This is a genomic window from Cupriavidus sp. CER-90 (genome assembly GCF_057652055.1).
In genome coordinates, this window is the sequence record NZ_JBYGYM010000001.1 from 1,533,642 (window position 1) to 1,645,720 (window position 112,079).

A 112,079-nucleotide genomic window follows, 5' to 3' on the forward strand; every position below is an offset into this window, starting at 1 on the left:
ATGGCAACGGCACGATCGACACCCAGGGTAACGGCTCGACGAACGTCTCGGGTAACTCGACGAACGGTACTGGCGTCAACAACGGTAACGGCTCGATCAACACCGGCGGCAACGGCTCGACCAACGTCTCGGGCAATACGACGGACGGTACGGGCGTCGATAACGGCAACGGCACCATCAATACGGGCGGCAATGGCTCGACCAATATCTCGGGCAACACCACGAATGGCACCGGCGTAGACAACGGTAATGGTTCGATCACTACCGACGGCAATGGCTCGACCAACGTCTCGGGCAACTCGACCAACGGCACCGGCGTCAATAACGGTAACGGCACCATCAACACCGGTGGTAATGGCTCGACGAATATCTCGGGCAATACGACTGACGGTACCGGGGTAGACAACGGTAATGGTTCGATTACCACTGACGGCAATGGCTCGACCAATGTCTCGGGTAACACCACCGATGGAACGGGCGTTGACAATGGCAACGGCACCATCGACACCCAGGGCAATGGCTCGACCAATGTCTCGGGCAACTCGACCAATGGCACCGGCGTCAACAACGGCAACGGCACCATCAACACCGGTGGCAACGGCTCGACGAATATCTCGGGTGGTTCCGGTAACAGCACCGGGGTGGATAACGGAAACGGCACCATCAACACCGGCGGAAATGGCTCGACAAACATTTCCGGGAATTCGACCAACGGAACGGGTGTCGACAACGGAAACGGATCGATTACCACCGACGGTAACGGTTCCACCAACATCTCCGGCAATACGACGGATGGCACCGGCGTCGATAACGGCAACGGCACCATCAACACCGGCGGTAATGGCTCGACGAACATCTCGGGCAACACCACCAACGGTACCGGCGTAGACAACGGTAATGGCTCGATCAATACCGACGGCAACGGCTCGACCAATGTCTCCGGTAACTCGACCAATGGCACCGGCGTCGACAACGGAAACGGATCGATTACCACCGACGGTAACGGTTCCACCAACATCTCCGGCAACACGACGGACGGCACCGGCGTCGATAACGGCAACGGGACCATCAACACCGGCGGCAACGGCTCGACGAACATTTCGGGCAACACCACCAACGGTACCGGCGTAGATAACGGTAATGACTCGATCACTACCGACGGCAACGGCTCGACCAACGTCTCTGGTAACTCGACCAACGGCACGGGCGTCAACAACGGTAACGGGACCATCAACACCGGCGGCAATGGCTCGACGAATATCTCGGGCAACACGACGGACGGCACCGGCGTAGACAACGGTAACGGCTCGATCACTACCGACGGCAACGGTTCGACCAACGTCTCTGGTAACTCGACCAATGGCACCGGTGTCAACAACGGCAACGGCACCATCAACACCGGTGGTAATGGCTCGACGAATATCTCGGGCAACACCACCGATGGCACCGGCGTCGATAACGGCAACGGCACCATCAACACCGGTGGCAACGGCTCGACGAACATCTCGGGCAACACCACCAACGGTACCGGCGTCGATAACGGCAATGGCTCGATCAATACCGACGGCAACGGCTCGACCAACGTCTCTGGTAACTCGACCAACGGCACCGGTGTCAACAACGGCAACGGCACCATCAACACCGGCGGTAATGGCTCGACGAACATCTCGGGCAATACCACCGACGGCACCGGCGTCGATAACGGCAATGGCACCATCAACACCGGCGGCAACGGCTCGACGAACATTTCGGGCAACACCACCAACGGTACCGGCGTAGACAACGGTAATGGATCGATCAATACCGAGGGCAATGGCTCGACCAATGTCTCGGGTAACTCGACCAATGGCACTGGTGTCGATAACGGGAACGGATCGATCACCACGGATGGCAACGGCTCGACGAACATCTCGGGCAATACCACCGACGGCACCGGCGTCGATAACGGCAACGGCACCATCAACACCGGTGGCAACGGCTCGACGAACATCTCGGGCAACACCACCAACGGTACCGGCGTAGACAACGGTAATGGATCGATCAATACCGAGGGCAATGGCTCGACCAATGTCTCGGGTAACTCGACCAATGGCACTGGTGTCGATAACGGAAACGGATCGATCACCACCGATGGCAACGGCTCGACGAATATCTCGGGCAATACCACCGACGGTACCGGCGTCGATAACGGCAACGGCACCATCAACACCGGCGGTAATGGCTCGACGAACATCTCGGGCAACACCACCAACGGTACCGGCGTCGATAACGGCAATGGCTCGATCAATACCGACGGCAACGGCTCGACCAATGTCTCCGGTAACTCGACCAATGGCACCGGCGTCGATAACGGGAACGGATCGATCACCACGGATGGCAATGGCTCGACGAATATCTCGGGCAATACCACCGATGGCACCGGCGTCAACAACGGCAACGGCACCATCAACACCGGCGGTAACGGCTCGACGAATATCTCGGGCAACACCACCAACGGTACCGGTGTAGACAACGGTAATGGCTCGATCAATACCGAGGGCAATGGCTCGACCAATGTCTCGGGCAACTCGACCAACGGCACCGGTGTCGATAACGGGAACGGATCGATCACGACCGATGGCAATGGCTCGACGAATATCTCGGGCAATACCGGCAACGGTACGGGCGTCGATAACACCAACGGTACGATCAATACCGGCGGCAACGGTTCGACGAATATCACCGGCAATACCGGCAACGGTACCGGCGTCGATAACACCAACGGCACGATCGATACCACTGGCAACGGATCGACGAACGTCACGGGCAATTCGACCAACGGCACCGGCGTCGACAACACCAACGGCACGATCAATACCGGGCCGAACGGATCGGTGTCCAACATTTCCGGTAACGGTTCCAGCAACGGCAGTTCCAATGGTTCGAACGGATCGAATGGCTCCAACGGGTCCAATGGGTCGAATGGCTCGAACGGTAGTTCGGGTGGCGACTCGGGCGGTGGTGGCGGCGGCGGAGCTGGTGCGGCCGTGGCCGGCGCTGCTGGGGCTATCGGCCTGGGCGCGGGGGTCGCGTACTTCTGGAGCGACCTGTTCGGCGCCAACTGGCACCTGGCCTCGCCGCAAGCGATGACCGTCGAGCTGGGTGAAGAGGCTTGGGCCGGCGCCACGCTGGAGGCGGTTGAGGTGGATGCCAGTACCAATGTCGCGAAGGTCAAGATTGCGACCAGCTCCGGCCCGCTGGAGCGTAGCCTGGACTTCCGCGATGGGGCCGACGGCGTCAAGCACTACGTGTCCGAAGACCCGCAAACGAAGATGAAGGCGGATCTGTCGGTCAATGCGCAGACGCGTGAGTTCTTCTATACGGAAAGCGGTGTCAAGGACGGCAAGCCGTACGTGGTGAAGTCTCACGGCTGGTTGAAGGCGTCGACCGAGTCGGCCGCGTCGCCGGCCACGCCCGCGGCTGCCGGCATCGGCGGCTAATCGGACATAGCCGGTGCCCCCGGGGCACCGGCTGAGTCCGCCCTCGCCGATTCTTCAGTTCGCGCCAGACGCTCGAATTCGAGCGTCGGCGCATTTCACACTTACGCTATTTGATCGTCTGGTTTCTTCCATTTTCTGATTCTGTTTTGTCGGAAATTGGAAGAGACCATTTTCATTTCGGTTTTCGAAACTAGCTGCCAAACTCGTGCCAGAAGCATCGTGTGATGGCAGTACACGGAATCGCGCGTTCATCGCTGTTTGCAAGCGCGCTGCGAATGCCGATTCCATTCGTGAAATTCAAAGATTTTGCTATTCGGCGCAGGCGTATGCCGCTCTACCATTTTTACAGAAACAGCGACGCACTGATCAGCAGTTCGAATCGCAGTTGTAGCAGGCGCAGAAAATTCACCGAGTCCATCCACTTCCATGTCGCGGTACTTCCAGAACATAAAGCGAAAATTCCAGCGTGCCGCCTGTGCCTTGCCATGGGTGATGTTGTCGGTCGCCGTTCATGCCGAACCGGCGGTGCCAGAGACCGCTGCGGTGTCGCGGCAAAAGGTCGTGGAATTCAGCGTGTTTCCCGCAGGTAGCCCCGCCGCAGACGAGGTCCAGCGCGTGCTGCAAAGCGCGGCATCGCGGTTGGGCGCCGCGCCGGCAACGTTGGCCGAAGTGGATCAGTGGTCCGACAGCCTCACCAACGGCCTGCGCCAAGGCGGGTTTCCGGTTGGCCAGGTATTGCTGACCGATCAGAACTGGCGCGCAGCCCAGGAGGGCAAGCCCCTGGTGTTCACGGCCTTCCCGGGCCGCATCCATGATGTCCAGATCGAGAACCAGTCGCGCGTCAAGGACGAACGACTGCATCGTCTGATCACCAAAGCATTGTGTGGGGGCGCATCGCTGGACAAGGTGTGTCTGTTGCAGACCAGCCGTCTGGAGCGCGCCACGCAGTTGCTGCAGGACGTGCCCGGCGTGGCGATTGCCGCCGCGCCGCAGTTTTCCCCGGGCGGCGGCCCCGGCGATATCAATGTGCGCTTCAGCATCGCGCAGCGGGGCGATCCGATCACCGGCGATGTCTTTATCGACAACAAGGGTATCGAGTCGACAGGCTTGTACCGTCTCGGGATCACAGCAGCGGCTAACAATTTCTTTGGTTTGGGCGAAGCCTACGCGCTGACCCTGACCGGCACCGAAAAGAAGATGTGGACGGGGTCGCTGACGGGCAGCGTTCCCATCCTCGATGATGGCTTGCGTGTCACGGGCGGCTTTACCCGCCAGCAATACACGATCAATGCCGTGACGCAGGTCGTAGGCGTCGCCAACACCTTGCAGGCGGGGCTGCAATATCCCATTACGCGTGGCCTCGATGCCAATATCTGGGCCGGTGCGTCATATCTCCATAGCCGTACGAATACCGATTACAAGAACCAGTATGTGGCGCACAGCACGTTGAATGCGCTGCGGCTTTCGCTCCAGGCGAACAATGGCGACCGCGCGCAGCAATTGCGCAGTGATATCTGGAGTGGCGAACTGGCGCTGACGGTCGGCCATCAGAGCAACGACGTGCCTTTCTACAATAACGTCACGCAGGTGTCCGGCGTCTACGGAAAATTCACGACGACCGGCTTCGGAAAATACGGGCTGAATCGCAGTGGCGATTTGTTTCTGACCGGCCAGATCAATGGGCAACTGGCCAGCAAGAACCTGGACCCAAGCGAAAAGCTCGGCGTGGGCGGCCCCAATGCGGTCCGTGCCTATCGCGCCGACGAAGGGTCCTTTGACGATGGCGTGGTGCTGAACGCCGGTCTCTATCAACGGATTCCGGTGGCCGCTGGCCACCAGGTGCAGTTCGGCATTTTCTCGGACTTCGCCATCGGCCGCGTCAACCACAACCCCTGGGGCGGCTGGGAATCGACCTATATCGGCATGTCCGACGTCAGCAATCGTCGGATGCTCTCTGGATATGGCCTGGGAATCGACTGGTTGACGCCGATAGGCGCCACGGTTTCCGCATCCGTATCCAAGGCATACGGATTCTCTTCGACGTCTTGGGTAGACCCCGGCAAGAAACCCTTGCAGTACTGGTTATCGGTGACATGGAGCAAATAAATCCGTGACGCGGCTGGCGTGTGTCCGAAAAACCGGAACGATTATCCCTCTACAGGAAAATGATCATGACAAAACCTTCGATCTTCAGCATTAACAAGTTCGAATATCTCTGCTATCGCCGCGAACACGAAAAAGCGGGCCGCGAACTGGTGGCCTTGCTGGGTCGCATCGACAACCATTACGGCATCCTGATGGATATCGACGAATGGGCGCAGTCGGGCGAAGCGCGCGACATCATGGACGACCATCTGCTGACGCGGCTGACGTCGGCCATCAGCAGCCTGGCCACCGACCCGGAATTCCGGATTACCGATCACGGCGGCGCGCTGCTGCTGCAATACCAGCGATGGCTGGCGGCGATGTTTGCGGCCAGCCCCTTCCGCAATGCGGATCATGTCTTGCGCACGCTGGGTCTGGATGAGGAGGCGCGCTATTCGCTGCAGTTGCGGACGTCGGACCTGCGCAAGTTCCAGCTGTTCTATCTGCCCGAGTCCGAAGTCCGGCTCGATTGGGATGCCCTTTGGGAGCACAACAAGGTGGTGACGGCCGGGCTGGCTATGGCCATGATGTCGTCGCGCTTCCTGGCCACGCCTTCGGCCCATGCCAAGCGCGAACTGCTGCTGCGCTGGCTGCCGGAACGTCTGGACCAGATCGACAGCGTCGACATGTTGCCGATGGGCGTGATGCACGATGTCTACATGCATTGCAGCTATGCCGACATCGCGAGCAAGCACGACATCAAGAAGCCCATCAACACCTTGATCCGGCGCAAGCTGGCAACGCTTGGCATGTTCGATATCGAACGCCCCGCCGCCGTGGCCGCCAACGGCAAGCCTGTATTGCTGGTGGTGCTGGAGTGGTTCTCGAAGAACCACTCGATCTACCGCACCCACTCGCAGACCATGGTGGCCATGCGCGACCGCTTCCACCTGGTGGGCATGGGCTACGGCGACCGCGTGGACGACGCGGGCCGGGAGGTTTTCCACGAGTTCATCACGATCGAGGGCAACAGCGTCTGGGACCATGCGCGGCACATTCGTGACACGAGCGAGAAATACCAGGCGCAGGTGATGTACATGCCCAGCGTCGGCATGTTCCCCATCACCATGGTGCTGGGCTGCCTGCGCGTGGCGCCGTTGCAGATGATGGCCCTGGGCCACCCGGCAACGACCCACGGCCATGCGATGGACTACGTGGTGGTGGAAGAAGACTACGTGGGCGACGAATCGTGTTTCAGCGAAAAATTGCTGAAACTGCCATCCGATGGCATGCCGTACCGGCCGCCCGCCGCCATGCTGGAACTTGAGTTGCCGACGAAGACGCCGTCAACGTCCGACGTGGTCAAGATTGCCGTCGCGGGCACCACGATCAAGCTCAATCCCGGCTTCCTTGAAACCTGCGCGACGATTGCACGCGAGTCCAAGGTGCCTGTGCAGTTCCACTTCCTGGTGGGTCAGGCCAGCGGGCTGGTCTTCCCGCAGGTGCGCAACCTGGTGCGGCGCATCGTCGGTGAAGACGCTGTGGTGTACAAGCACCAGAACTATCACAGCTACATGAAGGTGATTGCAGATTGCGACATGTTCTTGAACCCGTTCCCGTTTGGTAACACCAATGGCATTGTTGACACAGTCTGGGCCGGTCTGGTCGGGGTGTGCAAGACCGGCCGGGAAGTCCACGAACATATCGACGAAGGGATGTTCCATCGGCTCGGTTTTCCGGAGTGGACCATCGCCAAAACGAAGGAAGCGTATGTCGATGCGGCGCTGCGCATGATCGAAGACAAGGAAGAGCGTGATGCACTGACCGCGAAACTGGCAGGCCCGCAGGCGATCGAGAAGCTGATCTTCAAGGGCCGGCCGGAGATCCTTGGCGAACGGATCGAGGAAATCTGGAGCCAGAAGCTGCCCGCCGGCGAGGCGCAAGCATCATGAACCCGTCGATCAAGGCGGTCCTGCGCCGGGCGCATGACCCGTGTTTCGTTCAGCACTACTTTGCCGGTGTCGGCCTCGATATCGGCGTTCGCGAATCGGACCTGGCCGCAAGCAGCAGCCTGTTCCCGCGGGTGGTGCGCGTGGTGCCGTGGCACGGCGATGTCGCTGCGGTGCCCGGCGTCGAAGAGCGCGCGTTCGATTTCGTCCATGCCGGCCAATGTCTGCAGAACGTGGCCAATCCGACAAAAACCGTGGCGCGCTGGCTGGACCTGGTGAAGCCCGGTGGCTATCTGGTGCTGACCGTCCCCGACGAGGATCTGGAGGAACAGGGCAAGTGGCCAAGCCAGATCGATCCGTCGCGGCGCGCCAGCTTTACGGTCTGCAAGCCGGCCAGTGCACTGCCGGCGTCGGTCAATATGCTCGATGTGGTGCGGTCGGTCTCGGTGGTGGCAGGCTGCGAGCGCATCGCCGTGGTCCGCGATCACCATGTCGAAAACAGTGGCACGGGCGGATCGCTGGCCGAGCGGGCGATTGAAGTCGTGCTGCGCAAGCGGCAGGTGCCCACACCCGATGAATTCTTCCTGGTGGCCGGACGCGCCCAGAACGCGGAAGCCTGCCTGCGCGAGTGCCTGGGCGCGGTGCGGACCTATCCCTATCGTTTCGACGTCACGCAACGGGCGGCGATGATGCTGCAGCGATGGCAGCTCGACGACGAGGTGGAGTCACTGTGGGAGCAGGCCGTCGAACGGCTGCCCGACGAATGGAATCCGAAGCTGTACCAGTTCCTGTTCATGATTTCGCGCGGAAAGATCCACGAGGGCTTCGCGCTGCGCGCCGAGCGCGTCCGGGGCTGGCCATGGCAACGCCGCACCACGGCTGAGCCGCCGAAGCACATCGCGGAATGGACGGGCCAGCCGCTGCTGGGCAAGTCCATCGTGATCTGGAGCGAGTTCGGACTTGGCGACGAGATCTTCTTCCTGCGTTTTGCGCGGATGCTGCGCGATCAGTCCGGTGCGGCAACGGTAACAGTGGTGTGCCAGACGCCGCTGGTGGCGCTGTTCGCGGCATCGGGCGAGGCCGATGCCGTGGTGGCGGTCGACCAGACGGCCACGTTGCCGGCGCATGACTACTGGGTCTATCCGCACGACATCCCGGCCTTCTTGCCGGTGGAGCTCGACGTCCTGCCCGATTCGGTGCCTTACCTGCGCATACCGCCCGGCTTGCCGAAGTTCGACCTCGCGGGCCGGGGCGGCGCGCTCAAGGTCGGCATCGCGTTCAAGGGGGCGCCCAATCACGAGAACGACAGGTTCCGGTCGTTGCCGTCGCTCTCGGTGCTCGATCCGCTGTTTGCCCATCGCGACATCGAGTTCTACAGCCTGCAGAAAGGCCAGGGCGCCGACGAGGCCGCGGCCTGGGCAGCGCGCCTGCCCAACTTCCACGATGTCGGCGCCACGCTGCAAAGCATGATGGACACGGCCCGGGCCATCGACGCGCTGGACGTCGTGCTGACCGTGGACACTTCGGTTGCCCACGTTGCCGGCGCGATGGGCAAGCCGGTGTGGCTGCTGCTGCCCGCCTATGCGGACTGGCGCTGGCACCTGGTGCGCGAGGATAGCCCGTGGTATCCCACGATGCGGCTGTTCCGGAATCAGGGTGCGGGTAGCTGGAGCGAGGTGGTGACGCGCGTCAACGGCCATCTGCTTGGGCTGGCTGCCGCGCACGCGGAAGCGTCCGGCGAGCCATCAAGCGAGCCATCGGGCGAGCTGTCTGATCAGGAGTGAATCATGAAGCATCCAGTGGATCGACTGTTCGGCGGCATCTTCCTGGCCGTGATCGTGACGGTGGTGGTGATGGTGCTGCTTGCCACGCTGCCGCTGGAAGATCTGGGTATCGGCCGGATCGCGCATGTGCTGGCGGGGGTGGGGATCGCCGCGTGCATCGTCTTTCCGCGCCCGCTGCTCAAGCGCACCGTATGGCACGGCCGGGACCCGTTCGTGCTCGACGATGAACTCGACAACATGCTGATCGGCCGCGGCATTGGCGTGGTATGCGGTGCGGCGGCAGGGGTATTCGTACTGGCGCAGTGGACGTGATCGGGCCAGCGCCGGCCGGCATCGTTGAATCGCCAATTCGCTGCCTCAACGATTCCCCTCACCGATAGCCAGCCGAAATTGAAAAGGCGCCGGATACACTCCGGCGCCTTTTTCTCATTCGCGCAATCGGCGGTCGATCAGTGCTTGCCGGTCGGCTCGGGCATGGCCGACGAATGGTGGTGGGCAATCAGCCATTTGCCGTCCTTCCACTCGTAGACATAGGTGTACCGGGCATGGACCGTCTTGCCGTCGGCGAAGCGGAACGTGTAGTTGCCCACGTCCTGCGCCACGTTGCAGCCGATCCGGATGAAGCGGTCGTCGATCGAGCCCTGCGGCTTGCCCTTCAGGAACTTGACGAAGTAGTCCTTGATGCCGGCCGGGGTGTTGCGGGCCTGGTTCGACACAGTCGGCAGCAACACGCCATCGGGTGCGTAGTTGGCCACCACCTTGTCCGGGTCACCGGTGCGCAGCGCGTCATTCCAGCGATCGAACAGGCCGGCGATCTGCTGCTCGGTTGCGGGCGCGCACGCCGGGGCGGTGGTTTGCGCGGTGGCGGGCATCGAAGCAAACAGAACGCCTGCGGCGACGGTGATAAGAGAAGCGGCACCCACGTATTTCATCGAAGTTTCCTGTGTTCAGAGTCGTCATCGCACCCTGCGGTGCGGCGCCGGTGAATCGGCACAGGGTTATTCTCGGGCGCCAACGTTAACCGCAGCCGGCGTGTTCGATGAAGCGATGCTGACGAAAAGATGAATGGAAGATGAACAGAGTGTCGCAGTGGTGTTGCAATGTGCGCTCGCTTTGATCAGGGCGTGTCGTCGATCCGGTAGCCCAGGCCGCGCACGGTCTTCAGCAACGGCAGCGCGTGGCCATCGTCGATCTTGCCGCGCAGGCGGCGCACGTAGACATCGACGATATTGGTCAGCGGGTCTTCGTTGGCGCCCCAGACGTTCGACAAGATGCGCTCGCGGCTGAAGACCCGCCCCGGGGCGCTCATCAGCAGCTCCAGGAAGGCCAGTTCCTTGGCCGTCAGCGCGATGGCATTGCCGCCGCGCAAGACCTGCATGCGTTCGCGGTCCAGGACTAGGTCGGCCACCTGCAACTGCTGCGCCTTGGGTTGCTGTTCCCGGCCGCGTCGGAGCAGTGCCTCGATGCGTGCCAGCAGTTCCTCGAACGCGAACGGCTTGGTCAGGTAGTCGTCGGCGCCCAGCCGCAGGCCCGCCACGCGGTCGCCCACATCGCTGAGCGAGGTCAGTATCAGGATCGGCACGTGATTGCGCTCGGCGCGCAACGTCTGGCACAGCTCCAGGCCGTTGATGCCGGGCAGCATCAGATCGAGCAGCAACAGCGCGGCATCGCCCCGGCGCGCCATGTCCAGGCCCTCGGGGCCGGTGCGGGCCAGCTGGACGAGGTAGCCCTCGGCGCGCAGGCCGCGCACCAGGAAATCCGCCACGCGGGCGTCGTCTTCAATGACCAGGATGTTCATGGCTTGCGGTGGCGTGGGCGGTGACGGCGGGTTGGGGGCCGCCGGGGATGTCGATGCATGCACGCGTGCCGTGCGGGTCGACCTGGGCCAGCGTGAGGTTGCCGTGATGGGCCTGGACAATGGCCTGCGCGATCGACAGCCCGATGCCGGTGCCGTCGGCGCGATGTGCCCGCGCACGCCGGCCCCGCACGAAACGCTCGAAGACCAGCGCCAGTTCGTCCGCATCGATGCCGATGCCATGGTCTTCCACTTCGATACGCACGCCGGCCGGCACCACCTGACAGCGCAGATACACGGTGCTGCCACGGGGCGAATAGCGAATCGCGTTATCCAGCAGGATCACGATGGCCTGGCGCAGCCGGTCGGCATCGGCCATGACCGTGACGCCGCCGGCCGCTTCGGGCCATTGCAATGCGATGCGCACGTCGTGCTCGGCGCCCAGCGCATCGGCAAAGTCGGCGGCGTCCTGCAGCAGCGGCAGCAGGGCCACGCGTTGCGGCTGCATCACCAGTTGGTCAGCCTCGGCACGGGCAATCAGTAGCAGATCATTGATATGCCCGGTCAGCTGCTCGGCGGCGCCGACGATCTGCTGCAAGGCATGGCGATATTCCTGCGCCGGCTTTTCGCCGCCCCGCAGCGCGATCTCAGCCTCGCCCCGGATGGCCGTGGTGGGCGTGCGCAATTCATGCCCCAGGTCGGCAAACAGTTGCCGGCGGCGCTGGTCGATGCGCTGGAGGGTTTCATGCGCGGAACTCAGTTCGGCCGTACGGGCCTGCACGGCGTCTTCCAGACGGCGTCGTGCGGCATCGGCATCGCTACGATGCTGTTGCAGTTCGGCAGCCATGGCGTTGAAGCCCTCGGCCACACGCTCGAATTCGTCGCCCGAACGGATCGGCAGCCGGTAGTCGAGCGCACCGGCCCGCAGCGCGCCCACGCCTTCGAGCAACTGGTCCAGCGGGCGCTTGAGCCGGCGCCCCAGCTGCCAGGCCAGCACGATGGCGGCCAGCAGCGTGACGGCCGCCATGCCGAAGGCCTGGGCGCGCACGCGGTCCAGGCCGCGCTCGGTGGCAGCGCGCGCCAAGGGCACGGCGGCGCGCTGACGATCAATCGCGCCATATAGCAATTCTCTTAAATCGCGGCCGCGCGCCTTGTCGAAGACGTCGTTCAGCTCCCGCCATACCCCGGCGAAGTCGGCGTCGCGCGGCAAAGGCTGCAACGCCACCAGGCGCTTTTCCACGGCGACGATGTTGTCGCCGAGCAGGTCGGTCATGCTGGACAGCGCGTTGACTTCGGGCGGGATCGGTACACCGTCGAGCGCGGAGATCTCGTTCCACAGCACGATGTCGCGCTGCGCAAGTTCCTGCAGCCGGGCGGCGCCCCGCTTCATGGTGTCCAGCAGCCGGTCGCGCACTTCGGGCGCGGCATCGGCATTCATCAGCCGCTGCGATGCCCACACGCGCAGCCGCTGCTTGTTGGCGGACAGGTCCAGCAGTTCGGACAGGATGTCGCTGGCCAGCCGGCTGTGCTGCGCGTAGTCATTGACGCGATTGGCGCCCCAGTAGACAAAGCCGGCCTGGATGCAGACCAGCGCCACGAGCAGGGCAAAGGCGATAGAAAGGCGAAAGCGGAACATGGCAGATTCTTGAGTTGCGCGCGGCGTTGCGCCGCGCGGCCGGGGTTTCGCATAGACCGTGCGACGCCGCCGGCCGTTCCGCTTCGCCGTGTGGCATCGGCGTCAGACTTCTCTGGTCAGCGCCTTGAAGTCGATCCACTGGTCGAACTGCTCGTTGGTAACGTGGCCCGAATCGATGGCCGCTTCCCGCAGCGACAGGTTCTTCTTGACCGCGAGCTTGGCGATCTCGGCAGCCTTGTCGTAGCCGATATGCGGGTTCAGCGCCGTCACCGACATCAGCGACCGTTCCAGCAGTTCCTGGATGCGGGCACGGTCGGGTTCCACGCCTTCCACCATGTGCTCGGCGAAACTGGCGGCCGCATCGGCCAGCAATGTCACAGACTGCAACAAGCTGTAGATGATGACCGGCTTGTAGGCGTTCAGCTCCAGCGTGCCCAGGCTGTTGGCCAGCGTCACCGTGGTGTGGTTGCCGATCACGCGGCAACAGACCATCGCCAGCGCCTCGGCCTGGGTCGGATTGACCTTGCCGGGCATGATCGACGAACCCGGCTCGTTGGCGGGCAACTGCAACTCGGCAAATCCCGCGCGCGGACCCGAGCCCAGCAGCATGAAGTCGCGGGCAATCTTCAGGAACGACGACGCGGTGGTATTGAGCGCGCCCGACAGGTCAACCAGCGCATCGTGCGCGGCCTGCAGCGCATAGCGGTTCGGCGCCGGTTCGAACGGCAGGCCGGTGTAGCCGGCCAGCGCCCGCGCGAACGCGGCAGCGAAGCCTTGCGGCGAATTCAGGCCCGTTCCGACGGCCGTGCCGCCCTGCGGCACCGGCATCGCGCGCAGCATGGCCTGCTGCAGGCGCGACTGGGCATCGGCCACCTGCGTCATGTAGCCGGAAAATTCCTGGCCCAGCGTCAGCGGCACCGCGTCCTGCAGATGGGTGCGGCCGACCTTGACGATATCGGCGAAGGCTTCCACCTTCTTTGCGAAGGTTTGTTGCAGTTTCTCCAGCGACGGCAACAGTGTCTGCTGGATGGCACGCGTGGCGGCGATATGCATCGCCGTCGGAAAACTGTCGTTCGACGACTGGCTGGCGTTGACGTGGTCGTTCGGATGCACCGGCTTCTTGCTGCCGACCTCGCCGCCTAGCATCTGGATGGCGCGATTCGAGATGACCTCGTTAAGGTTCATGTTGGTCTGCGTGCCGGAACCGGTCTGCCAGACCACCAGCGGGAACTCGTCGGGCCATTTGCCGGCGATCACTTCCTCGGCGGCCTTTTCGATGGCGTCGGCCACCTCGGGCTTCAGTACGCCCAGTTCGCGGTTGGCGCGCGCGGCGCACAGTTTCAGGACCGCGAATGCCTCGATCAGCGCGGGCGGCATCTTTTCACTGCCGATGCGGAAATTCTGACGCGACCTTTCGGTCTGCGCACCCCAGAGATGATCGGCGGGGACGGCAACGTCTCCCAGGCTGTCTTTCTCGATGCGGGTGGCGGTGGACTTCTCGGACATGGACTGACTCCTTCAGGAAAGAGATCACAGCTGAATCTGAGCAGACCTAAAGGATAGCCGTCCGGTGGCATATGCGCCGCATGGCCCTGCCGCCGGCGTGTGCTTGTGCGCGCGGCCGGCGGCGGTTGCCTGGCGAAATGCCCGCGTCGATCCGGCGTCACTATCAAGGGGCCGGCAACGCGGGCGACGGGGTCAGGCGGTCATCTTCAGGCACATTTCCATACAGGCGGCACACGCCTTGGCACATTCCTGGCAGTGCCAATGGTCATGGCGCTCGCATTCCTCGGCGCACCACTTGCACACTTCGGCGCAGTCTTCGCACACCAGTGGCGCGAATTCGCTGTTGCGCAGCATGTATGACGCAGCCAGGTTGGCAATGCCTGCGCAATCCATGTCCAGGGCGATGCAGCGGGTCATTTTCTTCGTGTCGGGCTCTTCCAGGCACGCGGCGGCGCATTTCAGGCAGGCCGCCGCGGCGGCATTGCACGCGGCGATGCAGTCGGCGTAACGGTTGAAGTTTTCCTTCACGTTGGGTCGAATCATCGGTGTCCTCCTAAGGGGGGTAAGGGGTAGGCAACCGTTATCCACAATAGCAGGCGTACCGCGACCATGCCGGCACGCCGGGCCGGCACGCCCCGCTGATGGCCCCGTTGCCGGACTGTTCTACAATGGCCGCCACTGCATTGTTTCTGTGGCGTTCAGGGTCGGCCATGCAAATGGCGGATGACCGACGAAGCGCGCAGAAGGCAGTGATTGACACAATCCGCCAGTGGAAAGGACAGCATCATGGGTGACGCAAAACGGCGGGGTACGCCCGAGGAACGGGCACAACAGGCACGGGCACGCATCGACGCGCTGCGGCCTGCACAGCTGGTCTGCGGATCTTGCAAGACCGCATTCACGAATTTCGATGCCATTCCCGCGCCGGGCCTGCACGGCATCGACGCCGTGTTCGGCGGCCAGTGCCCGAACTGCGGCAACGACGTGGTGGTGTTCAAGGGCGAATCGAAGGCGGTGGCCGAAGCCATGCTGGCCTACGAGCGGATGATGGGCGAAAACGCCAAGCTCGGTTACCAGTCGGCGGACGGCCGCCACGTGCCGTTCGACGCCGACGCTCCGCTGGCATCGGACGCTTCCGACGAGTCGACCAAGCATTGACGACGCGCCGGCCCGGCCACAAGGGCGGCTTTCAGCGCCGAAAGTCGTCAGTGGCCCGCGCCGGCCGCCGCCCACCGGTCACGCTTGCATCGCCAGCAGTGCCTCGGGGCCGATTTCATAGCGGCCCCGGCCGGCCGCCTTGGCGCGATACAGCAGCACATCGGCCATGCGCATCAGGGCATCCTCGCTAAGCGGCTCGCCCCGGTACAAGGCCACGCCGATGCTGACGTCCACGTCGGTCACCACCCCATCGAAATAGAACTGCCGGCCCACCGATTCCAGGATGGCCTCGGCCACGCGCCGCGCCGCCAGCGGGGATTCGATGTCCGCCAGGATCACCGCGAATTCGTCGCCGCCCAGCCGGGCCACGGGGTCCTGGTGGCGCACGCAGCGGCGCAGCCGCAGGGCAAACGATTGCAGCAGCAGGTCGCCCGTGGCATGGCCGTGGATGTCGTTGACGGCCTTGAAGCGGTCCATGTCCAGGTAGAGCAGCGCCATCAGGCGATCCTCATTTCGGGAAAGGGCCATGGCATCGCGCAGATGCGCCTCGAACGCACTGCGATTCTGCAATTGGGTCAGGTGATCGGTACGCGACAGATGCGATAGCCGCTGGGTCTCCAGCTTGCGCTGCGTGATGTCCAGCACGTGGATATGCACGCCCACCACCTGCTTGCCGTCCTCGCTCCATTCGGGCCGATAGGTGGTTTCCATCCAGTGGTGGCGCGGAAACTCGTACTCGCCCTCGAAACTGACCACGCTGCCCGCCAGCGCCTGCTGCAGGTAGGGGCGGGCGCGCAGATAGCGTTCCTCGCCCAGCAGTTCGCGCACGGTCATGCCGCGGATCTGCTCGACGGACAGGCCGAACGCCCGTTCATAGGCCGCGTTGTTGAAAACGTAGTGCTCGTCGTTGTCGATGAATGCCAGCAGCGCGGGCAGGGTATCGGTCACGGCGCGCAACCGGCGTTCGCTGCGCGCCAGCTGCTGCCCGCGCTGCCGCACGTCCTGCATCAGGCGGATAAAGGCACGCGTGACGTCGCCGATCTCGTCGCGCTGGGGCCGCTGCGGCAGGCGCTCGAAGGCGTCCACGTCGCTGGCGCTGTCGCGCACCACCTGGTGCAGCCGCGACAACGGCGTCAGCAGCCGGCGCACCGCCAGCCAGATCAGCAGGGCCACCACGGCCAGCACGATGCCCGACATCATCAGAAAGCGCCGCTGCAACTGCCGCAGCGGGGCGTAGGCCTCGTGCGCGGGCAGCACGGCCACCAGCTCCCAGCCGGTGGTGGCCATCAGCCGCCGGGCGATCACGGGGCGCGTGGGGGTCAGGAATTCCAGTGGCGCGGCCGTGTCGTCGACCCCGCAGGTATTGCCGGCGGCGCTGGCGGGCTGGTGGGCCTGCGCGGGGTCGGGATGTTGGATGTACACCGGTGCCGCGCCGGCCGACACCAGGCAGTAGAAGCCGGTGATCCCCAGCCGGCTGTGGCCGATTTCGACCAGAAAATTCGGATGCCCGAGGTTGAGCCAGCCGGCCACCAGGCCCAGGAAGGCGCCCGATGGCGACAGGATCGGCACCGCCAGCAGCGCGCCCATCGAGCCGTCGATACGCGCCCGCAACGGGGCGGCCACGACCACGTTCCGGGTACGGGCGGCTTCGCGGAAGTAGGTGCGGTCGCTGATGTCGGCCGGGGCGGCCCCGCTCATGCTGAGCAGGGTGCCGCTGGCGTCGGCCACCAGCACGGAATCGAATGCCTCGGGCACCGGCACCGTGCGTGTCACCACATCCTTGACCCGGTTGCGCAGCGCGTCGGGCGACATGCCATGCGCGGCCGCCAGCGGCGCGCTCAGCTGCGGCGCCAGGTGGGTCAGCATCACGATGCGGTCTTCCATGGCCGTGTCCAGCTGGTCGACCGACAGCTTGACGATCGAGTCTTGCTGGTTCTGCAGCACATCCTCGAGGTCGCGGTGTGCGTAGAAGAGCGAACCGAGCACGATGCCGCTGCCCAGCACGGCTGCAAGCACCGTGGTGATCAGCGCAATGCGCGCCTTGAGCGATGGCAAAAATCGAGGCATGGGTCCAAATACGACGCCGGCACGGCAATGCGGGATGTCAGAGGTCAGGGCGGCTCAAGGGCCACGGCGTCCGAAAGGCCTTTCGTCGCGCCGGGACATCCAGTGCAAGGGTACGACAAGGCAGCCGAACGGTATCACGGCACACCCGTTTGGTTCAGCCCGGGCAATCCGGGGTTTGACAATCGCGTGACAGCGACCCAGCCCCCGCCTGGCGCCGCCCGCGCGCATGTGTGTGTGGCGCCACTGTGCGGGCGCATGGGGGCAGGTTATAGTGCGGCGATCCATGTTACGTAATGTATGCCCGGCCCTGGCGTGCCGGGCGATACCTGAATCGCCGCCCGATCCTGCCCCGCCCATCCATTCATGAAATTGCGCCTGCTGTCTCCTGTCCTGCTCTCGCTGCTGGTTACCGCAGGGGGGGCGCTGCTGACGGCCGGAGCCTGGCGCCTGGCCACGGGCCTGGAGCGCCGGGTGGCCGAACAGGATGTGGGCGCCATGCTGGGCCGCACCGCCGATGCGCTGACCGACCGCTTGCAGGAAAACGAACGCCTGCTGCGCGGGGCCGCCGCCCTGATGGCCGCCAATGGCCACACCACGCGGGCGCAGTGGCGCAACTACCTTTATTCGGCACAACTCGACGAACTGCCGACGGGCACCCAGTCGATCGGTTACGCACCGCTCGTGCCCCAGGCACAACTGGCCGGCGTCGTGGCCGGGGCCCATGCCGATGGCGTGAGCGACTTCGAGGTCTATCCGCCGGGCGAGCGGGCGCAGTACGCCCCCATTCTGTTCAACGAGCCGCCCAGCGGCCGCAACGCCAGGGCGCTGGGCTTTGACCTGCTCACCGACCCGGCGCGCCGCGCGGCGCTGGAAGCCGCGCGCGACAGCGGCCAGCCCAGACTGACCGAAGGCCTGGCCCTGATCCGCGAGGTGGAAGCGCAGGCGCCGCAGCGCGGTGCGTTGCTCTATGCGCCGGTGTTCCCGGCCGGGGTACCGTCAGCCACCGCCGCCGAACGGCGCGATGCGCTGTCCGGCGTGGTGTACGTCTCGCTGCGGCTGGGCGACCTGATGCGCGGCGTGAGCGGCGGCGTGTCGGGCGATCTGGTGCTGACGCTGTTCGAAGGGCCTGCGGCTGCCGCCGGCACCTTGCTGTCAGGCGGTGTGCCCGAGGCCGAACGCCGCGACGACCACCGCAAGCCGATGATCGAGGCCGACCGGCAGATCGAATTCGGCGGCCGCACCTGGACGCTGCGCGCCGCCACGCGGCCCGGCTTCGAAGCCGCGCACGCCGGCCGCTATGGCATGCGCGTGCTGGTGCTGGGCGCGCTGGCCACCTGGCTGATGGCATGGCTGGCGTTCCGGCTGGCACGGGAGCGGCGCGATGCCCGCCGGCAGGCCTCGCTGGCCGGACAGGCGGGCAGCGCGGTGGCCGCCGGCCTGCGCGAAAGCCTGGCCCGTGCCGAACAGAGCGCGGCCACCGCCAGCCTGCGCTACGCGCGGCTGATGGATCACGCGCCATTCTGCGTCATCACGTTCGATGCCTACGGCATGATCACGGGCATCAACCGGGCCGGGCAGCGCATGCTCTGGTACGCCGAGACCGAGCTCGTTGGCCGCATGCCCTACGCCAGCCTGCACGATGCCGACGAGGTGGCCGCGCACGCGCGCGAACTGTCGGACGAGATCGGCGAAACGGTCGAGCCGGGGCTGCCGGCGCTGGTGGCCAAGGCCCGGCTGGGCGTGACCGACGGCCGCGACTGGACATACCTGCGCAAGGGCGGATCGCGGTTGCCCGTGCATCTGACGGTGACGGCGCTGGCCGACGGCAGCACCGAAGGCGGCTTCCTGGTGATCGCCCATGACCTGACCGAACGCCGGCGCGTGGACGAATACATCCGGCATCTGGCCCAGCACGATGCGCTGACCGGGCTGCCCAATCGTACCGAGCTGAACGCACGTACCGAAACGGTGCTGGCCGACGCGCGCCGTCACGGCCATCGCGTGGCGCTGCTGCTGCTGGACCTGGACCACTTCAAGCACATCAACGAAACGCTGGGGCATCCGGTGGGCGACGACGTGCTGCGCACCATCGCCGACCGCATCCGCGGCGCCGTGCGGCCGCGCGACGTGGTGGCCCGCATGGGTGGGGACGAGTTCGCCGTGGTGCTGGGCGGCCTGCGCCACGACAGCGAAGCCGAACTGGCGGCGGCCAAGATCCTGGCGCGGGTGTCGGAAGACCTGCAGATCGCGGGCCAGTCGCTGCGTGTGACGCCGTCGCTGGGCATGGCCGTCTATCCCGACGACGGCGACACGCTGACCAACCTGATGAAGTCGGCCGATTCGGCGATGTACGCCGCCAAGCAGGACGGCCGCGCGCAATTGCGTCGATTTGCCACGGAGATGGCGCAGGCATCGCTGGCCCGCTTCACGATCGAGGCGCTGCTGCGCCGTGCGCTGGCCGAGCAGGAGTTCCGGCTGCGCTACCAGCCGATCGTCGATGTCGCCACGCTTGCCGTGGTGGGCGTGGAAGCCCTGATCGCCTGGGAAACGCCCGAGCGCGGGCCGATGCGCCCCGCCGAGTTCATCCCCGTTGCCGAGCAGTGCGGCCTGATCGGCGCGCTGGGCGCGTGGACGCTGGCCACGGCCTGCCGCGAGATCCAGTCGCTGCGGCAAGAGCTGGGGCTCGACATCGACGTGGCCGTCAACATCTCGCCGCTGCAACTGCGGCAGGCGAATTTTCCGGAAACCGTGGCGCAGTGCCTGCAAGCCGCCGATCTGCCGGCGGCCAGCCTGACGATCGAGGTCACCGAAGGCATCCTGGTGGACGGTGGCGAAAAGACGATCGAGACGTTCCGCCGTGTGCGGCAGCTTGGCGTCGGTGTGTCGATCGACGACTTCGGCACCGGCTATTCGGGCCTGGGCTACCTGACGCGCCTGCCGATCAGCAAGCTGAAGATCGACAAGTCCTTTGTCGATGACCTGGCCATGCCGGGGCACGACCGCGCCGTGGCGGCCGCCATCATCGCGCTGGGCCATCAGCTGCACCTGCAGGTGGTGGCGGAGGGTGTCGAGTCAAAGGCGCAGTTCGAATTCCTGCGCGGCGAAGGCTGCGATGCGGTGCAGGGCTTCCTGTTCTGCCAGCCCGTGGGGCTCGATGCGCTGCGCCAGATCCTGCTGGGCGGAAAAGGGTTTGCCGACGCGGCGTGAGCGGCGCGTCATACGAAGATGTACGCAGAAACGGGTACGCCCCGCCAAAAAAGAAACCCGGCTCGCGCATGGCGCGCAACGCCGGGTTGTCGGTGAGAGCGGGGGCGCTCAGGTATTCGTGGTGACCACGGCCGGTTCTCCGACCCCTGTGGGATTGTGCAGGCGCCGGTACAGGTCGTCGATGCGCGACCGGCTGCTCGCGAGTTCTTCGCGGCCCTGCTCGGTCAGCAGGTAGACGCGCCCGATGCCATCGCGCAGGACGCTTTCAAGATAGCCTTCCATCTGCAGCGCACGCAGCAGAGGTCGTACCGTGCCGATGTCCACCTGGAATCCGTATTCCATGAGCATTTCTGCAAGCATGGCCACGGTGGCGGGCACCTCCATGGCGAATTGCATGACGTAGACGCGGGCTAGCAAGCCGAGGAACTGTCGTTTCATGTGGCAGGCAACGCAAAAGCCGGGGTGGCGGTTGACGCGGGAATGCAACGTGAAGGAAGCGCCCCATCCCCTTGCACGCTCCGTAGTCGTTACGATACGTGATTCTCGACGCCAGAAAAAAAAGAAGCCGCCAGGGTTGCCTGGCGGCTTGTCGGGAATGCGTCGGAGGGGTCAATTAACTCTGGCGCAGGGCAGATTTTAATGGAACTGAATACGCGATGTCACGCCCTGTGGTAGTGACCCCTACCACCGGGGGGTGATTCCGTAAGGCTTTCGAAAGCGATATTGCGGCGAAGGCGCAACAAACGACGCTGTTGCCCCATTTTTGGGCGTGATTGGGTTAGTTTTTCGCCCCTTCGGCCGTACGCGCGCTCGGGGCGCATGTCCGCTTCCAGCCAGCCAGGCGCGTGGATTTGCGCTGAAATGGCCGTCATGGATGTGCGCCCGTATCGCATGGAAGCGCTGTAAAGTGCAGCATTTGTCGCATTACTGCAACGGTTTGCTGTCCTTGAACCCAATCATTGCCTGAATCGAACTGATGAAGCCTGCCGATCTGTTTCGCCTCCTGCTGCTCTCCGCCATCTGGGGCGCCAGCTTCCTGTTTATCCGGATTGCCGCGCCGGTCCTGGGGCCGCTGCCGACGGCGTTCTTCCGGGTGCTGATTGGTGCCATCACGCTGGCGGCCTGTCTGCCCATGCTGGGCCTGAAATGGAACATGCAAGGCAAGTGGCCAGCGGTCGTCATGCTGGGCGTCATCAATTCGGGCATCCCGTTCGTGATGTATTCGGTGGCCGCGTTGTGGCTGCCGGCTGGCTATTCGGCCATTTTCAACGCCATGACTCCGCTGATGGGGGTGGTGATCGGCGCGCTGTTCTTTGCCGAGAAGCTGACGCGCGCCAAGGCGGCGGGGGTGCTGCTGGGGCTGGCCGGCGTGGCGGTGTTGACGCGCACGGGTCCGGTGGTGTTCTCGCACGATGTGTTGCTGGGCGCGCTGGCCTGCCTGGTGGCGACGTCGTGTTACGGGCTGGCCGGATTTCTGACGCGTCGTTGGATCACCGCGCGCGGCGGGCTGGACAGCCGGCTTGTGGCGGGCGGCAGTCTGGTCGGTGCCACGCTGTTCCTGTTGCCCTTCAGCGCGGCGGCGTTGATCCGCGACAACACGCTGCCGGCGGCCGGCCTCGGCGTGTGGGTCGGCATGCTCGGACTGGGCATGTTCTGCACCGCCATTGCCTACGTGCTGTATTTCAGGCTGATCGCCGATCTTGGCCCGGTGCGGTCGCTGACCGTCACGTTCCTGATTCCGCCGTTCGGCATCGTGTGGGGCTGGATGTTCCTGGGCGAGACGCTGTCGTGGGCGCATGCGGCCGGCATGCTGCTGATCGGCGGGGCGGTCTGGCTGGTGCTGCGGCCCGCCACGCCGGCCCCAGCGCCGGCGGTGGCGCGGTCATGATGTCACGCGGGGCGATAGCCGGCGCTCAGCGGCGGTAATCGCCGCGATCATCGCCGCGATAGTGGTCCGGGCCCCGGCCATGGTCGTGCCAGGCGTGATATTCGCGGCGGTCGTACCAGCGGCGGCCGTCCCAGTAGCGGTCGTTATGCCAGCCGATCACCATGGCGGGCGCCGGTGCAACGACGACCGGCGGTGCCGGGCGATAGACCACCGGCGGCGGGGGCGGCGGCGCCACATAGACGCGCTGGGGCTGCACATAGACCGGGGCTGGCGCCACGACGACCGGCGCCGGCGCAACGGGCACGCCGACATTCACATCGACATCGACGCGCGCCATGGCGGCAGTGGAAGTGGCCAGCGCGGCGGCGCCGGCAACGAGGAGGGAGAGATACAGGGGGCGCTTGTTCATCGTGATCACCATGTGGGTAAGGTGCTATGGCTCCACTCTACCCATCTGGCGTATTACCGATTGCACGCCTTTGTAACGGCACTTCGTGTTTGTGTAAGAAACGTCCGCGTTACTTCCGGAGGATGCCGGTGGCCGTCGCGGCATCTGACTGCTGGCAGGCCGGGCACAGGCCATAGAGCACGAGCATGTGCTCGCGCAGCACGAAGTCGTTCTGCGCCGCCACCTGCTGTTGGCGTGCCTCGATGCCTTCGTCGCTGAATTCCTCCACCACGCCGCAGGCGATGCAGATCAGGTGGTCGTGATGGCCGCCCTCGTTGAGTTCGAACACGGCATGGTCCGACTCGAAGCTGTGACGCAGCAGGATATTGGCCTGCACCAGCTGGTTGAGCACGCGGTAGACGGTGGACAGGCCGGCATCGACATCGAGGTCGAGCAGGATCCGGTAGACGTCTTCCGCACTCAGGTGGCGGCGGTCGCTATTGCGGAACGCTTCCAGCACGTGCATGCGCGGCGACGTGGCTTTCAGGCCCGCGCGCTTGAGAGGTACGGCTTCGGAGTTCACTGTGGAAGTAGTCATGCGGCGGCTCGCGCCCCACTGGGACGCACGGTTAATACTCCAGGCGGTGGATCCAAGGCGGAAAGCTGGGGCCGGCGCTTTTGGCCGGCCAACCTTCCGCCAGATCGTGGCGGAAGCAGGCGGGAAGCGTCGGGATCGACCACGTTGCATCGGTCCGGACGGCGCGCTGTGCCTGCGTGGCGCGCGGAATAAAAAGGTGGCCTGGCTTGCTGCAGGATGACGCGATCGGGAAAACGGGGTCTGGATGTTTTCCCGATCTTCCTGGAGCTGGCTACTACCAAACGCTCCGTGTGTCGGAGCGGTCCCCACAAAAGACGGTATCGGGCGCCGTATCGATCCATCGCTACCACGCCCAGCAATCTGTTCCTGTCCGCCCCGGCGGTGCCGTGCGTCAGACAGTGGTTGAATAGTAAATGGGAATCGATCTCATTTCAAGGAATATTTTTGTCCATGAAGGTGAGTGGGGTTTTGGGTGCCCAGGTCGGCTGGAATCAGCCGCCGGGCGGCTGTACGGCCCTGAACGGCTGCCCAGGAATCTGCGGGATCTCCTGCGGGGTCGGCTGGGGCTCCGCCTGCGGTTGCGGCTGGGGCTGGACGTTTTGTTGCGGAGGCGGGGAAGGCTGCCGCGCTGATGCGTTGGCAGACTGCGGCGGCGACTGGACCGGGGCGGGCATCGGCGTCGCTAACGGGGCTGCCGCGCCAGACGGGGGCGACGCGGGGACATTCCCCGGGCGGCCCGCCGAGGCCGTGCCCTGCAGCGGCAGCGCGATTTCCTGCCGCACGCCATTGCGGTGGATGACGATATGGCGCCCATGGATCTCGGTCAGGCGGATCTCCGAGGACAGCGACGCCCCGGCGCGCACTGCCTTGGGCGGGCCGCCATCGAGCGAGATGATGGCGGCGGATCGGCCAAGGCCATCGAGATCGGCCACGACGCCGATCAACTGGATGTCGCGCACGCCCGGCTGCGCGCTGCCGCCAAACAGCGTGGCGATGGCGCCGGTCTCCACGGCGTCGGTGCGGGCGATGCGCGCGGACTTGGGTACGGGAATGGTTCGCATCGCGCTGAACGTCAGCACCCAATGGGTGACCAGCGCGCAAAGTGCAACAAATAGCACCAGCGAGGCGACGCGTGGCAGCCATTGGGTGGCGGGATCACCGCTGAATCGACGCCGGATCGAAGAGGGCACGCGCGTACGCCAGAGGCGGTTTCCGTGAAGTTGACCAGCGTAGCAGTCGCCCGCGGCGTCCAACGTGCCAGCGCGCACATACAAGGCCTGCGGACAGCGGGGTACCACAGCCCTATCAAGTATCGGGTAATTCGACATGAAGACACGACCGCCATCGGACGCCGTCCGGCATCAAGTCGATGCACTGGACTGGCCGGCCATCCGCCACGACCTGGACGCCTACGGCTGTGCCGTGATGCGGGAACTGGTACCTCCGGCAAAGTGCGACGAACTGGCCGCGCTGTATCGGGACGATGCGCTGTTCCGCTCGCGTATCGACATGCGCCGGCATGGCTTCGGCAGCGGCGAGTACAAGTATTTCTCCTATCCGCTGCCGGACGTCGTGGGGGCCTTTCGCGCCGCGCTGTATCCGCATCTGGCAATCATCGCGAACCGGTGGAACGCGGCCATGGGCATCGACGTCGATTATCCCGCCGGGCACGGCGATTACCTGGCCCGATGCCACCGTGCCGGCCAGCGGCGCCCCACGCCGCTGCTACTGCGCTACGAGGCCGGCGATTACAACTGTCTGCATCAGGACCTGTACGGCGACAACGTGTTTCCGTTGCAAGTGGCCATTTTGCTATCGGAGCCGGGCAAGGATTTCACGGGCGGCGAATTCGTGATGACCGAGCAGCGCCCGCGCATGCAGTCCCGCGCCGAGGTGGTGGCGCTGGGCAAGGGCGACGCCGTGGTGTTTGCCGTGCACCAGCGGCCGGTGCAAGGCACGCGGGGGACGTACCGGGTCACGCTGCGTCACGGCGTCAGCCGGCTGCGTAGCGGTCATCGGCAGACACTGGGAATCATTTTCCACGACGCCAACTGAAATCAGGCCGGCGGGTCAGAGCAGGTCGATGGCGGCCAGCACCGATGACGCGAGGGCGAAGATCAGCCCTGCCAGCCCCATCCGCTCGTAGACGATGCCGAACTTCTCGCGGCGCTTGGCGCCCGGGAACGACGCGCTGAGGCCGCTTTCCTCGATCAGCGACAACGCGACGGGCACGTGGCGGAACGCCTTGGCCTTGAACCGCTTGTAGTACTGCAGGACGAAATCGAGGTCGCTGTAGATGCGCCACTTTTCATCGTAGCGCAGGTCGCAGACGCGGAACGCCATGGCCTGGTGGCAGGCGTGGATCACGCCCGCCTTCAGCCGGTGCAGCGGCGCCGCCGGCTCCAGGCCACGCGGGCTGATGTTGTCGCCGTAGATCAGCCAGGCACCCCGGTGCTGGTGGGCGGCCTTCACGATGATGGACAGCGCGTCAGGCCTGGCAAAGCAGTCGCCCGAGTTCATGAACAGCACCCACTCGCCGGTGGCGCGCGAGAGGCCCTTGTTCATGGCCGCGTAGACGCCGTTGTCGGGTTCGCTGACGAATACGTCGATCTCGGCCGCGCGCGACTGCGCCAGTTCCACCGAGCCATCGGTGGAGCCGCCGTCGATGACGAGGTACTGGACCTGGAACGTGTCGGCGTGCTGCATGGCCACACTGTCCATCGTCCGGCCCAGCCCGGCGCGGTTGTTGTAGTTGACGGTGACGACCGAAATCTGGGTCATGGCGTGGCTCCCCGCCTCCGGCGGAGGCGAATGCGCGGGTTGGCGTACGTTTAGACGCTGGCGCCCTTTCCGCGCGGCTGCAACGCGGAAACCTGGTGGCGTGGCGTGTAGATTTTCACGGAAACGCCTACGCCAACGTGGGGTAGCGCACACAGCGTGCGCGACGTGCCGGAACCTGCGCGTGCGGGGGCCTGCGGGGTGATCACTCCGCGCTACGGCCGCGCCCCGTCAGCCGGTCAGCCCGTCACCGTGACGCGCGGATCGCCTTCGGCCATGGCGCCGATCACCGCGGCGTGCCCGAATCCTTCCTTGCGGAAGATGCCCAGCACCGCGTCGACGGCATCGGGCGCGCAAGACACCAGCAGGCCGCCGCTGGTCTGCGGGTCGGTCAGCAGCGCCTGCTGGACGTGCGACACGCCGGCATCGAGCGTGACGTCGTGGCCGTAGCTGGCCCAGTTGCGCCGCGAAGCCCCCGTGACCGCGCCCCCTTCGGCCAGCGCCGCCACGCCGGGCAGCAGCGGCACGCGGGCCATGTCGATCGTGGCGCCCAGCCCGCTGCCCCGGCAGACTTCCAGCAGATGGCCCAGCAGGCCAAAGCCGGTCACGTCGGTGATCGCGTGCACCCCGTCGAGTTCGCCCAGCGCCTTGCCGGGCGTGTTGAGCTGCGTGGTGCTGGCGATCATCTGCCGATAGCCGTAGTCGTCCAGCGATTCCTTCTTGATCGCGGCCGAATAGACGCCCACGCCCAGCGGCTTGCCCAGCACCAGCACGTCGCCGGCCCGCGCGTCGCGATTGCGGCGGACGCGGTCGGGATGCACCAGGCCCATGACTACCAGCCCATAGATCGGCTCGACCGAGTCGATCGAATGGCCGCCGGCAATCGGAATGCCGGCCTCCGCGCAGATCGATTGGCCGCCTTCCAGAATCTTGCCGATGGTCTCGGGCGACAGCTTGTCGACCGGCATGCCCACCAGCGCCAGCGCCATGATCGGCGTGCCGCCCATCGCGTAGACATCGGAAATGGCATTGGTGGCCGCAATGCGCCCGAAATCGTAGGGGTCGTCCACCACGGGCATGAAGAAGTCCGTGGTGGCCACCAGCGCCTGCGTATCGTTGAGCCGGTACACCGCCGCGTCGTCGCTGGTCTCGATGCCCACCAGCAGCCCCGGCGGCGCCGGAAAGTGGCGCGTGTTGCGCAGGATGTCGCCGAGCACGCCCGGCGCGATCTTGCAGCCGCAGCCGCCGCCGTGCGCCAGCGATGTCAGGCGGACTTCACCGCCCTGGTGTTCGATCGATGCGGTCATCAGGCCACCCTCCGCGACGCGATGCGATAGCCGAATGCCGCCGGGTCCAGGCTGTCCAGCGTACCGGCCACGGTCTTCGCCTGCGGATACATCAGGAAGGGCACCGGCGCCAGGCCGCTGGCGGGCAGACGCACGTCGTGGCCATGGTTGTAGGCCACCCAGTTGCCTTCCCAGGCGCCGAACAGCAGCGCGCGGGCGGCCACGACCTTGCTGTCCGTCATCGGCAGGCCGCCCGGCACCTCTTCGAGCGCCACCTTGCGGACATCGGCGGGATCGGCCGGAATCCAGCCATAGCCCGCGGCATGGAATTCGGCCCGGCAATGCTGCGCCCTGGAGATGTCGCCGGCCTTGCCGAGCGCGCGGAAGCCGCGCGGGGAATCGTCCACGCGGATGCCGTACGCATCGCGCGCCGGAATGCCAACCGCGCGCGCCAATGCCACGAACAGGCCGTTGATGTCCGCGCACTTGCCATGCATGAGGCCGCCGGTCTTGAGCATCGTCACCACGTCGCCGGTGCCGCAGCCGCGTACGCTGGCGTCGCGGCAGGTATGGTCCACCACCCACTGGTAGATGGCATGCGCGCGGCTCATGTCGTCTGTCAGGCCGGCGGTGATGGCCAGCGCGGTGGCGCGCACGATGCCGTCGGTGGGCATCAGTTGCGTGGGCCGGCGATACTCGGCCAGGGGGGCAGCGGAATCCGCCGCTTGCGCCGACCGCGCCGGATTGCGCGACGGTGCCGCGCCAAGATCGACATCGCGGTCGCGCAGCGCCACGGTGCTGGTGAGCCGGGCCGACAGCGGGGCGCCGTGCGTGGCGGTGGGCCAGTCGATGACCAGCATGTCCACGCCGTAGCGCCCGGTGCGCGCCGCCCAGGCCCGCGCGCCCGGCGCCATCCATTCGTTCGATACGGTACGCTGATAGTCGCCAAGGCTCGGGGCGGCGACGGGCAGCCACACCGTGGCCGGCGCCGCGGCGGCCGGCAGGTGCACTTCGGTGGTCAGTTCGTAGACGCGCCAGCCGGCGGAGGCCGGATACGGGTCGGCGGGAGAGGCGGAGGAGGGGGCGGAGGAGGGGGCGCAGAAAGCCGGGCCGACGCCCGCGCCAATCGAAACCGGTACTGCGGCACCCAGCCGCAGGAATGCGCGTCTGTCCATGATGATTCCTCTGGATGAGAAGTTCGAGACTCGAAACATGCCCAACCGCTGCTTATGCATGGTAGGTCATGCGCGTGGCAACAGGGAAATCGGCGAAAACCGAAGAGGAATGGCGGAAAGCAGCAGGAGTCGAACCTACCTGGGAACGGCTGGCGCCCCCAACCGGGTTTGAAGCCCGGCCGCATCACCGGATACGGATGCCTTCCCTTGCGGATCTATGACGGCGCTGGCCGGGCAGGCGTGGCCAGCGGGCGCCATTCACTATCGGGGCGCAGCATGCGCGCATTGCCCACGCGGCGAGTGTATCCCGCGCGATCGAAGAACTCCAGAACCTGGATCGTGCGCTTGCGGCCCAGCCCCACGGCGTCGCGAAACGCAATCACCTCCACATGGCCCTGCGCCGCCGCCATCGTGCCGAACAGCCGGGCCATGGTTTCGATGGCGGCTTCGGCATAGAACAGGTCGCGCACCACCTGATGCAGCGTGCCCTGGCGCGCCAGCTTGCGCAGCACCTGGCGCACCTGTTCCTCGGGCGCGCCCAGCGCCACCGCATGCTCGCGCACCCAGGGCGGGTCGAAGCCCCCCGCTGCCACGCGCGGCAGCAACTGCGCGGCCAGTGCCTGATCGGCATCGGTGAAGGTGATGGCGTGGCCCGGCAGGCGCAGCCATCCGCCATGCCGTTCCACGGCCTGCTGCTGCAGCAGCGTGTCGAGCAGGGCGGACCACAGCGCGTCGGGGATCGGCGCGCCCGCAAATGCCACCCGGCGCAGCGAACCGGCGCCCAGGCCGGGCTCGTCGGGCATGCGCGCATGGAAGGCCGTCAGCGTGTCCAGCACGCCGCTGCGCAGTGTATCGAGATAGCGCGACAGGATCAGCGTCTCGCCGATGCGCAGCACGGCGGGCGGCAGCGTCATCGCGCTGGCCGGCAGGCCTGTCAGGCGTACCAGCCGGGCCTCGGCCACGCCGTGCGGCGCATGGTCCAGCAACGGCAGGATGCCGGCCCCGCCGAGCATCTGCTCCACTGCCAGCAGCCAGGCAAGACGCCCGGGCGCACGCCGATGCCGCTCGGGTGCCACGTTGTCGAGCACCACGCCGCCGCCCACGGTCTGCGTGGCCTGCGGATTGCGCAGGATGAAGTGGTCGCCGGCCACCGCACAGACCGGCGCGGCGAATACAAGCTGGGCCAGCGCCATGCCGCCGGGCTCCAGGGCTTCGCAGTCGAGCAGCACGGCATTGGCCATGCGATGCGCGGCGCCAAGATGGACGTGCAGCGGCGACCAGTGACCGATCCGCGAACCGGCGCCCGGATGCAGCGTGAGCCGGACATCGATGCGCGTCACCGGCGCCATCAGCGCGGGATCGACGATCCAGTCGCCGCGATGGATGTCTGCCTTGTCGATGCCGGCCAGGTTCAGCGCGCAACGCTGGCCCGCCAGGCCGGCCTCCGCCGGCCGGTTCTGGGCGTGGATGCTGCGCACGCGCGCGGGCAGGCCCGACGGCGCCACCTGCATCACGTCGCCCACCGCCACGCGGCCGCCGAACACGGTGCCGGTGACGACCGTGCCATGACCGCCCAGCGTGAACACGCGATCCACCGCCAGGCGGAACAGTCCGTCGGCGCCATGGGCCGGCGTATGCTGCGCGGTGTCCTGCAGCCAGGCGCGCAGCGCCGCGACGCCGGGATCGGCATCGTCGGTGGCATTGAGCGGGAACACGTCGGCGCCAGCATAGGGGGTGCCGGCCAGCAGCGCCTCGATCTCGCCGCGCACGCTGGCCAGCTGCGTGGCATCGGCCCGGTCGGCCTTGGTCAGCGCCACCACGGCGCGCGGCACGCCCAGTCGCTCGACGATGGCCAGGTGCTCGCGCGTCTGCGGCATGACGCCATCATCGGCGGCCACCACCAGCAGGGCCAGGTCGATGCCGCTGGCCCCGGCGGCCATCGTATGAATCAGGCGTTCGTGGCCGGGCACGTCGATATAGCCGAGCACGTCGCCATCCGGCAGCGGCGTGTAGGCATAGCCAAGCTCGATCGAGATGCCGCGCGCCTTCTCTTCCTTGAGCCGATCGGTATCGACGCCGGTCAGCGCGCGCACCAGCGTGGTCTTGCCGTGGTCGATATGTCCGGCCGTGCCGACGATCATGGGCGCAGCGCCTCCGCCAGCAGGGGCCACTGCGCCGCGAACGCGGCTTCGTCCCCAGCTTCCAGGCAGCGCAGGTCCAGCCATAGCGCGTCTTCGCTGACGCGGCCGATCACCGGGCGCGGCAGCGCGCGCAGCGCGGCTTCCAGCTGCTGCAGACGCCGGCCGGTACGCTTGCCGGCGTCGCGCGGGCCGATGACCAGCCCGAAGCTGCCCAGTTGCCCGCCCGGCATCGCTCCGCTGCCGATCTGGCTGACCATGGGAACGGCCGCGACCTGCCAGCCATCGCCCAGCGGTGCCTGGACCGCGGGCCGCAGGCGCTCGGCCATCGCCGCCATCTCGCCGGCCGGCCGCGCCAGCAGGCGCAGCGTGGGCAGCGACTGCACCAGCGTGTCCGGATCGCGATACAGCCGCAGCACCGGCTCCAGCGCGGCGAGCGTGAGCTTGCCCACGCGCAGCGCGCGCTTGAGCGGGTTCTTCTTGATCTTCGCGATCAGGTCCGCACGGCCGACGATCAGGCCGGCCTGGGGGCCGCCCAGCAGCTTGTCGCCGCTGAACGTGACCAGGTCCGCGCCTGCGGCGATGGTCTCGCGCACCGTGGTCTCGCGCGGCAGGCCCCACTGGGAGAGGTCGCTCAGCGTGCCGCTGCCCAGATCCACCACCACGGGCAGGCCTAGCGGCTGGGCAATGCGCGCCACGTCGGCCACCTCCACGCTGCGCGTGAAGCCGGTGATCTCGTAGTTGCTGCAATGCACCTTCATCAGCAGCGCCGTACGCGCGCCAATGGCGTTGGCGTAGTCGTGCGGATGCGTGCGGTTGGTCGTGCCGATCTCCACCAGCTTGACGCCGGCGCGCTGCATGACATCGGGAATGCGGAAGGCGCCGCCGATTTCCACCAGTTCGCCGCGCGATACCACCACTTCGCGCCGCTGCGCCAGCGTGTTGAGCATCAGCAGCACGGCCGCCGCGTTGTTGTTGACCACCGTGGCGGCCTGCGCGCCGGTCAGCTCGCAGAGCAGGTCGGCGACCAGATCGTCGCGGTCGCCACGGCCGCCGGTGTCCAGGTCGAATTCGAGATTGGCCGGCGTGGTCATGGCGCGGACGACCGCCTGCACGGCGCCGTCGGGCAGCAGTGCACGGCCCAGGTTGGTATGCAGCACCGTGCCCGTCAGGTTGAACACGGCGCGCATGCGCGGCTCGGCGTCGCGCGCCAGTTGCGCGGCCAGGGCCGCGCACAGCGCGTCGTCGCCGATGGCCTGGCGCGCGAGCTGCCCGGCCACGGCCTGGGCGCGCAGCGCGTCGAGCAGGCGGCGCAGGGCGCTGGTGGCCGGTGCCCGGCCGTAGCGGTCCAGCAACGGCTGCAGGCCCGGCAGCCGCAGCACGCGGTCGACCGATGGGATGTCTGCGGGGCGGGCGGGCATCGACACGGTGTCGTTCATCCGTGCACCTCCGGCATCGCCACGCCGCCGTCATCGTCTTCGTCATCGGCCAGCCATAGCAGCGGGTTGCCGTTGGCGCGGCCGAAGCCGGCTTCGCCCATCATCACGTCGAGCGCCAGAGAGGCCAGATCGTCGGCCAGCGGCTCGACCATCGGGTCCTTCTCCATGTAGGCGATCTTGCGGTAGTGATGGCATTGCCCGCAGGTCTCGGCCTTGAGCGCGTCGCCTTGGCCTTCGACGGCGTAGTAGCTGATGCCTTCGGTGGTTTCGCAATGGCTGCACTTGACGCGCACCATGTGCCATTCGGTGGCGCACAGGCCGCAGTGCAGATAGCGCAGCCCCTGGTAGCGCCCGCCGATGCGCACGATGCTGGCCACGGGCGGCGTGCCGCAGACCGGGCAGACCGTGTGGACGTCCAGCATCGGCAGGTCCTGCTCGCGCAGCAGGCTGGCCAGCACGGTGCGGTCCAGCTGCAGGGCCGCCATCAGCAGCGGCGCGGTGGCGGTGTCGATGGGGCTGTCGGCCGCATGGCGCAGCCCCAGCAGCCCCTGCACGGCGTTGGCCAGCGCATCGGCCGGCATCGCACGCAGGGTGGCCAGCGGGGCCGCGAGTTCAGGGCAGGTGGTGGCCAGCCGGTCGAACAGCGCGGCGGCCGCATGGGGCGCGCCGGCGTCCTGCGCGGTCAGCAGCGGCATGCAGTGCTCGCCGGCACGGTCGATGGCTTCGGGGGACAGGGCCGCGAAACCGGGAGACTCGGCCAGCGACTGCGCCACCCCATGCTGCGCGTCGGCCACGGCGGCCATCAGCAGCAGGTAGGGGCCGATCGGGTTGCCGGGGGCCAGCTGGCGCAGCCGCTGCGCCCGCGCGGCAAATACCTCCGCGCGATCGGGCAGCCGCACACGCGCGATGGCGATGTGGTCGATCGATTCGATTTCCGCCGGCTCCAGAATGCGCTGCACCATCCGTCGTCATCCTCTGGCAGTCCGGCGTGTCTGGCGTATCGGCTTCCCGCCACCGGCCCGCTATTTGTCGCCCGGCCGGAAGGTCTCCCGGAACCAGGTGCGATGATGTTTCCACGCCCAGCCGGGCGTGACCGTTCCGCGCGTCATGGCCTGCACGGAACCCTTAACCCATACGGCTGCATAGATGTGGACAATGATGCCGCAAATCAGCGCGAAGGCGCAAACGGCATGCACGACCGACGCCACCCGCAGGGCCCAGATCGGGAAGAACGCCGAGAAGTAGGTGCGCCAGATGACGATGCCGCTCAGCAGCAACAGCACCAGGCAGCCCACCATCAGGAAGAACAGCAGCTTCTGGCCGGCGTTGTAGCGGCCCACGTCGGGCAGGTTTTCCTCGTGGTTGGTCAGGACGTCGCGTCCGTGGCGCAGCCATTCGCGGTCGCTCCACGTCAGCAGGTTGTGGTGCCAGAACTTCACGGCCAGGATCAGGAAGGCCAGGAACATCACCACGCCCAGGAACGGGTGCAGGATGCGCGTCCAGGTGCCACCGCCGAACAGCGCGCTCATCCAGAACATCGACGGATGGAACAACGCCAGCCCGGACAGCGCCAGCAGCACGAACGTGAGCGCGACGATCCAGTGGTTGGTGCGTTCGCCCGCGGTGTAGCGGCGGATGGTTGCCTCGCGGCGCTTATCGATTCTCATCGCGGACCTCCTCGGGGGGCACCACTTCATCGGGCGTGCCGCGCGGGCGGGGGTTGTCGCGGCCCCAGCGCACGATTTCGTCCTCGGCCGCCGCTTCGTCCTCGGGGCCGGTCTCGTTCGGGCCCACGCGGATGTAGTGGAAGAAGCCGGCCAGCGCCGCGATGGCCATGCCGGCCACGGCCAGCGGCTTGGCCAGGCCCTTCCACAGGCTCACCAGCGGGCTGATATGCGGATCGTCAGGCAGGCCGTGATACAGGCTCGGCTGGTCGGCGTGGTGCAGCACGTACATCACATGAGTGCCCGACACGCCGGCCGGGTTGTACAGGCCGGCCTTCTCGAAGCCGCGCGACTTCAGGTCGACGATGCGTTCCTCGGCATGCTGGATCATGTCGGTCTTGGTGCCGAACACGATGGCGCCGGTCGGGCAGGTCTTCACGCAGGCCGGCTCCTGGCCCACGGCCACGCGGTCGGAGCACAGTGTGCACTTGTAGGCCTTGTGGTCCTGCTTGGAGATGCGCGGGATGTTGAACGGGCAGCCCGTGATGCAATAGCCGCAGCCGATGCAGTTTTCCTCGTGGAAGTCGACGATGCCGTTCGCGTACTGCACGATCGCGCCCGGCGCCGGGCAGGCCTTCAGGCAGCCCGGGTCCTCGCAGTGCATGCAGCCGTCCTTGCGGATCAGCCATTCGAGGTTGCCGTTCGGGTTCTCGTACTCGGCAAACCGCATCAGCGTCCACGTATGCTCGTCCAGATCGGCCGGATTGTCATAGACGCCCACGTTGGTGCCCACATCGCCGCGCAGGTCGTTCCATTCCATGCACGCGGCCTGGCAGGCCTTGCAGCCGATGCACTTGGTGGTGTCGATCAGCTTGGCCACGCTGCCCGTCACGGGCTCGCGCACGCTGGGCGGCGGCGTGGTGGTGGCCGACCGGCGCACGATATCCAGGGACTGTAGTGCCATGTCGGTCTCCTATGCCCGTTCGACCTTGACCATGAACGACTTGAACTCGGGCGTCTGGGTGTTGCCGTCGCCCACGAACGGCGTCAGCGTATTGGCCAGGAAGCCCGGCTTGGTCAGCCCGGTAAAGCCCCAGTGCAGCGGTATGCCAACCATGTGCACGGTCTTGCCGTCGATCCTGAACGGCTTGATGCGCTTGGTCACCAGCGCCACGGCGCGGATATAGCCGCGCATCGACGTCACCTTGACGCGGTCGCCGGCCTTGACGCCCACCTGTTTGGCCAGTTCCTCACCAATTTCCACGAACTGTTCCGGCTGCAGGATGGCGTTGATGCGCGCGTGCTTGGTCCAGTAGTGGAAGTGCTCGGTCAGGCGGTACGTGGTGGCGATGACCGGATAGGCATCGGGCTTGCCGAACTGCGCCCAGTCGTCCTTGAACACACGCGCCGCCGGGTTGCTGATGACCTTGGAGTCCTTGCCGTTGAGCGGGTTGTAGCCCAGCGGGTTCTCGAACGGCTCGTAGTGCTCGGGGAACGGCCCCTCCACCATGGTCTGCCGCGCAAAGAACCGCGCCACGCCTTCGGCCTGCATGATGAACGGGCCCATGCCGTTGGCCGGGTCTTCGTCGAGCTTGAAGTCGGGCGTGTCAAAGCCGGTCCAGCTCTTGCCGTTCCACGCGATCAGCTTGCGCGCCGGATTGAACGGCTTGCCGCTCACGTCGCACGACGCGCGGTTGTACAGCACGCGGCGGTTGGCCGGCCAGGCCCACGACCAGTTCAGGTTCTGGCCGATGCCGGTGGGGTCGCTGTTGTCGCGCTTGGCCATCTGGTTGCCGGCCTGCGTCCACGACCCGCAGTAGATCCAGCAGCCGCTCATGGTGCTGCCGTCGGCCTGCAGCTCGCCAAAGCTGTTGAGCTGCTCGCCGGCCTTGCGCACCACCTTGGTCGGGTCCTTCGGGTCCACCAGGTCGGTCAGGGCCCGGCCCGAATACTCCTTGGCCAGTTCCTCGGGCGAGGGCGAGTGCGGCACCGCATAGGGCCACCAGAGGTTGACGATCGGATCGGGATACTTGCCGCCTTCCTTCTGGTACATGGCGCGGATGCGCAGCCACAGCGCCGCCATGATCTCGATGTCGCTGCGCGCCTCGCCCGGCGGATCGGCGCCCTGCCAGTGCCATTGCAGCCAGCGCGACGAATTGACCAGCGCGCCGTTTTCCTCGGCAAAGCAGGTGGTGGGCAGGCGGAACACCTCGGTCTGGATCGACTTCGAATCGACGTTGTTCGATTCGCCGTAATTTCGCCAGAATTCGCTGGTCTCGGTAGCCAGCGGGTCCATCACCACCATGAACTTGAGCTGGCTCAGGCCCTTGAGCAGCTTGGCCTTGTTGGGCGCCGCCGCCAGCGGGTTGAAGCCCTGCAGGATGTAGCCGTTGATGCGCCCGGCGTTCATCATCTCGAACACCTGCAGCATGTCGTACGGCTTGTCGAGCTTGGGCAGGTAGTCGAACGCCCAGTTGTTATCCTGGGTGGCCGCCGGCCCCCACCAGGCCTTCATCAGGCTCACATGGAACTTGCCGTAGTTCTGCCAGTAGCTGAGCTGGTTGGGCCGCAGCGGCTTGAACGAGCGGGCCTCGATGTACTTGCCGTAGTCCGTCTCGGAGTCTGACGGCAGCGTCAGGTACCCGGGCAGCAGGTTGGTCATCAGGCCCAGGTCGGTCAGGCCCTGGATGTTCGAGTGCCCGCGCAGCGCGTTCATGCCGCCGCCGGCAATGCCGATATTGCCCAGCAGCAGCTGCACCATGGCGCCCGTGCGGATCATCTGCGAGCCGATCGAGTGCTGCGTCCAGCCCAGCGCGTACATGATCGTCATGGCGCGGTCGGGCGTGGCCGTCGACGCCATCATCTCGCAGACCTTCAGGAACCTGTCCTGCGGCGTGCCGCAGACGCGTTCCACCATCTCGGGCGTATAGCGCGCGTAGTGGGCCTTCAGCAACTGGTAGACGCAACGCGGGTGGGCCAGCGTGGGGTCGGTCTTCACGAACCCGTCGTCGCCCATTTCCCAGTCCCAGGTTTCCTTGAGGTAGTGGCGCTTCTCGGCGTCGTAGCCCGAGAAGATGCCGTCCTTGAACTGGTAATCCTCGCGGACGATGAACGTCATGTCCGTGTAGTTCTTCACGTACTCGTGCTGGATCTTGTCGTTTTCCAGCAGCCAGCGGATCACGCCGCCCAGGAACACGATGTCCGTGCCGGTGCGGATCTGCACGTAGTAGTCCGCCACCGATGCCGACCGCGTGAAGCGCGGGTCCACCACGATCAGCCGCGCCTTGTTGTGCGCCTTGGCCTCGGTGACCCACTTGAATCCGCACGGGTGTGCCTCGGCGGCATTGCCGCCCATGATCAGGATGACGTCCGCGTTCTTGATGTCGACCCAATGGTTCGTCATCGCGCCACGGCCAAACGTCGGGGCAAGACCTGCCACCGTCGGGCCGTGTCAGACACGCGCCTGGTTGTCGAATCCCAGCATGCCAAGACTGCGGACAGTCTTGTGCGTGATGTAGCCCACCTCGTTGCTGCTGGCGGACGCCGCCAGCATCGCGGTACTGAGCCAGCGGTTGACCGTGGCGCCCTGCTCGTTCTTCTCGATGAAGTTGGCGTCGCGGTCCTGCTTCATCAGCTTGGCGATGCGGTCCAGCGCGTCGTCCCACGTCATGCGCTGCCACTTGTCAGAGCCCGGCGCGCGGTACTCAGGGTATTGCAGGCGGTTGGGACTATGGATGAAGTCGATCAGCCCGGCCCCCTTTGGGCACAGCGTGCCGCGGTTCACCGGGTGATCGGGGTCGCCTTCGATATGGATGATGCTGGCCTTTGCGTTCTTGGCATTGTCGCCAAGGCTGTACATCAGCAGCCCACACGCCACCGAGCAATAGGGACATGTATTGCGGGTCTCGGTGGTGCGCGCCAGCTTGTAGGCCCGCACCTCCGCCAGCGCCACGTCGGGCGCGAACCCGATCAGCGCCAGGCTTGACCCCGCCAGCGACGCTCCCGTGAATTTCAGGAACTGTCGGCGGTTCATCGTAACCATGGGTACACCTCCTGAGACCGGACCGCCGTCCGGTCATGGACGTTCTGCGAGGACAAGGACGAGTATAGGCAATAGTGGCGTTTTCGCTATGTGCGGTGCGAAATTGTGACGGGACAGGCTATCTTCCGCCTCCCATATGGCTTTGCGCGACGGTGCTCTGGGGGCCATTAAAAATGTAACAGCCATGTATGCCAAATATTACAAATTCGTCACCTGTCAATGCCCCTGATGTGGGTTATGCGGCGCAAGTCGACTCGGACACACTCCACGCCGCCTGGTAATGCGGTTGCATAACGCCTGCGTGTGATGTAGGAGGCGCGCCAGAGGGTCCGGGCAGCCCAGGCCGGAAAAACCGGCACGTGGCGCGTCAAATCTGTCTCGACCGCGCTCGCCAGCCTGGCAACGACGTTGAAGCCCGTGATCGACCTGTCCAACGTCGACCCCATCAAGGCACAGCTCGTGGCCGCCAACGGCGCCAATGCCGGCAACGCGCTCGATCAACTGCTGGATCGCCTGGGCGAGCAACTGAAGAAGGCCCAGACGACGCTGGCGCAGCTGTCGGCAGCCGTAGGCAACAATGCCGGCGCTGCGGCCATTCAGACCATTCTCCAGACGGCATCGGAAACGTGTTCCGGCCTGCGTACTGGCGACTATCTGGCAGCCACGCCGATTGGCGTTATGACGGTGCACGTCGATGCCACGAACCTGACCATGACCCAGCCCAACGGCCAGGGCGGCACGCTGAACGTCCAGCTGGCGCCGGTCCCGCAACAGGCTTGCCGCTTCACGGCATCGGCCGGTGGTGCGGTGTCCGACATCCAGGTATCGCCGTCGGGCGTGATGCTGGCCCGCAATGTTCCGAGCCAGGGTAGCCCGGCCGTGCTGCCTAACCTGGTGGTGCCGGCGCAGTCGCTGTCGGTGGCCGATCTGGCCGGTAACTGGAACGCCCTGGGCTTCGAGACAAGTGGCGGCACCTACCAGCCGACGCGCGTCAAGCTGACGTTCGACGCGAATGGCAAGGCGCTGGCGGGCGCCGACTGCGCGGGCCTGGACAGTTGCACGTCCTGGGCGGCCAATGAACTGCCCAGGCTTTCGGCACAGCCAGGCGGTGGTTTTGCGCTGACCGACAGCAATGGCACGGCCTACGTCGCCGCATTCAAGGGTACCGACGGCCTGGTCTCCGCCGTCATCTCGAGCGCGAGCGGCCTGATCGTCGGCACGAAGCAGGTAGTGCGTCCGATGCCGGTAGTCGGCGCGAAGAACGCGTACTGGGACCTCACGTTCTTTGGCGATCTGAGCGTCAACGTCGGCGCCGGTGCGACCGAAATCATCACGGTGGACGCCGCATCCAGCACTTACACGCGCAAGCGCAACGACAACCGCGTGGATACGTGGGTGCAGAACAAGCCGGCGGATGGCCTACGCTATCGCGGCCCGACGAACGACACCACGGCCCGGGAAGGTATTTCCCTGGTGCTGGGCAACACAGGCGTCGCCGTCATGATCAGCCTCGATGTCCGTTCGCTGTTCTACGACATTTCCGTGAATCGCCCGTAGTCATGATGTCCGGGCGGCGCAAGCCGCCTGTGATCGCAATCGAAAAAACCCGCTTTCGCAGCGGGTTTTTTCTTTCTTCAGCCGCGGTCGGACGCCCCGATCAAAAATCCACCTTCTGTCCCGGTTCCGGCACGATCACCGCCGTGGCGGCCGATGTACCGAGCGCCGTCTTCAGTTCGGCGGGCGTGCCGCGCAGCATCGGGCTGGTGCCGTAGTGCATCGGGATCGCGTACCGGGGCCGGATGAAGTCGCGCAGCGCGATGGCGGCGTCCTGGGGGCCCATCGTGAAGTGGCCGCCAATGGGGATCAGCACCAGGTCGGGCTTGTAGCGGTCGGCCACCATCCTCATGTCGCCGTAGAGCCCGGTATCGCCCATGTGCCAGATCTTGAAGCCGTTCTCCATCTCGATGATGTAGCCCACGGGCTCGCCGCCGTAATGGGTTTCGTCCTTGCCGGTGGCGGGATTCTTCCAGACCAGTTCCGACGAATGCTCGGCGTGCACGGCGGTGATCTTCGGACCGTTGTCGCCCAGCGGCGCGATGGTGCCGCTCTTGCCGAAGCGCATGGCCTGGGTGGCCGGCAATTGTCCCAGCGTAAGCAGCTGCTGGCTCAGGCCGCCGGCATTCCACAGCGGTGCGTTGGTGAGCTTGGCCAGCGCGACGGCATCGCCCAGGTGGTCGCCATGCGCGTGCGTGACCAGGATCAGGTCGACCTTGCCCAGCGCGGACAACTGCTTGTATTCGGCGGGCGTCTTCGGATTGCCGGTCAGCCATGGGTCGACGACGATGACCTTGCCGCCCGGCGTGGTGATGCGCATGGCCGACTGGCCCAGCCACAGGACTTCGGTCTTGCCCGCGGCCACTGGCGCCGTGGCAGCGGCGGCCGGCTGTGCCGGCACGGGTGTAGGCGAAACGCTGGTGGCGCAGGCGCCGAGCAGCCCGATGGCGCCGGCCAGCAGCAAGCGTGGCGCACAGGATGGCAGGCGCGAAAGCCCCGGAAGGCGGCGTGTGATCATGGTCGTCCCTGGTTGAAGTTGTCTCGACATTGCCAAAACCGCACCGCTTCAGGGGAGGATTCGCGCAGGCACTGAGGCGTTGCGAGGTGGAGTATTTGCATGCGCCGATGCGCTGTCAACCGGCGTTTCCCACCAGGGCCGGGCCGGACGCCGCAGGAAGTTGTAACGCCAAATTCAAGAAACGGCGATCCCTGCGCGCCGGCAGGCCGTCCGGCGGGTAGCGATGTCTCCGTGCGCTTACATCTGCTCACGACGGCGTAACCCACTGTAATCATCGGGCGTCCATCATGCATTCCGTAGAGAGGGCCAGGGTTGGCCCGACTGAAGGAGTGAAAGATGCGCAAGTCGATTCGTTACACCGGTATCGCTGTCCTGAGTGCCGCCATGCTGGTCGCCGGGACCGCCTCGGCCCACGACCGCTATCACCGTGGCGGTGGCGGATCTTCGGCAGGTGCCGCCATTGCGGTGGCGGCCGTGGCGGGCCTGGCGCTGGGCGCGCTGGTGGCCAGCAGCCAGCCGGTCTACGCCGCGCCGGCGCCGGTCTACGCGCCGCCGCAGCCGGTGGCCTATGCCGCGCCGGCCGTGCCGCCGGGCTACTGCTATAGCAACTACCAGGGTGGCTACGTGCCGTGCGGCCGTCCGGCGCCGGTGCAGTACGCCCCGCCGCAACAGTACTACGGCTATTGAGGCAGGCAGTACAGGCAGTACAGGCGGCGTGGGCCGGATCGACGCCGGCCCGCGCCGGCCACGGGAACGCCGGGCCGCCCCCGTATTGCGCGATATCCGGCGTGCTTCCTCAGGTCGAAACTTTGGCGGGGGCAGGGGCAGCCGATGACGCGGGCGCATGCTCGACGTCGATGCCCCAGTCGCCGTGTTCGTACCAGTCGTCGCCCAGCAGTTCCATCGGATGCTGCGTCCGGCTTGACCCGTTGCCGCAGCCCATGGCATCGACCGCGCAGTACCTGTCGCAGCCCCAGCAGATGCGCTCGGGATGTTTCGGATGAATCGGAAATTTCTTGGCCATGGCGAATGCGCGGACGTGCGGGGTAAGGGCGCACGCCGACGCCATCGATCGTAGTCCGTTTATCACGAGAATTTGGCGATATGGCTATTCGCTTTGCGCTGCATCAAACGCAGATCCACGACGTGGAATCCGCCCACGGCCGCCTCTCTGAAGTAAGCAGCCCATGCACAGCCGCCGTCCCGGGCAATGCTTACAACCGTGAGTAGCCGCTGCCATCCGGCGGTGCCTTGCCTGACCGCAGGATTACGAAATGTCTGCCGTGCTGCCCACCCGCACACTGGAACGGCGTTTGCGTGACAGGCGGGGGAGTCCCCTTGTGCTTCCGCCCGGGCCGGGGGGTGACTAACGGTTCGATGGAGGAAACCATGCGGAAGACGACAACGACGGCAGCAGCACTGGCCCTGGTGATGATGATGCTCGGCGGCTGTACGGCAGCTGGCAGTGGTACGGGCTCCGGCTCGGTGGCAGGCTCCGGCGCCGTGACCCCGACCGATTCGGGCAGCTCGCGCAGCGGCCATTACGGCGGCGGCGGCTATGGCACGGCCCCTAGCGGCAGCACGAGCGGCAGCACCAGCGGCAGCGGCGCCACTTCGGGCAGCTCTTCGCGCTAAGCCCGAACCGGTTGGCGCACAGGCAGTACAGGGCGGGCCCGCGTGGCCCGCTTTTGCATGGCTTCCGCCCTGGGCCGCCGCCCTGGGCCGCGAGATCTAGCGGCGGCGCATCACCAGGTACAGCCCCGCCGCCGCGATGGCCATGCCGGGCCAGGCCATCGGCGCCAGCGATTCGCCCAGCAGGACGAACGCAATGACCGCCGTGGCCGGGGGCACCAGGAAGAACAGCGCCGACACGCGCGACGCCTCGCCATGCCGGATCATCGCGAGCAGCAGCGAGATCGCCACCAGCGAGTTGCCGACGACCAGGTACGCCAGCGACCCGAACAGGCCCGGCGTCCATTGTACGTGCATCGGTTCCAGCCACCAGGCCAGCGGGGCGGTGACCAGCAACGCCACGGTGTACTGGACCGTGTTGGCCAGTACCGGATGCACCGGCGCGCCAAAGCGTTTTTCCCATAGCGTGCCGCTGGTCATTGCCAGCAGCGCCAGCAGCGCGAAGGCGAGGCCCAGCGGCGACGTCATCTGCACCGGCGATCTGGCCGTGATGACCATCACGGCACCGGCCACCCCGAGCGCCAGCCCCGCCCACCGCACGCGGTCCACGCGCTCGCCGGCGATGGCCGGCGCCAGCAGCCCGATCAGGATCGGCTGTTGCGACGTGACCAGCGCCACCGCGCCCGCCGACATGCCCAGCTTGAGGCTCAGATAGGTGCATGCAAAATAGCCGGCCTGGATCAGCAGGCCGATCATCGCCAGATGCAGCCAGGGCGCCAGGCCGCGCGGCATCGGCGGGCGCAGCCACAGGCAGGGGCCGATCAGCAGCGCCACCACGCAGGCGTAGCGCAGCGCCAGGAATGTCAGCGGATCGGCATACTGCAGGCCCAGCTTCAGAAAGACGAAGCCGCAGGACCACAGCAGCAGGAACAGGGCGGGGGCCAGGCGCAGCCAGAGCGGGGTGGCCGGCGCCTGCAACATGCGTTCTGGCATGGACGAGGGGCCCGGACGGCGGCCATGGCGGGGATCAGGCGCAACGATAACATCGGATCTCCTGCTGCATCGCCGCACTGCCGGGGACGCGCCCGCGCGCCACGGCCGCGTGTTCGCTATGCACGGTCGATCCAGACGGCAGCGGCGGTGTCGGGCGCCCATCATCGGCGCGGGGCGTGTGCTAGATTAGGCGCCGGCTCCCGGCATGGGGAGTAACCGGTGTGGCGGGATTCCCATGGACTCACTGATCACGGCGGCGGCGCGCGCGCTGGCGGCCGGCGACCCGCTCGGCGCGCTGAACCGCATCGCCCTGCGCGATGACGCCTCCGCGCTGGCCCTGCGCGGCATTGCCATGTCGCAGCTGGGCGATTTCACGCGTGCCCGCGCGCTGTTGCGCGGCGCGGCGCGCGCCTTTGGCCCCCGCGAACATATCGCGCGGGCCCGCTGCACCGTGGCCGAAGCCGAGATCGCCCTGGTTTCGCGCGACCTTGGCTGGCCCGCCAGGGCGCTGGACACGGCCTGGCGCGTGCTCGACACCCATGGCGACACGCTCAACGCCGCGCACGCGCGCTACCTGATCGCGCGGCATCACCTGCTTACCGGCCAGCTCGACGATGCCGAGCAGACCATCGCCACGATCGATCCCGCACCGTTGCCGCCCGCCCTGCGCGCCGCGCATGAACTGGTGGCGGCCGGCATCGCCATGCGTCGCGTGTCGTTCACGCCTGCGCGCGATGCCTTGCAGCGTGCCGGCATCGCGGCGCGGCAGGCCGGCATTCCCGCGCTGATGGCGGAAGTCGATGGCGCCCTGGACACGCTGCGCGCGCCGGTGGCACGTCTGCTGGCGCGGGGCACGGAGCAGCCACTGCGGCTCGATGCGGTGGAAGCCTGGTTGGCGTCCGGTGCCCTGATCGTCGATGCCTGCCGCATGGCCGTGCGGCAGCGCGGCGCCGTCGTGCCGCTGGCGCGGCGGCCGGTGTTGTTTGCGCTGGCCCGCGCGCTGGCGCAGGCGTGGCCCGGCGACGTGCCGCGCGACGCGCTGATCGCCACGGCCTTCCGCATGCGACACCCCGACGACACGCACCGCGCGCGCCTGCGTGTGGAAATCGGACGGCTGCGCAAGGCGCTGGGCGAACTGGCGCGCATTCTCGCCACGCCGCAAGGGTTTGCGCTGCTACCGCCTGCCGGGGTCGAGATCGTGGTGATGACGCATCCCGTGGAGCAAGCCCATGCGGCGGTGCTGGCGTGCCTGGCCGATGGCGAATCGTGGTCGAGTTCGGCACTGGCGCTGGCGCTGGGCACCAGCCAGCGCACGGTGCAGCGGGCGCTCGACGCGCTGGCGGGGGCGGGCAAGGTCCAGCCGGTGGGCGGCGGCCGTGCGCGCCGCTGGATGACGCCGCCGATGGCCGGATTCGCGACGGCCTTGTTACTCCCGCCGCCGCTGCCCGGCGCGTAGCATGGTTTCCAGATCCACCACGCAGCCGCGCCGCCATGCGCCGCTTGCAAACGTCCAAAGGAAATCATCATGAAGCGTATTGCCGCAGAGATTGTCCAGGAGTACGGTCCCTTCCCGGGTGTCGATCATGTTCACGGCCTGACGTACGACGGCAAGCAGGTCTGGTTCGCCGTGGGCGACCGGCTGCTGGCGCTCGACCCCGCCAGCGGCAAGGCCGGGCGCGCGATCAGTGTGCCGGCGCATGCCGGCACCGCGTTCGATGGCCGGTATCTGTTCCAGATCGCCGAGCGCCGCATCCAGAAGATCGATCCGCAGACCGGGGCGGTGGTGGCAACGATCCCGGCGCCGGGAAACGGCAATGACTCGGGGCTGGCCTGGGCCGAAGGGTCGCTCTGGGTGGGCCAGTATCGCGACCGCAAGATCCACGAGATCGATCCCGGCACCGGCGCGATCCGCCGCACCATCGAATCGAGCCGCTTTGTTACCGGCGTGACGTGGGTCGATGGCCAGCTCTGGCACGGCACCTGGGAGAACGACCAGAGCGAACTGCGCCATGTCGATCCGCAATCGGGGAAGGTGCTCGAAGCGGTGGAGATGCCGGCCGGCATGGCCGTGTCGGGCCTGGAGTCGGACGGCGCGGACCGCTTCTATTGCGGCGGCGGCGACAGCGGCAAGGTGCGCGCGGTGAAGCGGCCGAGGTAAGCAGCTAACCCTCAGCGCCTCTCCCGCCATGCGGGAGGGGATAGCCAGGCGGGATCGGTGCCGGGGGCGTCAGACCTGGATGAAGTCGTGCGGCGACGGCGCGGCGCTTTTGGGCGTCTCGCCAATCATTTCCAGCACCGTGGATTCGATCATGTAGGACATCGCCGTCAGGGCCAGGTCGTTGGCTTCCTCGCCGAACGGTTCCTCGATCTCGGCGCTCAAGGCTTCGAGCGCGAAGAACGTATAGGCGATGAAGCAGACGATGACCGGCGTCATCAGGCCGATCGAGTCGAGCAGCCCGAACGGCAGCAGCACGCAATAGAGATAGATGCAGCGGTGGATGATGACCGAGTACGTGAACGGAATCGGTGTGCTGGCCAGCCGTTCGCAGCCGCCCAGCGCGGTGCCGAGCTGGTTCAGCGACATCTCCATCGGCTGGGCCAGCGCCGGCGCCAGCTGGCCCGCCCGGAGCCGCTCGCCAACCCATTCCCCAGCCATCAGCAGCACGATGGCCGGCTTGAACGTCGCCGCCTTCAGCCGCGCGGCATCGGCCTCGTCGAGGAACGGGGCCACGTCCGGCCAGGCGTCGGTGCCGCGCAACTGGTGGCGCAAGGCGTGCACGAAGGCGCAGAGCCGGTACGCCAGCCGCCGCGCGTCGTGCTGGTCGGCCACCAGCGTCAGTGCCTGGCGGGTCAGCGAGCGCGATTCGTTGAGCACGCTGCCCCATAGCGTACGGCCTTCCCAGAAGCGCGCGTAGCTGGTGCTGTTGCGAAAGCCCAGGAAGATGGCCAGCGTCAGGCCGATCAGCGAGAACGGCACGAAATTCAGCGACACCTTCCATTCGCCGATGCGCCCGTGAAAGAACGTGATGACCGCGGCGAACAGCGTGATCGTGATGAGCTGCGGGGCAATCCTGGGCAGGACCGACCCCCGCAGCACGAACAGCATCCGGAACCAGTGAAGCGGCGGGCGGGTAATCATCGGCGTGCGGACATCGAGGCAAAGGCGCCATGTTCGCACGCCGGCGCGCCGGCCGACAGGGGGGCGAGCGATCAGCGATCGCTGCGGATCGGCCCGAATTCCACGGGTACCCAGGTATAGCCGACCTGATCGCGCCGCACGTGCCCCAGCCCCGGGAACGGCAGGTGCGCGCCACCCACCCACAGCTTGCCCTTTGCCGCATCGGCCAGCACGCGCTGGCGCGTCAGCACGGCCTGGTGGCTGTCCACGTCGAACTCGATGGCGATGTTCGGGCGGCGGAACTGCGTGGCGTGGCTGTGGACGATATCGCCCCACAGCAGCAGGTTTTCCTTGCCGGCCGCGAACAGGTAGCCGGTATGGCCCGGCGTGTGGCCGCGCGTGGGCACGGCCCGCACGCCGGGGATCGGTTCCTCGCCGGCGGTGGCGTTGAAGGTGCGGAAATGGTTGGCGGCCTGGTACGGCGCCACGGCATCGCGCGCCATGCCGAACAGCGGCCGGGCGCCTTCGGGGGCGCTGGCGGCCGCCGATTCGCTGAGCCAGTAGTCGGCATCGGCCTTGTCGGCGTAGACCGTGGCGTTGGGGAACACGGGCTTGCCGTCGGCGGTCAGGCCGCAGGCGTGGTCGCCATGCAGGTGGGTCAGCAGCACCGTATCCACCTGTTCCGGGGTGTAGCCGGACGCACGCAGGTTCTGCACGATGCCGCCCAGCGTCGGGCCGAAGCAGGCGGCCGCGCCGGTATCCACCAGCACCAGGTGCGTGCCCGTGTTGACCAGGTAGGCATTGACCGCCGTCTGCATGCCGGGTGTCGATGCCACGAACATGCGCGCCAGCAGGCTCTGTACCTGGCGCGCGCTGGTGTACTTCAGCACCTTGGGGTCCAGATCGATATAGCCGTCGTAGAGCGCGGTGACTTCGAGCTGGCCCACCATCATGCGGTAGTAGCCCGGCACCTGCGTCTTCTGCTGGGCGGGCGGGGCGGCTTGGGCGTCGCTGGCCGCCAGCGGCAACGCGGTGGCCATCACGGCGGCCACGGCGGTGGCGGTAGCGGCAGCCGACAGGCGGGACAGCAGCGGCGACAGCAGCGAAGACAGCGGGGAAGGGGACATGCGGGCGCGGGGCAGGCGGCGCGATTCCATCGTAATTCTCCGAGTGAACGAGGTTGGCATCTGCAATGTGTTGCAGATGTACGCAAATCGTCACACTACGCGGATTGCCGGGCAGCGGCAAGTTGGGCCTTGCGGTAGTGGGGGTAAGCCTTTCGGCTGATGACGGGCGGGGGCGGCTGCGTGGGATGGCCACGTGAGTTTGCAAGCGCCGGTGCCCCGCGTTTGTAAAAAACACACGGCCGCCAGGCTGCTGGCCCCCCGCCGTATCAGGGCTAGGCGGAATGGCACCGTTTTTGCCTGCAGCGATAAAAGCCGCCCCCGCGTGCAGCGGGGCGCGGGACCATTCGAACGATGACGAAGGAGTCCCCTCATGTCTGACAAGCAACCGTTCCTGACGGACATCAAGACCATTCGCGAGCGTGCCCGCCAACACATCGACGACGGCGCGGTGACCGCTGGGTACGATGCGGAACGCGACACCGTGATCAAGCTGCTGAACGAGGCGCTGGCCACGGAGATCGTGTGCACGCTGCGTTATCGCCGCCATTACTTCATGGCCAAGGGGCCGAACTCGAAGAGCGTGGCTGAAGAATTCCTGGCGCACTCCAACGAAGAGCAGGGCCATGCCGACCAGATCGCCGAGCGGATCGTGCAACTGGGCGGGGAGCCCGACCTGTCGCCCGACGGCCTGGCGTCGCGCAGCCACGCCGAATATGTGGAAGGCACGTCACTCACCGACATGATCAAGGAAAACCTGGTGGCCGAACGGATCGCCATCGACACCTATCGCGAGATCGTGCAGTACATCGGCCAGAAAGACCCCACGTCGCGGCGGCTGATGGAGAGCATCCTGGCCGTCGAGGAAGAACACGCGGACGAGATGCTCGACCTGCTGTCGTCGCATCCCGAAGACGACAGCAAACACTAGGCACTGGCCGGCGGCGCCTTGGCGGGCGCCGATGCCGGCGGGAATGCCCATAGAAAAGGGGGGCGTGCCTGCACGCCCCCTCCCGCTTCCCTTGCTACGCGGCCGCCAGCCGGCCCCCAGGGTTCAGTTCACCGGCTGCGGCGCCGGGAACTGGTACCGGCCGCTGAGCACGTCATGGCGCGGGCGGTACATCCGCACCGTGTAGTTCCATCCCTCCACGATGGGCAGGCAGTTGGCCGTATTGGCCTCGCAGCCGCCGAACTGGATCGTGATGCCGCCGTCCGCATCCCGCTTTGCCGTGAGATTGTTCAGCGTATAGGCGCCGGCGGGATTCTTCTCGAAGTAGCCCTTGGCGTTGTAGACGCTGACCGACCAGAAGCCATCCACCGGCACGTCCTTCACATGCAGCCGGTAGACGGTCTTGCCGTCGTTCTTCGGCGGCGTCACGTTCAGGTAGGTGGCGTCCTTGTCGGGATTGCCGCCCCAGCCCGCGGCCGTGCCCAGCAGGTGCCGGACCGGATCGACCTCGCCCTTCTTGCCAAAGGCGCCCTTGAAGTCGGGCAGGGTGGACTGCAGCACCAGGATGGCGTCGCGCACCTTCTTCTGGCTGGCGGCGTCCCAGTCAGGCAACTGCAGGGTGCCCGGCGCCTTCTGGCTGACCTGGATGGCGTCCTGCAGCGCGTGGACCTGCTTGATGTCGTCAGGGCTCGCGGGGTCCACCAGGGTGCGGATGCCCACCACCACGTAGCGCGTGCCCACGTTCTCGCGCGTCAGCACATGCTTGCCGGCGCCGTAGTACACGGCCGGCACGTAGTGGTCTTCGTTGATGACCTGCATCGACATGAACCGCTTGCCCGGATTGGGCATGGTGATGGTCACCGGGCCCGCGTCCAGGTCAAACACGCCGGACGAGTAGAGCGTGTCGCGGTTCAGGCGGATCACGGTCTGGTGGTCGATCGACGCGGGTTCGCGCCGGTGCAGCAGCTTGCCCACGCCGCCCTGCTTTGCCAGGCCGGCCAGGTACATGTCCGATTCGGCGCGCACGAAGTTGTCGGCGGTGACCGGCACCGGGGTGCCTTCGGCGGCGGGTTTGTCCTGCGCATGGGCCATGCCGGCACCGGCGAGGGCCGCCACCGCGATGGCGTTGACCACTTTGACGATCTGCGTCTTTTTCACGGGCTCACCTTTGTCAAGGAAGCGTGGCCGGAGGGCCACATCGCGGGCCAGTATGCCGCAAGGCAACCCGTGTGGAAGCACCTTGCGAAATGAGTCAGATCGCGCGTCGAAACCGTTTAACTGACCCGGAGGCGGCCTGGCGCACCGGCGCTCAGACCTTTCCGGCCGCGGCGCTGCGCAGGGTGTCGAGCAGCGCAGCGATGACGCGGTCCTCGGCCGGCGCCACGCGCGACACGAACGAGATCTGCCGCGAAGGCGGCGCGTCGCCCAGCGTCATGACGCGCACCGGAAATGCCTCAAGCAGATAGGGGTCCGGCTGAGGCAGCACGGACACGCCCAGCCCGCGCGACGCCATGGCCACGATGGCCGGAATCGACAGCAGCTCGATGCGCGAACGCGCGTCGGGCGCCGTGCGGCGCACGAAATCCGCGGCCACCGACCCGGCAATGGTCGATGTATCGAAGCGAATCCACTCGTAGGCCTTGAGCAGCGCCTTCGCGGTGCGGCCCGCGGAATCCAGAGGTGCCACCAGCACGCACGGCTCGCGGAACAGCGGCGCCCAGCGCACCCGGGCCGAGGCCCCCGATTCCGGCTGGGCCACCACGGCGGCGTCGATGGCGCCCGAGCGCAGCGCGTCCACGAGCGCGGTGGAGCGCCCGCGTTCCAGCCGCACGTCCAGGTTGGGATAACGCTCGCGCACCAGCGCCGTGAACGGCGGCAGCAGCGTCACCTGCATCGGTTCGATGATGCCGAGCCTGACCTTGCCCTCCACCACGGGCGCGGAGCGGCGGCGCAGCGACTCCATCGCCTGCATCGCGCCGTCCAGCGTGGCGCTGACCTCCAGCGCGAACGGCGTGGGCCGCACCTGCAAGGCAGAGCGGTCGAACAGCGGCTGGCCGAAGTAGGTCTCCAGCTGTTTCATCTGCAGGCTGACCGCGCTCGGCGACAGGCTCATCTCGGCCGCCGCCCCGGCGAAGCTGCCGCAGCGCAGGATGGCCGCCAGCGTCTGGAAGCACTCGACCTTCATGAGTTTTTCTCATCGATAGGTTTAAAAACGTCACTTTATCTCAATCGACGCCATGGCTACGATGCTTGCCAGACGGCGCCGATCGACAGGTGCCGCACCGCACAATATCTGGAGACAACGCCGTGATGCCGCATCGTTCGCGCCTGCGCACCCTTGCTTTTTCCACCGCCTCCACCGTCGCCCTGGCCATGGCCGGCGCCACGCTGGCCCCGGCCGCCGCGCAGGCGGCCGAGCCGGTGGTGCCGAAGACGATCCGCATGGTGGTGCCGTTCCCGCCCAGCGGCAGCAACGACGTGTTTGCCCGCCTGGTCAGCGAGAAGCTGTCGAAGAAGCTCGGCGTCACGGCCATCGTCGACAACAAGCCGGGCGCGGGCGGCGCCATCGGCGCCGAATTCGTGGCGCGCGCCGCGCCGGACGGTGCGACGCTGCTGGTGACGTCGTCCACGCTGACCGCCAATGCCGCCGTGCAGCCCCGGACCAGCTACGACGTGAACAGGAGCTTCGCGCCCGTGGCGATGCTGGCCAGCGGCCCGATGGTGCTGGCTGTGTCCGACAAGTCGCCGTACAAGACCGTGGCCGACCTGATTGCCGCCGCGAAGAAGGAAAAGGGCGCGATCAACTACGGGTCGGCCGGTATCGGATCGATCAACCAGATGTCCAGCGAACTGCTGGCCGGCGACGCCGGTGTCGAATTCACCCACGTGCCGTACAAGGGCATCTCGAATGCGCTGACCGACCTGATCGCCGGGCAGGTGCAGTTCGTGATCGCCAGCTTCCCGTCGGTGGCCACGCAGGTCAAGGGCGGCAAGGTGCGCGCGCTGGGCGTGACGTCGCCGTCGCGCTCGCGCTTTGCGCCGCAGTGGCCGGCGGTGGCCGAGACCGTGCCGAACTATGCCGCCGAACTCTGGTGGGGCGTGTTCGCGCCGGCCGGCACGCCGCAGCCGCTGGTGGACAAGCTCAACGCAGAGATCCGCGACATCATCGCCACGCCCGAGATGCGCGAAATCTTCTCGCGCGAGGGCGCCGAGCCATCCGCGATGACCGCGCCCCAGTTCGCCGAGCATATCCGCCGCGACAGCGCGCGCTGGAAGCAGGTGGCCAAGGCCCGCAACATCACCGCCGAATAATTCACAGAGTCTTCCCATGTTCAGGCAGCAAGCCCTGGCGCCCGACGCCACCGGACCGCTCGACGGCATCCGCATCCTCGATCTCTCCCGCCTGGTGGCGGGCAACACGCTGACGATGGCGCTGGCCGACCTGGGCGCCGATGTGCTGAAGGTGGAACCGGCCAGCGGCGACACGCTGCGCGACTGGAAGGTCAAGGACCTGTCCACCGCCTGGAAGGCCTACTGCCGCAACAAGCGCAGCCTGTGCCTGAACTTCCGGGCCGAAGGCGCCATCGAGGTGATTCTGGATCTGGTGTCCCACGCCGACGTGTTCGTCGAGAGCTTCAAGCCGGGCACGCTCGAAACCATGGGCCTGGGCCCCGACGTGCTGATGGCGCGCAATCCCAGGCTGGTGATCGTGCGCGTATCGGGCTGGGGCCAGGACGGCCCGTATTCGCATCGTCCCGGCTTCGGCACGTTGGTCGAAGGCATGTCGGGGTTTGCGTCGATGAACGGCTTTGCCGATCGCGAGCCGGTGCTGCCGCCGATCTACCTGGGCGACATGACCGCCGGCCTGTACGGCGCCATCGGCGTGCTCAGCGCCGTGCGCAACGTGGAAGTGCGCGGCGGCGTGGGCCAGGTGATCGACCTGCCGCTGCTCGATCCGATCTTCGCCATCCTGGGCGCGCAGGCGGCCAACTACCGGCTGACCGGCAAGGTCAAGCCGCGCACGGGCAGCCGGTCCACCAACAGCGCGCCGCGCAATGCCTACCAGACCGCCGATGGCAAATGGGTGTGCCTGTCGGCGTCCACGCAGGCCATGACCGAACGGCTGTTCCGGGCCATCGGCCGGCCGGCGCTGATTACCGATCCGCGTTTCGCCACCAATGCCGAACGCGTGAAGCACGCCGCGCTGCTGGACGGCATCATCGGCGAATTCCTGGGCACGATGACCCAGCCCGATTGCGTGGCGTTCTTCGACAAGGCCGGCGTGACAATCGGGCCGATCTACGACATCTCCGACATCGAGCACGACCCGCACTTCCATGCGCGCGACATCGTGGTGGAGATTCCCGACGCCGACATGGGCCAGATTCCGGTTCACAACATCTCGCCGCGCCTGGGCGGCACGCCGGGCGCCTTCCGGCGCGCGGCACCGGCGCTGGGCGAGCATTCGGTCGAAGCCCTGCGCGCGGCCGGGCTGGACGACGCCCGCATCGCCGCGCTGCAGGCGGCCGGCGTGGTGATCGATGCCGGCGACGCCGGCAAGGACCAATGATGGCCGCGAACCCGCGCTGGAAGCAGCGTCCGCAAGGGTCCAACTGGGGCGACTTCGGTCCCGACGACCAGCTTGGCCGGCTCAACCTGATCGGGCCTGCGCAGGTGCTGGCCGCCGTGCGCGAAGTGCGCAAGGGGCTGACGTTTTCGCTGAGCCTGCCGCTCGACGTGCCGCGTGCCGGCGTGCTGAATCCCCGCCGGCGCCCGCCCGTGCTGCATCCCTCCGAAAAGGACGGCCAGCGCGTGTTCAATCGCCCGATGGCGGGCGATGTGCCGGGCGCCACCGACGTGATCAGCGACGACCACGTCACGCTGTCGCCGCAATATTCCACGCAATGGGACGCGCTGGGCCATGTGAACTGCCTGTTCGATGCCGATGGCGATGGACACGCCGAAACGGTAGGCTACAACGGCTACTCGGTGGGCAGCGGCAGCGCGGCCGATGGCACGTTCATCGGCGCCCAGGCGCTGTCGGTGGCCCCGATGGCGGCGCGCGGCATCCAGGGACGCGGCACGCTGGTGGACCTGCACCGGCATTTCGGCCCGGCGCGGCGCGCGGTGGGCTATGACGACCTGATGCGCGTGATCGAGGCCGATGGCGTGGACGTGCAGCGCGGCGACATCCTCTGCGTGCATACCGGGCTGGCCGACATGGCGCTGCAACTGTCCGCGGCCGACGATCATGCGGGGCTGCGCCATGCCTGCGCGGTGCTCGACGGCACCGACGCGCGGCTGCTGCGCTGGATCGACGAAGCCGGCATCGCCGCCATCGCCGCCGACAACCACGCGGTGGAAGAGCGCCGCCACGCACTGCCCCCCGGCACCACGGGGCCGCTGCTGCCGCTGCACGAACTCTGCCTGGTCAAGCTTGGCGTCCCGCTGGGCGAGATGTGGCACCTGACGCCGCTGGCCGCATGGCTGCACCAGGCGGGGCGGGCCTCGTTCCTGCTGACCGCCCCGCCGATGCACCTGCCGCGCGCGGTGGGATCGCCCGCCAACCCGATTGCCACGGTCTGACGACCGCACGACTTCAAGACACCAGGAGACCTATACATGCATCCGACCTGCCGCAAACTGCTGGTCGCAGTGGCCGCCTGCGCGCCGCTGCTGGCCGCCGCAGCCTATCCCGACCGCCCGATCCGCATGATCGTGCCGTACTCCGCCGGAGGCGGCGCCGACAACACCGCCCGTGTGATCGCGCAGCGCATGAGCGCGTCGATGGGTCAGCAGGTGGTGATCGACAACCGGCCCGGCGCGGCCGGCGTGATCGGCGAGGAAGCGGTGGCCAAGGCCACGCCCGATGGCTACACGGTGCTGTACGACGCATCGGCGTTCGCGGTGAATCCAAGCCTGCGCAGGATGTCGTTCGATCCGCTCAAGGATCTGGTGCCTATCTCGCTGGTGGCCACGGCGGCCAACGTCCTCGTGGTGCCGCCCAACGCGCCGTACAGGACGGTCAAGGAATTCATCGCCTATGCCAAGGCCAACCCCGGCAAGCTGACCTTCGCGTCGGCCGGCTCGGGCAGCGGGTCGCACCTGGCCGGCGAACTGCTCAACGCCAAGGCCGGCATCGACCTGCTGCACGTGCCGTACAAGGGCGGCGCGCCGGCGCTGACCGACGTAATGGGCAACCAAGTGTCGGCGTACTTCGGCAACGTGGCATCCACGCTCAACTATGCCAGGGGCGGCAAGCTCAAGGCGCTGGCGGTGACGTCGCTCAAGCGCAACCCGGGCCTGCCCGATGTGCCGACGCTGGCCGAAAGCGGCCTGCCCGATTTCGAGGTGCTGGAGTGGAACGGCGTGTGGGTGCCCAGGGGCACGCCGCCCGAGGTGGTGGCGCGGCTGGCGAAGGAAGTGCAGGGCGCCGTGGCCGATCCGCAAGTGCAGGACAAGTTGCGCCAGATGGGTCTGGAGCCGGTGGGCAACTCGCCGCAGCAGTTCGGCAAGTTCGTGCAGGGCGAGGCCGTGCGCTGGGGGGCGCTGGTCAGGCAGCGCAGCATCCGGGCGGAATGACGATGAGGGCGATCATGCGCAGCAAACTGTTTGTACCGGGTTCGCGCCCGGAGCTGTTCGACAAGGCGCTGGCCAGCGCGGCCGACGCGCTGTCGTTCGACCTGGAAGACGCCGTGGCCGAGCCGCGCAAGGCCGATGCCCGCGCCACGCTGCAGGACCTGCTGGCTTCGGGCCGCACGGCGGCATCGGGCAAGACGCTGATCGTGCGCGTGAACGCGCCGGACACCGCCCACTTCGCGCCCGATATCGTCGCCGTGGTACGCAACGGGCTGCATCTGGTCAACGTGCCCAAGGTGGAAGACGTCGAGCAGGTGCACCTGGCCGCCAAGGCCGTGGCCCTGGCCGAGGCCGCCAACGGCGTGACCACGCCGGTGAAGCTGCTGCTCAATATCGAATCGCCGCGCGGGCTGCGCCGCGCGCATGAACTGGCCGCCGCCGATCCGCGCGTGGCGGGCCTGCAGCTGGGCTATGCCGACCTGTTCGAGCCGGCCGGCATCCATCGGCGCGAAACCCTGGCCGTGGCGCAGACCATGTATCAGATGCGCATGGCCGCCGCCGAAGCCGGCGTGTTCGCCTATGACGCGGCCTTCGCGGACGTCAGGGATGCCGATGGCTACCGGGCCGAGGCCGAACTGGCGCGCCGGCTGGGGTATCTGGGCAAAAGCTGCATCCATCCGACCCAGATCGCGCTGGCCAACGAAGTCTTCCAGCCGACTGCCGCGGAAATCGCCGCCGCGCAGCGGATCGTGGCCGCCGCCGACGAGGCCGACGCGAGCGGCGTGGGCGCCTATCTGGTCGACGGCAAGATGGTGGACCGGCCGTTCGTGGAGCGCGCCCGGGCCGTGCTGGCCCAGGCGCGGACCCTGGGCTGGGCCGGCTGAAGCGCGCTTACCGCGCCGCGCTGCTCGGCTGGCAGTTCTTGATGTAGCCCGTCACGCGCCCCTGGCTCAGCATCGGCCGGAAGTCTCCGGCGCTGCGGATTTCCACGTCGGTGCCCTGGCGGGCGGCGCGCAGGTTGATGAGGTACGAGTAGCCCGCGTCGGCCCGGTGGCCGTAGCCCACGCGCACGTCGACCTTGCCAGGTTCGGGATAGGCCAGCACGTTCGCGTCGTCGCCGAGCTTCTGCTTCAGGCAGACGACGATGTCGCCCACGCTGGCATCGGAATGGAACGGCTTGCCGTCCTGCGATTCAAGGTATTCCACAGAGCTGCCGCTGGCGCAGGCCGCCAGCAGGGGGCTGACGATCGCCGCGATCAGCAGCGGCCGGATTCCGATCATTGAAGGTTTCATAGGAAGTGGTCTGGAAAATCTGCCCCGCGATGCTGCCATGCGCGGCGCCCCGGGTCAAAACGCCACGCGTTGGCCCCCCTTCCTCCCCGCAATAAAAATATTACCCGGGTGTAATTGACTGCCTCGATATTATCCGGGTAATATCCACTCCCATCTCAACGGCGTCGGGAGACCCCATGGAAGACAACGAACTTTGTACCGCCTTTGCTGGCGAGCGGCGGCTGGCGTCCGGCAAGCCGGTGGACGTGGCGCTGGCCGTGGCGGCCGCCCTGCGTGCCGATCCGCATCAATCGATTCTGGCGTTTGGCGATATCACGGGCCGGCAGCTGGATTTCGACCTGCGCGGCAGCGATGCCGACATTGCCGCACGGCTGGCGCCGCCGGCGGCCGATGACGGCCCGGCCAGGAAGGGCGCCGGGCGGCCGAAGCTGGGGGTCGTGGCGCGCGAGGTCACGCTGCTGCCGCGCCATTGGGAATGGCTGGGCGAGCAGCCGGGCGGGGCGTCGGTGACGCTACGCAAGCTGGTGGACGCCGCGCGCAAGGGGCAGGGGGCCGACGCGGGTTTGGCCGCCGGCCGTGCCAAGGCCGCGGCGGACCGGTTCATGTCGACGATGCTCGGCAACCAGCCCGGCTACGAGGAGGCATCCCGCGCGCTGTACGGCGGCGACCGGGACCGCTTCGTGGCGCTGTCGCAGGCGTGGCCCGCCGACCTGCGCGACCACGCCCGCAAGCTGGCCGCGCCGGCCTTCGGCGACGATCAGCCGAACGTGAACGCGTAGGCCTGGGCGCCCGGGTCGAGAAAGCGGATCTCGAACGTGTGTTCGCCCACTTCGCCGGCCTGGCGCACCAGCTGGTAGAGCCGCGTGGCGGTGATCGCCCCGTTGCCGTTGACGTCGATATCGGCGCCATGGCTGTCGCCCGGCGCCTTGCCGTCGATGGTCACCACGAAGCGCACGGCGCGTCCGTTGGCGGCCGGCCCCAGCACCAGGTGCAGGTCGCGGGCCTGGAAGCGATAGCGGATGCTGCCGTCGGCGCGTTCCACGGTGGCGAATTCCGGTCCGACCGTCCATGGGCCGGCCAGCCCCAACTGGTTCAGGCGCAGCTTGCCGTCCACGGCGTAGTTGCGCGGTGCGTCCGCACGGATGCCGCCCGGCGAAGCGAAGTTCGCCGCCTGGTTGTAGCCCACATAGGTCTCGCCGGAGCGGACGTTGCGCAAGTCGGGCGCGGCCTGCGCGCCCGTGGCATCGGGCACCACCACATCGCGCGACGCGGACGGCTGGCCGGCCTCGGCAAGCAGGGTCTGGATCACGCGCTCGGATTGGGCGTAGTCGCCTTCGCCGAACTGGTGGTGGCGGATAGTGCCGCGCGCATCGACAAAGTACGCCGCCGGCCAGTAGTTGTTGTGAAAGGCGCGCCAGATGGCGTAGTCGCTGTCCACGGCCACCGGAAAGCCGATCCGGAAATCGCCGATGGCGCGGCGCACGTTGTCCGGCTTCTTCTCGAAGGCGAACTCGGGCGTGTGCACGCCGATGACCTGCAGGCCCGGATACTTGTCAGCCCAGGCGCGCAGGTAGGGCAGCGTGCGGATGCAGTTGATGCACGAGTACGTCCAGAAATAGACCAGCGTGACCTTGCCTTGCAACTGCTGGCGCGCGATGGGCGCACCGTTCGGCGTGTTGAACCACTGGACCGCGCCATCGAGCGGCGGCAACTGGCCTTCGGCCGGAAGCCGGCCGCCGAAGCCGTAGCCGGTGTCGTTGGCGGCCAGCAGCATGCCCGCGCTGGCGCCCACGTTGCCTGCGGCAGCGGTCGTGGACGCATCTTCATGGCGCGCCAGCGGAGCCGGCGCCGATGCGCTGTGCAGCCGGTCGATCAATGCCTGTTCCAGCCGGGCCGGGCTGCCGATGGACAGCCGCGCCAGGAAGCCGGTATCGGCACCAATGGCGATGGCGGCCACGCCGCCCAGCACCCCCACGCCCAGGCCGCGACGCAGCCATTCGCCGGCGCCCATCGACCGCTTCATCGCCGCGAACAGGCGGCCGCCCAGCCCCAGCGCGGCGGCCAGCGACGTGGCCGCACCGGCCGCGTATGCCACCAGCAGCAGCGAGCTTTGCACGCTGGCGCCCTGCAGTGCGGCCGTGGTCAGCACGATGCCCAGGATGGGGCCGGCACAGGGTGCCCACAGCATGCCCGTGGCCACCCCGAGCAGCAGCGATGCCCACGGCGACGCGGCGCCGGCCGTGCCATCGCCGGCCAGCCGGTTGCCCAGCGCCACCACGGGCCGGGTCAGCGCGTCGGCCAGGCGGGGCACCAGCAGCGACACCCCGAACATCGCCAGCAGGACCAGCGCGGCATGGCGGCCGTATTCGTTGGCACGCACCGCCCAGGCGCCGCCCACCGATGCCAGCGTGGCCACCGCCGCAAAGGTCAGCGCCATGCCGGCCAGCATCGGCAGCCGCCCGCGCAGGAACGGCTGGCCGCTGCCGCTCAGCACGAACGGCAGCACGGGCAGGATGCACGGGCTCAGGATGGTCAGGGCACCACCCAGGTAGGCAAGGATCAGCAGCGTCATGGTCGGGTTCCTTTCGGCAAGGATGAGAGGCCAGCCATCTGGCATGCCCCAATGAGACGCCCGTGATCTACCGTAAATGTGTCGCCAACCGGCAAAGTTGTATGGCTTTGTGGGCCGGCTGCCGCCAGATACATTGCGATACACGCCGCGGCGCCCGCGCCCATACAATGCCGCCAACAGACTGATTGTTCACATTTTTCCTAAAAGTAGATTGCCCAGGGGTGAAGCTGATGGAATCGCATGTCGACCATGTCCTGATCGTCGATGACGACCGGGAGATCCGTGAGTTGGTGTCCACTTACCTGACCAAGAATGGCCTGCGGGTGACCATGGCGCCGGACGGCCGCCATATGCGGCAGTTCCTGGACGGCAACACGGTCGACCTGATCGTGCTGGACGTGATGCTGCCCGGTGACGATGGCCTGGTGCTGTGCCGCGAACTGCGCGCGGGCAAGCACAAGACCACGCCGATCCTGATGCTGACCGCCCGCGACGACGAGACCGACCGCATCATCGGCCTGGAAATGGGCGCCGACGACTACCTGACCAAGCCGTTCGCCGCGCGCGAACTGCTGGCGCGCATCAAGGCCGTGCTGCGCCGCACCCGGATGCTGCCGCCCAACCTGCAGATCACCGAGGCCGGGCAGATGCTGGCCTTCGGCGACTGGCAGCTGGACACCACCGCGCGCCACCTGATCGACAACGAAGGCACCATCGTCGCGCTGAGCGGGGCGGAGTACCGGCTGCTGCGCGTCTTCGTGGACCACCCGCAGCGCGTGCTGAACCGTGACCAGCTGCTGAACCTGACGCAGGGCCGCGAAGCAGACATGTTCGAGCGGTCGGTGGACCTGCTGGTCAGCCGCCTGCGCCAGCGCCTGAAGGACGACGCGCGCGAGCCGGCCTATATCAAGACGGTGCGCAGCGAGGGCTATGTGTTCTCGATGCCCGTGGAGATTACGGAGGCACGTCAGTGAGCACTCACCGCTGGCGCTGGCCCCATACCATGGGGTCGCGCCTGTTCCTGATCCTGCTGGCGGGCATGATCGTCGCGCACCTGATGTCGTTTGCCGTGCTGTTTTCGGAGCGGTACATGTCGGCGCGGCAGGTCATGCTGGGCACGCTGGAGACCGACGTGGCGACGTCGGTGGCGATCCTGGACCGGATTCCCGCCGCCGAGCGCCCGCAGTGGCTGCCGCGCGTGAACCGTGGCAACTACCAGTACATCCTGGGGCCAGGATCGCCGGGGGTGCCGGAGATGACCGCGCGCGGGCGCGACATCGCCGAGCGGATCATGGAAGCCACCGGCACGCACTACCCGGTCACGGTGGAGTCGATTCCGGGGGACGGCAAGCAGCTGCAGGCGCATCTGACGCTGAGCGACGGCAGCCCGCTGACCATCGACGTGCATCCGCGCATGACGCCCATCGCCCAGTGGCTGCCCTATGTGCTGGTGCTGCAGTTGCTGCTGCTGATCCTGTGCTGCTGGTTCGCCGTGCGCCTGTCGATCCGCCCGCTGGTGGCGCTGGCCGATGCCGCCGACGCGCTCAACCCGAATACCCGGTCGCAGCCGCTGGACGAGCACGGGCCCACGGAACTGGCGCAGGCGGCGCGGGCCTTCAATGCCATGCGCGACCGCATCGCGCAATTTGTCGAGGAGCGCGTGCAGATCCTGGCCGCCATCTCGCATGACCTGCAGACCCCCATCACGCGGATGAAGCTGCGTGCGGAGCTGGCCGAGGATTCGGAGGAAAAGCGCAAGCTGGTCAACGACCTGGCGGAAATCCAGACGCTGGTGCGCGAAGGGCTGGCGTACGCGCGCAGTTCGGGCGGCGACGGCGAGGAGGCGTCGAAGATCGACCTGGGGTCGTTTGTCGAAAGCCTGGTCTACGACTACCAGGACACCGGCAAGGACGTGTCGATCGGCGAGAACGCCGGCGGCGCCATCGTGACGCGCCGCAACGCGCTGCGGCGCGTGCTGACCAACCTGATCGACAACGCCATCAAATATGGCGGCGGGGCGGCCGAAGTGGGCGTCCACCGCGAACGTGACGCCGTGATCATATCGATCATGGACCGGGGCCCCGGCATCCCCGAAGACAAGCTCGAAGCCGTCTTGCAGCCGTTTGTCCGCCTGGAGGGCTCGCGCAACCGCGAAACCGGCGGCACCGGCCTGGGCCTGGCCATCGCGCACCAGCTGGCGGCGGCCATCGGCGGCTCGCTGACATTGCGCAACCGCGAAGGCGGCGGCCTGGCTGCCGAAATCCGGCTGGGCTGAGACTGTTTTGCGATAGGTTCCAGCGATTCAGGGTTTGCTGCCCTCTCCCGTCGGCGGAGACGGGTCCAGGGAGAGGGCGAGCGACGCAAATCGCACCCGGCAGGCCAGCAGCGCCTTGCCGCCCTCTCCGTCCAACCTCTCTCTTTCTCTTTCTCTCTCTCTCTCTCCCTCCCGGGAGAGGGGCGTGCCGCAAGGCGCACCTCCGCGGTTCTTCCCCTCCCCGTAGTGCTCGCTTCCCCGCAGGCTGCCTTCCTTTTTGTACGGCTTTGTATCAGGCCGCCGCGACGATACGTGCCCTGACACAACGGCCGCCAATTCGCTACGGGCGCGATACGTGGGCCGCCTTAAATACGGTCCATGGCAGCGCGACGCACAAATAACAAAGCGCAAACGCTGCCACGGCATCCACCGAATCGACCGCATCCCACTGAAAAGGAAACCATCATGTCCAAGAACCTCACCAAGCGCCTTGTTCTCGCCGTTGCCCTGGTCGCCGCCGCTGTTGGCGCACAGGCATCCGTTGTCGGGGCCCGCGATGTGTACACCGACGGCGCCCGTGCCGTACAGGGTGCACGCGACGTGTTCAGCGAAGGCGCCCGCTCGGCCACCGACGCCCGCGACCCGTACACCGAAGGTGCCCGCTCGGTGCAGGAACCGCGCGGCCCGTACACCGACGGCGCGCGCACGGTAGCCAGCCTGTCGTTCCGCTCGGCCGATCCGTTCAGCGACGGCGCCCGTTCGGTACAGGACCCGCGCAGCCCGTACTACGACGGTGCCCACTCGGTGCAGGAACCGCGCAGCCCCTACTACGACGGCGCCCATACGGTAGCCGGCCTGGATCGCACCGGCGTGTCGGCCCCGCCGGCCCGCTCGGCAGACCCGTACCTGGACGGCGCCCGCACGCTCGACCCGTACTACGAAGGCGCCCGCACGGTGGCCGGCATGGACCGCACCGGCGTGTCGGCCGATCCGGCGCGCAGCGTCGATCCGTACCTGGATGGCGCCTACGCCTGAGCCCGGCCCACGCGCCGCGCCGCCATCGAATCCGCTTCACCAACCAACCACTGAATACAACAAGGAATTCACCATGACCCGCATCGAAAACGTCCTGTACACCGGCAAGGTCCACATCACGTCCGGCGGCCGCAACGGCTCGGCCCGCAGCGACGACGGCAAACTCGACATCGACCTGTCGTCGCCGGGCAGCAAGGGCAACGGCACCAACCCCGAGCAGCTGCTGGCCGCCGGCTGGTCTGCCTGCTTCATCGGCGCCATCGGCCTGGCCGCCGGCAAGCAGCAGATCAAGCTGCCGGAAGACCTGTCGGTCGATGCCGAAGTCGACCTTGGCACGGCCGGTGCGGAGTACCTGCTGCAGGCCCGGCTACGCGTGCATATCCCCGGCATCGAGCGCGAGGTGGCGCAGGCGCTGGTGGACACCGCCCACCGCACCTGCCCGTACTCGAAGGCCCTGCACGGCAACATCCATATCGAAACCGAACTGGTCTGACCAGTGCCCCATCGCGCCATCGCCCCGACGTCCGCCCTGCGGACACGGGGCGAGCATCTCCGGATAGAGGCCCCTGAATCATGCGTAACGTACTCCGCGCCATGCTCGGCGCCATCGGCCTCGCGGCCATCTATACCTTCGGCACCGGCGCCATCGCCGAAAGTCCAAAGGTGGGCGACCAGGGCGCCGCCCCCGAATTCGTGGGCATCAACAACTGGCTGAATTCCGAGCCACTCACGATGCAGCAACTGCGCGGCAAGGTGGTGCTGGTCGATTTCTGGACGTACGCCTGCGGCAACTGCGTGAACACGCTGCCGTATGTGAAACAGTGGTACGACAAGTACAAGGACCAGGGGCTAGTGGTGGTCGGCGTGCACACGCCGGAATTCCCGTTCGAGAAACCGACCGCGAACGTGCAGGCGGCGCTGAAGCGGTACGACATCCGCTACCCGGTGGCGCAGGACAACATGTACGGCACGTGGTCGGCCTATCGCAACCAGTACTGGCCCGCGCTGTACCTGATCGACGCCAATGGCCGCATCGTCTACCAGCACTACGGCGAAGGCCGCTACCAGGAAACCGAGGCGGCCATCCAGAAACTCCTGGCGGAACGCAAGGCGGCACAGCCTGGGTGAGTGGGTGTCGCCGTGAAGGGATCAGCGTCCGAGCCTGTCTCGGAACCGGAAAGGGCCTTGCTTCGCAGGGCCCTTTTCACTTGCGCGTAAATCGCAATCCGACGAATTCTGCGTGCGGTTGCTTCGGATTAGATCACTGCGAAATCGGTAGCTTTCGCGGCAGGAAGTCGGTGTAGCGTGCGTCGCACAGCAAACAGTGTGTGACGCGAACCGATGATCGATAAACTCTTGCTTGGGTCTGCGGACGGTCAACCGGCATCGATCCCAGGCCGCCAACCCTACCGCCTCGAAGTCCCCGCCGCCCCCACCGCCATCGCGTTGTCGGTGGTCTCGTTCAAGGCCGTCGAGACCCTCGGCAAGCCTTACGAGGTCACCGTCCAGCTGACCCATCCGCTGGAACTGGACCGTGCCGACTACCTGAATCGTCCCGCCACCTTCGTCATCGACCCCGGCGATGGCAGCGAGCCGCGCCGCTTTGCGGGATGGATTCCGGCGTTCGCGAAGACCCGCCAGACGCGGGACTTCCACGGCTACGAGATGGTGGTGGAGCCGCTGGTGACGCGCCTGCGGCTGACGCCGCGCAGCCGTGTCTATCAGCACAAGACCGCACCGCAGATCATCGAGGCGATCCTGCGCAGCCACGACCTTGAAGGCCATCAATTCGCATTTCGGCTACGGCGCGAGTATCCCGAGCACAAGTTCCGCCTGCAGTACCAGATGTCCGATTGGGACTACGTCCGCCTGCTGATGGAGCAGGAAGGCATGTACTGCTACTTCGCGCCGGGGAAATTTGGCGAAATTGTGGTGTTCGGGGACGACATCGACCACTACATCTATCAGCCGGAACTGCGGGTGCCCTATCGCGAGACGGCCGGGCTGGAGTCGGGCACCGAAGCGGTCTTTGCCATTCGTACCAATACGAAAACCGTCGCCAGATCGGTCCTGGCATCGGACTACAACCCCGCGCACGCCTACGAGCGGCTCAAGGCCGACACCAACATTGCATACAAGGATCGGACGACTTATGGCGAGCCATACGTCCACGGCACCCATCATCTGGATATGGCTGGCGCGAAGTGGGAGGCGCTGCTGCGCCACGAGGCGGCCATCGCCGGGCAGGTCGTCTATCAGGGTGAAAGCAACGTGCTGGCGTTGCGCCCGGCGCGCATCCTGCGCATGGATACGACGCTGCCCGATGCGCCGAACGGCCAGGTCATTACCGAAGTCATCCACACGGGCGCCCGCGATCAGGCTTATCGGAATACCTATCAGGCGATTCCGTCGGACCGACGCTTCCGTCTGCCGGCCGACGACACCAAATGGCCGCGCATCGCCGGCACGCTGAGCGGTCGCGTCACCTCGCCCGGCCAATACAAATATGCCTACCTGACGCAGGACGGGCACTACACCGTCCGCTTCGACCTCGACTTCGATGAATGGCCGAATGGCCAGGAAAGCGTACCGCTGCGGCTGGCCAAGCCGTTCGCCGGCGCGGTGCAGACCGGCTTCCACTTCCCGCTGCTCGAAGGCACCGAGGTCGCCATCGCCTTCCACGACGGCAACCCGAACCGGCCTTATATCGCCCACGCGCTGCACAACAGCCACAAGCCAGACCTGATCATCGGCCGGGACGGCTGGCAATCGCGCAACGTCATCCGGACGCAGCGCAACAACAAGCTGCGCTTCGAGGACTGGGAGGGGCATGAGGGGATCAAGCTGTCGACCGAGTACGGCGGCAAGTCGCAACTGAATCTCGGGTATCTGGTGGACCGCCAGATGAAGGAGCGGGGGCAGGGGTTCGAGTTGCGGACATCGCACTGGGGCGCGGTGCGGGCGGGCAAGGGGCTGTTTTTGTCGGCGGATGATCAGCCTGGGGTCGGTGGGGCGCAACTGGACATGCAACCTGCCTTGCGGCTGCTGACGATCGCACAGCAGCAAACGGAAGCGCTGGCCGAATCCGCCAGAGCGGCACAGGCACTCGTCGCTGATTGCGCGCGGCAGAAGGCGCTGCTTGGCGACACCCTCGACCAGCTGAAGGCAGCCGGCCTGCTTGCCAGTGCACCGGCGGGCATGGCGTTGGTCTCGGGCAAGGACCTGCAATTGACCGCCAACAATAACCTGATTGCTACTGCGGGGGGAAACGCAGATATCAGCGTGCTCAGGCAGTTCATGGTGGCCGCCGGGAACGGCATATCGCTGTTCGCGGAACGCCTTGGAATGAGGCTGTTCGCCAGCAGGGGCAAGGTCGAGATCCAGGCTCAGTCCGACGAGATGCATCTGAGCGCGCTAAAGGACCTGAAGATCGCCAGTGTCGATGGCAAGCTGATTCTCTCCGCAGACAAAGAGGTGTTAATCGGCGCAGGCGGTTCGTACATTCGCATCACGCCGGAGCGGATCGAGAACGGCACGACTGGCGACATCGTCGAGAAGTGCGCCGCGTGGGACAAAGCCGGCCCTGCTTCCGTGCCACTTGAGGCCCAGCTCCCGACCGGACTACCCCCGACAAAGTTGTGGCTGGGCGCAGTCGCGTCGGCCATCAGTCGGCACAACCTTCCTGTGGGCATGCCATACACCGTGCTCGCCGACGGCGCTCCAGTGGGGAGCGGCGTCATGGATGATGATGCGCTGATCTCTATCGACCATCGGCCAGAGGTGCAGTCGTACGTGATCGCCTTGGCAAATGGCAGTACCTACGCCGTGCCCGTCGCGGAAGTCTATCGGGGCGACATGGCGAACGGAGAACTAGCCAATCAGGGCTTCCAGCTGCATGAGCGCGCTGTCGACGACGATGCGGATACGGAAGACCGCGCACAGCATCGTGCCATATGCCACACCCTTACCGACAAGGAGCCGCCAGCATGAGTCGGAATCCCATCACGACGCCGATTGCGCTGTCGTGCACGCGCACTGCCACGATCGCCATGAAGTGGTTTGTGGAACGTTCGGAATATGACCCGGCGCAATGCACGTTCAAGCCGCTTGTGAACGGCGAAGAGGCGTTCGGCGAGGTATACGACGCCATCCTGGCCGCACGGCGCTCGGTGGACATCATCCGCTGGGGCTTCCAGCCCTCGATGTACTTCAAGCGCGGCCATGCGGATGTCATGACCATCGGCGAGCTGCTGGTGCACAAGGGCGCGCAAGGCGTGAAGGTTCGTCTGCTTTGCTGGCAGGACGACCTTGCCGCGGCCCCCTGGAGCGAAAACAACGCACCGGGCAACAACCTGGCAACGCACGTCAAGCCGCACTTGCCTGACTGGATGTTGTCGGGCTTTGCGCAACGCGACTACCAGAGCAAATTCCAGCGCGAGTTCGACGTTGCGTGGTATGGGCGCGCCAATGGAAACAACGTGACGCGAGGGGGCGGTCTGGACGAGGATGTGGCGCGCCAGGTGCTGCACCAGATGGCCCGCGCAGCGGGCACGACGTTTCCCGGCATCGAATTCGCGACCCGCGGCTTTTCGCTTTGGGACCGTGCTGAGATCGCCTACCGGACCTTGCTGCAGGGCGATTACAAGGAGAGCGACGGGCGTACCAAAGCGAAGAACGCGGCCGTCATGACCGCCATTCCCACGCATCATCAGAAGATGGTGATGATCGACTATGAGGAGCCCGAGCATGCCGTGGGCTTCGTCATGGGCCACAACATGCTCGATACCTACTGGGACCGGGACGACCACAGCTTCCATCGACAGCACCCGAGACTGGGCCGGAACGGTCTGCACCCCCGGCAGGACATTTCTGCCCGCGTCGCAGGCCCGGTGCTGAAATACCTCAACAAGAACTTTTGCGAAGCGTGGGATGGCGCGACGGGCCAGCGGCTGACGGAGGCGAGGCAGCCCGTTGCCAGGCGCCTCACCTTGCGGCGCGACGGCAACACGCCGGTGGTGGGGCAGCTGTTGCGGACCAATCCCCAGGGAAACCGGTTCGATATCGAGTCCCTGTACCTGCAGGCGGTGAACAACGTCACGCGATTCATCTATATCGAGAACCAGTATTTCCGGCTGCCGATGCTTGCCGAGATGATCAAGCAGGCGGTGGCGGCCCAACTGCGCGGCGGCCGCGACCTGAAGAAGCATGGCCCCATCTACCTGTTCGTGGTGACCAATTCGAGCGACGAAGGGATGGGTCCGGGGGCACTGAAGACATACCGGATGCTGGAGGCGCTGGGCAAGGCCGACGCGATGCCGGCCGTGGCGAAGCTGGAACGCGAGGACGCGCGCCAGGCCGATCTGCGCCGCCAGCACAAGGAGGCAGGCGCGCAAGCCAGGGCCGCTAAACAGGATATGGACGAGGCGAATGACCTGGCGCATATCGACAAGGCATTCGCCATCAAGAGGCTGCACGAGGCGCGGGAACGCTTTGGCAAGGCGCGCCAGAAACAGGCCGATCTGGAAGCGGAAATGGCCAAGCCCGCCGAGGAAGTTGGACCGCCACCCGAAATCGAAGGACTCAAGGTGCATGTCTGCACGCTGGTGGCACCCGATTCTCCGCCCGGTAAATGGGATTACGTGTACGTGCATTCCAAACTGATGATCGTCGACGACGTATTCATGACGCTGGGCTCCGCCAATATCAATACCCGCAGCATGATCGGCGATAGCGAATTGAATATCTGCCACGAACATGCTGGGGTGACCACGCCATTACGCAGACGGTTATGGGCGATTCATACGAAAGGGATGGGGGCGCAAGAGGATGTGGGGAAGGCGTTTAAAGATTGGGCGCACATCCTCGAAGAGAATACGTTACGGCAGGAAGACGGTGAAGCAAGTCCGTACGCCTCGCTCATCGCATTCTTTCGAGATTCGCCGAAGCGCACAAACCTGGATTGATCGATGAAAGTCGCACGCGCCATTTTGCCTCTTATTTTCTTGTCCGCATGTTCCAGCAAGGATCCCGCCATGTCGTCATTGCCAAACTTGGAGTCCGTTCGCGTCAATCTGTCGTTCACCTGTTCGCAAGAGGAAACGATGTTGCCTGCACTGGACGCCGATGCTGACGCGCTCTTTCTTTATGCCCGCCATCTGCAGAAGCTGGAAGGCCCAAAGGATTACGATGAGATGGCACGGTATTACCGCATTGCTGCCGCTCACGGACACTACAAGGCCAACCGGAATCTACAGAACCTTTTGTTTTATGGGCAGGCATCGTCGCCAGGCCGATCGAAGGAGGTCATCGAGCTAGCTGGACGTTTGATAGATGAGGGAGTGCCAGGCGGCTATTACGACATTGGCCATTATTTGCAAATCGGCTATGGCCTGAAACAAGATGCCGAGATGTCGTTGAAGTTCTTTAGAAAAGCTGCAGATTTTGGAAGTCCGGACGCACAATACTACGTTGCCCGGCTGCTAGCCCCTCGTAATATGGCACCGGATGTGGCCTTTCAAATGCTTACGTGTGCAGTAGCACAAGGTCACGGTAAAGCGGCGGCAAAGCTGGGTTTGCGTCTGAGGAGAATGCATCGTTATGCGGATGCGGTCGACATTTTCCAGAATGGCGTCAGTGCGGGCAACTCACTCTCGGCGCTAATGCTGGAACGTGGGTTTAGCGTACAGCCTTCTTCTGATGGATTGAACAATCTCTCTCTTCCAGCAGACTCCGAGCGTTCTCTCCGATACGAGCAGATCGGGAATTTTCTTGATCGTTACGAACACCTCAACCCCAAAGTCCCCGACATCGACCTGATCGTCCCGTTGCCGCCGGCCAAGCTGCCGCCGTGGGACGGCACATTCCAGTGGGTACGGGAGCATGACGCTGCAGTGCCGCCCGAGAAGCCGTCCGAGGAACTGGTCAATCGTCTGAGCCAGGCAAGGAATCTCGATCCGGCCACTGGTTTGCCGCTGCCGCCGCCACCGAAACTGCCGTTGGGGACCCGCGCCAAAACCGGTCAGCCTTGTCCGGAAAGCGGTATCTGGTGCGTGCCGGAGGCTGCAACGGTATTTGCCGGGGCAACTCGGCATTTCCGCAAGGGTGACGTCCTGCCGGAATTCGAGATGCCCAAGCCTCGCCGGCTGTCATGGCTGGACGACCTGCTGGGAGAGCGGGTTGTGTACTGGAACGTGTCGTGGAAGCTGATTTCGTACGACGAGAAGGGTTGAATCATGTTGATATCGAATCGCGGTCTGCAACCCGTTGTCAGTCTGGTTCTTCTCGCGGGCTTGCTGGGCGCCTGCTCGAGCCAGACCATCGAATATCCGCCGTTGCCAGATGTCAGTGCCGTCCGGACGGATCGCGCCTTCACATGCGCACACGAGGCCAATGTCCTGCCGCCACTGGACGGCGGTGCTGAGGCGCTATTTCGCTACGCCCGATACTTGCAAAAGAAGCAGGGGCCGAAAGATTATGAGCAGATGGCGGTCTACTATCGTATCGCGGCAGCGCATGGCCACTACAAGGCAAACCGGAATCTGCAGAATTTGCTGGCTTACGGTCAGGCATATTCACCGTTTCGGTCCAGGGAGGTGATCGATCTTGCCAATCAATTAATTGAACTCGGAGTGCCTGGCGGATACTACGATATCGGTCACTATCTGGAAATCGGTTATGGGTTGAAGCAGGACAGGGAGATGGCGCTGCGCTTCTTTCGAAAAGCGGCGGATTTAGGCAGCCCTGACGCCCAGTTGTATGTTGGAGAGCTGCTCGCGCCTTGGGACAAAGCCCCTGAAGTTGCCACGCAGATGTGGCAGTGCGCCTCAGACCAGGGCTTCGCCAAAGCTTCGCGGAGGCTTGGGGTGCGCCTGCAAACCAAAGGGGCATACAACTCGGCGTTGGGCGCCTTCCAGCAAGGTGTCATGGCCGGGGACTCGCAGTCTGCGCTCGCATTGGAGCACGGATTTGAAGGGCCACCACAGACTGACAGACTCTATTACCTTTCATTGAATGCGGATCCGGAGCGTTCTCTCCGATACGAGCAGATCGGAAAATTCCTACGAAACTACGAACACCTCAACCCCAAAATCCCCGACATCGACCTGATCGTCCCGTTGCCGCCGGCCAAGCTGCCGCCGTGGGACGGCACATTCCAGTGGGTAAGGGAGCATGACGCTGCAGTGCCGCCCGAGAAGCCGTCCGAGGAACTGGTCAATCGTCTGAGCCAGGCAAGGAATCTCGATCCGGCCACTGGTTTGCCGCTGCCGCCGCCACCGAAACTGCCGTTGGGGACCCGCGCCAAAACCGGTCAGCCTTGTCCGGAAAGCGGTATCTGGTGCGTGCCGGAGGCTGCAACGGTATTTGCCGGGGCAACTCGGCATTTCCGCAAGGGTGACGTCCTGCCGGAATTCGAGATGCCCAAGCCTCGCCGGCTGTCATGGCTGGACGACCTGCTGGGGGAGCGGGTCACGTACTGGAACGTGTCGTGGAAGCTGATTTCGTACGACGAGAAGGGTTGAATCATGTCGATATCGAATCGCTGTCTGCGACCCGTCGTCAGTCTGGTTCTTCTCGCGGGCTTGCTGGGCGCCTGCTCGAGCCAGACCACCGAATATCCGCCGTTGCCAGATGTCAGTGTCGTCCGGACGGATCTCGCCTTCACATGCGCACACGAGGCCAATGTCCTGCCGCCGCTGGACGGCGGTGCTGAGGCGCTATTTCACTACGCCCGATACTTGCAAAAGAAGCAGGGGCCAAAAGATTATGAGCAGATGGCGGTCTACTATCGTATCGCGGCAGCGCATGGCCACTACAAGGCAAACCGAAATCTACAGAACCTTTTGGTTTATGGGCAGGCATCATCGCCAAGCCGATCGAAGGAAGTCATCGAGCTTGCCGGACGTTTGATAGATGAGGGAGTGCCGGGCGGCTATTACGACATTGGTCATTATTTGCAAATCGGTTATGGCCTGAAACAAGATGCCGAGATGTCGTTGAAGTTCTTTAGAAAAGCTGCGGATTTTGGAAGTCCGGACGCACAATACTACGTTGCCCGGCTGCTCGCCTCTCGTAATATGGCACCGGATGTGGCCTTTCAAATGCTTACGTGTGCAGTAGCACAAGGTCACGGTAAAGCGGCGGCAAAGCTGGGTTTGCGTCTGAGGAGAATGCATCGTTATGCGGATGCGGTCGACATTTTCCAGAATGGCGTCAGCGCGGGCAACTCACTCTCGGCGCTAATGCTGGAACGTGGGTTTAGCATACAGCCTTCTTCTGATGGATTGAACAATCTCTCTCTTCCAGCAGACTCCGAGCGTTCTCTCCGATACGAGCAGATCGGAAAATTCCTACGAAACTTCTTGCGTGGCGCCATGATGGGCGGCTGGCGCACGGCAGCGCGGCACGGAAACCGGCGCCGGCGTCATCAGCGGGATCCGGCCGCGCGTCTCGGAACACCTCGGGATTCGGACGCGCATCAGACCGCGCTGCGTTATGAGAGCCTGGAGGGCGCAATGCGCGACAAGGTACGCCGTCGCCTGCCTCGATTGCTGGTGACCGGTGACACCGTGGCAATCGGCCGGCTTTTGCCAGGGTTGCTCGAGCAGGGTTGGATCGAGACATTTCATGCATTGCTGCTATCGGACATGACTCGGGAGCGTCAGGGCGACGGCGAGTGGCTTCGACGCGTCCGTGGCCTGCGCAAGGCCAGGCCGATCGATGGCCTCGTGGTCGTCGTCCAGGCGGAAACGGAAATCGTACCAACGGGCGGGCATGCGTCATCGACAGCAATCCGCCTGGGCCAGATCGCGGAGGCCTTGCGCTGGTCTGCGCCTGTCTTCGTGCTGGAAGCTGGCGGGTCGGATGCCGCAACGGATAAAGACGCGGTGCTGGTGGGCTGCCAACTGACTGACCCTACGAATACCGAGCGCACCGCGGCATTGCTGAGGGATATTCGGGATCGGCTGGCCAAGACGGGCGTGGATGACCTGGTGCGCGATGCGGGCCAGAGCTATCTGGCGGCCCTGTCAAAGCGCCTGGACGTGCGGGGCGCCGAGATCGCCGAGTGGGTCGGCAATCTGTCGATGCGTGATCTACGGCATCGCGTGGCAGGCATCTTGTTCGTCCCGTGGCCTCGCACCTGCGCCGATAGCAGCCAAATGCCAGGGGCGGCTGAACATCCGGTCTGGCGCCTTGCGGCAACGCTCGCCCGGTGTCAGCCAGGTCGACGGGTCGGCTTCAGTCCGCTGACAGCCATGTCATTTGCCGGGATCGCGGTGATCGCCTTCTGGAGTATCGGCATGATGGTTACCGGCGCGCAGACATCGCTAAGTCTCAAACAGGCCCGAAGAACGGTTGAGGACATGCGAACTGCCAACCATGCGGAGGGCCGTCTGCACGCGCTTCTTGCCGTCCAGCAGAGGATCGCGTATTTCGAGCGCCGCGCGCTGCATCCTGCTGTCTGGCTCCGGAGTTTCGGCCTCAATCGTGACGCTGAAATCCTGGCTGCATTGTGGACCCCATACATCCTGGCGGCACAGCCGCAGCTTGCTGCCCCGGTGCAGCAAGCCATGGAGGCCACGTTAGCCGACCTCTCCCAATTGCCTACCCATGATCTGAACGAGCAGACCCTGAGTTGGGCGATGAGCGGCCGCGACACCCTCAAGGCTTATCTGATGCTTGCGCGCCCGTCCCGGACGGAGGCAGACTTCCTCGCCGCGCAGATGGCTGCCCACTGGTCGACAAGCGCGCGCCTTTCGCCCGGGGAAAAGAAAGATCTTGCTGAGCGCCTGTTCAGTTTCCATGCGCGGCAACTGGAAAGCCATGAAGAGTGGAAAATCCCCGAGCGCGCGGATCTTGTCGCCGGTTCGCGCAACACTCTGCTTGCGCTGATTGGCCAGCGCAACGCGCGCGAGACCCTCTACCGGGGCATTGTGGAGGGCGTCGGCAACAAATTCCCAGATCTCACCCTGCCATTGCTGACAGCGGGCGCCGACGTCCGAGGCCTGTTGCGCGCTTCGGCATCGGTGCCGGGTGTTTTCACACGCCAGGCTTACGAAGGTTATGTTGCGGACGCTATCGAAGCCGCAGCCAAGCGGCGGGATGTTGCTGCGGACTGGGTGCTTTCCGAAGCGCCAGCACATGGCCTTGCCGACGCAGGGGCGGCACAGGCCAAAGATTCCGTTGATGCCATGCGGGCAGCCTTGACTGAACAATATTTCGCGGATTATGCCGAACACTGGCAGGCATTCATGAATACGTTGCAGTGGATATCCGCGCCGACCTTGCCGGCAGCTGTCGATCAACTCAAGCAGCTGACCGATGCACGGCAGTCGCCGGTGATCGCGCTGATGAAGTCGCTGGCCTACCAGGGCGGTGCAGGCCAGCAAAAGACTTCATTTGCAGACGCACTGGTGGACAAGGCCAAAGGCATTGTTGGCGAGAAAGGGGGGCGAGCCGAATCGCCAGGACCTGCGGCGGCTGGGCCACTGGCAGCCGCGTTCGGGCCGGTCTTGCGTCTCGGTGGCCATGCCGAGCAGACCAGTGCTGCTGGCGGTGGGGATCTCAGCCTGCAGCGGCTACTCGACCGCGCGACAGCGTTGCGGCTTCGGTTGCAACAAATCACACAAGGTAGCGATGGTCATGCGCAGGCTCAGCAGTTGGCCCAGGGAATGTTCCAGGGACGCGGATCGGAATTGGCCGACGCGCAGGCTTATGCCCATTTGATGGCGGCGAGTTTGGGGAAGGAATGGGCCGGGATGGGGGATACCTTGTTCGTCAGGCCAATCGTTCAGGCCACGCAGGCCGTGCTGGAGCCAGCGCAACGCAGTCTCAATGCAGCCTGGCGGGATCACATCGTCACGGATTGGAACAAATCGTTCGCAGGCCGCTATCCGTTTGCGGATACACGAAATGACGCATCGCTGCCCGAACTGGCGCGCTTTCTGCGGGCCCGGACAGGGCTGATCCAGGCGTTTCTCGGCGGCCAGCTCGCCGGCGTGCTGGAGCTGCGAGGTAACGAATGGGTGCCCGCCGCTGGGCACGACCTGGCGTTTGATCCGGCCTTTCTCAGGGGAATCAATGCATTGCAGCGTGTGGGAGCGCGCTTGCTGGTGCAGGGAGACCCTGAATACCGCTTTGAACTGAAACCGATCCCCACGCCGGGACTCACCGACATTGTGCTGACGGTAGATGGCCAGCGAGTCCACTATTTCAATCAGCGCGAGACATGGCATACATTGCGCTGGCCAGCCGATGACCTGCAACAGCCCGGTACGCGACTGCAATGGCAGACTGAGTATGCCGGTACAAACAAGAACTACGAATTCGCTGGACGCTGGGGGCTGATCAGAATGCTGGAGCGCGCAAGCGTCGAGCCTATCAACAGCGCTATTGTCGAACTGACCTGGCAGGGCAAGTCCGACACTGGCACGCAGGCGTCTGCCCAATCGCCGGAGCACTCGACGATTGCCGACGGCAATAGCTTGAATCAACCCGCGGGGATGGCTTATGCGCCACAGTACGTACGCCACCCTATCCGGTTCCAGATGCGCACAGAAGCTGGCCAGGGCCCGCTCGAACTGCTGTCACTGCGTGGGTTCGTGCTGCCGGAAAGGATCTTTGCCGTGCGCTAGAGACCCGACGCCTCGAACCGGATGCGAGGCCTCCGCGCTTCGCCTTATGCGCCTCCATCCATCAACACAATCGTCAACAACACCGACGCATCCGTCACGACCTTTACGTCGTGCCGGACGTTGCCTGCCAGGTAGATCAGGTGGCCCGCTATTAGGCTTATGCCGCCGCCCTCTTCACGCTGGCGGACGGTATCCGCATCTCAAGCCTGGACGGTCATCCGGACGGCGGTGGCGACTTATGAGACGACAAAATCCGATGATCAAGTTGAATATGATTTTCATCCTCATTTCCATGCTATGTGAGTTGCTTTTCGGAAGCATCGCTATGGCGGAAATTTCGCATGAAAGCTCCGCGAATAATAATGATTCAAACGTGCGTGTCATTGGTCCATGTCGATTCCGCATGGCAGATTTGTTCGGGCGGAGACTTGCGACCTACAACGATAAAGAAGGGATTTATTTCCTTCCAAGGGTGGGTCCGCAGAGGTTTAGATCGGGAGGTTTCGGGTTGTTCTGTAAGGAGGCGACCGACGAAAAAATCGCTATTTCTCTGGATGGAAAACTGATCGACGGTCGTTGGTGGAGGTGCAGTTCATACCCCTGTACGGAAATGGAACCCTATGAAAAGAAGGCGAATGCGAAGACGGTGCCTCTGAAAGGTCGCAACTGGCAGGGTATCGCTTATACAGCGGACGACACGACAGGAGACGAGCGGAAGCGAGCGCGCAGGTTCCGCTTTTGTTTGGTCCATGAGAAAAATGCCTTGTGTGGGTACATTCCGGTCCAATGGTTGTCAAATCCAAAAGGCAGAGACGATCTGCCGCGAATCAAGGCGATTTTGGAATCCGTGGAATTCGTAGATCCTGTCGATTTGCCGACGACAAGTATCGATGGCCCGCCGGCGGTGGTAACGGAAGGCAGATAAGGCCCGCGGAGCCATTCGCGAATACCAGGCCTCGGCGAAGTCGCTATGCGCCCCCCTCCATCAACACAATCGTCAACAACACCGACGCATCGGTCACGGCCTTTAGGTCGTGCCGGACGTTGCCGGCCAGGTAGATCAGGTCGCCCGGTTTCAGGCGTTGCGAGCCGTGGTCCAGCGCGACTTCGACTTCTCCCTCGATGCACTGGATGGTCAGCGGGCCGGCCACGGCGTGTGGGGGCAACTGTTTGCCTGCCAGCATTACCAGGCGGGCCACTTCCATGTGCGGGGCTTTGAATAGCGCGGTGGTCGGGGTGTTCTTGAGGTTGGCGCCCAGCGGTAGCACGCTGGCGGTCTGGCCGGAAGACAGGTGGGGGATCGACATGGCTTCGCTCGCTGACTGGGGATTGGATGGTGCTACAGCCGCGCTTTCCTGCGCACGGCAGGTTTCAGTCTATGGCCAAATCGCGTGCCGGGCACAGGACGGCAGGGCGCGAATGTGGCGCAGGCAGCGTAAGTCGCCCCGGGGTGGCTTGACGGCGGGCGAGGCACTTCGGCGAAGGGCGGTCTGACGGGCCGCGTCGCGCCGGAGTTGAGCCGTCGGACGCGCCCCGCCAGTGATACCCCGCTACCGCTGCTCAGGCCAGCGCGCCGTCGGTGTAGACGTCAATCGTCCGCGAGGGCTCGGCCGATACGCCGCTGCGGTCCAGGCCGGCCAGCGCGCCGTCCGTGTAGACGTCAATCGTCCGCGAGGGCTCGGCCGATACGCCCCGGATGTCCATCCCTGACAGGGAACGGTCGTTGTCGATTTCGCGCGTGGTTGGGGCCACGACACGTGCGCCTTCGCTGAACGTGTCAAATCGGCCGGCTCGCGCGCCGTCGGTGAAGACATCGCGCGCATCCATGCGGAAGCTGTAGCCGTACCTGTCGCCAGCATGGGTGCTGTCGTGCGGGCCCGAGGCCTGGGCGCCGCCTGCCGCCAGACCGAGCGCCAGGGCAGTGGTGGAGAGAAGGGATAGGGTGAATCTGCGTGACATGACAAAACTCCAAAGGCAGGTGAAACACAACGGAACGCTGCGAGGCGTTCCTCTGCTATTACGCAGTTCCCGTACCAGCGGATGCGAGGGGCCGAATGTGGCGGGGCTGCCGCGCCAGGGCTGAAAATCGCCATCGAACGTTGGCCGCGCGCCAACACCGCGCCCGGCCGCTGGCGGCCGTCAGCAAACAGTCCGTTGCGGGGTCAGGTCGTGCGGTGTCTGGGCGGCGGCTGTGAATCAGGGCGCGTTTGGCGCGCGGTCTGCGGTGACCGGCGGGTTGGCCGCGAACCGCGCGCAATGCGTCGAGAAGAACGTCCGCACGTTGCGAACGTTGCTGGCGCCCCGGAACAGGCGCCGCGCGAAGGCGTCGTAGGCGGCCATGTCGCGCAATGCCACCATCACCACGAAATCCGGCCCCGGCGAGACGCGGTAGCACTGGGTCACCGCGGGCTCCGCGCAGACCTGGCTTTCGAACGCCGCGTAGTCTTCGGCCGTCTGCCGGTCGAGTGTCACTTCGATGATGGCCGTCAGCGCGTGGCCGACCTTTTCGGCGTCCAGCACGGCGATCTCGCGCGCGATCACGCCGGTCTCGCGCAAGCGACGTACGCGCCGCATGGTGGTAGGCGCAGACGCGTAGACGCGCGCCGCCAGTTCGACATTGGTCAGCGAGGCATCGGCTTGCATGACCTGCAGGATGCGCAGGTCGAGGTCATCGAGAGGGATGGACGTCATGGCCATAGGCAGTGAAATAAAATTTCAGCCGTATCGTACGCCAATTGAAAACGTCACCGTTAGCGATTTTTCGAAAGAAAATTTCGTGACGGGCAGCCTACCATCCGGTCCATCGCATCAAATCGATGTGGGATACCGGAACCCGGAGGGGCTATGTGTGGAATTGTGGGCGCGGTGGCGCAGCGCGATATCGTTGGAGAACTGGTCGATGGCCTGAAGCGGCTCGAATACCGTGGCTACGACTCATGCGGCGTGGCCGCGTTGCAGGGCGGGCGGCTGGTGCGGTCGCGCAGCGTGGACCGTGTGGCGGCGTTGCAGCGTGACGTGGCCGAACAGGGCATCGACGGCTATACCGGAATTGCCCACACGCGCTGGGCCACGCATGGCAAGCCGGTCACGGCCAACGCCCACCCGCATTTCTCGCCGAACGATCGCGCACCGCGTATCGCGCTGTCCCACAACGGCATCATCGAAAACCACGAGGCCCTGCGCGGCGAACTGGAAGCCCACGGCTATGTGTTCGCCAGCCAGACCGACAGCGAGGTGATCGCGCACCTGGTGGACCATCTCTACAACGGCGACCTGTTCGACGCGGTGCGCGAGGCCGTCAGGCGGCTACGCGGCAGCTATGCGATTGCCGTGCTGTGCCGCGACGAGCCTCACCGGCTGGTGGGCGCCCGGCACGGCATGCCCCTGGTGGTGGGTATCGGCGAAGGCGAGAACTACCTGGCGTCCGATGCCATCGCGGTGGCCGCGGTCACGAACCAGATCGTCTACCTCGAGGACGGCGACGTGGCTGATGTGCAGATGCATCGCCACTGGATCGTCGATGTTGCCGGCCAGCGTGTGGAGCGTGCCGTGCATACCGTGGCGGCGCATAGTGCGGCGGCCGATCTGGGGCTGTACCAGCACTACATGCAGAAGGACATTTTCGAGCAGCCGCGCGCCGTGGTCGACACGCTGCAGGACATCACGTCCATCATGCCCGAGCTGTTTGGCGATGGCGCGTATCGGCAGCTCGAAACCGTGGATGCCGTGCTGCTGCTGGCGTGTGGCGGCAGCTATCACGCGGCGCTGACCGCCAGCTACTGGATCGAACGGCTGGCCAACCTGCCGGTGCGGGTGGAAATTGCCAGCGAGTATCGCTATCGGGACGGATTCAGCAATCCGAACATGCTGGTGGTGGCGGTGTCGCAAAGCGGTGAGACCGCCGATGTGCTCGGTGCCGTGCAGGCGGCGCGCGAGCGCGGCATGCATCGCACGCTGGCGATCTGCAACGTGGCCACCAGCGCCCTGGTGCGGGCCTGCGCGATGCAATTCATCACACGGGCAGGCGTGGAAATCGGCGTGGCTTCCACGAAGGCATTCACCACGCAACTGGTGGCGCTGTTCCTGCTGGCGCTGACGCTGGCGCAGATGCGCGGCCGCCTGTCCGACGCCGAAGAGCAGGAACACCTGCGCGCGCTGCGGCACCTGCCCGACGCACTGAGCCGCGTGCTGGCGCTGGAGCCGCACTTCATCGGCTGGGCCGATCAGCTGACCCGCAAGGAGAACATCCTGTTCCTGGGACGTGGCATGCACTATCCGATCGCGCTGGAAGGCGCGCTGAAGATGAAGGAGATCTCCTACATCCACGCGGAGGGCTACGCGGCGGGCGAACTCAAGCACGGGCCGCTGGCCCTGATCAGCGACCAGATGCCCGTGGTGGCCGTGGCGCCCAATGACAGCCTGCTCGAAAAGCTGAAGTCGAACATGCACGAGGTACACGCACGCAACGGCAAGCTCTATGTGTTCGCGGATATCGACTGCGCGCTGCAGCCGGGCGAGGGCCTCGAAATCATCCGGCTCACCGAGCACTACGGGCTGCTATCGCCCATCGTCCACACCATTCCGATGCAGTTGCTGGCGTATCACACCGCGCTGGCGCGTGGCACCGATATCGACAAGCCACGCAACCTGGCCAAGTCGGTCACGGTGGAGTAATCGCGGCGCAAGCAAAAAAGAAGCGCCCCTCCGGGAGAGCGGGCGCCATGGATCAAGGGAGGCCCGACAGGTCTGGACCGCCGGGCGCATAAATAATCTAGGTCAGAAATGGAAGTGTCAGTCGGTACGGAAAGCACCCGTTCCGGACGCGGCGCCGCGTTGTAAACGCCGGTGTTGTGAACATCGACGTTGGCTGACGCAGTTGTCAGACCCCGGCCGACTACCGCGCCAGCCGTTTTGGGTGAATAAGTAAGACATGTGACAGACACCCATGGAGACCGAAATGAGCGGCAAGGACGTACACGTGGTGCCGGCCCCCGATGGATGGGCCGTGGAAGAGGCCAAAAGCCCGGCGGGCCGGAAGCTGTTTGCCACGCAGGAGGATGCCATCGCAGTGGCTACCGAGATGGCCCGGCAGAACCAGGCCGAACTGTTTATCCACGGCCGGGACGGCCAGATCCGGGCGCGCAATTCGTTCGGGCACGATCCCAGGTCGATCCGGGGCTGAACGCCGCGGGCGGGGCGGGGTCCTCATGGAGGCGGCATTCGAGGCGGTATTCGGCGTGGGCCGGGAGCTCGCGTGGTATCAGATGTCCGCGCGTGCGGCGCTGGTCTTCCTGGCCACATGGCTGTTGCTGCGCGCGGCAGGCCGGCGGACCTTCGCCCAGAAAACCGCGTTCGACCTCTGCATCATGCTGCTGCTGGGCGCGATCCTGTCGCGCGCGGTGGCGGGCGCCAGCCCGATCCTGGGCACGCTGGCGGCGGCGGCCGTGCTGGTCTTCATGCATCGGCTGGTCTGCATGCTGTCCGCGACATGGCCGGCGATTGACCGTGTCGTCAGCGGCCGGCCGATCGTGCTGGTGAAGGACGGGCGAGAGGATCGCCATGCCCGCAAGCGTGCCATGCTCAGCGACGAAGATCTCGACGCCAACGCCAGGGCGAAGCTGCACACCCCGGGCTGGGACGACCAGCGGCACGGGGGCGGTGACAAGCAATGGGATGTCGTGCTCGAACGGGACGGGCAGATATCGTTTGTCGAACATCCCGGCCCGCCGCGCCACGACGCGCCACGGCCCACGCAACCCCGAACGGAGGACGCCCATGCACCCGGCTGAGGCCGCCGCACACTTCCTGCAGCGCCATGATTTGCGGCTTGCCACGGCGGAGTCCTGCACGGCCGGGCTCATTGCATCGCATATAGCCGACGTGCCCGGTTGCGGCGGCACGCTGAAGTGCGCCATCGTGGCCTATTCGCCCGACGCCAAGGAGCAGATCCTTGGCGTCAACGCCGAATTGATCGCGCGTCACGGCCTGACCAGCGAGGCGGTATCGCTGGCCATGGCGCAAGGCGTGATGCGGATCAGCCAGGCCGATGTGGCCGTCGCCAACACGGGCGTGGCCGACGATGGGGCGCCCGATGGCACGCCGCCCGGCACGCAGTGCTTTGCGTGGCTGGTCCGCCTGCCGGGCACCCCGATATGCGAGTACACCGAAACGCGCCAGTTTCGTGGGGATCGTACCCAGATCCGGCAGGCCGCGGCGCTGTGGGCGCTACAACGCATTGCGCACTACCATGCGCTCGCCACTGCCGCGCGCCGGGACGGCGCTGGCACGGCCCATGCGTGAGGTGGTTGCGCAACAGCGGCGATCCCATCCATTGCCAGCGACGCGCTGGACGGGGACACTAGGCGCTTGTCCGCTTTGCCTTCGTTTCGCACAGGCCGCCCGTGGAGCGCCCGGCGTGGCGGCGTGACGGCTTGCTTTTATAGTGGGATCATTGCCACAGCGTGGTCCGGGTGTCATGAAACAACATGCAGTGGTGGGAACGGCCGACATGCCCTTCATCAAGCCGAAAATCAGAGCTACGGTCATTTGCGTGCGCGAGGGACACGTTCTGCTTGTCTCGAAGGACGGCGTGCGCTGGGCCCTGCCCGGCGGACGACCCGACGACCAGGAATCGCTGGTGGAAGCCGCGTGGCGCGAACTGCGCGAGGAAACCGCGATCGAGGCCAAGTCGCTGACCACGGCCTTTCAGTTCATTGGCGCCACCACGGTGCACCACGTGTTCGCGGCGGCCGTGGGCAAGTCTGCCACGCCCAAGCCTCGCAACGAGATCAAGTACCTGAAGTGGGCACCGCGCGACGTGCTGGACAAACTGACGACCAGCCCCACCACGCGGGCCATCGTGTCGCAGTATTTCCTCGCCAGGGCAAGCTGACGTCTGCGCCGGGGCGCGAAGATATTGCACCGTGCTTGCAGATCCGCCGTCTGGATCTGCAAACACCGGCAAGGCTGCCTACTTCACTTGCGACGCCATTTTCTGCGCCATCTCCAGATGGTGCTCCAGCGTGGGCAGCGTCTGACGCGCGAACGATTTGACGCCCTCGTCCTTGGCATCGTCCGCCGCCTTGCGGAACAGCGCCACGGCGTCCTGGTGCGCGTCCACGCCAACCTGCTGCGCGTAGGCCCGGTCGAACTCGGCGCCCTTCAGTTGCCCCAGCCTGGCCAGCACCTGCTGGTCCTTCTGCAGCGGCGTGGCTGGCAACTGCACCCCCAGCCTTTGCGCCTGCTGCTTCAGCTTTGCCTCGGCGGCACGATGGTCCTGGATCATCTGCGTGGCAAACGACTTGACGGCAGGGCTGCTGGCGCGGCTTTGCGCGAGGTTGCTGGCGTCGATTTCCAGCGTCCCGGCCATGGCGGCCTTGCGCAGGAACATGACATCGCCGTCGCCGGCCATGGCGGTGCCCGGCTGGTCCGACAGCGGTGCCGCGTGCGTGCCCGGGGCTGCCACGGACATGACTGCCGCTGCGGCCGCAAGCATCAGGAAACCGGTAAATCGCAGGTTGGATACTGACATGGCAGTCCTCGCTCGGTGGTGAATCGGTACCAGGAAGAAAGGCAAGCGCCATGCCGGAGGCGCAAGGACCGGCACGCCGGGCCGCCATTGGCATGATGCTTGCGGCTTTCCCGCCGCGATTGCCATCAGGAGACCGTGATGCCCAGCAAGCCACATACCGGCACGCCAGCCGAAAAGCGCGGCGGCGCCAATCCCGGCGTGCGCACCGACCGGCGCGCCGACCAGTTGAAGAGCCGCAGCGCAGATCCGGGCCAGAGCAGCTATGGCGGATTCCGCAACGAAGATCCCGGCGCGCAACATCAGGCCACGTCGTCGTCGCCGGGCGAACCCTCGAAAAAGGGCCGTGGGGCCTGACGTGTCACCGATCAGCCATGGAAGTCAGCCAGCGGGAGAGGTCATGAACCGAGACAGCAGGGACGGCGGACATCGCGACGATCGATTCCTCGACGACCAGCGCGGGCCGCCGCGCGATTACGGCGGCGATCCGCGACGCATGGAACGCATGCGCTATACAGGCCAGGCGGGCTGGGGCATCGGGCACGGCTATCCCGACGAAGTGCGCGACCGCGACGATGGCAGCGCCGCCTACCGCCATGGCGGCACGCCAGGCGAACACCGCTGGCGCGACGGCTACGGCACGGCCCGCGGTAGCGGCGTCGATGACCGGGCGTTGCCCGGCACCTACGGCCATGGTCCCGGCGGCTCCGCGCGGCCGCAAGGGCGGCGGCCGCCAGCCGGGCCCAAGGGCTATACCCGCCCGGACGAACGGATTCGCGAAGACCTGTGCGAACGGCTGGCCCATGCGGGCCGGCTCGATGTGCGCGAAGTCGAGGTGGCGGTGTCGGAAGGCTGGGTCACGCTCTCCGGCACGGTGCCGGCGCGCCCGCAGAAGTACCGCATCGAGGACATCGCCGCATCGGTGTACGGCGTCAAGGATGTCGAGAACCGGATCAGGGTGCTGCCCGGCAGCGGCGATACGCGCTGGACGGAACAGTCGAGCCAGCCGGGGCTCACCGGCCAGCTTGGCCGCGCCGGCCAGACCGCGAGCCAGAATGTGGGTGAGGACGCGGGTCAGGACGCCAACCCGAACCCGTACACCGGGGCGAAGCCGGCCTGAAGCACGGCAAGGTCCGTCCGCTACAACCCGAAATACTGGCCGTTTCCGACGATGCGGGGCCGTTCGCTGTCGGGAAAGCGGCTTGCCGCGAGCAACCGCCGCAGGGCGTCGCGGCCCTGGTCGAGCGCACCCACGTAGTACGCGCTGACCACCAGTTCATCGAGCGCGCGCCAGGCGTAGACCGATTCGTCGACGAACAGCGCATCGGCCGGCATCGGCAGGCTGGCGGCCTGTTGCGCGAACAGGTGCGCCAGCGCGAATTCACTGCGCAGCCGGTGAAAGCGCGCCAGTTCGCACAGCGGTTCCGCCCGGGTCGGGCGTTGCTGGTAGGCGTCCAGATAGGCCGCCTGTACGTCGGCGGGTGCGTCGCCGCGACGCTCGCCCAGGACGGCGATCTGAAAGCGCGCGAACCACACTTCCTCGTCCCAGCCACCCATCGCGGCGCGTTCGTCGTAGAGGCGCAGGGCATCGTCAAGCTTGCCGGCGTCGCGATAGCTTTGCGCCAGATAGAAGCGGTAGCGCGTATTGGCGGGCGCGTCGCGCACGGCCTGTTCCAGCACGGCGATATCGCGCAGGTAGGTCTGCGGGTCGCGCGCGCGGGCGCCATCGCGCGCCACGACGATGGTCGCCTGCGGCAGGGCCTCCCAGCGGTGCGGCGCGTCCTGCGTCAGGAATTCGTGCAGCACGCCTTCCCAGCGCCAGGGCTGGCGGGCGCTCACCAGCGCGTTACGCAGATAGTGCCAGCCGTCGAGTTCGCAGCGGAACTGATAGCCATCGGCCTGCAGGTCGGGCCAGCGGAAGTCCGGCGCCATGCGCAGTGTTTCGTCGGCGTCAATGCACAGCAGATAGTCGCCCTCGCCGCTGTCGCCGTCATTGCCGCCGGCGTCGCCCATGGCCGTACGGGCCAACGCCATGGCCTCGTTGCGGTTGTGGGCGAAGTTGCGCCACGGGCGTTCGTGCAACGCGCCGGGCATGTCGGCCATGAAGCGGCGGATCACGTCCTGCGTGCCGTCGCTGGAACCCGTATCGACGATGACCCAATGGTCGATCCAGGGCTTCACGCTGGCCAGGCAGCGTTCGATCACCGGGGCTTCGTCCTTGACGATCATGTTCAGGCAAATGCGTGTCACCGCGATCCTCGCTGGCTCAAAAATCCGGGGCGAAGAATACCCGCTTTTGGCCGCGCGGTGCTGGCCGGGCGCGCGGCACTGTCTGCCCCACCAAGGTGGGGGGTGATTTGAAGTGTCCCGCCTTCCTGTCCATCGCTAAGATGCAGCCGCGCCAGGCGGGGCTGCCCTCGCATGCAGGCCCGACGGCGCATCGATAACACCATCAATTCAAAAGGGAACGGGAAAATGAAACAACAACAACGGGCTGCCGCCCTATCGGTGGCCACGTCGGTACTTCTTGCAAGCTGCGGTGGCGGAGACGGCGCCGGAAGTGCGGCCAGCACCCCGTCAGCGCTGCCGGCCGCGACGATTTCGGGCACTGCGGCCACCGGCGCGCCGATCATGAATGCCGCGCTGACGGTCAAATGCGTGAGCGGCCAGACCACCGTGACGACCGGATCTGACGGCAGCTGGAGCACCTCCACGGCGAACCTGGCGCTGCCGTGCGTGGTGCGCGTGACCACGGCCACCGGCGAAGTGTTGCACTCGTACATCGAATCGGCCGGCACAACCAACGTTACGCCGATTACCGAACTGGTTGTGGCGGCCGCCTATGGCAATGCCGATACCGAAGCGTTCTTCACCAATTTCTCGACAGTATCGGCCGCCGCGGCCAGCGAAAAGCTGGCGCTGGCCATTACCCAGGTCAAGCAGCGCCTGTCCACGCTGGGCGTCAACGCGGATTCGCTGAACCTGCTCAACCAGAAATTCAATCCGCGCAACGGCGACAACTACGATGACCGTCTGGAAGACATCGCGGCCAAGCTCAAGCTGACCAATTCGACGCTGGCCGCCTTGTCGAACGATGTGGCACAGGGCAAGGTCGGTCCGGTGGGGCCGACTGGCGCGACGGGCGCCACGGGTGCCACCGGCGCCACCGGTGCGACTGGTCCGGCCGGGGCAAACGGCGCCAACGGTGCTGACGGGGCGGCAGGCCCGCAAGGCAATACGGGGGCAACGGGTGCCACGGGTGCCACAGGTGTGGCCGGGGCTACCGGGGCTACCGGGGCAACGGGCGCGACAGGTGCCACGGGTGCTACTGGCCCCGCAGGGGCGACCGGTGCGACGGGGCCTGCGGGCGCAACAGGCGCAACGGGCGCAACGGGTGCCACGGGTTCCACCGGGGCCACCGGTCCTGCAGGGGCCACGGGCGCGACCGGTGCCACGGGCGCCACCGGCGCGACGGGTCCCGCTGGCACGGTCCCGGGCCTGGGCGGCACCGACGGAGGCTACAGCGGCGGTGCCGGCAATGGGGTCGACTGCATGATGGGGAGCATCTGGCTGACCGCCGTGCCCTTTGGCGCGGGCATGCGCGCCAACGGCGCCCTGCTGCCGATCAGCCAGTACTCCGCGCTGTTTTCGTTGTTTGGCACCCGCTTTGGTGGTGACGGCCAGAACAACTTCGCGTTGCCGAACCTTACCGCCGTGGAGCCCACGGGTCTTTACTACGTGGTGTGCACCACCGGCTTATACCCGTCCCGCCCGTAAGACAGCGCCGTGAAGCCGGACGCCGCAGCACGCGGGCAAGCGTCCGGCTTCGTCGGCTGCGACGTCGGCTAGGCCACCCTTGCATCCGCCGCCGCTGCGCGCCGCCGTCCGGCCGGTCGCGCCAGCCCCAGATGTTCGCGCAGCGTGGTGCCCGTGTATTGCTCGCGGAACAGCCCGCGCCGGCGCAGTTCCGGCAGCACCAGTTCGATGAAGTCGTCGAGCCCGCCGGGCAGCCACGGTGGCATCACGTTGAAGCCATCGGCGGCTTCGCCTTCGAACCACGCCTGCAGCTGGTCGACGATCTGCGACGGCGTGCCGTGGATCGACCAGTGTCCGCGTGCGGTGGCTACGCGCCGGCACAGCTGGCGGATCGTCAGCCCTTCCGCACGGGCGACACCGGTCACCAGCTGGAAGCGGCTCTTGGCGCCATTGGGCTCCTGCAGGTTGTCGGGCAGCGGGCCGTCGAGCGGATAGCCGCTCAGGTCGATGCCGCCCAGGTGCTGCGACAGCAGCGCCAACCCCACCGATGGCAGGATCAGATCCTGCAGCGCCTCGAATTTTTCCTCGGCTTCGGCGGCCGTGCGTCCCACCACCGGGAAGACGCCCGGCAGAATCTTGAGCTGGTCCGGCGAGCGGCCAAACCGCGCCAGCCGGCCCTTGAGCCCGCGGTAGAACGCCTGTGCGCCTTCCAGCGACTGCTGCGCCGTGAATATCACCTCGGCGGTACGCGCTGCCAGTGCCTGCCCGGCCTCCGACGATCCGGCCTGCACGATCACGGGGTGCCCCTGCGGTGGCCGCGATACGTTGAGCGGCCCACGCACCTGGAAATGCTTGCCCCGGTGATCGAGCCGGTGCAGTTTCTCGGGCACGAAATGAACGCCGCGGGTCTTGTCATGGACCAGGGCGTCGTCTTCCCAGGTATCCCACAGGCCGGTCACCACATCGACGAATTCCTCGGCGCGCGCATAGCGGTCCGCATGCTCGGGATGCTTGTCCAGGCTGAAGTTGCGCGCCTCGGCATCGGACCACGACGTCACCACGTTCCAGCCCGCGCGGCCACCGCTCAGGTGATCCAGCGAGGCGAACTTGCGCGCCACGTGATAGGGCTCGTTGTACGTGGTGGAGACTGTCGCCACCAGCCCGATCCGCTGCGTGACCGCCGCCAGCGCCGACAGCAGCGTCAGCGGCTCGAACGATGCCGCGCGTGCCGTGTGCGGCAGCGTGGCATCGTCCATGCCGCGAATCGCCACGCCATCGGCCAGGAACAGTGCGTCGAAGCCGGCCGATTCCGCGCGCCGGGCCAGCGCCGCGTAGTGCGCCAGGCTGCGGCCGGCATCGGCATGGGCCTCGGGATGGCGCCAGCCCGCCACATGGTGGCCGGTGGCCATGACGAAGGCGCCGAGATGGAGCTGCCGTGGGGATTGCGTCTGGCTCATGGTCAGGCTGCCTTGCGTTGTTCGGCCACGGGCGCGGGCTTGACCGCACGGCTGGGTTGACCATCGACACTGACCGGCACGTCGCCGGCGATCGTGACGCGGCGCACGATGCGGTGCGCGTCGCCATAGTCGTTGATGGCGTAGTGCTGGGTGGCCCGGTTGTCCCAGATCGCCACGTCGCCAGCCTGCCAGCGCCAGCGCACCGTGTTCTCCAGCCGATGCACGTGGCCCTGCAGCAGCGACACCAGGTGCGCGGAATCGGCCGACGAATAGCCGAGCAGCTTCTTGACGAAATGGCCCAGTACCAGCGTGCGTTCCCCGGTCTCGGGGTGGACACGCACCACCGGGTGCTCGGTTTCATAAAGCGTGGACGTGAACAGTTCGCGATGACGGCGCGCGCCGGCATCGTCGGGCAGCGGGCGTGACGCCGCATAGTCGTAGTCGTTGGTATGCAGCGCCCAGAGCTGGTCTGCCAGCGCGCGCAGCGGCGCGGGCAGGTCCTGGTAGGCCGCAGCCGTGTTGGCCCAGACCGTATCGCCACCGGCGGCAGGCACTTTGACGGCGCGCAGCACCGATACCTGCGGATAGGCCAGGTCGAAGGTGACGTCCGTATGCCAGGAATTGGCGCGGCCGCCGTGTTGCGAGTCGAGTTCGAGCAGGACCGTGCCGTCGCGCGACGGTACCGTGGGGTGCGGCACCGGTGTGCCGAACAGCTTGCCGAAGGCCTGCTGCGAGGCGTCGTCGAGATGTGCCTGCTGGCGGAAGAACAGCACCTTGTGGCGCAGCAGCGCGGCGCGAATGGCGGCGAACGTGGCGGGCGGCAGATCGCCATCGAGACGGATGCCGCGCACTTCGGCGCCAATGCGTCCCGCAACGGGGTGGATATCGAGTTCGACCTGCGGCTGGGTTTGCGTCATGGAAGGCTCCGGGGGCGAGTAGGGCAGTGGATCGGCAACGTTCAATGGGACAGCGCGGCCTGGGCGCCGGGCGTGGCATGCAGCGCGCCAAATTCGCGCATCACCTGTTCGCGGGCCTGCGCGAACGCGGGCGACGCCCGGTCGCGCGGATGCGGCAGGCCGATCGGCAGCACGCTGCGGATGCGGCCAGGCCTGGGTTCCATGATGACCACGCGGTCACCCAGGAACACGGCCTCTTCCACATCGTGCGTGACCAGGATCATCGTGATGCCTTCGGCCTGCCAGATGCGCTGCAGCTCGTGCTGCAGGTGGGCGCGCGTGATGGCGTCCAGCGCGCCGAACGGCTCGTCCAGCAACAGCACTTCGGGCCGCGTCACCAGCGCGCGGGCGATGGCCACGCGCTGCGACATGCCGCCCGACAGCTGGTACGGATAGGCGTTCTCGAAGCCTTGCAGCCCGACCAGTTCGATATGCGACTGCACCGTGCGGAACCTGTCGCCTTCGCTGAGCTTGCTGTTGATCAGCGACAGCCCGATGTTCTGCGACACGGTCAGCCACGGGAACAGGCGATGCTCCTGGAACACGATGCCGCGCTGCAGGCTGGTGCCGGCCACGCGCTGCCCGTCCAGGCGGATGTCGCCGCGGTAATCGTCTTCGAGTCCTACCACCAGCCGCAGCAGCGTGGACTTGCCGCAGCCGCTGGCGCCGACGATGCTGACAAACTCGCCGGGGGCGATCGAAAGCGACACATCGTCGAGAACGGGCAGGGTCTTGCCCTTGACGTCGTAGTGCTTGTGCAGATGGGTGATGTCGAGTGTGCCGGCGTGTGGCATGAGGGTCTCCGGGATATCAGTTCAAGCGGCTGCGACCGAACGGCCGCGCCAGCGCAGCAGACGGGCTTCGATGCGTGCGGCGATCCAGTTCAGCGTGAAGCCGACCAGGCCCACGACGATCACGCCAAAGAGGACGAGGTCCATCCAGAAGTTCTCGCGGCCGTCGATCATGGTGTTGCCAATGCCCTTGCCCGCCACCAGCAGGTACTCGGCGCCGAGCGTGGCCAGCCACGCGTAGATCAGGCCCAGATGGATGCCGGCGAAGATCGACGGGGAGGCCGCGGGCAGCACCACGCGCCGGAACGTCTGCCAGCGCGAGAAGCGCAGCACGCGGGCCACTTCGAGCAGATCGGCCGGCACCGCGCGGATGCCTTCGAACGTGTTGAGCACGACCGGGAAGAACGCCGCCAGCGACAGGAAGACCACCTTGGCCGCATCGCCCAGGCCGAACCAGACAGAGATCAGCGGAATCCATGCGAACAGCGAGATCTGCTTGACGGTGTGGAACGTCGGCCCGACAAGCTTCTCGAACAGCCGGGACAGCCCCAGCGCCGTGCCGAACGCGAGGCCGGCCGTGGTGCCGATGGCGAAGCCGGCAAGGTCGCGCCACAGGCTGGCCTGCAGCGCGACGAACAGCCTGCCGGTGGTCACCTGCTCGACGGCGGTGGCCCAGACTTTCGACACGGGGACAAGCAGCGGCGACGTCGACCAGCCGAAGCGCACCGCGGCCCACCAGAGCAGGATCATCGTCAAGGGCAGGACCCAGCCGCGCAGCGCACGGGGGATACGGAGCCTCCTGCGGATGGCAAATCCGGTCATGGGCGGCTCCTCAGAAGCCTGGCTTGCGCCAGCGCAGCACGGCCTGCTCGGCCAGCGCCAACGCCTTGTCGAGCGTGAAGCCGACCGCGCCGACAACGATCACCGCGGCGATGACCATGTCGAGCTGGAACAACTGGCGCCCGTACACGATCATGTAGCCGAGCCCTTCCGACGAGGCCAGCAGTTCCACCACAACAAGTGCCAGCCAAGCGTGGGTCAGGCCGTATCGCACGCCGTTCCAGATCGGCGCCGCGGCGGCCGGGAAGACCACGCGCGCGAGCGTCTGCCAGCGCGTGAGCTTCAGCACGCGTGCCACTTCCAGATAGCGGGTGGGGACGTTGTGAATGCCCTTGTACGTGTTGATCGCGATGGGCACCAGCGCGGCCTTGGCGATCAGGATGATCTTCAGCGCCTCGTCGATGCCCACCAGCAGCATCAGCAGCGGCAGCCAGCCCAGCACCGGCACCTGGCTGAAGGCCTTGAACGTGGGATAGACGTAGTCGCGAAAGCGCGGCGACAGGGCCATCGCCGCACCCAGTGCCAGGCCACCAGCCAGCCCGACGGCAAAGCCACCGGCCACGCGCAGCGCGCTGACCTGCAGGTTCGACCAGAGCTCGCCGCTGCGATACAGGTCTTCCAGCGTGGCCAGCACGGCATCGGGCGCGGGCAGCACCTGCGGTGGAATCCATTCGAAGCGTGCGGCCAGATACCAGAGCCCGAGCAGCGCCAGCGGCACGGGCCAGGCCAGCAGCGTGGCGGTCAGCCAGTCGCGCCGCCATGCAGGTGCGGCAGGCGTTGCCGACGCGGATGGCACCGCGGAAGGCACGTTGATTGCAATCGGTTGGGCGGCCATGGTCACGCTCCCAGGATCTTGCCGTCAGGTTGATAGATGGGCCAGTAGCTCTGCAGGTGCAGGTCGTTGAGCGCGGTCTTCAGGTATCGCTGGTCGATCCACTGGTCGACGTCGAACCGCGCGCGGCTCAGGCGGAAGCGGTAGGCCTGCTCGCTGGCATCCTTGTAGCGGGAGACCAGGAACGGGTCGAAGTTCGGGTTCAGGCGCACCCGCAGCGGTTCACCGTCGAAATCCTCCTTCCAGTGGTCATACGGCGTGCCGGCGCGGGCCCAGGTGCGCAGCACCTCCTCGCGGTGGCTTTCGTCGGACGCCCAGCGGGCCGCCTCCACGGCGGTCTTCACGAACTGCTGCGTGGCCTCGGGATAGCGGTTGCTGAAATCCTCGGTCACCAGCACATGGCTCTGGCGCGTGTAGATCGGTGACTGGTTCTTGCTGCTGTACAGAATGCGCACGGCACCCTTGTCGCGCAGGCGCAGGATGTCCATGGCGCCAATCGCCGCGTCGATGTCGCGCGTGGACAGCGCAGCCAGATAGCCGGCCGTGTCCAGGTTCAGCAGCCGCAGATCCTTGTCCGTCAGGCCATTGGCTTCCAGTAGCCGCAGTGCCGGCAGATGCATGTTGGTGCCCTTGAACAGCGACACACGCTTGCCGCGCAAGTCGGCCACGGTCTTCAGCGGCGAATCGGGCGGCACGCCGATATAGATGTTGGCGCGCACGCCCGTTGCCAGTACCAGCCTGGTCTTGAGCCCGGCCGCGCGGGCCACGATGGCGGGCAGGTCGCCCTGCAGCGCGAAGTCGAGCTGGCGGTTGGTCAGCGCCTCGTTGACCGCCGGGCCGGCGCCCTTGAAGAAGAACCACTCCACGCGGGTGCCGGCTGGCTTGAAGGCTTCCTCGAACCAGCCCTTGGCATGCGCGATCGCCAGCGAACTGCCGGCAAACGTTGGCGGCGTGCCGGTGGCCGGTTGCGCCACGCCGATGCGGATCACGTCGGGGCGGGCGCTGGCCGCTGCACCGAACGTGGAGAACAGCGCGGCGGCGCCGAGGCCGTGTCGGGCGATGCCGCGCAAGGCGGCGCGGCGCGCGGGATTGTGGGGCAGGGACATCGGGGCGCATGGTTGTGATCGGACGGACCAAGATAAGCGCCCTTACCGCCGGGGCCGAAGGAATGAATTCGTTGCGCCATATCCGATGTGACGGCATATGGGCATGCGGATATCTTCGTTACCGCTGCGGGGGGCAGGCGCCTATGCTGGTAGATCGCACCGACGCACGTTGACCCCGACGTCAAGGAGGTTTCACCATGAACCTGCGGCCCGATCCGACCTTCCACGCATCGCCACGGCTCGCGATGCAAGCCCCGGCGGAAGCCTACGCGTACACGCTGCTGCTGAGCCCCGATGGGTCGCAGCCCGATGCGCTGGCCGTCGTCGATGTCAATCCCGATTCGCCGCGCTACGGCACCGTCGTCCACACGGTGCCGATGACGGGGCGTGGCGACGAACTGCACCACTTCGGCTGGAACGCCTGTTCGTCCGCGCTCTCGCCGCTGACCGGGCATGCGTTCCTGGAGCGGCGCTTCCTGATCATTCCCGGCATGCGAAGCTCGCGTATCTATGTGGTGGATACGAAGCCGGACCCCACGCAGGCCAAGCTCCACAAGGTGATCGAGCCAGAGGAAGTCTTCCGCAAGACCGGCTATTCGCGCCCCCACACCGTGCATTGCGGGCCGGAAGGCGTGTACGTGAGCACGCTGGGTGGCGCGGGCCCCGATGGCACCGACGGCGCACCTGGCATCTTCATCATGGATTGCCAGACGTTTGAAGTGCTGGGCCGCTGGGAGATCGACCGCGGCAAGCAGGACAAGCACTACGACTTCTGGTGGAACCTGCCGCGCGACTACATGGTGTCGAGCGAATGGGCGCTGCCGCCGCAGTTCGAACGCGGCCTGGTGCCCGAGGATCTGCTGGCCAACCGCTACGGGCACCGGCTTCATTTCTGGGACCTGCGCGGGCGGCGCAACGTGCAGACGCTCGACCTGGGCGCGCAGCACCAGATGGCGCTGGAGGTGCGGCCCGCGCACGATCCGGTGCGCGAGTACGGGTTTGTCGGCGTGGTGGTCGATACCACGAATCTGGAGGGATCGATCTGGACATGGTGGCGCGAAGGCGGCGCGTTCCATATCGAGAAGACGGCCACGATTGCGCCCGAGCCCGCGTCGCCGGACGATCTGCCCCCGTTGCTGAAGGGCTTTGGCGCGGTGCCGCCGCTGGTGACGGACATCGATCTGTCGCTCGACGACCGCTTTCTCTATGTGTCGTGCTGGGGCACGGGCGAAATGCGGCAGTACGACGTCAGCGATCCACGCAAGCCCCGGCTGGCCGGATCGGTACACCTGGGCGGCATCGTCCGGCGCACGCCGCACCCCGACGGCTCGCCGTTCGCGGGCGGCCCGCAGATGGTGGAGATCAGCCGCGACGGCCGCCGCGTCTACTGGACCAATTCGCTGTATTCCACCTGGGACGACCAGTTCTATCCGGACGGCGTGCCCGGTACGCAGGTGATGGCGCATGCCGGGGCCGATGGCGGGCTGACGCTCGACGAACGTTTCCGGGTCACGTTTCCCGATGGGTATCGGGCCCACCAGATCCGGCTGGAAGGCGGCGACTGCTCGACCGATTCGTTCTGCTATCCGTCGGTGGACGCTTGACTGCCACCTGGGAGCAAGCGGGGCTGTGGGCCGCCGTGCTGGCCAGCGGCCTGTACCACGGGCTCAATCCGGCGATGGGGTGGCCGCTTGCGGTGTCCGGTGCGCTGATCACGCGCAGCGCACGCGCGCTGCCGATGTCGCTCGGCTACCTGGGTGCCGGGCATGCACTGGCCATCCTGGCGCTGACGTTGCCGTTCGGGCTGCTGGTGTCGCTGGCGGCATGGGAGACGCAGATCCGCCTGGCCGCGAGCGTGCTGGTGGTGGCCTATGGCATTGCGCTGCTGCTCTGGCGCCGTCACCCGCGCGCGCTGGCGCGCATCCCACCATCGCGGCTGGCTTTCTGGTCGTTCGCCGTCGCCATTGCCCATGGGGCAGGGCTGATGCTGGTGCCGATCTACCTCGGGCTCTGCGTCGCGCGTGGCGATGGCGGACATGCAGCGGCCGGCGCGCTGGCGTTCGGCAATGCCGGCACCGCCGTGCTGGTGACGACCCTGCACACCATGGCGATGCTGGCCACCGGCGGCGGCCTGGCATGGCTCACGTTCCGCTACCTCGGCCCGCAGTTCGTCGCGCGCAGCTGGTTCAATCTCGATGCGGTGTGGGCGCTCAGCCTCGTGCTGGTGGGCGGTGCATCGCTGGCACTGCTGGCGACGGGATGATTGGCTACGCCTGCTCGTCGGGTCCGGCATCCCGCCCCCACAAATCATCCACCGCCCGCATCGCCAGCTGATACCCGTTGGCCCCCGCCCCGCAGATGACGGCCGTGGCCGCCACCGAGATCGTCGAGTGGCGGTACTCCTGCGAGCGGCGGTGAATATTGCTGATGTGGATTTCCACCACGGGCCGGCGGATCAGCTTGACCGCATCGAGCACCGGAATGCGCCCGAACGAGAAGCCCGCCGGGTTGATGATCAGCGCGGCGTCCTGAAAGTACGCTTCCTGGATCCAGTCGATCAGCTGGCTTTCGCTGTTGGTCTGCCGGAACACGCAGTCGAAGCGCAGGGCGTCGGCCATCGCGTGGCATTGCTGTTCGATGTCCTTCAGCGTGGTGCTGCCGTAGATGTGCGGCTCGCGAACACCCAGCATGTTCAGGTTCGAGCCGTTGAGGATGTGGAGTTTGCGTTGCATGGTTCGGCTTCAGTGCGCGTGGCTTTGGTCCAGTGCCGTGCCCCGGGTTTCGCGGGAGATGGCGATCATGATGAAGGAGAGCAGGTTCAGCGAACCGCAGACGGCGACGATGGCCCATGGCGATCCGTGGAATGTTTCGAGCAATGCAACCGCGACGATCGGCATCGGGCCGCCGGTCAGCAGGTTGGCGCCCGAGTACGAGAGCGCGGACCCGGTGTAGCGCGCCTCGGTCGGGAACGATTCGGCGAACCAGACCGGCTGGATGCCGCTCTGGAACTGCGTGAATCCGAGGAAGGCGCCCATGACGGCCATCGTCATCGCGTGCGAGCCCTGATTGAGGACCGGGAAGTAGATCAGGCAGCAGACCAGCGTGCAGAACGACCCCAGCAGCAGCGCGCGCTTGCGGCCGATGCGGTCGCTAAGCCAGCCGCCGGCCAGTGCGCCGACGATGGCGCAGGCGTTGGCCACCATCAGGAACATGAAGCCGGTCTGCTTGGGGACGCCCAGATTGCGCGTCAGGTAGCTGAGCGAGAAGACCACGATCAGGTAGAACAGTGCCGCCGGGCCGCAGAAGAACAGCGTCAGCCGCAGCGCGGTCTTCCAGTGATGACGGATCACCACGCCCAACGGATTGGCGGCGCGCACGCGCGTGCCGCGCTTGCGCAGGGCCTCGAAGGCCGGCGTCTCGCTCACCTTCATGCGGATGTAGATGCCGAGGATGACCAGCAGGAAGCTGGCCAGGAACGGAATGCGCCAGCCGTACGACTCGAAGTGCTCGGGCGACAGCGCGGCGGCCAGCGCGAACAGCGTCAGGTTGGCCAGGATCTGGCTCAGCGGCGAGCAGATGCCAAGAAAGCCCGAGTACAGGCCACGACGCTCGGCCGATGCGTGCTCCACGGCCATCAGCTGGGCGCCGGTCGATTCGCCGCCGAGCGCAAAACCCTGGACGATCCGCAGCGTCACCAGCAGGGCCGGTGCGACGATGCCCACCTGCTGGTAGGTCGGCAGCAGCCCCATCAGGAACGAAGACAGCCCCATTACCGACACGGTGATCAGCATCAGATTGCGGCGGCCCCAGCGATCGCCCAGGATGCCGCAGAGGATGGCGCCCAGCGGCCGTGCGGCCAGCCCCGCCCAGAAGCTGGCCAGCGAAGCCAGCAGGGACGCCGTCGGGTCCAGCGACGGAAAGAACAGCTTCGGAAAGATCGTGGCTGCGACCACGCCATACAGCGCGAAGTCGAACCATTCCAGGGCCGTCCCGACGGTGGCCCCGGCCACGGCGCGCCGGGCCATCCCGGGCTGTCCGGCCTGCGCCTGGGCAGGCGCGATGTTGGAGTCAGTGATCGCTGACATGGTTGTCTCCCCTTCTTTTCTATGAGTATCGGTGTCGATTGCCGCAGCTTGTGCGCACTGCTATTGTTTGCGCCGCAGGGCCGGGCCGTTCCGCACCGGAACGTCATTTCGCCATACGAAAAATGTCACTGAAGGCAGGTCTCCGGATTCTCGATTTCCTGGCGTCGCACGGCGAAGGCGCGGGGCTGGTTGCCATTGCAGAGGCGCTTGGCTTGCCGCGCAGCACCTGCCATCGCGTGCTGCATGAACTGGTCGAGGCGGGCTATGTCCGGCAGCTGGTGGACCATAGCCGCTACATCCTGACGATGCGCATGACGTCGAACGGGCTCGAATTCCTGAGCCTGACGGGCATTGCCGACATTGCCCAGCCCATCATCGAACGCATTGCGGCGCGCACGGGCGAACTGGCGCGGCTGTCGCTGGTGGACGGCGAGGCCATCATCTGGGTGGCCAAGGCCGACGGGCAGCGTACGGGTTTCCGTTATGACCCCGACATGGGCCTGGCGGCGCGGCTGTCCTGCACGTCCACCGGCCATGCCTGGCTGATGACGATGTCCGACGAAGCCGCCGTGGCGCTGGTCATGAAACAGGGATTCGGGCAGCCCAACGAGTACGGGCCCAACGCGCCCACCACGCTGAAGACGCTGCTGGGCTTCCTGCACGCCGCGCGGGTGCGGGGCTACGCGATGATCGACGAGGTATTTGCCGCGCGGATGGCGGCGGTGGCGGTGCCAGTGGTGCGCGGATCGCGCTGCATCGGCGTCATCAGTCTGGCCGGGCCGCGCACGCGCCTGACGGCGGCAAGGATCCACGAACACGCGGCCCTGCTGCGCGAAGCCGCCAACGAACTCGCTCAGCTCAGCAACATGGCCGGCTTCCTGTCCCGGCCGCCGCTCGGCAAAGGCTGAGCGAAAACCGGGGGCAGGGCCTGCCCCGATGGCCGCTTCCTGCGGTCAGTCGTCGCTCTTGTAACGGCCGTCGAGTTCGTCGTACAGCGGCTTCCTGACCAGCCGCTGCCGTTCGCCGAATGGCGCGACGATGGCCGGGTCTTCGGTCATCTGGCCGTTGGTCTGCAGCATGTCCAGCGCCTGCTGCATTCCCCGTACGGCCCCTTGCAGCGCGGCATTGGCGTACAGCACCAGGCCGTAGCCCAGACGCTCCAGCGCGTCGCGGCCCTGCACCGGCGTCTTGCCGCCGATCACGATGTTGATCAGCAGCGGCGTACTGAACAGCCCGGGCAGCCGTTCGATGTCCTGGAGATCCTCGATGGCTTCCAGGAACAGGATGTCGGCGCCGGCTTCGGCAAAGCGGTGGCCGCGATCGATGGCGTCGTCGATGCCATGCACGGCGGCGGCGTCGGTCCGGGCCACAATCAGGAAGTTGGGATCATCGCGCGCATCGGTGGCTGCGCGGATCTTGCCGACCATCTCGCCTGTGCTGACGACCTGCTTGCCGGCGAAATGGCCGCACTTCTTCGGCATGACCTGATCTTCGAGCTGGATGGCATCGGCGCCGGCGCGTTCCAGCGTCCGTACGGCGTGGTGAACGTTCAGCGCGTTGCCGAAGCCGGTATCGGCATCCACCAGCAGCGGCAGGTCGACGGCATCACGCACGCGGGCGGTGTGCTCGGCCATGTCGCTCAGGCCGATGAAGCCCAGGTCGGGCAGGCCGAACGACATGTTGGTGACGCCGGCGCCGGTCAGGTACAGGGCCTGGAAGCCCAGGTCTTCGATCACGCGCGCACTCATGGCATTGAACGCGCCGGGCATCAGCAGCGCCTTGCGCGTTGCCACCTGCTGCCGGAAGGCCTGTCTGCGGGAAGAGGCTTTGGAGGTCATGGGTGGGGGCTCCAGTCTGGCCGGGATGCCGGCGGGCATCCCGGGTGCGCACGTCAAAAGGGGGCGCGCAATGCAGGCTGAAGATTACACCCTGGCGGTCAACGCTTCAGGTATTCCTTGAGCGGGTCGAGCCATTCGATGGTGCGCGGGGCCTTGAGCAGCGTGGGCAGCGCGGCTTCGTACGCCTGCCGGTATGGCTTGGCCAGATGGCGGGTGCGGAAGTCCTCCGCCGAGCAGGCCCAGGTTTCATAGACCACCAGCGTGTCCGGGTCGTCGCTGGACCGATGCAGGAACGTGTTGATGAAATCGGGCTCGCCGGCCATGGTCTCCAGCACCTGATGCAGCTGGGCCTGCAGGGCTTCGCGATGCTCCGGCTTGCCCGGCAGGCGGACGATGAACGAGGTGATGTGGGGCATGTGGGTTCTCCGGGCGGGCGAATCAGGCGGCGGCCTTCAGTTCGACGACTCGCCCGGTGTCCAGCGCCGCCAACGCGGCGCGCCCGGCCTTCAGTTCGCGCGCGACTTGCGCCACGCGTGCGCCCAGGTGCTCGGCGGTACGCAGGTCGGCAGGCGGCGGCCCCATTTCGGCGCTCACGTCGGCATCCGACTGCGCGGCGGCACCGATGAAGAAGCCGTGGCGATTCAGGGTGTCCTCGGTCGAGGTCGAGCTGTTGTGCCCGGTCGCCAGGCCCAGGTTCACCCAGTGCATCTGGTGCTGGGCGGCAAAGATCGCCATTTGTTGCAGCGTGACGAGCTTGTCGCCCGAGCGTGACGCGGCGTTGGTGAAGCCCGCGGCCACCTTGTTGGCCCAGCGGAAGCCCTTGGCGAACACATTGCGCGACGTGGCATCCATGAACATCTTGAACTGTCCGGACGCGCTGCCCATGTAGGTCGGCGCGCCAAAGATGATGGCGTCCACCTGCTCGAGCTTGTCCCAGTACTGGTCGATCTCGTCGACGCTGATCAGCAGGGCGGTGGTATCCGCCGAGCCCGCCGCGCCGCGTGCCACGGCTTCTGCCTGCTTGGCGGTATGGCCGTAGCCGCTGTGGTAGACGATCGCAACTTGGGTGGGGGTGGTCATGTCTGGCTCCGGGTGAGAGGAAGGTGAAGCCAGTATGGTCGGGGCGACCTGTTCCCGGTAGGCACAGATACGGAAAAGGATTTTCAACCAAAAGTTGAAGTGGCGAAGGGGCCACCAAAGCGCCGGGCCGTCATCCGGGGCCGGCTGACGGCGCTGTGGCGGTCGCCGTCAGTGTCAGAGCGGCGCCGGCACTGGCGCCTTTGCCGGCGCCGCAGGCTGGGCGGGTGCCGGCGCTGACGGGGCCTTGTCCGAGTTGCTGTTGTAGGCAAAGTAGCGCGCCTTGGCGCCCTTGCCCCAGTACGCCACCGTGAATTGCTTGCCGTCGCGGGCGTACAGCAGTTCCAGGCTGCCATTGGACGCCGCCCATTCCGCGTAGCCGTTCTGGGCGTTCGGTTCGGTCTTGCGCTTCGATTCGTAGCGGGCGTCGAGCTTGTGGGTGACGTCGTCGAGCGCGGTGCGGTCGAAGGTCAGCGTCACCAGCGTCACCAGATCCTGGCCGTCGCAGTTCACCACCGCATGGGTCAGGCCCGGCAGGTTGAAGCGTTCCAGGCGCTTCAGCTCGAATGCGTCGCCGCCGGCCCATGGCGCCGCGCCGGTTCTTTCGCGATTCGGGCCCGGCGTCAGCCGTGCGCACGAGGTCTTGCCAAGCTCCAGGCCCAGCGGGGCGGCCACGCCGCCAGCGGTGGGCTGGGCCTGGGCGACGGATGCCAGCCCGACGGCGGCCAGCAGGATGAGGGTCTTCATGGGAATGCTTCCGAACGATGTCGCAAGATTTTACGGCTTTCCGGCGGGCGGACTTGAGGCGTCGGGCTCGCCGCTGCCGATCAGTTGGCGCGCCAGCAGACCCGCGTGCGGTGTCAGCGCGCCAAAATCGCGCGCGCACAGGAACAGCCTGCGCGTGGCCCACGGTTCCGACAGCGGCAGGATGGCCAGGCCGTGCGGCATCGACATGGCCAGCGCGCTGGACACGATCGAGATGCCGATCCCGGCATCGACCAGCATCGCCACATGCTCCACGTTGCGCAGTTGCACGCGGTAGTGCAGCTGGTGACCCAGCCGCGACGCGCGCTCGGCCAGGTGCGTTTCCAGTGCCGTGTCCGCCATGCCCACGATCGGCTCGCCAATGATGTCGGCGAAGGCCACGGCTGGCTGCGCGGCGATCCGGTGCCGGCGGCCGGCCACCACTACCAGTTGGTCCTCGGCGATGCGGTGTGTCTGCAGATTCGCGAAATCGGCAAAATCGGCCACGATGCCGAGTTCGGCGCGTCCCTCCACCAACGCCTGGACGATCTCGGGGCTCGGGCGTTCGCCCAGGTCGATCGACAGATCGGGATGCGCGGCCAGGAAGCGGCGCAGGTGCGGCGGCAGGAACGACGCCAGCGCGGCAGTGTTCGACAGCAGGCGGATACGGCCCCTGAGGCCCGTGGCATAGCTGCGCAGTTCGCCACGCATCTGCTCGACCTGGCCCAGGATGGACCGCGCGTGCCGCACCAGCGCCTCACCGGCAGCCGTTGGGCTTACGCCGCGCCGGTTGCGCTCCAGCAATGGCGCCCCCAGCGTGGCCTCCATGCCGGCAATCCGTTCGCTGACGGACGCCAGGGCCAGATGCATCGACCGGGCTCCCTGGGTCAGGCTGCCGCATTCCACCACGCTCAGGAACAGCCGCAAATCGGTCAGGTCGAAGCGCACCCCATCCTCCTCCAGCTTTCGGTTTTGCCGAAGTCTAGCACCGGAAAAGCCAGATTGCGGCGCCCCGGCCCGGTGGCTAGGATTCGCTCCATGGACCCCATTCTTCTGGTTTTTGGCGCGGGATTTGTTGCCGGTGCGATGAACGCGCTGGCGGGTGGCGGCTCGTTCGTGAGCCTGCCCGCCATGATTGCCGCCGGTGTGCCACCGGTTCAGGCGAACACATCGAGCACCGTCGCGCTGTTTCCGGGTGGCCTGGCCAGCGCCTGGGCCTACCGCGACGGGCTGGGCCCGGTGGGCGCGGTATCGCTGCGCACGCTGCTGGTGGCCACGCTGTGCGGCGGGTTTGTCGGGGCGATGCTGCTGCTGCGTACGTCGTCGGCCGCGTTCACATTCGTGCTGCCGTGGCTGCTGCTGATCGCCTGCGTCGCGCTGGCGTTCGGGCGGCAACTGGGCGAGGCGCTGCGCGCGCGCTGGCGCATCCATGCGCACGCAGTGCTGGCGGTGCAGTTCGGGCTTGGGGTCTACGGCGGCTATTTCGGTGGGGCGGTCGGCATCATGATGATTGCCATGTGGGGCCTGCTGGACAGCCGCGACCTCAAGAACCTGAACGCGCCGCGCACGCTGATGGTCAGCGCGGCCAATGCCGTGGCCGTGATCGCGTTTATCGTGGCAAACGCGGTGCGCTGGCCGGAAACGGTCGCCATGCTGATTGGCGCGGTGCTGGGGGGATATGGCGGCGCACTGCTTGGCCGCATGACGCCGCCGCGCGTGGTGCGGGCCGGCACGCTGCTGGCCACGTCGTGCATCACGCTGGCGTTCTTCGTGAAGACCTACGCGCCGGCGCTGATGCATCGATAGCCGGCGGCGGCCCTGGGGCCGCAGCGCCCGTCAGTCCACTTGCTCGATCAGCGCCGCGTCCATCATCGCGATGGTCAAGCCGGCTAGCAGCGCGAGGGCCGAGGCGATGAACCAGCGGACGGTCCTGCGGTACTCGGGAATGCTGTCGTCTTCCACGCGCAGTGCCCGGAATAACGCAAGGATCTGCAGCGCCACCGCCAGAATCAGGCAGGCCGCCGCCGCGAGAGAGCCCCGGCTCCAGTAGCCCGGGCTTTCGAACCCCCAGAAGCGCCAGAACGCCAGCGAAAACCCCAGCAGCACCGTGATCGCCGTGATGATGCCCTGCCGGAAGCCCGACGGCACGGTGAGCGGCAGCGGCGCGGGCGGCGGCAACGGCGGCCGGGATTGTGACGGGGATTGCGGCCGCGACGGTGATGCCGGCGGCGCAGTACCGTCCTGCCGTGGATCGGGGCTGATGTCGGATGGCATCCGCTGCGCCTACCGGCCGGGCACCGGCATTTCCACCATGGCCAGCGTGGCGATATTGCCGCCGATCACCCGGCTGCGATGGCCCTTGCCGCGCGTGTCGTCGAGTAACAGCGCCCCGCCGGGCACCAGTGCGCGGCGTTCGCCGTCGGAGGTCTCGAACTCCATTTCGCCGTCGAGCAGGAAAATCCACATGCGCATCGGCGCCGGGTGCAGGTCGCCCACCCAGCCGGTGGGCACCACCAGGAAGCCCTGCCGCACGGCTTCGTCCATGCGCGACACCCAGAACGGCGGTGCGGGCGGGGCAAAGTTGCGCTCGGCCATGTCGAACGACAGCGCGCCGAAGTGTGATTCGCCGGCGTCATCGGCATAGATGCGTCCGAACGCCAGCGTCGAATGGCTGACCGGGTGTTCCGTGGATGCGGCCATGGTTTGCCCCCTGTCGTGCGCGCGATGATGTACCCAGTCTAGTCGCGCCGCCGGGGGCCGCAACATCAGTCTCCGGCCTGCGCGTCGATCTGCCAGCACGCGGCCGTGTAGCGCACCGTGTCGCCCTGCACGAACGGCGCGAAGGCGGCACGCACGGTCTGGATGACGCGGGCACGGGTGGCTTCGTCGGCCGTCAGCAACCGCTGGCCCACCGAACCGAGCCAGCCAATGTAGTGGGTCAGGTCCGGCTCGGGCAGTTCGCACGGCACGTCGATGGGGCGAATGTCGATGCCGGACCATCCGGCTTGCGCCAGGATCGCGGCCACCCGCTGCCGGTCGGCAAAGGCGAACTGCCCCGGGGCGCCGGGCTGGCGCACGGGCAGGTCGGGCAGCAGCGGGGCGGCCGCCCGCTCGCCCGTGGTCATGAACGCATTCTCGGCCGGGCTGCGCCAGGCGATGACGCGCATCGTGGCGCCCGGCCGCGCGGCACGGCGCAGGTTGGCGAAGGCCGCCACGGGGTCGTCGAAGAACATCACCCCGAAGCGCGACGCGAAGTGGTCGATGCTGGCCGGTGCGAACCGGTGGGTTTGCACATCGGCCTGGACAAAGCGTGCCGCCACGCCAAGGCGCGCGGCGCGCTCGCGTGCCATGTCCAGCATCGGCGCCGAAATGTCGACACCGACACATTCGCCCCGGTCGCCCAGGCGCTGCGCGATGGCCAGCGAGGTGGCGCCGGTGCCGCAGCCGATATCGAGCACGCGGCGATGTCCGTCACCGGCCGGCAGGGCATCCAGCAGGATGGGCTCGAATGGCTGGAACATATGGTCCAGCAGGGTCTGGTTCACGACCCAGGCACGGCCGCCCGTGCCGTTCCAGAGGGTGCTCTGGTCGCTGTTGGTCTGCGGATTGGCAATCATCGTGCGTTCTCGCGGGTTCTCCAGGAAGGGAAGATACACTGTGCCAGTTCAAGTCCACTTGAGGTCAAGAGTGAATCCGCTCGACATCGCAGACGTGGCGCGGCAATCGGGCGTACCGGCGTCCACGCTGCGCTATTACGAGGAAAAAGGCCTGATCGCGTCCACCGGACGGCGTGGCTTGCGCCGCCAGTATGCCCCCGGCGTGCTGGACCGGCTGGCGCTGGTGGCGCTGGGGCGGGCGGCGGGATTTTCGCTGGACGAGATTGCCGCCATGCTGGCCCGCGACGGCCAGGTACACATCGACCGCCGCAAGCTGGCCGCCAAGGCCGATGACCTCGATCGCACGATACGCCAGCTCGTGGCGATGCGCGACGGCCTGCGCCACGCGGCGGCCTGTCCGGCGCCGGCCCATCTGGATTGCCCGACGTTCCGGCGCATCCTGCGCGCGGCCGCCAAGGGTGTCATCGGCGAGCGGACCCAGCCCGCCGTGCCGCGCAAGCCGACCCGCACGGCAGGCTCGCCCGACACGGCTTCCGGCCGGTAAAGCGCACCCGCCCTGCGCCGGGTACAGCCGGCAAGCGGTTATCATCGGCGCCTGCGTTTTCCGGAGACCAGACATGTCGAATATGTCGAATGCCCAGCAGTACCTGCGCGAAGCCATCCGCCTGGCGCAAGCCAACATGCAGGCGGGCGGGCGCCCGTTCGGGGCGGTGATCGTCCGCGACGGCGAAGTCCTGATGACCGCCGTCAACGAGATCCACAAGACCAACGATCCCACGTCGCACGCGGAACTGAACGCGATTCGCGCCGCCAGCCACAAGCTGGGCACACCGAGCCTGGCCGGTTGCGCCGTGTATGCCAGCGGCCATCCGTGTCCGATGTGCATGGCCGCCATGCGGCTGGCGGGCGTGACCGAAGTGGCGTACGCCTATTCGAATGACGATGGGGAGCCGTTCGGCCTGTCAACGGCGGCCATCTATGCGGATCTGGCCAAACCGTTCGCCGAACAGTCGATGAAGATCCAGTACCTGCCCGTGCGGCTGGAAGGCGAGGCGGATCTGTATGCGGAGTGGAAGCGGCGGCAGGGTTAAGCGCCTTGCCGCCGCCCCAAGGCCTGCTCCCGCGCGGCGGGAGGGCGTCGCGACGGGTGCCGCGGCGATCAGTCCAGCGTGATCTTGCCCGCCTTCACGATCTGCGCGTAGCGCGTGGTGTCGCGCTCGATCAGCTTGCGGAACGCGTCCGGCGTACCGCCCACCGGGATAAAGCCAAGTTCGGTAAGCTTCCTCGCCACGTCGGCGCTGCGCGTGGCGGCGGCGATTTCCCTGGCCATGCGGTCGATCACCGGCTGCGGCGTGCCGGCCGGGGCCAGCAGGCCTGTCCACGAACTCATCACGAAGCCGGGGAAGCCCGATTCCTCCATCGTCGGAATGTTCGGCTCGCCGGGCCAGCGCCTGGCGGATGCCACGGCCAGCACGTTGATCTTGCCCGACTTGACGTGGGGCATCGGCACCAGCAGCGGGTCGAAGGCCACCGACACCTCGCCGGACACCAGTGCCGGCAGGATCGGCGCGCTGCCGTTGTACGGCACGTGCGTCATCTTGACCTTCGATTCCATCGCCAGCCGTTCGCCGGTCAGGTGCGCCGAGCTGCCGACGCCGCTGGAGCCGAACGTCAGCGTGTCGGGATGCTTCCTGCCGTAGTCCACCAGTTCGGCCACGGTCTTGACCGGCACCTTCTTGCTGGCGAACAGGAACAGCGGCAGCTCGGCCATTTCCGCCACCGGGGTCAGGTCCGACGGCTTGTAGCTGAGCTTCGAATACAGCGACATGTTGGCGCTGTATGCGGCCAGCACCGACACGAAGGTGTAGCCATCGGGTGCCGAACGCGCGGCCACGCCCACGCCCAGCGTACTGTTGGCGCCGGGCTTGTTCTCGATGATGATGGGCTGGCCCAGGCTCTGCGAGACGCGCTCGAAGACCACGCGCGACACGGTGTCGGTGGAACCGCCCGGCGTGTAGGGCACGATGACCTTGATCGGCTTGGTCGGCCAGGCCTCGGCGGCCAGGGCGCCGTGGGCGGTGAACATGGTGGCGATGGCAACAGCCATCCCGCACGCCACGCGTGCGGCTTGATGCTTGATACGCACTACATCTCCTTCACTGATATTCTTCCGCGCCCGGTGGCATCGCCCCGGGGCTCTATGGCCGGGCAGGGCCCGGCTTCGCGGATTATCGGTGAGGACATCTGCAGCCGAAGTCAGGGTCAGCCCCGGTTTTGCGAGGCACTGTGCGATAGCCGCACCGATGCCGTGGCCGGCGTGCTGCAGGGCAGGCTCGCCAGCGCCACGCCGCGAAAGAGATCCCGGCGGCGGCCGCCGGTATGGCCGCCATCATGACACAGCGCCGCGCCGGTCAGTCGATGCGTGCCCCGGCGCTGACCACGACGGGCTTCCAGGCTGGTACTCGGCCACCACGAACTTGCCGAACGCATCCGGCGCCAGGGTCATGGCCTCGGCCCCTTGCTGCGCGAGCTTGTTGCGCATGTCGGGCTGCTGGGCGAGGGCGGCTTCAAGAAGCGGATTACGCGTATGAGATGGCGCGCCAGTGGGCGCTGCAATTGCGCCGCGTCAGGCGGCTTCGGCTGCCGCCGAGATCGACGTCAGCAGCGCGCCCCGTTCGCGTGCCACGAAGACCGCCTCGGTCTTGTTGCTGGCCGCGAGCCGGCGGTAGATCTGCAGCGTGTGGCTCTTCACCGTGGGCACGGAGATATGCAGGCGGCGGCTGATCAGCTTGATCGACATGCCCTTGGACAGCAGCACCAGCACGTCGTACTGACGCTGCGTCAGGCTCAGCAGCTGCGCCTCGGTGACGAACTCGGGCAGGCGCGTATCGGACAGGCGCGCCTGGACGGACATGGGCAGCACGATGGCAGCGTCGCGGGTCGCCGTCGGCGGGCTCACGCCTTCGCCAGGCAATGCCGCGTAGGGCGTGCCGGTGCAGCATCCCCTGCGCATGGCGCCGATCATCTTGCGCAGCGTTCCCTCGATGGCCTCCAGCGAGGCGTTTTCCGGCAGCCAGGACAGCAGCGGCGGGATTTCGCGCGGGGGCATCCATTGCACCGTGCCGCCGGCGCTCAGGTACAGCACGCCGCGCACATCGGTAGCGGTCCGCAGCAAATCGAGCATGGCTGCGTCGTACCCCTGCAGCAAATCGCCCACGATCAGCAGTTCAATGCCGTCCAGCGTGAGGCCTCGCACGGGGCCGGGCGACATCAGACAGGAATGGTCGATGTCCTGAATGCGGTATAGCACCTGCTGGATACCAAAGCCGATCAGTGGCCGGGACTCTACAACGGCTGCCTTCATGGTGTCGCTCCCCTTTCTTCTGGATTTGGAAGCGACGGAGGCGCAAGTTCCGTTCCAGCCACGCGAACGCACCGGAGACCGCGTGCTGCTGTGTACTTCCGGCACGGCGCCGTTACGCGTTACGTAACGTTGGGCAGTGCAGCGGCGGCGTTTTTTACGTTTTTGCCGATCGATCCTTAACGGACTGTTAATTCTGCAACGCCGTGGCCGCAATGACTGGAATGACTGTGTGCCCTCCGATGGTGGGGTACGGTTGAGCGGCTACCTGTATGACAGGACCAGGCCCTGGATCAGCTGCGTCCAGCCTTCGAGCATCACGAACAGCAGCAGCTTGAAGGGCACGGAGATGGTGGTGGGGGCAATCATCGACATGCCCAGCGCCAGCAGGATGGCCGCGACGATCAGGTCCACCACCACGAACACCAGGTAGACCACGAAGCCGATCTGGAACGCGCGTGTCAGCTCCGACAGCGTGAAGCTTGGGATCAGCACCATCATGTCGTCGGACTTCAGGTCGTCGGCGCGCCCTTCGGGCCAGATGCGCTTGGCGGACTGCACGAAGAACGTGCGGTTGCGTTCCTCGGTGTGCTTGACCAGGAAGGACTTGAGCGGCCCGCTGACCGCGTCGTAGACCGCCACCACGTCCTGCACGTTGAATGCCGCGTTCGATTCGGCGCGGCGCTTCATCGCATCGAACGCATCGGACCCGATCGGCGCCATGATATAGGCGGTCAGGATGATGGCGATGCCGTTGAGCACCATGTTCGGCGGCACCTGCTGCAGCCCCAGGGCGGCGCGCAGCAGCCCGAACACGATCACCAGCTTGGTGTAGCTGGTGACCATCAGCGCAACGAACGGCGCGATGCCGAACGTCAGGATGATGGTAAGGATCAGTACCGGGTTGTAGAGACCGGTGCTCATGCATCGCCTGCCGCGAACGTGGTGACGCGCACGCCCAGCCGGTTGCCCACGGCGATCAGCGTCCCGGTGCCAATGCGGACGCCGTTGGCGACGATGCGCACTTCGCTCTGCCTGAGCGGCTGTGGCAGTTCGAATACGAAGCCGGTGCGCACGGTGCGCAGTTCCGCCAGCGGCAGCGCCACGCCACCCACTTCGAAGCGCAGTTCCACTTCGAGCCCGTCCAGTTGCGCCAGCGACGCTGGCGCGGCATCCGGATGCGGCATGCCCAGCGTGTCGGTTGCTTCCATGTGTGCTCCGTTTTGTACGTTGAGATCCTGCAATGCGGTCACGCGCCGGCCTTCGGCCAGCGCCGTCCAGTGCGCGCCGCGACGCCCGGTGCCGCAGCGCACCAGGAATCCGCCCGCCTGCGACTGCCAGTGCTCGATGCTGATGATGTCGCCGGGCACGATGCCGCGCATGTCGCCGATGGCGACCGTGGTGGTGCCGATGCGCACGGCAATCGGTATCGGCAGCGTGTCGAACCGCTGGCCGGCATCGGGCGGCAGCATCGGCAGCGTCCGCGTCAGCCGGGACAGGCATTCGGGCTGGTCGAGCTGCAGGACAGCGTTCAGCCGCTTCGTTGCGCTGCCGCCGTCGTCATCGCCCACGGCGGTCAGCATCAGCCCGAAGGCAGCAAGATTCGACGGCCACCCGGCTGCGCCCGGCTGCCATGTCAATGGATCCCCCTGCACGGCGGCCAGCGCATGCGCCAGCGGCGCGCAGGCGTCGGCCAGCAAGGCATAGCGCAACAGTTCGGGCAGCGACGCTGCTGTGCCCGGCTGGCCCAGCAGCATCTGTTCGGCGGCGGCATCGAGGCACAGCCGCCCGTGCACAGACCCCAGCGTGAAGCGGTAGGCGTGCGGGCCCGGCGCGACAAGATCGGTATCGACGGCATCGCCGGCATCGCCGGCATCGGCGCGGACAAAGCGCAGGTGCCAGTCGCGCCCGACCAGGCGCACGGGCACCGGCGCCACGCAGGCGAGCTGGTTGGAGAGCCGCGCCATGTCGGGCTCCACATGGGGAAAGCCGGCGACCGCGTCAAGATCGGTGATCGGCGGCCTGCCAGCGGCATCGGCGGCATGAACGGTCAATGGCATGGAACGAAATCGGGCGATCGTCGCGGCGATCAAACTGCCGCCAACGATACGCAGGCGGGTGCTGCCGCGTCCACTACGAGCCCTTGTAGGGGCGCCGATGCCTTGCCGGGGCGGCGCTACGAATCCTCGGTACTGGTCGCCCGGGGAGGCGCCTCATACACTGCGGCCACTGGCAAAACTCCCAGCAATCAACGATCCGGCGTCGAGCAATCGTCCCGCAAACGTTCAGCAAGGCCATGGCAAAACTACCCGCAAACCTGCCCGTATTCACGCGTGGGCTGGGGCCGGCGACACCGGGCCTCCAGCAGATGGCGGCCGCCGCGTCGCGCCAGTCCGACCTGGCGCTGACGCTCCTGCTGTTCGCGGTGATTGCGCTGTTCGTGCTGCCGCTGCCTACGTTCCTGCTGGACATGCTGCTGACGATCAATCTGGGCATGAGCCTGACGCTGCTGATCGTGGCCACGTACATTCCGTCTGCGCTGTCGCTGTCCACGTTTCCGTCGCTGCTGCTGTTCACGACGCTGTTTCGCCTGTCGCTCAATATCGCGTCAACCAAGCTGATCCTGCTGCACGCCAATGCGGGGCACATCATCGACACCTTCGGCAAGCTGATTGTCGGCAACAACGTGGTGGTGGGCGGCGTGGTGTTCCTGATCATCGCCATCGTGCAGTTCATCGTGATTGCGAAGGGTTCCGAGCGCGTGGCGGAGGTGGGCGCGCGGTTTGCCCTGGATGCCATGCCGGGCAAGCAGATGAGCATCGACGCCGACGTGCGGGCCGGCACCATTACCGCCGGCCAGGCGCAGGAGCGGCGTCGTGCGCTGGAGCAGGAATGCCAGCTGCACGGCGCGATGGACGGCGCGATGAAGTTCGTCAAGGGTGATGCCATCGCCGGGGTGGTCATCGCCCTGGTCAACATCCTGGCCGGCATCTGCATCGGCACGCTGATGAAGGACATGAGCATCGGCGATGCCCTGCAGCGTTACGCCATCCTGACCATCGGCGACGGCATGGTGTCGCAGATACCGTCGCTGCTGGTGTCGATCGCGGCAGGGGTGGTCATCACGCGGGTGTCGTCCGCCGAAGAGCGTACGCGCTCGCTGAACCTCGGCAACGTGATCGGCAGCCAGCTGCTGGGCCAGCCGAAGGCACTGGTGGTGTCGGGGGCGGCGATTGCCGTATTCCTGGTGGTGCCGGGATTCCCCAAATGGACCTTCGCCATCATGGCGATAGTCGTGGCCGGTGGCGGCTACCTGCTGATGCGACGCGCCCAACGCAGTGCCGGCACGGTGACATGGATCGAAGTGGAGGGCGGCGGCGAGGGCCGCATGGATGGTGCGGTGGCGCCGCCGCTGGCGCTCGACCTGGATGAATCGTTGCGCGACCGCGTGGACCTGCGTCTTTTCGAACAGCGCATGACGATTGCAAAGGGCGAGGTCGAGGCCGATCTCGGGATGGTCTTTTCGCGTCTGCGCATCGTCTGGACGGGCCTTGGACAGGCGGATGCCTATGCGATCCGCGTGCAGGACGTGGTGGCTTCGGCTGGCGCGTTGCGTCCCGGCCGGCGCCTGCTGGAGCCCGGTGCGCGCGCCCGCATCGACCAGGGCGAGGCCGAGGTCGGCGCCCCGTTCGGTCCCTTTGCCGAAGTGGTATGGGTCGCCGCCCCCACCGGGGACGCACCCCTGCCGGACGGCATCCGCACGCTGTCCTGCGAGGAAGTGCTGGCGGTACATATCGGCGCGGTCATCAAGCAGCACGCGGCACAGTTGCTGGGTATCCAGGACGTGCAGGCCATGATCCACGTGGTGCAGGCCGAGGCACCGGACCTTGTGATGGAGCTGGCGCGCGTGGTGCCGCTGCAGCGTGTGACCGACGTGCTGCGCCGCCTGCTGCAGGAAGGGGTGCCGATCCGCAACCTGCGCACGATCTTCGAAAGCCTGGTGACCTGGGCGCCCAAGGAAACCGACGCCATTGCGCTGACGGAACTGGTTCGCGTGGATCTGGGGCGGCTGATCACGAGCCGCCATGTCGGTGCCGCGCGATCGATCGACGCCGTGCTGTTCGAACCCGCGCTGGAAGGGCGGGTGCAGGGCGCGATCGAACGTGCGGCGCGCGGCAACCTGCTGCTGCTGAGCCACGACGTGACGCGCGACATCCGCGAGCAGCTGCGCGTGCTGCTGGAAAAGGCCGGGCAGACGCGGCTGGTGGTGGTGGTCAGCACCGATGTGCGCCGCTATGTGAAGCGGCTGATCGAACCGGTAGCCCCGCGCCTGGCCGTGCTGTCCTATCAGGAAATCGACGAGGACGTCACGCTGGTGCCGGTGGGCTGGATCCAGAACCCGGCGGCGGAATAGCACGATGACCGCCGACACCATCCTCGATATCACGCGCCAGGCCCTGCTGGTGGTGCTGTGGGTTACGTTGCCGATCGTGCTGATCGGCACGGTGGTGGCACTGGTGGTGGCGGTGCTCCAGGCGGTGACGCAGATCCAGGACCAGAGCATCGGCACCTCCACGCGGCTGATCGCCGTGCTGGTGTCGCTGGTGCTGCTGGGTGGATGGCTGGGCGGCGAGGTGATGCGCTTTGCGCAGCGCGCGCTGCAGACGATGCTGACGCTGCTGTGAGGGTGTCCCGAACAACGACAAGATGAACGAGCCGACATGACGCCGTACTTTCAGGACTACCAACCGACGCGAATGCGCTGGCTGCGGACGTGGCCGGTGGCTTGCCTGCTGTGCCTGCTGGCGATGACCGCCGCGCAGGCGGCGGACCTGCGCTGGTCCAGCAGGCCGTTCAATGCGTCGGTCAGCGACAAGCGGCTGCCCGACTTCCTGCGCGAGCTGGCGGCGTCGCAGGGCACCACGGCCGTCATCGATCCGAAGGTGGAGGGCACCATCAACGGCAAGTTCACCGAATCCGCCCAGCATGTGCTGCGCAGCGTGTGCGCCATGTTCGGCCTGACCTATTACTTCGATGGCTCGCTGCTCTATATCGACGTGGCCAGCGAGGCCCGCAGCGAGGTTTTGCCGATCGCGCGCGGCGCCGGCATGCGCCTGCGCGATTCGCTGGAGCGCATGCAGGTGCCGGATTCCCGCTATCCGATCACCATCAACGACGCCGAGGGCACGCTGATGGTGTCGGGGCCCAAGCGTTACGTCGAGACGGTACGCGCCGCCGTGCGTGCGGTAGACGATCGCTCCATTGCCGACGAGCGT

The 112,079-nt window shown here is 66.3% G+C and carries 103 protein-coding genes and 1 tRNA gene (2 of these 104 cut by a window edge); 49 read left to right on the forward strand and 55 right to left on the reverse strand.

The window, feature by feature from the left end:
- The 5 genes from AC24R4_RS06885 to AC24R4_RS06905 form a co-directional block, all read left to right on the forward strand.
- A protein-coding gene (locus AC24R4_RS06885; protein WP_487522560.1) for a beta strand repeat-containing protein crosses the window boundary here: on the forward strand, positions 1-3,479 show its 3' portion. It extends 586 nt beyond the left edge of the window; only the last 3,479 of its 4,065 coding nucleotides appear in the window; its start codon lies beyond the left edge, outside the window; it ends in the stop codon at positions 3,477-3,479.
- Positions 3,480-3,905: 426 nt separating this feature from the next.
- Positions 3,906-5,585, forward strand: a complete 1,680-nt coding sequence (locus AC24R4_RS06890) for a ShlB/FhaC/HecB family hemolysin secretion/activation protein (protein WP_487522561.1) — start codon at positions 3,906-3,908, stop codon at positions 5,583-5,585.
- Positions 5,586-5,644: 59 nt separating this feature from the next.
- A complete protein-coding gene (locus AC24R4_RS06895) occupies positions 5,645-7,516 on the forward strand; it encodes a peptide transporter (protein ID WP_487522562.1) in 1,872 nt (623 codons plus the stop codon).
- Positions 7,513-9,297, forward strand: coding sequence for a methyltransferase domain-containing protein (locus AC24R4_RS06900; RefSeq protein WP_487522563.1), 1,785 nt, complete (start codon positions 7,513-7,515; stop codon positions 9,295-9,297). Before AC24R4_RS06895 ends, AC24R4_RS06900 begins: the two co-directional genes overlap by 4 nt.
- Positions 9,298-9,300: 3 nt before the next feature.
- The gene (locus tag AC24R4_RS06905) at positions 9,301-9,609 is read left to right on the forward strand and encodes a hypothetical protein (RefSeq protein WP_487522564.1); all 309 of its coding nucleotides are present in this window, start codon (positions 9,301-9,303) and stop codon (positions 9,607-9,609) included.
- A gap of 137 nt (positions 9,610-9,746) precedes the next feature.
- Here the strand turns inward: AC24R4_RS06905 and AC24R4_RS06910 are convergent, their stop codons facing one another.
- The 5 genes from AC24R4_RS06910 to AC24R4_RS06930 all read right to left on the reverse strand — a co-directional run bounded on the left by AC24R4_RS06910 (position 9,747) and on the right by AC24R4_RS06930 (position 14,777).
- A complete protein-coding gene (locus AC24R4_RS06910) occupies positions 9,747-10,229 on the reverse strand; it encodes an SgcJ/EcaC family oxidoreductase (protein WP_487522565.1) in 483 nt (160 codons plus the stop codon).
- Positions 10,230-10,414: 185 nt separating this feature from the next.
- On the reverse strand, positions 10,415-11,095 hold the full coding sequence (locus tag AC24R4_RS06915; protein ID WP_487522566.1) for a response regulator transcription factor: 681 nt from the start codon (positions 11,093-11,095) through the stop codon (positions 10,415-10,417).
- Entirely contained in the window at positions 11,076-12,728 is a 1,653-nt protein-coding gene (locus tag AC24R4_RS06920; protein ID WP_487522567.1) for a sensor histidine kinase, read from the reverse strand. The genes AC24R4_RS06915 and AC24R4_RS06920 overlap by 20 nt, the downstream gene beginning before the upstream one ends.
- 102 nt (positions 12,729-12,830) lie before the next feature.
- Entirely contained in the window at positions 12,831-14,234 is a 1,404-nt protein-coding gene (fumC, locus tag AC24R4_RS06925; RefSeq protein ID WP_400395267.1) for a class II fumarate hydratase, read from the reverse strand.
- Positions 14,235-14,426: 192 nt separating this feature from the next.
- Positions 14,427-14,777 (reverse strand): four-helix bundle copper-binding protein, encoded by a 351-nt coding sequence (locus tag AC24R4_RS06930; protein ID WP_092597258.1) that lies wholly within the window; start codon positions 14,775-14,777, stop codon positions 14,427-14,429.
- Positions 14,778-15,020: 243 nt separating this feature from the next.
- Between AC24R4_RS06930 and AC24R4_RS06935 the strand changes: the two genes are divergently transcribed.
- Positions 15,021-15,392, forward strand: coding sequence for a hypothetical protein (locus AC24R4_RS06935; RefSeq protein WP_092597255.1), 372 nt, complete (start codon positions 15,021-15,023; stop codon positions 15,390-15,392).
- 78 nt (positions 15,393-15,470) lie between these two features.
- On the opposite strand, the gene AC24R4_RS06940 is transcribed toward AC24R4_RS06935, so the two are convergent.
- Positions 15,471-17,459: a sensor domain-containing diguanylate cyclase gene (locus tag AC24R4_RS06940; protein ID WP_400395270.1), complete on the reverse strand. Its 1,989-nt coding sequence runs from the start codon at positions 17,457-17,459 to the stop codon at positions 15,471-15,473.
- Between the two features lie 363 nt (positions 17,460-17,822).
- On the opposite strand from AC24R4_RS06940, the gene AC24R4_RS06945 reads away from it, so the two are divergent.
- Entirely contained in the window at positions 17,823-20,666 is a 2,844-nt protein-coding gene (locus tag AC24R4_RS06945; RefSeq protein ID WP_487522568.1) for a bifunctional diguanylate cyclase/phosphodiesterase, read from the forward strand.
- A gap of 108 nt (positions 20,667-20,774) precedes the next feature.
- Here the strand turns inward: AC24R4_RS06945 and AC24R4_RS06950 are convergent, their stop codons facing one another.
- Positions 20,775-21,104, reverse strand: a complete 330-nt coding sequence (locus tag AC24R4_RS06950) for a PadR family transcriptional regulator (RefSeq protein WP_049816016.1) — start codon at positions 21,102-21,104, stop codon at positions 20,775-20,777.
- A 538-nt stretch (positions 21,105-21,642) separates the two neighbouring features.
- Between AC24R4_RS06950 and AC24R4_RS06955 the strand changes: the two genes are divergently transcribed.
- On the forward strand, positions 21,643-22,554 hold the full coding sequence (locus AC24R4_RS06955; protein ID WP_400396417.1) for a DMT family transporter: 912 nt from the start codon (positions 21,643-21,645) through the stop codon (positions 22,552-22,554).
- A gap of 25 nt (positions 22,555-22,579) precedes the next feature.
- On the opposite strand, the gene AC24R4_RS06960 is transcribed toward AC24R4_RS06955, so the two are convergent.
- From AC24R4_RS06960 to AC24R4_RS06970, 3 genes are all read right to left on the reverse strand, one after another.
- The gene (locus tag AC24R4_RS06960; RefSeq protein WP_400396414.1) at positions 22,580-22,963 is read right to left on the reverse strand and encodes a hypothetical protein; all 384 of its coding nucleotides are present in this window, start codon (positions 22,961-22,963) and stop codon (positions 22,580-22,582) included.
- A 109-nt stretch (positions 22,964-23,072) separates the two neighbouring features.
- Positions 23,073-23,540, reverse strand: a complete 468-nt coding sequence (fur, locus tag AC24R4_RS06965) for a ferric iron uptake transcriptional regulator (RefSeq protein ID WP_400396411.1) — start codon at positions 23,538-23,540, stop codon at positions 23,073-23,075.
- A gap of 491 nt (positions 23,541-24,031) precedes the next feature.
- The gene (locus tag AC24R4_RS06970) at positions 24,032-24,730 is read right to left on the reverse strand and encodes a type II secretion system protein N (protein WP_487522569.1); all 699 of its coding nucleotides are present in this window, start codon (positions 24,728-24,730) and stop codon (positions 24,032-24,034) included.
- Between the two features lie 136 nt (positions 24,731-24,866).
- Here AC24R4_RS06970 and AC24R4_RS06975 point away from each other — a divergent pair, with 136 nt between their 5' ends.
- Positions 24,867-25,595, forward strand: a complete 729-nt coding sequence (locus tag AC24R4_RS06975; RefSeq protein ID WP_487522570.1) for a 2OG-Fe(II) oxygenase — start codon at positions 24,867-24,869, stop codon at positions 25,593-25,595.
- 15 nt (positions 25,596-25,610) lie between these two features.
- Here the strand turns inward: AC24R4_RS06975 and AC24R4_RS06980 are convergent, their stop codons facing one another.
- The 10 genes from AC24R4_RS06980 to fdnG all read right to left on the reverse strand — a co-directional run bounded on the left by AC24R4_RS06980 (position 25,611) and on the right by fdnG (position 38,062).
- Positions 25,611-26,321: a glycosyltransferase family 2 protein gene (locus AC24R4_RS06980; protein ID WP_487522571.1), complete on the reverse strand. Its 711-nt coding sequence runs from the start codon at positions 26,319-26,321 to the stop codon at positions 25,611-25,613.
- Between the two features lie 236 nt (positions 26,322-26,557).
- Positions 26,558-27,625 (reverse strand): selenide, water dikinase SelD, encoded by a 1,068-nt coding sequence (selD, locus tag AC24R4_RS06985; RefSeq protein ID WP_487522572.1) that lies wholly within the window; start codon positions 27,623-27,625, stop codon positions 26,558-26,560.
- Positions 27,625-28,779 (reverse strand): transglutaminase-like domain-containing protein, encoded by a 1,155-nt coding sequence (locus AC24R4_RS06990; protein WP_487522573.1) that lies wholly within the window; start codon positions 28,777-28,779, stop codon positions 27,625-27,627. The genes selD and AC24R4_RS06990 overlap by 1 nt, the downstream gene beginning before the upstream one ends.
- A 110-nt stretch (positions 28,780-28,889) precedes the next feature.
- Positions 28,890-28,985, reverse strand: a tRNA-Sec gene (locus AC24R4_RS06995).
- A 9-nt stretch (positions 28,986-28,994) separates the two neighbouring features.
- Positions 28,995-30,920: a selenocysteine-specific translation elongation factor gene (selB, locus tag AC24R4_RS07000; RefSeq protein ID WP_400393661.1), complete on the reverse strand. Its 1,926-nt coding sequence runs from the start codon at positions 30,918-30,920 to the stop codon at positions 28,995-28,997.
- Entirely contained in the window at positions 30,917-32,356 is a 1,440-nt protein-coding gene (gene selA, locus AC24R4_RS07005; RefSeq protein ID WP_400393663.1) for an L-seryl-tRNA(Sec) selenium transferase, read from the reverse strand. Before selA ends, selB begins: the two co-directional genes overlap by 4 nt.
- Complete coding sequence (fdhE, locus tag AC24R4_RS07010) at positions 32,353-33,318, reverse strand: formate dehydrogenase accessory protein FdhE (protein WP_400393665.1); 966 nt, start codon at positions 33,316-33,318, stop codon at positions 32,353-32,355. The genes selA and fdhE overlap by 4 nt, the downstream gene beginning before the upstream one ends.
- A 60-nt stretch (positions 33,319-33,378) precedes the next feature.
- Positions 33,379-34,023, reverse strand: a complete 645-nt coding sequence (locus AC24R4_RS07015) for a formate dehydrogenase subunit gamma (RefSeq protein ID WP_400393667.1) — start codon at positions 34,021-34,023, stop codon at positions 33,379-33,381.
- Positions 34,010-34,984, reverse strand: a complete 975-nt coding sequence (gene fdxH / locus AC24R4_RS07020; protein WP_400393669.1) for a formate dehydrogenase subunit beta — start codon at positions 34,982-34,984, stop codon at positions 34,010-34,012. The genes AC24R4_RS07015 and fdxH overlap by 14 nt, the downstream gene beginning before the upstream one ends.
- Before the next feature lie 9 nt (positions 34,985-34,993).
- Positions 34,994-38,062 carry a formate dehydrogenase-N subunit alpha gene (gene fdnG, locus AC24R4_RS07025; RefSeq protein WP_400393671.1) on the reverse strand — a complete coding sequence of 1,023 codons (3,069 nt, stop codon included), beginning with the start codon at positions 38,060-38,062 and terminating at the stop codon, positions 34,994-34,996.
- Positions 38,063-38,470: 408 nt separating this feature from the next.
- Between fdnG and AC24R4_RS07030 the strand changes: the two genes are divergently transcribed.
- On the forward strand, positions 38,471-39,619 hold the full coding sequence (locus AC24R4_RS07030; protein WP_487522574.1) for a hypothetical protein: 1,149 nt from the start codon (positions 38,471-38,473) through the stop codon (positions 39,617-39,619).
- A 100-nt stretch (positions 39,620-39,719) separates the two neighbouring features.
- Here AC24R4_RS07030 and AC24R4_RS07035 read toward each other — a convergent pair whose 3' ends face one another.
- Positions 39,720-40,634: a metal-dependent hydrolase gene (locus tag AC24R4_RS07035; protein WP_487522575.1), complete on the reverse strand. Its 915-nt coding sequence runs from the start codon at positions 40,632-40,634 to the stop codon at positions 39,720-39,722.
- A gap of 336 nt (positions 40,635-40,970) precedes the next feature.
- On the opposite strand from AC24R4_RS07035, the gene AC24R4_RS07040 reads away from it, so the two are divergent.
- Positions 40,971-41,321: a mechanosensitive ion channel protein MscS gene (locus AC24R4_RS07040; protein ID WP_400397142.1), complete on the forward strand. Its 351-nt coding sequence runs from the start codon at positions 40,971-40,973 to the stop codon at positions 41,319-41,321.
- Between the two features lie 109 nt (positions 41,322-41,430).
- Here the strand turns inward: AC24R4_RS07040 and AC24R4_RS07045 are convergent, their stop codons facing one another.
- Complete coding sequence (locus AC24R4_RS07045) at positions 41,431-41,658, reverse strand: DUF3079 domain-containing protein (protein ID WP_487522576.1); 228 nt, start codon at positions 41,656-41,658, stop codon at positions 41,431-41,433.
- A gap of 365 nt (positions 41,659-42,023) precedes the next feature.
- Between AC24R4_RS07045 and AC24R4_RS07050 the strand changes: the two genes are divergently transcribed.
- On the forward strand, positions 42,024-42,269 hold the full coding sequence (locus AC24R4_RS07050) for a hypothetical protein (RefSeq protein WP_400396869.1): 246 nt from the start codon (positions 42,024-42,026) through the stop codon (positions 42,267-42,269).
- Between the two features lie 96 nt (positions 42,270-42,365).
- Here AC24R4_RS07050 and AC24R4_RS07055 read toward each other — a convergent pair whose 3' ends face one another.
- A complete protein-coding gene (locus tag AC24R4_RS07055) occupies positions 42,366-43,259 on the reverse strand; it encodes a DMT family transporter (RefSeq protein ID WP_487522577.1) in 894 nt (297 codons plus the stop codon).
- 235 nt (positions 43,260-43,494) lie between these two features.
- Here AC24R4_RS07055 and AC24R4_RS07060 point away from each other — a divergent pair, with 235 nt between their 5' ends.
- Together AC24R4_RS07060 and AC24R4_RS07065 are read left to right on the forward strand one after the other, a co-directional pair.
- Positions 43,495-44,715 (forward strand): helix-turn-helix domain-containing protein, encoded by a 1,221-nt coding sequence (locus AC24R4_RS07060; RefSeq protein ID WP_487522578.1) that lies wholly within the window; start codon positions 43,495-43,497, stop codon positions 44,713-44,715.
- Between the two features lie 69 nt (positions 44,716-44,784).
- Complete coding sequence (locus tag AC24R4_RS07065) at positions 44,785-45,417, forward strand: Vgb family protein (protein ID WP_400395883.1); 633 nt, start codon at positions 44,785-44,787, stop codon at positions 45,415-45,417.
- Positions 45,418-45,486: 69 nt separating this feature from the next.
- Here AC24R4_RS07065 and AC24R4_RS07070 read toward each other — a convergent pair whose 3' ends face one another.
- Complete coding sequence (locus AC24R4_RS07070; protein ID WP_400395881.1) at positions 45,487-46,398, reverse strand: bestrophin family protein; 912 nt, start codon at positions 46,396-46,398, stop codon at positions 45,487-45,489.
- A 71-nt stretch (positions 46,399-46,469) separates the two neighbouring features.
- Positions 46,470-47,417, reverse strand: coding sequence for an MBL fold metallo-hydrolase (locus AC24R4_RS07075; protein ID WP_400395885.1), 948 nt, complete (start codon positions 47,415-47,417; stop codon positions 46,470-46,472).
- Between the two features lie 457 nt (positions 47,418-47,874).
- Here AC24R4_RS07075 and AC24R4_RS07080 point away from each other — a divergent pair, with 457 nt between their 5' ends.
- The gene (locus AC24R4_RS07080) at positions 47,875-48,432 is read left to right on the forward strand and encodes a ferritin-like domain-containing protein (protein ID WP_153946856.1); all 558 of its coding nucleotides are present in this window, start codon (positions 47,875-47,877) and stop codon (positions 48,430-48,432) included.
- Positions 48,433-48,555: 123 nt separating this feature from the next.
- On the opposite strand, the gene AC24R4_RS07085 is transcribed toward AC24R4_RS07080, so the two are convergent.
- Together AC24R4_RS07085 and AC24R4_RS07090 are read right to left on the reverse strand one after the other, a co-directional pair.
- Positions 48,556-49,608 (reverse strand): DUF1254 domain-containing protein, encoded by a 1,053-nt coding sequence (locus AC24R4_RS07085; protein ID WP_487522579.1) that lies wholly within the window; start codon positions 49,606-49,608, stop codon positions 48,556-48,558.
- A gap of 151 nt (positions 49,609-49,759) precedes the next feature.
- On the reverse strand, positions 49,760-50,635 hold the full coding sequence (locus AC24R4_RS07090; RefSeq protein ID WP_487522580.1) for a LysR family transcriptional regulator: 876 nt from the start codon (positions 50,633-50,635) through the stop codon (positions 49,760-49,762).
- Positions 50,636-50,760: 125 nt separating this feature from the next.
- On the opposite strand from AC24R4_RS07090, the gene AC24R4_RS07095 reads away from it, so the two are divergent.
- The 5 genes from AC24R4_RS07095 to AC24R4_RS07115 are packed head-to-tail and all read left to right on the forward strand — an operon-like array spanning position 50,761 to position 55,913.
- Positions 50,761-51,762: a tripartite tricarboxylate transporter substrate binding protein gene (locus AC24R4_RS07095; RefSeq protein WP_487522581.1), complete on the forward strand. Its 1,002-nt coding sequence runs from the start codon at positions 50,761-50,763 to the stop codon at positions 51,760-51,762.
- Positions 51,763-51,778: 16 nt separating this feature from the next.
- Positions 51,779-53,020 carry a CaiB/BaiF CoA transferase family protein gene (locus tag AC24R4_RS07100; RefSeq protein ID WP_487522582.1) on the forward strand — a complete coding sequence of 414 codons (1,242 nt, stop codon included), beginning with the start codon at positions 51,779-51,781 and terminating at the stop codon, positions 53,018-53,020.
- Positions 53,020-54,036, forward strand: a complete 1,017-nt coding sequence (locus AC24R4_RS07105) for a cyclase family protein (protein ID WP_487522995.1) — start codon at positions 53,020-53,022, stop codon at positions 54,034-54,036. The genes AC24R4_RS07100 and AC24R4_RS07105 overlap by 1 nt, the downstream gene beginning before the upstream one ends.
- A gap of 36 nt (positions 54,037-54,072) precedes the next feature.
- Positions 54,073-55,032, forward strand: coding sequence for a tripartite tricarboxylate transporter substrate binding protein (locus AC24R4_RS07110; protein WP_487522583.1), 960 nt, complete (start codon positions 54,073-54,075; stop codon positions 55,030-55,032).
- Positions 55,033-55,046: 14 nt separating this feature from the next.
- Complete coding sequence (locus AC24R4_RS07115) at positions 55,047-55,913, forward strand: HpcH/HpaI aldolase/citrate lyase family protein (RefSeq protein WP_487522584.1); 867 nt, start codon at positions 55,047-55,049, stop codon at positions 55,911-55,913.
- A 7-nt stretch (positions 55,914-55,920) separates the two neighbouring features.
- Here AC24R4_RS07115 and AC24R4_RS07120 read toward each other — a convergent pair whose 3' ends face one another.
- A complete protein-coding gene (locus AC24R4_RS07120; RefSeq protein WP_487522585.1) occupies positions 55,921-56,310 on the reverse strand; it encodes a hypothetical protein in 390 nt (129 codons plus the stop codon).
- Positions 56,311-56,498: 188 nt separating this feature from the next.
- On the opposite strand from AC24R4_RS07120, the gene AC24R4_RS07125 reads away from it, so the two are divergent.
- Positions 56,499-57,101, forward strand: coding sequence for a DUF2239 family protein (locus AC24R4_RS07125; protein WP_400395281.1), 603 nt, complete (start codon positions 56,499-56,501; stop codon positions 57,099-57,101).
- Here the strand turns inward: AC24R4_RS07125 and AC24R4_RS07130 are convergent.
- Complete coding sequence (locus AC24R4_RS07130) at positions 57,080-58,894, reverse strand: cytochrome c biogenesis protein DipZ (protein ID WP_400395282.1); 1,815 nt, start codon at positions 58,892-58,894, stop codon at positions 57,080-57,082. The genes AC24R4_RS07125 and AC24R4_RS07130 overlap by 22 nt on opposite strands.
- A gap of 230 nt (positions 58,895-59,124) precedes the next feature.
- Here AC24R4_RS07130 and AC24R4_RS07135 point away from each other — a divergent pair, with 230 nt between their 5' ends.
- The 11 genes from AC24R4_RS07135 (at position 59,125) to AC24R4_RS07185 (ending at position 75,740) form a co-directional block, all read left to right on the forward strand.
- Positions 59,125-59,868, forward strand: coding sequence for a response regulator (locus AC24R4_RS07135; protein WP_153946865.1), 744 nt, complete (start codon positions 59,125-59,127; stop codon positions 59,866-59,868).
- A 29-nt stretch (positions 59,869-59,897) separates the two neighbouring features.
- Positions 59,898-61,169 carry a sensor histidine kinase gene (locus tag AC24R4_RS07140; protein WP_400395294.1) on the forward strand — a complete coding sequence of 424 codons (1,272 nt, stop codon included), beginning with the start codon at positions 59,898-59,900 and terminating at the stop codon, positions 61,167-61,169.
- 444 nt (positions 61,170-61,613) lie between these two features.
- Positions 61,614-62,183 carry a copper resistance protein CopQ gene (locus AC24R4_RS07145; protein WP_400396800.1) on the forward strand — a complete coding sequence of 190 codons (570 nt, stop codon included), beginning with the start codon at positions 61,614-61,616 and terminating at the stop codon, positions 62,181-62,183.
- Positions 62,184-62,256: 73 nt separating this feature from the next.
- Positions 62,257-62,676 (forward strand): organic hydroperoxide resistance protein, encoded by a 420-nt coding sequence (locus tag AC24R4_RS07150; protein ID WP_400396798.1) that lies wholly within the window; start codon positions 62,257-62,259, stop codon positions 62,674-62,676.
- Positions 62,677-62,756: 80 nt separating this feature from the next.
- A complete protein-coding gene (locus AC24R4_RS07155) occupies positions 62,757-63,311 on the forward strand; it encodes a thioredoxin family protein (protein WP_487522586.1) in 555 nt (184 codons plus the stop codon).
- Between the two features lie 213 nt (positions 63,312-63,524).
- The gene (locus tag AC24R4_RS07160; protein WP_487522587.1) at positions 63,525-66,173 is read left to right on the forward strand and encodes a type VI secretion system Vgr family protein; all 2,649 of its coding nucleotides are present in this window, start codon (positions 63,525-63,527) and stop codon (positions 66,171-66,173) included.
- Positions 66,170-68,146, forward strand: coding sequence for a phospholipase D-like domain-containing protein (locus tag AC24R4_RS07165; protein ID WP_487522588.1), 1,977 nt, complete (start codon positions 66,170-66,172; stop codon positions 68,144-68,146). Before AC24R4_RS07160 ends, AC24R4_RS07165 begins: the two co-directional genes overlap by 4 nt.
- A 3-nt stretch (positions 68,147-68,149) precedes the next feature.
- Complete coding sequence (locus AC24R4_RS07170) at positions 68,150-69,412, forward strand: SEL1-like repeat protein (RefSeq protein WP_487522589.1); 1,263 nt, start codon at positions 68,150-68,152, stop codon at positions 69,410-69,412.
- Positions 69,413-69,415: 3 nt separating this feature from the next.
- Positions 69,416-70,702, forward strand: a complete 1,287-nt coding sequence (locus AC24R4_RS07175; protein ID WP_487522590.1) for an SEL1-like repeat protein — start codon at positions 69,416-69,418, stop codon at positions 70,700-70,702.
- Positions 70,703-70,705: 3 nt separating this feature from the next.
- Complete coding sequence (locus AC24R4_RS07180; RefSeq protein WP_487522591.1) at positions 70,706-74,815, forward strand: ImcF-related family protein; 4,110 nt, start codon at positions 70,706-70,708, stop codon at positions 74,813-74,815.
- Positions 74,816-75,071: 256 nt separating this feature from the next.
- Positions 75,072-75,740, forward strand: a complete 669-nt coding sequence (locus tag AC24R4_RS07185) for a hypothetical protein (RefSeq protein WP_487522592.1) — start codon at positions 75,072-75,074, stop codon at positions 75,738-75,740.
- Positions 75,741-75,783: 43 nt separating this feature from the next.
- Here AC24R4_RS07185 and AC24R4_RS07190 read toward each other — a convergent pair whose 3' ends face one another.
- The 3 genes from AC24R4_RS07190 to AC24R4_RS07200 all read right to left on the reverse strand — a co-directional run bounded on the left by AC24R4_RS07190 (position 75,784) and on the right by AC24R4_RS07200 (position 77,506).
- Positions 75,784-76,122 carry a cupin domain-containing protein gene (locus tag AC24R4_RS07190; RefSeq protein WP_487522593.1) on the reverse strand — a complete coding sequence of 113 codons (339 nt, stop codon included), beginning with the start codon at positions 76,120-76,122 and terminating at the stop codon, positions 75,784-75,786.
- A gap of 253 nt (positions 76,123-76,375) precedes the next feature.
- Positions 76,376-76,774, reverse strand: coding sequence for a hypothetical protein (locus tag AC24R4_RS07195; protein ID WP_487522594.1), 399 nt, complete (start codon positions 76,772-76,774; stop codon positions 76,376-76,378).
- Positions 76,775-77,011: 237 nt separating this feature from the next.
- On the reverse strand, positions 77,012-77,506 hold the full coding sequence (locus AC24R4_RS07200; protein ID WP_487522595.1) for an Lrp/AsnC family transcriptional regulator: 495 nt from the start codon (positions 77,504-77,506) through the stop codon (positions 77,012-77,014).
- A 153-nt stretch (positions 77,507-77,659) separates the two neighbouring features.
- Here AC24R4_RS07200 and glmS point away from each other — a divergent pair, with 153 nt between their 5' ends.
- The 5 genes from glmS (at position 77,660) to AC24R4_RS07225 (ending at position 81,707) form a co-directional block, all read left to right on the forward strand.
- Positions 77,660-79,489, forward strand: coding sequence for a glutamine--fructose-6-phosphate transaminase (isomerizing) (gene glmS, locus AC24R4_RS07205; RefSeq protein ID WP_487522596.1), 1,830 nt, complete (start codon positions 77,660-77,662; stop codon positions 79,487-79,489).
- Positions 79,490-79,772: 283 nt separating this feature from the next.
- On the forward strand, positions 79,773-79,997 hold the full coding sequence (locus tag AC24R4_RS07210) for a DUF2188 domain-containing protein (RefSeq protein ID WP_487522597.1): 225 nt from the start codon (positions 79,773-79,775) through the stop codon (positions 79,995-79,997).
- A gap of 25 nt (positions 79,998-80,022) precedes the next feature.
- Positions 80,023-80,604, forward strand: coding sequence for a DUF421 domain-containing protein (locus tag AC24R4_RS07215; protein ID WP_487522598.1), 582 nt, complete (start codon positions 80,023-80,025; stop codon positions 80,602-80,604).
- Positions 80,591-81,115 (forward strand): CinA family protein, encoded by a 525-nt coding sequence (locus tag AC24R4_RS07220; protein WP_153946879.1) that lies wholly within the window; start codon positions 80,591-80,593, stop codon positions 81,113-81,115. Before AC24R4_RS07215 ends, AC24R4_RS07220 begins: the two co-directional genes overlap by 14 nt.
- A gap of 175 nt (positions 81,116-81,290) precedes the next feature.
- Entirely contained in the window at positions 81,291-81,707 is a 417-nt protein-coding gene (locus tag AC24R4_RS07225) for an NUDIX hydrolase (RefSeq protein ID WP_487522599.1), read from the forward strand.
- A gap of 78 nt (positions 81,708-81,785) precedes the next feature.
- On the opposite strand, the gene AC24R4_RS07230 is transcribed toward AC24R4_RS07225, so the two are convergent.
- Positions 81,786-82,346, reverse strand: a complete 561-nt coding sequence (locus AC24R4_RS07230) for a DUF4142 domain-containing protein (RefSeq protein ID WP_487522600.1) — start codon at positions 82,344-82,346, stop codon at positions 81,786-81,788.
- A gap of 138 nt (positions 82,347-82,484) precedes the next feature.
- On the opposite strand from AC24R4_RS07230, the gene AC24R4_RS07235 reads away from it, so the two are divergent.
- Positions 82,485-82,700 (forward strand): hypothetical protein, encoded by a 216-nt coding sequence (locus tag AC24R4_RS07235; RefSeq protein WP_487522601.1) that lies wholly within the window; start codon positions 82,485-82,487, stop codon positions 82,698-82,700.
- 43 nt (positions 82,701-82,743) lie between these two features.
- Entirely contained in the window at positions 82,744-83,463 is a 720-nt protein-coding gene (locus AC24R4_RS07240; RefSeq protein WP_487522602.1) for a BON domain-containing protein, read from the forward strand.
- 20 nt (positions 83,464-83,483) lie between these two features.
- Here AC24R4_RS07240 and AC24R4_RS07245 read toward each other — a convergent pair whose 3' ends face one another.
- Positions 83,484-84,593, reverse strand: coding sequence for a tetratricopeptide repeat-containing glycosyltransferase (locus AC24R4_RS07245; RefSeq protein WP_400396973.1), 1,110 nt, complete (start codon positions 84,591-84,593; stop codon positions 83,484-83,486).
- A gap of 225 nt (positions 84,594-84,818) precedes the next feature.
- Between AC24R4_RS07245 and AC24R4_RS07250 the strand changes: the two genes are divergently transcribed.
- Positions 84,819-86,120, forward strand: coding sequence for a tail fiber protein (locus tag AC24R4_RS07250; RefSeq protein ID WP_487522603.1), 1,302 nt, complete (start codon positions 84,819-84,821; stop codon positions 86,118-86,120).
- A 68-nt stretch (positions 86,121-86,188) separates the two neighbouring features.
- Here the strand turns inward: AC24R4_RS07250 and AC24R4_RS07255 are convergent, their stop codons facing one another.
- The 6 genes from AC24R4_RS07255 to AC24R4_RS07280 are packed head-to-tail and all read right to left on the reverse strand — an operon-like array spanning position 86,189 to position 92,081.
- Positions 86,189-87,556, reverse strand: coding sequence for an LLM class flavin-dependent oxidoreductase (locus AC24R4_RS07255; protein WP_487522604.1), 1,368 nt, complete (start codon positions 87,554-87,556; stop codon positions 86,189-86,191).
- A gap of 2 nt (positions 87,557-87,558) precedes the next feature.
- Complete coding sequence (locus tag AC24R4_RS07260; RefSeq protein ID WP_487522605.1) at positions 87,559-88,473, reverse strand: TauD/TfdA dioxygenase family protein; 915 nt, start codon at positions 88,471-88,473, stop codon at positions 87,559-87,561.
- A 41-nt stretch (positions 88,474-88,514) separates the two neighbouring features.
- A complete protein-coding gene (locus AC24R4_RS07265; RefSeq protein ID WP_153946885.1) occupies positions 88,515-89,306 on the reverse strand; it encodes an ABC transporter ATP-binding protein in 792 nt (263 codons plus the stop codon).
- 21 nt (positions 89,307-89,327) lie between these two features.
- Positions 89,328-90,125, reverse strand: a complete 798-nt coding sequence (locus AC24R4_RS07270) for an ABC transporter permease (RefSeq protein WP_487522606.1) — start codon at positions 90,123-90,125, stop codon at positions 89,328-89,330.
- A gap of 10 nt (positions 90,126-90,135) precedes the next feature.
- A complete protein-coding gene (locus AC24R4_RS07275) occupies positions 90,136-90,978 on the reverse strand; it encodes an ABC transporter permease (protein WP_487522607.1) in 843 nt (280 codons plus the stop codon).
- Between the two features lie 2 nt (positions 90,979-90,980).
- Positions 90,981-92,081: an ABC transporter substrate-binding protein gene (locus tag AC24R4_RS07280; protein WP_487522608.1), complete on the reverse strand. Its 1,101-nt coding sequence runs from the start codon at positions 92,079-92,081 to the stop codon at positions 90,981-90,983.
- A gap of 197 nt (positions 92,082-92,278) precedes the next feature.
- On the opposite strand from AC24R4_RS07280, the gene AC24R4_RS07285 reads away from it, so the two are divergent.
- Together AC24R4_RS07285 and AC24R4_RS07290 are read left to right on the forward strand one after the other, a co-directional pair.
- Complete coding sequence (locus tag AC24R4_RS07285; RefSeq protein ID WP_487522609.1) at positions 92,279-93,685, forward strand: selenium-binding protein SBP56-related protein; 1,407 nt, start codon at positions 92,279-92,281, stop codon at positions 93,683-93,685.
- A gap of 74 nt (positions 93,686-93,759) precedes the next feature.
- Positions 93,760-94,344 (forward strand): hypothetical protein, encoded by a 585-nt coding sequence (locus AC24R4_RS07290; RefSeq protein WP_487522996.1) that lies wholly within the window; start codon positions 93,760-93,762, stop codon positions 94,342-94,344.
- 4 nt (positions 94,345-94,348) lie between these two features.
- On the opposite strand, the gene AC24R4_RS07295 is transcribed toward AC24R4_RS07290, so the two are convergent.
- Together AC24R4_RS07295 and AC24R4_RS07300 are read right to left on the reverse strand one after the other, a co-directional pair.
- Positions 94,349-94,813: a type II 3-dehydroquinate dehydratase gene (locus AC24R4_RS07295; RefSeq protein ID WP_487522610.1), complete on the reverse strand. Its 465-nt coding sequence runs from the start codon at positions 94,811-94,813 to the stop codon at positions 94,349-94,351.
- 9 nt (positions 94,814-94,822) lie between these two features.
- Positions 94,823-96,106, reverse strand: a complete 1,284-nt coding sequence (locus AC24R4_RS07300; protein ID WP_400396497.1) for an MFS transporter — start codon at positions 96,104-96,106, stop codon at positions 94,823-94,825.
- Between the two features lie 182 nt (positions 96,107-96,288).
- On the opposite strand from AC24R4_RS07300, the gene AC24R4_RS07305 reads away from it, so the two are divergent.
- The gene (locus tag AC24R4_RS07305; protein ID WP_487522611.1) at positions 96,289-97,074 is read left to right on the forward strand and encodes an IclR family transcriptional regulator; all 786 of its coding nucleotides are present in this window, start codon (positions 96,289-96,291) and stop codon (positions 97,072-97,074) included.
- A gap of 45 nt (positions 97,075-97,119) precedes the next feature.
- Here AC24R4_RS07305 and AC24R4_RS07310 read toward each other — a convergent pair whose 3' ends face one another.
- The 5 genes from AC24R4_RS07310 to AC24R4_RS07330 all read right to left on the reverse strand — a co-directional run bounded on the left by AC24R4_RS07310 (position 97,120) and on the right by AC24R4_RS07330 (position 100,773).
- Positions 97,120-98,004 (reverse strand): isocitrate lyase/PEP mutase family protein, encoded by an 885-nt coding sequence (locus AC24R4_RS07310; protein ID WP_487522612.1) that lies wholly within the window; start codon positions 98,002-98,004, stop codon positions 97,120-97,122.
- A 98-nt stretch (positions 98,005-98,102) separates the two neighbouring features.
- Complete coding sequence (locus AC24R4_RS07315; protein WP_487522613.1) at positions 98,103-98,420, reverse strand: putative quinol monooxygenase; 318 nt, start codon at positions 98,418-98,420, stop codon at positions 98,103-98,105.
- A gap of 22 nt (positions 98,421-98,442) precedes the next feature.
- On the reverse strand, positions 98,443-99,084 hold the full coding sequence (locus AC24R4_RS07320) for a flavodoxin family protein (RefSeq protein WP_487522614.1): 642 nt from the start codon (positions 99,082-99,084) through the stop codon (positions 98,443-98,445).
- A 174-nt stretch (positions 99,085-99,258) separates the two neighbouring features.
- The gene (locus tag AC24R4_RS07325; RefSeq protein ID WP_487522615.1) at positions 99,259-99,828 is read right to left on the reverse strand and encodes a hypothetical protein; all 570 of its coding nucleotides are present in this window, start codon (positions 99,826-99,828) and stop codon (positions 99,259-99,261) included.
- 30 nt (positions 99,829-99,858) lie between these two features.
- Positions 99,859-100,773: a LysR family transcriptional regulator gene (locus tag AC24R4_RS07330; protein ID WP_487522616.1), complete on the reverse strand. Its 915-nt coding sequence runs from the start codon at positions 100,771-100,773 to the stop codon at positions 99,859-99,861.
- A 90-nt stretch (positions 100,774-100,863) separates the two neighbouring features.
- Between AC24R4_RS07330 and AC24R4_RS07335 the strand changes: the two genes are divergently transcribed.
- Complete coding sequence (locus tag AC24R4_RS07335) at positions 100,864-101,631, forward strand: sulfite exporter TauE/SafE family protein (RefSeq protein ID WP_487522617.1); 768 nt, start codon at positions 100,864-100,866, stop codon at positions 101,629-101,631.
- Positions 101,632-101,661: 30 nt separating this feature from the next.
- On the opposite strand, the gene AC24R4_RS07340 is transcribed toward AC24R4_RS07335, so the two are convergent.
- The 3 genes from AC24R4_RS07340 to AC24R4_RS07350 all read right to left on the reverse strand — a co-directional run bounded on the left by AC24R4_RS07340 (position 101,662) and on the right by AC24R4_RS07350 (position 103,442).
- Positions 101,662-102,099: a hypothetical protein gene (locus AC24R4_RS07340; protein WP_487522618.1), complete on the reverse strand. Its 438-nt coding sequence runs from the start codon at positions 102,097-102,099 to the stop codon at positions 101,662-101,664.
- 9 nt (positions 102,100-102,108) lie between these two features.
- Positions 102,109-102,525, reverse strand: a complete 417-nt coding sequence (locus AC24R4_RS07345) for a cupin domain-containing protein (protein WP_487522619.1) — start codon at positions 102,523-102,525, stop codon at positions 102,109-102,111.
- 65 nt (positions 102,526-102,590) lie between these two features.
- A complete protein-coding gene (locus tag AC24R4_RS07350; protein WP_487522620.1) occupies positions 102,591-103,442 on the reverse strand; it encodes a class I SAM-dependent methyltransferase in 852 nt (283 codons plus the stop codon).
- Between the two features lie 70 nt (positions 103,443-103,512).
- Here AC24R4_RS07350 and AC24R4_RS07355 point away from each other — a divergent pair, with 70 nt between their 5' ends.
- Positions 103,513-103,986, forward strand: a complete 474-nt coding sequence (locus AC24R4_RS07355) for a helix-turn-helix domain-containing protein (protein WP_487522621.1) — start codon at positions 103,513-103,515, stop codon at positions 103,984-103,986.
- 82 nt (positions 103,987-104,068) lie between these two features.
- Entirely contained in the window at positions 104,069-104,533 is a 465-nt protein-coding gene (locus AC24R4_RS07360; protein ID WP_092597388.1) for a nucleoside deaminase, read from the forward strand.
- A 68-nt stretch (positions 104,534-104,601) separates the two neighbouring features.
- Here the strand turns inward: AC24R4_RS07360 and AC24R4_RS07365 are convergent, their stop codons facing one another.
- The 5 genes from AC24R4_RS07365 to sctQ form a co-directional block, all read right to left on the reverse strand.
- On the reverse strand, positions 104,602-105,588 hold the full coding sequence (locus AC24R4_RS07365) for a Bug family tripartite tricarboxylate transporter substrate binding protein (RefSeq protein ID WP_400397025.1): 987 nt from the start codon (positions 105,586-105,588) through the stop codon (positions 104,602-104,604).
- A gap of 243 nt (positions 105,589-105,831) precedes the next feature.
- Positions 105,832-105,984, reverse strand: a complete 153-nt coding sequence (locus tag AC24R4_RS07370) for a hypothetical protein (protein WP_400397023.1) — start codon at positions 105,982-105,984, stop codon at positions 105,832-105,834.
- Positions 105,985-106,068: 84 nt separating this feature from the next.
- Positions 106,069-106,806, reverse strand: coding sequence for a helix-turn-helix transcriptional regulator (locus AC24R4_RS07375; protein ID WP_487522622.1), 738 nt, complete (start codon positions 106,804-106,806; stop codon positions 106,069-106,071).
- A gap of 261 nt (positions 106,807-107,067) precedes the next feature.
- Entirely contained in the window at positions 107,068-107,727 is a 660-nt protein-coding gene (gene sctR / locus AC24R4_RS07380; protein WP_153946901.1) for a type III secretion system export apparatus subunit SctR, read from the reverse strand.
- Complete coding sequence (gene sctQ / locus AC24R4_RS07385; protein WP_487522623.1) at positions 107,724-108,863, reverse strand: type III secretion system cytoplasmic ring protein SctQ; 1,140 nt, start codon at positions 108,861-108,863, stop codon at positions 107,724-107,726. Before sctQ ends, sctR begins: the two co-directional genes overlap by 4 nt.
- Positions 108,864-109,099: 236 nt before the next feature.
- Between sctQ and sctV the strand changes: the two genes are divergently transcribed.
- The 3 genes in view from sctV to sctC are tightly spaced (at most 36 nt apart) and all read left to right on the forward strand, a layout consistent with a single transcriptional unit that may run on beyond the window.
- Complete coding sequence (gene sctV, locus AC24R4_RS07390; RefSeq protein WP_487522624.1) at positions 109,100-111,217, forward strand: type III secretion system export apparatus subunit SctV; 2,118 nt, start codon at positions 109,100-109,102, stop codon at positions 111,215-111,217.
- A 4-nt stretch (positions 111,218-111,221) separates the two neighbouring features.
- The gene (locus AC24R4_RS07395) at positions 111,222-111,488 is read left to right on the forward strand and encodes a flagellar biosynthetic protein FliQ (RefSeq protein WP_153946904.1); all 267 of its coding nucleotides are present in this window, start codon (positions 111,222-111,224) and stop codon (positions 111,486-111,488) included.
- 36 nt (positions 111,489-111,524) lie between these two features.
- On the forward strand, positions 111,525-112,079 hold the start of the coding sequence (sctC, locus tag AC24R4_RS07400) for a type III secretion system outer membrane ring subunit SctC (RefSeq protein WP_487522625.1). It continues 1,164 nt past the right edge of the window; only the first 555 of its 1,719 coding nucleotides appear in the window; the start codon lies at positions 111,525-111,527; the stop codon falls past the right edge of the window.

What these genes read in the sequence shown, in the direction of transcription:
- AC24R4_RS06890 (WP_487522561.1), top strand. Translation starts at nt 3,906, where the DNA reads ATGTCGCGGTACTTCCAGAACATAAAGCGAAAATTCCAGCGTGCCGCC.
- AC24R4_RS06895 (WP_487522562.1), top strand. Translation starts at nt 5,645, where the DNA reads ATGATCATGACAAAACCTTCGATCTTCAGCATTAACAAGTTCGAATAT.
- AC24R4_RS06900 (WP_487522563.1), top strand. Translation starts at nt 7,513, where the DNA reads ATGAACCCGTCGATCAAGGCGGTCCTGCGCCGGGCGCATGACCCGTGT.
- AC24R4_RS06905 (WP_487522564.1), top strand. Translation starts at nt 9,301, where the DNA reads ATGAAGCATCCAGTGGATCGACTGTTCGGCGGCATCTTCCTGGCCGTG.
- AC24R4_RS06910 (WP_487522565.1), bottom strand. Translation starts at nt 10,229, where the DNA reads ATGAAATACGTGGGTGCCGCTTCTCTTATCACCGTCGCCGCAGGCGTT.
- AC24R4_RS06915 (WP_487522566.1), bottom strand. Translation starts at nt 11,095, where the DNA reads ATGAACATCCTGGTCATTGAAGACGACGCCCGCGTGGCGGATTTCCTG.
- AC24R4_RS06920 (WP_487522567.1), bottom strand. Translation starts at nt 12,728, where the DNA reads ATGTTCCGCTTTCGCCTTTCTATCGCCTTTGCCCTGCTCGTGGCGCTG.
- fumC (WP_400395267.1), bottom strand. Translation starts at nt 14,234, where the DNA reads ATGTCCGAGAAGTCCACCGCCACCCGCATCGAGAAAGACAGCCTGGGA.
- AC24R4_RS06930 (WP_092597258.1), bottom strand. Translation starts at nt 14,777, where the DNA reads ATGATTCGACCCAACGTGAAGGAAAACTTCAACCGTTACGCCGACTGC.
- AC24R4_RS06935 (WP_092597255.1), top strand. Translation starts at nt 15,021, where the DNA reads ATGGGTGACGCAAAACGGCGGGGTACGCCCGAGGAACGGGCACAACAG.
- AC24R4_RS06940 (WP_400395270.1), bottom strand. Translation starts at nt 17,459, where the DNA reads ATGCCTCGATTTTTGCCATCGCTCAAGGCGCGCATTGCGCTGATCACC.
- AC24R4_RS06945 (WP_487522568.1), top strand. Translation starts at nt 17,823, where the DNA reads ATGAAATTGCGCCTGCTGTCTCCTGTCCTGCTCTCGCTGCTGGTTACC.
- AC24R4_RS06950 (WP_049816016.1), bottom strand. Translation starts at nt 21,104, where the DNA reads ATGAAACGACAGTTCCTCGGCTTGCTAGCCCGCGTCTACGTCATGCAA.
- AC24R4_RS06955 (WP_400396417.1), top strand. Translation starts at nt 21,643, where the DNA reads ATGAAGCCTGCCGATCTGTTTCGCCTCCTGCTGCTCTCCGCCATCTGG.
- AC24R4_RS06960 (WP_400396414.1), bottom strand. Translation starts at nt 22,963, where the DNA reads ATGAACAAGCGCCCCCTGTATCTCTCCCTCCTCGTTGCCGGCGCCGCC.
- fur (WP_400396411.1), bottom strand. Translation starts at nt 23,540, where the DNA reads ATGACTACTTCCACAGTGAACTCCGAAGCCGTACCTCTCAAGCGCGCG.
- AC24R4_RS06975 (WP_487522570.1), top strand. Translation starts at nt 24,867, where the DNA reads ATGAAGACACGACCGCCATCGGACGCCGTCCGGCATCAAGTCGATGCA.
- AC24R4_RS06980 (WP_487522571.1), bottom strand. Translation starts at nt 26,321, where the DNA reads ATGACCCAGATTTCGGTCGTCACCGTCAACTACAACAACCGCGCCGGG.
- selD (WP_487522572.1), bottom strand. Translation starts at nt 27,625, where the DNA reads ATGACCGCATCGATCGAACACCAGGGCGGTGAAGTCCGCCTGACATCG.
- AC24R4_RS06990 (WP_487522573.1), bottom strand. Translation starts at nt 28,779, where the DNA reads ATGGACAGACGCGCATTCCTGCGGCTGGGTGCCGCAGTACCGGTTTCG.
- selB (WP_400393661.1), bottom strand. Translation starts at nt 30,920, where the DNA reads ATGATCGTCGGCACGGCCGGACATATCGACCACGGCAAGACCACGCTG.
- selA (WP_400393663.1), bottom strand. Translation starts at nt 32,356, where the DNA reads ATGAACGACACCGTGTCGATGCCCGCCCGCCCCGCAGACATCCCATCG.
- fdhE (WP_400393665.1), bottom strand. Translation starts at nt 33,318, where the DNA reads ATGGTGCAGCGCATTCTGGAGCCGGCGGAAATCGAATCGATCGACCAC.
- AC24R4_RS07015 (WP_400393667.1), bottom strand. Translation starts at nt 34,023, where the DNA reads ATGAGAATCGATAAGCGCCGCGAGGCAACCATCCGCCGCTACACCGCG.
- fdxH (WP_400393669.1), bottom strand. Translation starts at nt 34,984, where the DNA reads ATGGCACTACAGTCCCTGGATATCGTGCGCCGGTCGGCCACCACCACG.
- AC24R4_RS07035 (WP_487522575.1), bottom strand. Translation starts at nt 40,634, where the DNA reads ATGATCACACGCCGCCTTCCGGGGCTTTCGCGCCTGCCATCCTGTGCG.
- AC24R4_RS07040 (WP_400397142.1), top strand. Translation starts at nt 40,971, where the DNA reads ATGCGCAAGTCGATTCGTTACACCGGTATCGCTGTCCTGAGTGCCGCC.
- AC24R4_RS07045 (WP_487522576.1), bottom strand. Translation starts at nt 41,658, where the DNA reads ATGGCCAAGAAATTTCCGATTCATCCGAAACATCCCGAGCGCATCTGC.
- AC24R4_RS07050 (WP_400396869.1), top strand. Translation starts at nt 42,024, where the DNA reads ATGCGGAAGACGACAACGACGGCAGCAGCACTGGCCCTGGTGATGATG.
- AC24R4_RS07055 (WP_487522577.1), bottom strand. Translation starts at nt 43,259, where the DNA reads ATGCCAGAACGCATGTTGCAGGCGCCGGCCACCCCGCTCTGGCTGCGC.
- AC24R4_RS07060 (WP_487522578.1), top strand. Translation starts at nt 43,495, where the DNA reads ATGGACTCACTGATCACGGCGGCGGCGCGCGCGCTGGCGGCCGGCGAC.
- AC24R4_RS07065 (WP_400395883.1), top strand. Translation starts at nt 44,785, where the DNA reads ATGAAGCGTATTGCCGCAGAGATTGTCCAGGAGTACGGTCCCTTCCCG.
- AC24R4_RS07070 (WP_400395881.1), bottom strand. Translation starts at nt 46,398, where the DNA reads ATGATTACCCGCCCGCCGCTTCACTGGTTCCGGATGCTGTTCGTGCTG.
- AC24R4_RS07075 (WP_400395885.1), bottom strand. Translation starts at nt 47,417, where the DNA reads ATGGCCACCGCGTTGCCGCTGGCGGCCAGCGACGCCCAAGCCGCCCCG.
- AC24R4_RS07080 (WP_153946856.1), top strand. Translation starts at nt 47,875, where the DNA reads ATGTCTGACAAGCAACCGTTCCTGACGGACATCAAGACCATTCGCGAG.
- AC24R4_RS07090 (WP_487522580.1), bottom strand. Translation starts at nt 50,635, where the DNA reads ATGAAGGTCGAGTGCTTCCAGACGCTGGCGGCCATCCTGCGCTGCGGC.
- AC24R4_RS07095 (WP_487522581.1), top strand. Translation starts at nt 50,761, where the DNA reads ATGCCGCATCGTTCGCGCCTGCGCACCCTTGCTTTTTCCACCGCCTCC.
- AC24R4_RS07100 (WP_487522582.1), top strand. Translation starts at nt 51,779, where the DNA reads ATGTTCAGGCAGCAAGCCCTGGCGCCCGACGCCACCGGACCGCTCGAC.
- AC24R4_RS07105 (WP_487522995.1), top strand. Translation starts at nt 53,020, where the DNA reads ATGGCCGCGAACCCGCGCTGGAAGCAGCGTCCGCAAGGGTCCAACTGG.
- AC24R4_RS07110 (WP_487522583.1), top strand. Translation starts at nt 54,073, where the DNA reads ATGCATCCGACCTGCCGCAAACTGCTGGTCGCAGTGGCCGCCTGCGCG.
- AC24R4_RS07115 (WP_487522584.1), top strand. Translation starts at nt 55,047, where the DNA reads ATGCGCAGCAAACTGTTTGTACCGGGTTCGCGCCCGGAGCTGTTCGAC.
- AC24R4_RS07120 (WP_487522585.1), bottom strand. Translation starts at nt 56,310, where the DNA reads ATGATCGGAATCCGGCCGCTGCTGATCGCGGCGATCGTCAGCCCCCTG.
- AC24R4_RS07125 (WP_400395281.1), top strand. Translation starts at nt 56,499, where the DNA reads ATGGAAGACAACGAACTTTGTACCGCCTTTGCTGGCGAGCGGCGGCTG.
- AC24R4_RS07130 (WP_400395282.1), bottom strand. Translation starts at nt 58,894, where the DNA reads ATGACGCTGCTGATCCTTGCCTACCTGGGTGGTGCCCTGACCATCCTG.
- AC24R4_RS07135 (WP_153946865.1), top strand. Translation starts at nt 59,125, where the DNA reads ATGGAATCGCATGTCGACCATGTCCTGATCGTCGATGACGACCGGGAG.
- AC24R4_RS07140 (WP_400395294.1), top strand. Translation starts at nt 59,898, where the DNA reads ATGGGGTCGCGCCTGTTCCTGATCCTGCTGGCGGGCATGATCGTCGCG.
- AC24R4_RS07145 (WP_400396800.1), top strand. Translation starts at nt 61,614, where the DNA reads ATGTCCAAGAACCTCACCAAGCGCCTTGTTCTCGCCGTTGCCCTGGTC.
- AC24R4_RS07150 (WP_400396798.1), top strand. Translation starts at nt 62,257, where the DNA reads ATGACCCGCATCGAAAACGTCCTGTACACCGGCAAGGTCCACATCACG.
- AC24R4_RS07155 (WP_487522586.1), top strand. Translation starts at nt 62,757, where the DNA reads ATGCGTAACGTACTCCGCGCCATGCTCGGCGCCATCGGCCTCGCGGCC.
- AC24R4_RS07160 (WP_487522587.1), top strand. Translation starts at nt 63,525, where the DNA reads ATGATCGATAAACTCTTGCTTGGGTCTGCGGACGGTCAACCGGCATCG.
- AC24R4_RS07165 (WP_487522588.1), top strand. Translation starts at nt 66,170, where the DNA reads ATGAGTCGGAATCCCATCACGACGCCGATTGCGCTGTCGTGCACGCGC.
- AC24R4_RS07170 (WP_487522589.1), top strand. Translation starts at nt 68,150, where the DNA reads ATGAAAGTCGCACGCGCCATTTTGCCTCTTATTTTCTTGTCCGCATGT.
- AC24R4_RS07175 (WP_487522590.1), top strand. Translation starts at nt 69,416, where the DNA reads ATGTTGATATCGAATCGCGGTCTGCAACCCGTTGTCAGTCTGGTTCTT.
- AC24R4_RS07180 (WP_487522591.1), top strand. Translation starts at nt 70,706, where the DNA reads ATGTCGATATCGAATCGCTGTCTGCGACCCGTCGTCAGTCTGGTTCTT.
- AC24R4_RS07185 (WP_487522592.1), top strand. Translation starts at nt 75,072, where the DNA reads ATGATCAAGTTGAATATGATTTTCATCCTCATTTCCATGCTATGTGAG.
- AC24R4_RS07190 (WP_487522593.1), bottom strand. Translation starts at nt 76,122, where the DNA reads ATGTCGATCCCCCACCTGTCTTCCGGCCAGACCGCCAGCGTGCTACCG.
- AC24R4_RS07195 (WP_487522594.1), bottom strand. Translation starts at nt 76,774, where the DNA reads ATGTCACGCAGATTCACCCTATCCCTTCTCTCCACCACTGCCCTGGCG.
- AC24R4_RS07200 (WP_487522595.1), bottom strand. Translation starts at nt 77,506, where the DNA reads ATGACGTCCATCCCTCTCGATGACCTCGACCTGCGCATCCTGCAGGTC.
- glmS (WP_487522596.1), top strand. Translation starts at nt 77,660, where the DNA reads ATGTGTGGAATTGTGGGCGCGGTGGCGCAGCGCGATATCGTTGGAGAA.
- AC24R4_RS07210 (WP_487522597.1), top strand. Translation starts at nt 79,773, where the DNA reads ATGAGCGGCAAGGACGTACACGTGGTGCCGGCCCCCGATGGATGGGCC.
- AC24R4_RS07215 (WP_487522598.1), top strand. Translation starts at nt 80,023, where the DNA reads ATGGAGGCGGCATTCGAGGCGGTATTCGGCGTGGGCCGGGAGCTCGCG.
- AC24R4_RS07220 (WP_153946879.1), top strand. Translation starts at nt 80,591, where the DNA reads ATGCACCCGGCTGAGGCCGCCGCACACTTCCTGCAGCGCCATGATTTG.
- AC24R4_RS07225 (WP_487522599.1), top strand. Translation starts at nt 81,291, where the DNA reads ATGAAACAACATGCAGTGGTGGGAACGGCCGACATGCCCTTCATCAAG.
- AC24R4_RS07230 (WP_487522600.1), bottom strand. Translation starts at nt 82,346, where the DNA reads ATGTCAGTATCCAACCTGCGATTTACCGGTTTCCTGATGCTTGCGGCC.
- AC24R4_RS07235 (WP_487522601.1), top strand. Translation starts at nt 82,485, where the DNA reads ATGCCCAGCAAGCCACATACCGGCACGCCAGCCGAAAAGCGCGGCGGC.
- AC24R4_RS07240 (WP_487522602.1), top strand. Translation starts at nt 82,744, where the DNA reads ATGAACCGAGACAGCAGGGACGGCGGACATCGCGACGATCGATTCCTC.
- AC24R4_RS07250 (WP_487522603.1), top strand. Translation starts at nt 84,819, where the DNA reads ATGAAACAACAACAACGGGCTGCCGCCCTATCGGTGGCCACGTCGGTA.
- AC24R4_RS07255 (WP_487522604.1), bottom strand. Translation starts at nt 87,556, where the DNA reads ATGAGCCAGACGCAATCCCCACGGCAGCTCCATCTCGGCGCCTTCGTC.
- AC24R4_RS07260 (WP_487522605.1), bottom strand. Translation starts at nt 88,473, where the DNA reads ATGACGCAAACCCAGCCGCAGGTCGAACTCGATATCCACCCCGTTGCG.
- AC24R4_RS07265 (WP_153946885.1), bottom strand. Translation starts at nt 89,306, where the DNA reads ATGCCACACGCCGGCACACTCGACATCACCCATCTGCACAAGCACTAC.
- AC24R4_RS07270 (WP_487522606.1), bottom strand. Translation starts at nt 90,125, where the DNA reads ATGACCGGATTTGCCATCCGCAGGAGGCTCCGTATCCCCCGTGCGCTG.
- AC24R4_RS07275 (WP_487522607.1), bottom strand. Translation starts at nt 90,978, where the DNA reads ATGGCCGCCCAACCGATTGCAATCAACGTGCCTTCCGCGGTGCCATCC.
- AC24R4_RS07280 (WP_487522608.1), bottom strand. Translation starts at nt 92,081, where the DNA reads ATGTCCCTGCCCCACAATCCCGCGCGCCGCGCCGCCTTGCGCGGCATC.
- AC24R4_RS07285 (WP_487522609.1), top strand. Translation starts at nt 92,279, where the DNA reads ATGAACCTGCGGCCCGATCCGACCTTCCACGCATCGCCACGGCTCGCG.
- AC24R4_RS07290 (WP_487522996.1), top strand. Translation starts at nt 93,760, where the DNA reads ATGGGGTGGCCGCTTGCGGTGTCCGGTGCGCTGATCACGCGCAGCGCA.
- AC24R4_RS07295 (WP_487522610.1), bottom strand. Translation starts at nt 94,813, where the DNA reads ATGCAACGCAAACTCCACATCCTCAACGGCTCGAACCTGAACATGCTG.
- AC24R4_RS07300 (WP_400396497.1), bottom strand. Translation starts at nt 96,106, where the DNA reads ATGGCCCGGCGCGCCGTGGCCGGGGCCACCGTCGGGACGGCCCTGGAA.
- AC24R4_RS07305 (WP_487522611.1), top strand. Translation starts at nt 96,289, where the DNA reads ATGTCACTGAAGGCAGGTCTCCGGATTCTCGATTTCCTGGCGTCGCAC.
- AC24R4_RS07310 (WP_487522612.1), bottom strand. Translation starts at nt 98,004, where the DNA reads ATGACCTCCAAAGCCTCTTCCCGCAGACAGGCCTTCCGGCAGCAGGTG.
- AC24R4_RS07315 (WP_487522613.1), bottom strand. Translation starts at nt 98,420, where the DNA reads ATGCCCCACATCACCTCGTTCATCGTCCGCCTGCCGGGCAAGCCGGAG.
- AC24R4_RS07320 (WP_487522614.1), bottom strand. Translation starts at nt 99,084, where the DNA reads ATGACCACCCCCACCCAAGTTGCGATCGTCTACCACAGCGGCTACGGC.
- AC24R4_RS07325 (WP_487522615.1), bottom strand. Translation starts at nt 99,828, where the DNA reads ATGAAGACCCTCATCCTGCTGGCCGCCGTCGGGCTGGCATCCGTCGCC.
- AC24R4_RS07335 (WP_487522617.1), top strand. Translation starts at nt 100,864, where the DNA reads ATGGACCCCATTCTTCTGGTTTTTGGCGCGGGATTTGTTGCCGGTGCG.
- AC24R4_RS07340 (WP_487522618.1), bottom strand. Translation starts at nt 102,099, where the DNA reads ATGCCATCCGACATCAGCCCCGATCCACGGCAGGACGGTACTGCGCCG.
- AC24R4_RS07345 (WP_487522619.1), bottom strand. Translation starts at nt 102,525, where the DNA reads ATGGCCGCATCCACGGAACACCCGGTCAGCCATTCGACGCTGGCGTTC.
- AC24R4_RS07350 (WP_487522620.1), bottom strand. Translation starts at nt 103,442, where the DNA reads ATGATTGCCAATCCGCAGACCAACAGCGACCAGAGCACCCTCTGGAAC.
- AC24R4_RS07360 (WP_092597388.1), top strand. Translation starts at nt 104,069, where the DNA reads ATGTCGAATGCCCAGCAGTACCTGCGCGAAGCCATCCGCCTGGCGCAA.
- AC24R4_RS07370 (WP_400397023.1), bottom strand. Translation starts at nt 105,984, where the DNA reads ATGCGCAACAAGCTCGCGCAGCAAGGGGCCGAGGCCATGACCCTGGCG.
- AC24R4_RS07375 (WP_487522622.1), bottom strand. Translation starts at nt 106,806, where the DNA reads ATGAAGGCAGCCGTTGTAGAGTCCCGGCCACTGATCGGCTTTGGTATC.
- sctR (WP_153946901.1), bottom strand. Translation starts at nt 107,727, where the DNA reads ATGAGCACCGGTCTCTACAACCCGGTACTGATCCTTACCATCATCCTG.
- sctQ (WP_487522623.1), bottom strand. Translation starts at nt 108,863, where the DNA reads ATGCCATTGACCGTTCATGCCGCCGATGCCGCTGGCAGGCCGCCGATC.
- sctV (WP_487522624.1), top strand. Translation starts at nt 109,100, where the DNA reads ATGGCAAAACTACCCGCAAACCTGCCCGTATTCACGCGTGGGCTGGGG.
- AC24R4_RS07395 (WP_153946904.1), top strand. Translation starts at nt 111,222, where the DNA reads ATGACCGCCGACACCATCCTCGATATCACGCGCCAGGCCCTGCTGGTG.